This is a genomic window from Cupriavidus sp. UYPR2.512 (assembly GCF_000379565.1).
In the GTDB taxonomy this organism is placed as follows: Bacteria; Pseudomonadota; Gammaproteobacteria; order Burkholderiales; family Burkholderiaceae; genus Cupriavidus.
In genome coordinates, this window is record NZ_KB903195.1 from 55,764 (window position 1) to 156,553 (window position 100,790).

Genomic DNA, 100,790 nt, shown 5'->3' on the forward strand with positions numbered 1-100,790 from the left:
GATTTGCACCGGGACATTCCACGTGTCGCGCCATTCGTTGCGCATGAGGTGCGCGGCGATGCCGCCTGCCGGCACATGTTCCGGAGCGTCAAGCGGACCGCCCATGCTGAAGAAATGGGAACCCTCGTCGACGAACGTTTCGTCAAGGTGGCGAAGGCGATTTGCAGCATAGCCAGTACCCTTGATCGATTCGGCACGACGCGCGTGCACTTGCTTTACTGTTGCCAGAAGTTGCGCCATTTCTCTATCCCCTTTGCGTGTTGCGTTGTGACAGGGGAATCGTAGCCAGCATTTGGCATCGATGCAAGAAATACTTATGCGTGGTAAGTATTTTTTAACTTACCCGCCCCCGCACCTTAGTCCGGACGGCATCCTCCGCCACCCTCTCGATGTTCTCCAGCGCGCCGATGATCTCCGCGATTTCTCGGCCGTGCTGGAGGGGCAAGGGGCGCTTCCCGGTGCCGTGGCAGGGCCGGCAGATCTTGTCCGACAGGCGCTGGGTGCCGGGGAATAAGTCAAACTTCCGCCCGAAGCAGTGCGGGCACACCGGGCAGATGTAGTATTTCAGGGCCGTGCCCGAGATCCGGATCAGGTCGCGGACCTTCAGCTTCCACCTGCGCTTCAGATTCAGGTGCCGGGCGACCGCCACAGCGGCGCGCTCGGCTTCCTTGTACGCCGCTGGGTTCTGCGCCAGGTGCAGGTTCACCATGGCGCTCGCCGCGGAGTTGGCCCTCGCAGTCATTCCAAGGGCGATGATGTAGTCGACATCGCTTGTCCCGCGCTTGATGCTCAGGTCGCGCGAGCCCATGGCCGTGGCCAGTCGTTCAAGGGTATTGGGAGCGTCGATCATGCCTTTTTCGTCTTTGGCTTGGTGACTTCGGAAATTCGGCCCTCGGCCGTGGTGTAGCGCGCTTGGCAACTGCAGCACTCGCGGCGCCGGATGATGCGGTTCTTCACTGGATGCGGGCGGGAGTTGACGACGCGAGTTTCGCCGCCGCAGGCTGGGCACCTCATCGGGCAACTCGCTTCCCGGTTTCCCGGATCTCGATGCCGCGCAAGACTTTCATCATGTGGCGCTTCTGGCGGTACCCTTCCGTCACGAAGCCCTTAAAGTCTTCAATGACCTCCGCGCCGGCCTCCAGATAGACGAAATCCGCGACGTAGAAGCAAGGGCGGATCGTCTTTCCATTGATGGTCGTACCCGGCAGCAGCTCGAATGGCACTTGGCAGCGCAGGTTCTCGATGAGCCCGGCCCGCTCCAGGTGGCGCAACTCAACGTAGCGCGCGGCCTCGCCCTGGCTGTCAAAGGTGCGCCCATCCACGGCGGTCTTCTTGGCGCCGTATTTGTTCCGGCGCTCGCGCACCACCGAGGCGCCGTCGACCTGCTGCAGGCGCTGGGCGATTTCGGCGGCTTGTTTGCGGCTCCAGCGCGCCATCAGGCTTGATCCCCGGACATCGCGGCCAGGCGCTGCGCTGCGGCCTGCAGCCGGGCATTGAACCAGCGGCGAATCACGTAGGAGCGCGTGATCGAGATGGCCGTGTAAATCAGCCCCATCAGGAAGTTCGCACCCGGCGATATATGCATGCCAAACAACGGGAAAATCAGAAAATTGGCCGTGAAATTGACGCCGAAACCAATCACGACGTTGATGACGGCCTCATAGAGCGAGCCAAGGCGGGTCTGCGTCATCACTGGCCCTCCGCGCGACCGTCCGCGATGGTGTGGGGCCGCTGCGCGATGTGCTTGTACTTCTCGCGCAGATCCGCCATCGTCGCCTGGACGAACTCATAGGTGTCACGCACCCCAACGATTGGCGGGCGGTCGTCGGTGAGCTTGCCGGCGGCCTTGGCATCCAGCAGGATCGCCGCGCAGGCCATGATGTTGCCGAGATGGTGCGTGCCGTCCACTGGATCCGTTTCCTCGCCGCTCATGTAGGCGTCCAGGTGGCGCTGCATGGCCGACAGATAGACCGAGTTGCGCACGCCGGCCGCGCGCCAGTTCCAGGCTTGGTACTTGCACATGCCGGCGAACTGGGCCAGCGCCCAATGGGCCTTGGCGATCGGCGAGAGCAGCCACAGCGGCACCTTCTTGTCGCCGATGGCGTCCTTCGGGTTGGTGTCCTTGGTGGCGCCGGGCTCGGCCACGGTGAAGCCGGCGCTCTGGAGGGCCTTCTCCGCGCCATCGAGAACTGGCAGGAGCGCCGCCTCCTCGGCCGCGCGCGTGCTGCGCCGGAATTCCTCATCCACCCGCGCCCATTCCCGATTGGCTGCGCTCGCTGTCGTCATGGCTCAGCCCTCCGCCTTGGACTTGCGCAGGGCGAACCCCACGAACTCGCGCACGCGCTTGCCCGGCGAGAACTTCACCACCTTGCGGGCCGCGATCTCGATGCGCTCCATCGTCTTGGGGTTGTGCCCCACGCGCGGCTTGCGCTCGACCACCTCCAGCACGCCCATGGCGTAGAGCCGGACCTGGCCGTTGTTGGCGATCTCTTCCTCCGCCACGTCGACGTAGGCGGTCAGCATGCGCTTGGCCACGGTCTTGGTTACGCCAGTGCGCTCGGCGATGCGTTCAATCCAGTCATTGCGCTGCATAGTGCTCCTACTGCCTCTCGAAAATTAATCTTTGCGGGCCGGCGCGCTCCACCGGACCCCGCGTTCAGCGCCAAAGGCGAAGATGAGTTCGCGCACACTCAAAGCAGAAACCCCCGCTCTTGCATGAAATCGATCGGGTGTTTCGCATACTTCGATTGATTGCATGGCTTACACAACAGTTGCGCGTTATCGTCAGAATTTTCACCCCCTAGCGCGAGAGGGATTATGTGGTCGAGATGCATATCTGAAATCTTGAACTTCTCCCGACAGCATGCGCAATGACCACCTTGCAGATCAAACAGCTTTTTCTTAATTCCGGGAGATAGCTTCCCGCCGTTCTGCCGCTTCCTTGCCCTTCTGTTGTGCTCGTACTCTGCCCTCTTGTCTGGGTTCGCTGCGAACCATGCGCGAGACTGCTCTCTCGCCAAATCCGGGTTCGCCGCCCTCCGTCTCGCGTTCTGCTCCTTTGCTTTCCCGGGGTTCCTCGCACGATAATCCGCCGAACGCTGGGCCTTTATCCGCAAAAACTCAGGATCCGAGGACTTTCTTTTATATGCCTCTGCTTGTTGCGCGAGCAGCCTCTCCTTGTTTTCAAGATAACGCTGCCGCGAGCGCGCGTTCTTTCTCGCCCGCAACTCTTCTTCAGAGAATATTTTTGGTGTAGGCATGAAGAGGAACCCCTTTATCTACGCAAAAGACTAACGAGTACTCTATAAGACTTGCCCCGCGCTTTTTGCTCATCAGTGCGGTACTTTCCCGGATATTTACAAACTCCCCTTCTAACCCTGGGACTATTTCCGCTTGCTCCTTTGTCGCGATTGCGTGGCCCGACACAAGGAGCACCTTCCATTGCGCAGCATTTCTCCGCCTTCCCGCCCACTCAACATCAGATTTCCCCAAGTCGGAGCAGATCGCATGAAACTTGGCGTTCTGGTCTAAGCTGCGCGTCGGCTCGGCGACGGTCACGACATAGCCCTCAGGCGCAGCCTTGACGGCCTGCACTGCGCCGGCGCGGGCCTGCGGGTGGACCAAGCGGAAGAGTTGCTTGTTCATGCCATCGCTCCCGCCGTCCACGGCCACTTGTCCCACTCCCTGACGTAGCCGAACAGCCAGTTGCGGTGATGATTGCCGCCGTCCGAGTACGGGCAAAAGGCGATCCCGGTCTTGCAGGCGAGCGTAAATGCATCCCTGCCCTTAAAGCCGATCGCCGCTACCGGGCCGCCGGGGCCAGGACGGAACTTCACCAAAACCTGTGGCTCGCTCATCCCCGCGCCCTCTTCGCGCGCCGCACCCGCCGACCCACCGCCGCGCGCCACTGGCGCCAGAACCACAGCGCCGCGGCGAAGCTCATGCCCGCCGGCAGCAGCAAGGAAAGCACTGCCAATGTCTGCAGCAAGGTCATGCGGTTACCTCCTCGTGCTGTTCGTTGTGGACTGGCGCGCAGCCTGAGGAGCGAGCGAGCCTAAACGCCTCCTCAGGACTTCTACCCTCTCGTCGCAATCGCCGGTGCGCGCTGTAGTAATCCAATCCCAACTCCTCGCACCACTCCACGAGCAGCCTTGTCCTTCCCATGTAGGTAACGCTGATCGTGTTTCGGCGGTTCCGCGTCTGCGTGGTCGGGGTAGCCCACTCGCAGTTTTCCGGGGAGTAGGGGCCATTCACCTCACGACGCTCAAGCGTAAGCCCCGATGGCTTTTCGCCCATATCAGCAAGGAAGTTCTCGAAGGAATTCATCCACCGATCGCACATCGTGATGCCGCGGCCGCCATACTCGGTGTAACTCTTATCGACTTGGCAGGTGCACCGCCTTTTGGCACCCTGCCAGGACTTATATGTGGCAGTTCCGGTCATGTAGTGAGTTGCGTTACGAGCGCCATTTCGAGTGGCTTTTTCCCTCTTCAAACAACCGCAACTTTTGGTGTTTCCGGACGCAACTGATCTTTGGAGGATGCGCTTGAGCGTCCCGCACGAACACCGGCAGACCGCATACTTGCCCTCGATTTCAGTTACCTCCAGACGGCCATAGAGCTTGCCCACCTGAATCCCGTTACAGTTCATGTCGCGTTGCTCCTTATCCAATCCCGCCGGGCCGCCGCTTGGTCCGCGGCGATCGGCGCGTGCTTGTCGCAGTTGCGCGCCTGTTCCGCCGGCTCCCAGTGCAGCGCCAGGGTTTCCTTCGCGCACCTCCCCATGCCGATGCGCGCGTGGGCTACGTCGCTCGCTCGGTAGTGCGCCTCACCCTCGGCCGTGCGGGGCTTTAGGGTGAAGTGCTGGCAGGAGATGCAGGTGACTGTCATGCGTGAGCCGGGTCCGCCATGCCGAGCGCGCTGCGCGCCATCTTCGCCGTCATGAAGGCCAGCTTCTCACCGGCTTTCTGGCGATCCAGAATCCGCTGCGCCCACAACTTGTTGCCCGGCACCCTGGTGGTGGCACGCACTTGTTCTACGGCAGCCTTCACCCGCTCGGGGTCCGCGCGGGTCTGCCCGGGAGCCGGCAGGGCCACGAGGCGCGGCGGCACAGGCTGGACTCCGCCCGCCAGCACCGAATCCAGCGCGGCGGTGAAGCGCTTGATGAGCGAGTCGCGCGAAGAGTTGAGCATCTCGAACTCGCCAACCTTGATCGCGGCCCAGTAGAAGGCGGGGTTGGTCCACTCGTCCCTACCTTCGGCGCGGAGGCGCAGTTGCTGCGCGGCTTCGTAGAGTGCCGAGTCGTAGTCGACCTGAGGGCGGCAGATTTTCAAGAACCGCGGGAGCGTCGGCGGCGCGTCGACCGATTTCAGCGCAGCGACGCCCTGCCTCAATTCCTCGCGCGACAACTGCGCCAACTCCACGCCCCACAACCGGCGAACCGTCGTGAGATCCGTTCCGCGCCACATGTCAGCAAACTTTGAGCCGTACATCGCGGACATCTTCTCGAACAGACTGTTCACCCAAGTTTCCGGCACGGCGTCAGCCGGCCAATCAATCGACGAGGCGGGCTTCAACGTCGAATGCGTCATCGGTGCGTTCATAGGTCGGCTTCCTGCCGGTCAGCCCGGCGATAGTGTCGGCGCGCTCTTGCGCCCAGTCAGTGGAGCGTGGCCCGCTGCCATGGCCGGCTGCGCGCGGAGCGCGGTCCTGTGCCCGAGCGAACCAGTTGGTGAGAAATCGCTTGTAGTTGGATTTGGCGTTAGCCGGGTTGGCAACCAGCCATGCCCCTGCCCGGTTGATCTCGCGAAGCAGATCGAGCGCCGGATAGGCGTCGGACCATAGCTGCGTCAGTTGCGGCGTGATGCCAGAGAACTTTCCCGTTTCCAGGTTGAAGCCCAAAGCCGAGGCTCGCGCGTTTACCTTCTTCTTGTTCTTGATAGGTTCTATGACAGGTTCATGCCCGGCATTTTCTGCCGGTGGTAACGCACCTTTTTTGCCTGAGGCAGAAATTGCCGGTGGTTGTTTTTTGCCTGAGGCAGAAATTGCCGGTTGATCGTCGCAGTCGTCATCGCCGAATCCCTCATAAATCGAAGGGCCGCAAGACGTTTCCTCAAGTGGGAAAGTCGCTGGGGGCATGCTGAGGTTCAGCCACATGGCATCGGTCGTGCGCGTGCCATCCGGGCGGAACCGGCGCTTGCGTTGGATGTAGCCGCCGCTCTCCAGGTCATCCAGGTGATCGCGCAGAGCGCGCAGGCTCATACCCACGCGGCCTGCGAGTTTTGGTTGCGACGGAAAGCAAAAGCCGTTCTCGTCTGCGTACTGAGCAATGCCTGTCAGCACCCACTTTCTTCCGGGAGGGCCGCCCGGGCTTTGATCCCAGGCCCAGGCCACGGCTTTGAAGCTCATGCGGCCGACCCGTTACAACCCGTTACCGGAAAAGCACTCTGGAATAAGTGTTTCTTGCTTAAACTTACGCTCATGGATGGCGCCCCGTGCGCGAAACTGCGCATCCCGTGCTGGAAATGGGGTGTCGGGCGCGCCGCTTTGCACGGGAAGAAAGCGACTGGGCTGGCCTGCCTGCCCGACTGGGAACCGTTGGCACCGCTGCGTGGACTCAGCCTTTTGGCCGATGCGCAAAGCTGGCGCCGCGCCTAAGGTTATCAAATAAAACTTACTCTTGCCAAGTTTAACTTGGCACGTATCATCATTTCGTCGTTGCTTCTGCGCAAGTGGAAGCTCGGCCGGATAGGCTGGGAGGCTCTTTTCTGGTCGGTGATGAACGATGAAATCGTTGGGTGGAGGCCCAAACAGACATGAAGCTGAACGAGCAGATCGGGATTGCGAGGGAGGCGCGGGGACTATCCCGCGACGATCTCGCAGAGCATTTAGGGGTCTCGAAAACTTCCGTGGTGTGGTGGGAAGAGGGCAAACACGCCCCTCGCCTTCCCATGCTGCGGAAGATCGAAACCATCCTGGAAACCAAGTTCAACGCTACCGGGACTGAGCTCGCTGAGGGTCAATCAGCAGCTTTTCCCGGCGTGTCTCCGCAGGACGTGCAACTTGCCGTTGCCATCTCGCGGCTGCCGGCAGCCCAACGGCTTGCCATCCAGACGCTGGTGGAGGCCAGCGCGCCGGGTGGTGTGCCCGCGGGTGACGCAGTGAAACCGTTCACCGAGATGGTGGAGAACGAGACGCCCCGAAGACCAACTCAACAAGGGCGGAAAATCGTTCATGCAACAGAAGACGGTAGTGAATCACTCGGGGTTGAGCGACAACGTAGTGCGCCTCGAAAAAAGGCGACAACAGTTCGTCATCATTGAGCAACTTGAGCAAGCGCTCGCACTTGCGCGCGCCGGGGAGGTAGATGGCCTCTTGATGGCATTGGCCATCACAGGGGGGCGCCAGATGCGCGCAGCATCCGGGGCTTTTGTCGAATGCCCCGAGGCTGGCGTGGAGGCAGCCTTGGGGATGGCGACCCGGCTCGCAGGAGGGTAACGAAGAGGTGAGAGTGAGACAAAAAATTCAGCTACCGCAAAGTTTTACTTGCGCACGATAAGTTTCTTTAGTTTAATGGCATCCATGCGGTAGCGCATGGTGCCAAGCATCATGCCGCCCCGCCTTGTGCGGGGTTTTCTTTTGTGCCTACCCCAAGCGATACCAGCGAAACGTTGATCGCCGTGCCGTGAAATGCAGCCAACCTCCGGCGCCGGACTGGGTTGGGATTCGGCAGAGTAAGCAACGTGACTTTCCCGGGGAGAGACCGGGAGGCCTTTTGAATGGCGGTTGCGCTCAGCCACCAGCCAGAAGACCTCCGTATTGCGCGTGCGGCCGGCAGATGCCGGGATCTCCCCCAGGTTTGATACTGCCTGGACAGCCCAACGAGGTAGGGTAACGCGCTAGACCTCTGTGCCGGCTCGCGCTCGGGCCGCACATCGAAGATCCTGCGCCGCGGGCTTTTCGATGTGCTTAACAGGAGTGAAAGCATGGCATCAAACGTGGAGGAGCGCATCAAGCGCGTGGTGGCGGAGCAATTTGGCGTGGCTCTGGCATGCGTCAAGAACGATTCGAATTTCGTTGACGACTTCGGCGCCGATTCCCTGGATGCAGTCGAGCTCGTCATGGCTCTGGAAGACGAATTTGGCGGCGAGATCTCCGACGACGAAGCCGACAAGATTGAAACGGTCCAACAAGCGATCGACTACGTCAACGCTCACGTTCCGGCCTGAATGATGGTGACAGCCTGGAGAGACGGGCATATGGAGCGATCGTCTATCGGTCAGGACACCGGGTTTTCATCCCGGTAAGCGGGGTTCGATTCCCCGTCGCTCTACCAGTTTTTGGGGTGTTAGCTCAGTTGGTTAGATCGCCGGCCTGTCACGCCGGAGGCCGCGGGTTCGAGTCCCGCACATCCCGCCAGCATTGCAGTAGTGACGAGCCGATAGACGTTGCGCGATGGACAGGAGTAGCGCGGGGAGGAGCACCAAATGCCGCGAACAAACGATGGGATCGCAAAAACGATGAGGCGCCGAGGACGGAAGGCAGATGCCGTGACAGCCGGGAGAGACCGGCACCCTGAAACATGGATAGCGGGCGGCTGATCACCGCCGGAATGCTCGGACAGCTGGAGTAGCGCCCAGCATCCATGCTTGAGGGTGACAGCCAGGAAGCGCGCACAACGCCGTGGGCCAAAAGCTAATGCGGCGCCGGCATGGGATGCCGGACAGAAGCCGTGCTTACTGCCGCCGCGAGAGCGGATTCCCTCAATAATCGCACCCGCTCCAACCTGCAAGGATACGGCAGGCCATCACCGGGCAAAGTGATGGGAGGTTAGACGGCGACTCCGCAAGCCGTACGTGTCTGGCGGAATGCGGAGAGCGCGCCAACGCTTGATGCTGACAGCCGGGAACAGTACCGGCACCTTCACGCATGGCGATTGGTGCAGATCAGCGCACCCCGGGCACTGTAGTTAAAGTGGCACCAGTCGCCATGACGTGAGGGTGCGTTACGACAGCAGCGATCAAGGTGCGAAAGCAGGGCCGCGCCCTTAAACCTTGGTCGCAGCCGCGGGTGGGAATCCTGCAGCACCCACCACATTGCCTGCCGCTCACATGACGGTGTGAGCCTCGGGTGATCTAGGAAAGGCGCGGTAAATCTCGTGAAAAAACCGCGCGCCCCTCCACAAGAGGCCAACCCGGAGTTGGATAGCAAAGAGAGGCCGAGAGTAGCGGTAAGCCTGGGGACGCCCAGGCCCTTCATGTTTGGCGACTGGTGCGCCTGCAGCGCAGCCGTTGCCGGAGTCGGCCGTAAAACCGCCAGCCGCCAAACACGAGGGAATGCGCAGTGCTGATGCGCTATATGGCCAACACCCAATCCAGATGGGAAAGTCGCGTGCGGCTTGTTGGCCTTCTGGTATGCCGGGGATCAGTGCCGGCCCCTCTACCCTATTCCGTCACGCAATTGACCGTGCCCGTCACCGAGAACGGCACGCGATCGCACCTGGTGCGCACCGGGGCGCTGGGCGCGGCGTGCGCCCGGGATGGCATCCAGCCAGATGGCGAACTGTCATAGGGCATCGGCCATGCTGGGCCCGAGCTGGAGCGCGACACCTCTACCCTCATCCTCGCCTCGTCTCGACGATCAAGAATGGCAATGATGGCGTCCTTGGCGCGGTCTTCTGAAATCGCCTTGCGATCCAGTGCCTCGGTAACCTGCCACAGCGACTTGAGAGCGAGGTTGGTGATATTCACGTACACCGCCGGGTCGTCGCCGGATCGCTCAACCGCATAGACAGAGCAGACGGCGGCGAGCCGGGCCGGCATCTGAATGTAGGGATTGCAGAAGCGATCAATCTGCTCTCCCGTTGCGCGCACCCGCTGGGTCTTCGTCTGCTTGGCAAACGCCAGGCCGAACTGGGCATCCTCTGTCGGCCCGGCCGCCGCGGCACAGCTCGCAATCAGCGCGGCCAGCGCGCCGGCAATCCATCTCGCGGCCATTGTTCGCTCCCTGTTGTTGGCTCGTGCGCTGAATCATATATCCCACGTCCGAGCGGTAAATCCCTCCGACTGGGTGGAATTTGCAACCAAGTTTTGCTTGGTGGATCGTAAGTTTTACTTGTACTGAGTAAGATATTCACGCATCATTGACAGTGTGTTCCGGCGGGTCTAAGATTCCCATCATCACTGAGACAAAGGTGATACGGGCTTGGTCGTCCGGAACAGTTGGCGCAACTAACAAAGCCGCGCCGAAATTGCATGCGGCTTTTTTGTTTGCGATCGCTTGGCATCATCTCCTATGGTGGGCCGGGCGGGGACACCCGCAAGGGTGTGCCGGTGCCAACTACCGGTCGACCAACCCCGTTTCGGTCCACCACCCCGTTTGGTCGCGGGGCGGCGGAATCAAAACCGCTTAGTTGGAGCCCATCATGCCGGCACCGTCCCTCCTGTCGTTCAATTTCCAAGAATCTAATTCAGTCCGCGTTGTCATCGTTGATGGCGAGCCGTGGTTTGCTGCAACCGACGTTTGCAGGATCCTCGGGTACCGCGACGCCTTCAATGCGACGCGTCTCCTGGACGAGGATGAAAAGGGTACTCACATTCTGAGCACCCTTGGTGGCGAGCAAGTACTGTCCATCATAAACGAGTCAGGCCTCTATGCCCTCGTCATTCGCAGCCGCAAGCCAGAAGCGAGGCGCTTCCGTAAGTGGGTGACCTCCGAAGTCATCCCCTCCATCCGCAAGACCGGCAGCTACACCCTGCCCTCCCAACTTCCCCGCATCACCCACCCCGAGCCCCAACCGGCCCACCCCATCAAGCCGTCCGACTACAAGAATCTTGAAGGGCGCGTCCATCTCCTCGCGGGCTACTTCGGCAGGAAAGAATCCACCAGCCGCGCCATTTGGGCTCACCTGCGCGAGCAGCTCGGCGTGCGCGTGACGATCCGCAACCTGCCCGCCGACCGGCTCGATGATGCGCAGCAGATCCTCTCCGACCTCCAGACCAGCGTGCGGCCCTATATCCGCGCGCGCAACGAGTTCGACCGCGCCTGGCTGCAACGCCTGCTGGGCGGATCCGCAAGCACTGACCTCCTCCACTGATTGACCGCCGGGCGCCGAGCGCGCCCATCCGTGCGCTATCGCACGCAGCCGCCCGCATTTCTCGAATAAGTTTTCCTTGCATGCGTAACTTATTTTGAATAAGATACTCGTAACGGGTAAGCGTGCAGCCCGAACGGCACGCGAAGGACTGGAGATCGCCATGCATCTGAACACTGCGCCCTGCGCAAATTCGCAGTACTTAGCTGCCTACCTCCGGGAGGAGGGCAAGGAATATCGCCGCACGACATGGGCCGAGAAGGAAGCCGAATCGATGCTGACTCAAATGCAGCCGCTCAATCCGGACGCCATCGATGAGGCCTTGAGCGAGGTCATGAACTCGCCGAAATCACCGGATCGCGCCGCGGTGCTGGCGGCCTTCGCTGGCAGCGATAACGCGGCACTCGGCACGGCAGTTCGCGCCGCCGTTTCGAACTACTGGCTTGCCTACTGCAAGACCAAGGCTGAAGAGGCCTATGACGATGGAGCTGCGGAACCGGATTCCGATGCCGAGCGTGAAGCGCTGAACGAGCGCCGCGAAATGGCTTACGAGGACTGATGCCATGCCCAAGACCATTGAAATCAAGGGCTTCATCCACGCACGTATCAGTTCGTGGAAGCCCGAGGCGCCGCAATACGAGTTCTTCAGCAGCGAAGACATGTCGGGCCTGAATAGCAAGAACACTACCTACGTCATGGTCAAGCCAGTGACGTTCGCGGTGGAGATCCCCGACACCGCACTGGACTATCGCACTGCGCGCATTGCTGCGCTCGAGAAGGAGGAGATCACGATACGTGCGCACCTGGCGAGACGTGTCGCGGAAATCCGGGAGGAGGTGTCGCGCCTCACTGCCATCGAATGCACGCCTGCGGAGGTGTCGGCATGAATCACGCCATTGCCGATGCCTTCGACAAGGCCAGCGGTGCGAAGACGCCGTGGAACCCCTCGCGCAGCGCCATTGCTCGCGTCAAGAACCCATTGCCGGCGCCCGTCACCTGCCCGCACTGCGGTGCTTCCGTGGAGATCGTCAGCAATGCGCTGATCTACGGGCGGGAGTATGGCGAGTGGCCTTGGGCGTTCATGTGCACGGGGAAGTTCTGCGATTCCTACGTGGGCATGCACCCGTTAACCGGCATCCCGCTGGGCACGCTGGCCGATGGCCCGACGCGCGAGGCCCGCAAGCGTGCCAAGGCGGCATTCAACCCGCTTTGGCAAGCCAAGGCCATGACGCGCAGCGAAGCCTATGCGTGGCTCGCCCAGGCGCTGGGCATTGTCAACGTCGGTGAGTGCCACATCGGATGGTTCGATGTCGACCAGTGCCAGAGAGTGGTAGAGGCCTGCGCAAGCCGGCGGAATCAAGGGGAGAAGAACTCATGCCCCGCCTGATCGAAACCCTCAAGGTAGTCGGCGTCATCGTCTTCATCATCGCCGCCGCCCTTCTGGCCCAGCACCTGGATGAACGAAGCGAACGGGAGGCCGCCAGCCTGGCGCGAAGCATGTGACAGAAGACCCCTACTTTGACGATTGGGTGCGCCAGTTGAAGGCGCAGGGATACCGACTCACCGGCCACTGGCTTGCGAATGGCGAGCCTGAGATGGTCAGAATCCACTGAGGCAATCATGCAAGCAGCTACCGCAACACAAACACTCGGCAACGTCACGCCGATCAGCGCCGCCACCGGTGCGCTGGCCCTGCCCGCCGAGGAGCGCCGTGCCCTCGCGCTCAAGGTCATGGGCGACTCGCTCTATCCGGGCGCCAAGCCGGAAAGCGTCGTCATGGCCTACGAGTACTGCCAGGCCCAAGGGCTCGACCCGCTCCTCAAGCCGGTCCACATCATGCAGGTGTCCGTGAAGGGCGCGAAGGATGCCCGGGGGCGCGATTCGTACGACAAGCGCGACGTGATCCTGCCGGGCATTGGCTTGTACCGCACGATGGCTGCGCGCACCGGCTGCTATGCGGGCATGACCGAGCCGGAGTTCGGGCCGAACGAGATCCTTGGGTACCGCCGCAAGGTGTGGGAGGAAAACCCCACCACGGGCAAGAGCAGCTCCCGCTGGGTTGATGAGGAACTCACCTACCCCGCCTGGTGCAAGATCACCGTCCGCAAGATCGTGGCCGGCGTCATCTGCGACTTCACGGCGGTGGAGTACTGGCTGGAGAACTACGCCACCTCCGGCCGCGACACGGATGCACCGAACGAGATGTGGCGCAAGCGGGTGCGCGGGCAGCTCGCCAAGGTCGCCGAGAGCCAGGCGTTGCGCAAGGCCTTTCCCGAAGTGGGTGCCCTGCCCACCGCCGAGGAAATGGAAGGTCGCGTTATCGACCTGGATTCCTATCAGGCGATGAGCGGCCGTGGCGACGGCGAGCACGAAGCCGGTGACGAGCCGCGCGCCAGCAAGCCGCTGCCCCGTCGTAAGTCGGAAGTTCAGCAGGCCGAACTGCAGATGGACCCGGAGCCGAAGCACGAAGTCACCGACGTGCCCTTCACGGAATCGCAACCGCAGGCCGAGGCGAAGCCCACCGCCCAGCCCGCGCGCCGTCAGCCCGCGCCGGAGAAGTCCGCCGACGCAAGCCCGGTGGCCACGGCCGGCATGCTGGGCCTGCTCCGGGTGAAGGCCAAGCAGGGCAACCTCACCGAAGCCGATCTCATGAAGCGCGCCGGCGTCGACGCCTTCGAGAGACTGACCATCGTGCAGGTGAACGGCCTGCTCGCATGGATCGCCAACCCGCAGGAGTAATGCCATGACCACCAGCAAGACCAAGATCCCGACCATCACGCCCGTCTCGTCCTCCAACCTGGCCGGCTACCACTATGACCCCGCCAAGCAGGTGTTCACGGTGAAGTTCTCCAGCGGCACGCACTACGCCTACTCGGGCGTGTCGGCAAAGACCATGAAGGGCTTCCACGAGGCGGAGTCGAAGGGCTCCTTCTTCGCCCGCGAGATCCGCAGCAAGCACGCCCACGAGCGGCTGGAGGAGGAAGCGTGATCTATCCGGGCCTCACGTTCGATGAGCCGACGCATACCTATCGGTTCCAAGGCAAGGAAGTGCCGAGCGTCACGCAACTGCTGGACACTGCGCTCTACAACTTCGCCATGGTCCCGGAGGACTTGCTGCAAGCGGCGGCGGATCGCGGCACTGCGGTTCACCTGGCTACCGAGCTGTACGACCAGAACGACCTGGACGAAAGCAGCCTGGAGCCGGAGTGGGTGCCGTACCTCGATGCGTGGAAGAAGTTTCGCGCGGAATCGGGGTTCGAGATCGACTTCATCGAGCGCAAGGTCTTCCACCCCACCCTGCACTACGCCGGGACCATCGACCGCGGCGGCGTGATGAGCGGCAAGCGCTGGCTGATCGACATCAAGACCACCAGCGTCGTGTCTCATGCGGCTGGGGTCCAGCTCGCAGCCTACGAGAAGGCGGCCCGCGAGAACGACGAGATTTACAAGAGCGCCCGCAAGGTTCACCGCGGGGTTGTGCAACTGAAGAACAACGGCACCTACCGTCTCGTGCCGTTCAAGGAAGAAAGCGACTGGAACACCTTCGTCGCCCTACTGAACCTCCACAACTGGAAGAAAAATCATGGAACTGCTTAAATCCCTCGCCACCCTGACCGCCCCGAAGGCTGACGATCTGCTGGCCGATGCCAATGCCTCGCACGAAATCGCGCATGCCATGGTGATTGACAGCGATGAGATGTTCGAGTTCGCCGGCAAGGAACTGCAGGACATCAGCACCAAGATCTCGGCGCTCGAAGAAAAGCGCATGGCCATCACCCGCCCGATGGACGCCGCCAAGAAGGCCGTGATGGCTCTGTTCAGCCCGGCAATCGAGCGCCTCACCGAGGGCAAGGTCTTCATCAACAACGGCATGCTGGTCTACACCCGCAAGAAGCAGGCTGAAGCTGCCGAGGCCCAGCGCAAGGCCGATGCCGCTGCCGCCGCGGAGCGCGCCAAGATCCAGCAGCGCGCCGAGCGGGCCGAGGCCTCCGGCAAGGTCGAGAAGGCTGAGGATCTGCGCGAGCTCGCCGCCACCACCGTCGCGCCCGTGGTCCGCATCGAAGCCGCCAAGGTCAAGGGCGTGAGCATCAAGGCCAACTGGCAATTCGAAGTGACGGACCCGAGCCTGATCCCGCGCGAGTTCCTGATGGTGGACGAGAAGAAGATTGGCCAGGTCGTCAAGGCCATGAAGGAAGCGACCAACATCCCGGGTATCCGCGTGTGGGATGCCGGCACGGTCTCGGCTCGCCGCTTCGGCTAAGGGCCTGACCATGGGCACCGCACCGGGGGCGCAGCGTCTGCGTAGGCTGCGCCACAAGGCAGAACTATCGCAGACATTGTTTTGGGGACGCATCGGCGTTAGCCAGCAGCGAGGCAGCCGCTACGAGACCGGAGCCGAGATGACGAAGGACGTGACGCTCTTGGTCGAGCTGGCCTATGGATGCATTCCCCTGTTCACGCTTGCCAAGCTCCGCGACATGCAGTTGGACGATTTTATGCGCGAGCAAGGTTTCGTTAGAAAGGAGAAGTGAAAGTGGCATCAGTAAACAAATGCATCCTCGTAGGAAATTGCGGTGCCGACCCTGAAACTCGGTACTTGCCCAGCGGTGACGCCGTGACCAACGTTAGCCTGGCGATGACCGATCGCTACAAGGACAAGCAGACCGGTGAGGCGCGCGAACATACCGAATGGATCCGCGTGAACTTCTTTGGAAAACTGGCTGAGATCGCCGGCCAATACCTGAAGAAGGGTTCGCAGGTCTACGTCGAAGGGTCCATCCGGACGCGCAAGTGGCAGGATCAGAACGGCCAGGATAAGTACAGCACCGAGATCCGCGCCGATGTCATGAAGATGCTGGGCTCGCGCCAGGGCGGCGATGATGACGGCGGATCCGGCGGGCAGCAACAGCGACCGCAGCAGCAGGGCCAGCAGCGTCAAGCCGCCGGCCAGCAGCGCCAGCAGGCACCGCAAGGTGGCCAGCGTCGACAAGCCCCGCCGCAGGACAACGGGTTCGAGGGCATGGACGACGACCAAATCCCTTTTTAGACGAAGGGCGCCAGCGACCAGCAGCGAGAGCCGCCGGCTCATTTTTTTGAGCCGGTGAATAAGTTTTGCTTGCGCTGTATAACTTTGTTTCTTAAACTGGCTGAGTCGTTTTTCAGAAATTCAGCCACGCGCCGAACTCCCTCGGCGCCTTTGTCGGAGAACCCATGAACGGAAAGAAAGCGAAGCAGCTCCGCGCTCTGGCGCGCGAGGGCACGGACGGGGCCAAGCCACTGTCGCAGGCGGCTAAACACGTCTATGCGCAAACGAAGCAGATCTACAAGGGCCTCACCGAGCCCGAGCGCAGCGCGGAGCGCCGGATCATCGTTGAGAACGCCTCGGTCGCAGCATGAGCCACAGCGTGAGAAAGCTCACCCTCCTCACCGCCGCGATGGCATTCGCCGCGTCGCTTACGTCGCCGGCCTACGCAGCACCGGGCCAGTGCCGTCGCGCAGGCGATCCCTACGGCGATCCCGTGGACTTCCAGCCTTCGGCCCCCTCCCAGCCGAAGCGCCAAGGAAAGCCCTGGGCTCGCAAGAAGGCCAACCGTCGATAGAGCCATGGGGCGCCGGAACCCTCCACCTCTGGCGCCCGTGGAGACCACATGAACGAACAACACCTCCTCGACCTGCTCCGCGAACTCGGCAAGCCTGTCCGGCGCCCCGAGCTGATGAGGCTCTCCGGTTTCTACGCGGAGGACCTGCTGGCGGCGCTTGATGCCCTGGTCCTGCGCGGCGACGTCGAGCGCGTGGACGACAAGTACCGCGCAGTCGAACGCAAGCCGGAGCCGGTCAAATCACCCTACCAGCCCGACTGGTGCGGGACGGAGTGGAAGCCGGACACCTTTACGCACTGGCACCGCTGCATGGAGTCCAGAAAGATGGGGATTAGCTGACATGAACCCTCCTAGCAGACAACTCACATTGCGGCGCATGGATGCCATTCTCGCGCTGCTACGCACGGGCGATCGAACCATCTATGAAATCGCCGACCACGTTTGCATCATCCCCGAGCACGTCCGCTCTCGCTATGTGAAAGTATTGATCGCCCAGGGCAAAGCTCACATTTGCCGCGCCGTGATCCGCCGGGAGGCTGCCAGCCCCAGTCCGCGCGTCGTTTTCGCCTATGGCCCACCACCAGAGGGCGTGCCCCACAACTACGGCGCCCAATTCACCCGCGCCCGCGGCGAGGCAGTGGGCGCGACCCGCAACTTCCAAGAGCTGTCGCTGACGCCGGTCCTCGCTGCGCTGGTCGATGGCGAGCGCGAGGTGGCCGAGATTTCGAATGTGACCGGCATCCATCCGCACAACGTAAAGCTGCGTCTGGACCACCTCATCGACGCGGACCGGATCCATGTTTCCGAGCGGGAGATTCGCGACGGATACCCGAAGTTCCTCTACGCCCTTGGGCCTGCACCGAAGGCCATGCCGCGCGGCACTGAGAAGCAATACGCCTACTGGCGCAAGAAGCACGCAGAGGCTGCGCGCAACGCGGATAACGCCCGCCGCCGGGCGGTGTACCGACGTAGCGCCCCGGACGTCGCCGCGTTCTGGATTCCGCGCCAGACCACCAACACCGAGATCCGAGCGTCAACTACCCCCGCCTGAAGGTTGGAGCTTGAAGGGCAACCAACAAGCTCGGGTTGACCAGGCAGAGCGGTAAACAGCCCGCTACGTTGCGAATAGGTGCAAGACCGACGTTGGGATGCTTCCTTAGTCCCAACCTCTCGAAGCCCCGGTTGCAGACAAGCGACAGGGTAAGCACGAAACGGATCGGGGCAGATCGCCGGTTCGCAACATTGCCGAAGGGAGACGCCCCGCAAGGGGCGCGTAACCAGGCCCGTAAGGGCGCCTATTTTGGAGAGATTGCCATGGCAGTCTTTGTGTTGGACAAGCACGGCAAGCCGTTAATGCCTTGCACCGAGAAGCGAGCGCGGTTGTTGCTCGAGCGCGGGCGCGCACGGGTGCACCGCCTGATGCCGTTCGCCATTCGGCTGATTGATGGACGCGTGGCTGACAGCGAGTTCCAGCCGTTGCGTCTCAAGCTGGATCCGGGGAGTAAGGGAACGGGCGTCGCCCTCGTTCGTGAGACAACTGACGTGAATGGCATCCGGCACGCCATCGTGCTGTCGCTGGCCGAGATCCTTCACCGTGGCCGGCAGATCAGCGAGGCATTGCTCGCACGACGCTCGATGCGCCAGGCCCGTCGCGGGCGAAAGACGCGCTACCGCGCATCTCGGTTTCACAATCGCCGCAAGCCCAAGGGGTGGCTGGCGCCCAGCCTGCGCCACCGCGTCGAGACCACCGTGTCGTGGGTTTCCCGCTTTCGCGCGCTAGCGCCAATCACGGCCCTCAGCACGGAGTTGGTGCGCTTCGACATGCAGGCGATGCAGCATCCGGAAATCTCAGGGATCCAATATCAGCAGGGGACGCTTCAGGGCTACGAACTGCGCGAGTACCTTCTCGAAAAATTCGGGCGAATCTGTGCATATTGTGACGCGAAGGACCGACCGCTCGAAATCGAGCACATCGACGCCCGCGCCAACAACGGGTCCAACCGGGTCTCGAATCTGACGCTGGCCTGCCGGCCCTGCAACCAAAAGAAAGGCGCTTTGCCACTCGAGGTATTCCTACACAATGACCCGCAGAGGGTCAGGCGAATCCGGGCGCACATGAAGGCACCACTGCGCGATGCTGCCGCAGTCAATGTCACCCGCTTCGCCTTGCTTGATGCGCTTAAAGCCACGAGCCTCCCAGTCGAGACCGGTTCCGGCGCCCAAACAAAGTACAACCGCCGACGTCTTGACATCCCGAAGGCCCACGCGCTTGACGCGGCGTGCGTTGGAGAGGTGCAGGCAATCTTGGGCTGGCAACGCCCTACGCTCTGCATCAAATGCACGGGGCGCGGCAGTTACCAGCGCACCCGGCTGACCGCAAACGGGTTCCCTCGCGGCTACCTGATGCGCAGCAAACGCGCGTTCGGGTTCCAGACGGGCGACATGGTTAAGGCCGAAGTCCCGGCGGGAAAGAGGGCCGGCACACACGTCGGTAGGGTTGCGATCCGGGCCACCGGCAAATTCAACATCCAAACCATAGGGGGAGCCGTGCAAGGCATCTCACATAAGTACTGTTCTATCCTTCAGCGCGGTGACGGATATGGTTATGCACTCGTAGCGCACTCACAAAAGAAGATCGAGTCGAGGACTGGGGCGACGCTACGCGTCGCGCGCTAAGGGGCCACCATGTCAGAACAGAAAGTCCTGATGCCCTCCGCCCTCACCGCAGAGAACGGCGCCAAGGCCCTGCTGAGCGGCGAGTTCCACGAGACGTTTAGCTCGGCCTGCCCGGCTTGCGGTGGCGATGTTGAGGAGGATGACTGCGGTGTTTGCGAAGGCAGCGGCACGGTCGAGATCCGCATTCCTGTGAGCTGGACCACGATCAAGGCCATCTACGCCATGGCCGTCGAGCACCTTGGGAGCCCCGCGTGATGACGCCGACCTCAAAGCAGATCGGACTGCTGCAGCACACCATCGGCGTGTCCGAGTGGCAGCGCGAGCCGCATCGCAATCACTTCGTCGCCGGCCCGGGCCACCATGACCAGAAAGACCTTGAGCAACTGGAGGCCGCCGGCCTGATGGGGCGCGGTCGCACGCCGAGCTTCATCCCCGCCGATAGCGTGGTGTTCATGGTCACGGAAGCCGGCCGCGCGTTGGCGATCGCCTCCCTGCCGGAGCCGAAGAAGCCGACGCGCTACGAGGAATACCTGCGCGCCGACGGGTGCGCGGGCGACTCGTTCGGCGAGTTCTTGTGCGGCATCCGCCTGCCGGAGTTCGAGTCTCGGCGCGCTCACAACAGACCGCGCGGCCGGTGGGGATACGAGTGCTACGAGTACCGCATGTTCCGCTGCGCTGGATGGGATTCGTACTACGGCATCCCCGGCGGCAGGGACGTGCAAGGCGATTGGGCGCCAACAAAGAAGGAAGCCAAGGCGAGTTACAAGGCAGCGCTCAAGGCGCATCAGCAGGCCAGGCGCGGCGACGCGTTGAGGAAGGCGGCATGACTTGCATCGCCCCACTCATCACCCTCGCCGGCTTCTTTGCCGCCATGGCTGTTGGCGCCTATGCCAACTACCGGTTTGCGAAGAGGTTGATGCGGCGACCCTGACAAGTTTTGCGGCGCGCTACCACCCGGCCAGCGCGCTGCCTTTTTATACCGAGGAACCATATGCCAAGCGGATACACAGCCTCCATCAAGGATGGCATCACCTTCCAACAGTTTGCCCTTCGCTGCGCGCGGGCCATGGGCGCGCTGGTCCTGATGCGGGATGAGCCCTTCGACGCGCCGATTCCGGAACGCTTCGAACCGTCCGACTACCACCTTAAGCGGGCCGAGGAGGCGCGGCAGGATCTTGCCAGGCTTCGCGCGCTGTCGCTGGACGAGGCTGAGAAGGAGAATGAGGCCGCTTATTTGGCTGAACTCGCCCGACGCGCCAAGCATCTTCAAGAGAACGAGGATCTCCGCGCCAAGTATCAGGCCATGCTGGACCAGGTGAACGCCTGGGAGCCTCCCACTCCCGACCACACGGGATTCGCTGAGTTCATGAGCACGCAGATCAATGAATCCATCAAGTGGGATTGCATGGACTGCATTGACGAACCCCAGCGCGTAGACGGCGAGCAATGGCTCGCGGCGCAGATCGAGAAAGCCGGGCGCAGCATCGCCTACCACGACCGCGAGCACGCCGCAGAAGTGGAGCGCACGGAGAAGCGGAACGCCTGGATCAAGGCACTGCGCGGGAGCCTGCAATGAACGAGCAAGTGCCACAAATCACTCCGAAGATGCGCGACATCGCCATCCGACTGTGCGTGCAGCTATTCGACGTCACGCCACACCCAACTGCGGCCGAAAAGCTGTGCCGGGCGATTGCGGCAGCAATGCCGGCGCCGGCCGCCGCCCTCTCCCAACTGTCAGATGAGGCGGTGCATTACGTTCTGCGCCAATACTTCGACGGCGTGACGGAGGAGAAAGCCCAGAACATCGCGCACGACTTGCGTATCGGCCTCGGCGCCGCCCCTGCGGCACCTGTCGCCGCACCAGCGAGCGAGCCCAAGCGCATCCTTTGGCCCGTGACGGGGAAGGTGCTTAGCTCCTTGGCGAACGAACTGGTACGTGCTGCTGAGTCCATGGGCTATGACGACGAACTGGTTCTGGAAGTGCGCGCGCCTGGCACCTTCGAGGACCACAACAAGAAGCTGAACGCGCGTCACGTTCTGGCGGTATCTCTTGCCGAGTATCTCGAGGAAGGCTTCTACCCCATCGACCCGACCGACCCCACCGGCGGTCGCGCAGCACCAGCCAGCGGGGAAGCGGGGGCGATGAGCGACATGGAAAAGGGCTGTGTGCAAACAGCGATTGACTGTGTGCTTAAAAGTCAGCCCCCTGGCTGGCCTATCGTTGTCAATACGCTGAAAGCCATCCTCGCCGCCCCCATCGCCGCCGGCCAGGAGCAAGCGCGCGAGATGGTGGGGCTGAAGCAAGCGGCAGAGTTTATACAGAAAAAAGCCGATGACTATGCACGGGAGTTTGGGAAAGACGATATGGGATCGCTCTCATTCGGCAATGAAGACATGCAAATCTACCACTGGCATCTTCTAGAACTTGCCGATGAGATTCGTGCCCTCGCCGCACCCCTCGCGGAATCCTTACAGGGTGACACGGCAGGGGCGAGCGAGCCGGTGGCATATGCCAATGCTCGGCATCTGGCTGAACGCATGAAAAGCGTGCCAGCTTGCCGCGATGCCGACCAATATTTCACGGTGCCTCTCTACACCGCCGCCCCGCAATGCCATGTGCAGAAGGGGTGGACGGCGAGTGCGGAGGCAAACAATGCGTTGCTTCTACTTGGTCGATTGGACGTGTCAGCGGAAGACGATACGCGAGTTGAGCAGATTGCAGCCATCGTGCGCGGTCTCGTCGCCACGCCGCCCGCTACCGGCGCAGACGATGCGAGGGATGCATGAGAACAGATCCGAGCTACTGCGATCATCAGTACGAATGCGTGCACTTTGATGGCATCTATCGATGCATGCATTGCGGCGACCGCACCCGCTACCCGCACAACGGGCGAGCACCGTTTACCGAAGACATGTGCGCGGCCATCGACGCCGCCCTGCGCGCCAAGGAGGGAGAGAGCAATGCGGATGCGTAAGCGCCGGCACACGTGGGAATGGACACTCACATTCGGCGTGCGAGGCAGTGTGTGGGGCGATAGATGGATTCGCACCGCTGTTCTCGTTAGGAAATGGCGGAATGCACGAAAAGGATTCGGGAAATGACCACGACTGACAAGCTGGATCTGGATACGCTGGAGGCATCTCTGAAGGGCGTCGGCAATATCTGCCTGCCGGTTCACGCCACGCAGCTACTCGCCCTGATCGCCCGCATCCGCGAACTGGAGAGCGCCTGCGACTCGCTGGCAAGCACGCTGACGAATGTCGATGTTGCGGTGCGCGACATCCTTGGCATTAGCCAGACCGCCGATGACGCCCTGCCCGAACTGGTCGCAGACTGGATGGAGAATCGCGCCGCACCCCAGCCCGCAGCGGCGCCACTGATCAAGCTGAAAGATGCGCTGGAAACTATTGCTGATTTGTATAGCTACGAGGCAACTGTTGGTGAAATGTCTAGTGCGATGTATGAGGCCCGCTGCATTGCGCTTAATGCATTGCGCACGAATTCAGCAGAGCGCGAGAAATGTAGAGAGTGCAACGGGACTGGAACGTCAGATGGCCGTGATGGCGCGCTGATTCCTTGCTTGGCATGCAAGGGAAAGAAATCTACAACATGCCAAGTTGAGCCTATCGCGTGGATTCAGGAGGAGCGCGGAAATAAGCACGTAGTTTGGCGCGAGTCCCCATCGAAATATCCGGTGGGAACAAAGTTCTATCTCGCCGCCCCGCCCTGCGCACTCTCGGGTAGCGGGGATGGGGATAGGGAGGTGTGATGCAGACGCTGACAATTCCCGTGAAGGGCATCTACTTCGACCAGATCAAGGCTGGCACCAAGCCGCGCGAGTACCGCCTGGTGACGGCCTACTGGCGCAAGCGCCTGGAAGGCCGGACCTATGACCGGATCGTGCTGACGCGCGGCTATCCCAAAGCCGACGACGCGGAGCGCCGACTAGTGGTTCCGTGGCGCGGCTACGAGCTGGAGACCATCACCCATGAGCACTTCGGGCCGGACCCGGTGCAGGTGTTCGCCATCGACGTGACTGGAGGCGCCCTGTGACCGCGCACTTCATGACCGGGCCCGAACTGAAGCTGCACCTCGCCGGCGAGGACGACGCCTTCGCCAAGGCCTGCGAGCTGCTGAAGAACGGCACGATCGGCCCGCACCGCTTCTGGTGGCTGGCTACGGAGTTTGCCATTGAGGCGCTGGCCGACAAGCCGGCACAGCAGCAGCCACACGAGCAGCCTGACCTGTTCACCGCATGACCACCGACCCCCGCCAAGAAGACTGGGAGCCAGGCAAGCCGCCCTTCGGCATAGCCGTTGAGGCAATCATCCGAGGCCACGCCCGCCGCGGCTATTCGGATGGGGTGTGGTTTTGGCTGGGCGATTGCACGCACCCGATGCAGAACGCTGTTGCCAGTGCCTCGGATGTCGAGGCGTGGCGGCAGGCACATTAAGGAGAAATTCGTGATCCAGAGCATTGCCCAACAGCGCGGCCGCGTGCCCTTCCCCGCCCACATCGGCGAGCGCGTCTACATGCGCGAATTCCGCAAGGCCGATGGGTTGCCGGCAGACTTGAGCCGCTGGCAGTCGACCGTAGACGCCATGCTGGACGGCGTTGACACCGATGGTCCGATCTATCTCATGGTCGACCAAGGCGCCGTGCGCGCTGGCAATCCGCACCGCCGGCCTGGCCTGCACATCGATGGCTACTGGAACCCCGGTGTGCACGCGCATGGGCCGCATCGGCCTGACACACCTCATCACAGCGTGCGACCCCCGAGGCATATCCACTCCTCCGGCGGGGACCATGGATTCAAATGGACCACCAGCCGTGAGGGCGTTCACTGGCCGTCCGAAGCCATCATCCTCGCCTCCGACGTGTCCGCCTGCCGCGCCATGGTCGGTGAGTTCGAGGGCATGCCGGCGGAAGGCGGAGACTGCAGTCACATCGACGTGGCGGGAATGGAGGAAATCCGCTTCCATGCCGGCCACGCCTACGCCGGGAATGTCACGATGCTGCACGAATCGCTGCCGGTCGCGGTGGATTGCCTGCGGACTGTGGTGCGGTTGAATGTGCCAGGCTGGAGCCCGACAGCATGAACACCCAAGCCATCTACCCCGACTCGTTCGCCAAGATGCTTCTGGAGCGCGCCGGCCAGAAGTACCAGCCGAGCAACGGCACCGAAGGCGAATGCTTCTTCGAGGCCTGGTGCCGCCAGTGCGCGCGCGATCGCTCCATGCGCGAGGGTGACGACTTCGATGAATGCGACGACAACGAGGTCTGCGGGATCATCGCGAACACGATGGCCCACAAGCCCGAGGATGACGAATACCCCAAGGAATGGATCTACGGCAAGGACGGGCAACCGTGCTGTACGGCTTTTGTGCAGGCGGGCCAGCCAATCCCGCCGGAGCGCGACCCATTCACCCGAGATCTGTTCGAGGAACTAGCAGCATGAACTTCGCAGAAGCCCTCGGCCGCCTACGCGCGGCCCTCTCCGATCCCCGCTCAGGCAGGGACAATACCCTCGTGCGCCGACTGGATCTGCGCGAGCTTCTCCATCACTTCGACCGCCTGGACGCCGAGGCGCGCGCGGCCCACGACGCAACGCACCGCCCGCCGGATTCCTACCTGAAGGTGCCGGTTCGCGGCGCGAATCTGGCGGAGATGCTGCTAGACCAGCCGTGGCACGCCCAGTGCGAAATCATCCCGCACTATATGCCCCGCTACCCCAGCCCGGAAACCAAGCCAGAAGTCCAGATCCGATTCAACAACGGGAAGGAGCATCCGCCATTCCTGCGCTACAGCAAGGGGCCGGCTCAAGGGTTCTTTTGGGACATCTACGGCGAGGACTTCCAGAGCATCGAGCTGGCCATTGTCGCGCTATCCCGAGCCCCAGCACCCCGCAACGTGAGCCCCATCACCTTCACCATACCCCTCCGGCCGGTGGCACCCCAATACATCGAGTAAGTTCCAATAAGTTTTCCTTGCGCTGTATAAGTTTTTCGCTTAGATTTGTCGTTGTCCACGACGAATCTAAGCGGGAACATGAGCGCACCAATTGCGGCATACGCCTACGGCACAGCACGGGAGATGGCCTTCATCGACCGACTGCGCAAGCGTGAAGAATCTATCCTCCTCCTGACCGGCTATCTCTCGGCCGCTGCAAAGCGTGTCAACTGGGGTGATATCGATGGTTTGGCTGCTGTTGAATACGCGCAGATCCAGCTTCGCGAAGCACACCAGGTGGTTCAGCAATGAGCCGCCGCCACATCCAAGCCTTGGCGCGCTACAACCAGCAGCGCGGCCCCAAGGCAACTCCCAAGATCTACCGCTTCCCCGCTTCCGATGAGACGAAGCTCCAACTGATTCCGCACGTCGAGTTGGACAAGTTGCTCAAGCGCGACGGCAATGAGAACAGTTGGCACACCATCACGGCCCGCGTGAATCTCGGCTGCACCCTCGCCTACTGGTACTACTGCAACGAGGACCAGACTGTCGCAGATCGCGCCCTCGAAGCGCTGCGCTCTGTCAGGAAGCGCGGGGACGACACCGGTGTGTGGGGTCTGTCTGGCGATGAATACCGCCTGATCGGCGCTGGCCTGAATGCAACCGATGAACTCCAGAAGCAGACACCGCGCGTGAAGCTGGCCGAGGCGCTGGAGCACGTCTATCGGGTGGCGTCTGAGCCGAATCGGGAAGTTGGTGCGCGGAGGGTTTCGCTGTGATGGCTCTATTTCCCTTCGAAATCGCGTTGCGAGATGCCCTCCGCAAGCGTGCTGACGACAAGGATGCCGAGAAGCTCCGAGCGGCCGAAGAAAGGGCCAAGAAGGTCAAGCGTGACAGCCTTGGCTTACCAATCGACGCATCGAAGTCGCAGTTGAGTGCCTGCCATGCTGACTAGACGTACCCCCATGAGGGCATCGGCCAAGACGATGAAGCGCACGCCGATCCAGCGCACCTCCTCTCTCGATCGCCGCGTTTCGATCCAAGCGCGAGCGGACGAAGCCAAGGAAATGCCGCGAGCGGATCTGAGGCGCTCGCCGATCAAGCGCAAGAACAAGAAGAAGCCGACTGTGGCCGAGTCTCAGTATCTCGGCGCTGTGGCCTCGCTCGGTTGCGCGGTCTGCCGCCGGCTCGGCTTTGGCCCTACCCCCGCAGAGGTCCATCACCCCCGCAAGGGCACCGGCATGGGCCAGCGTGCTGCCCATCGTGATGGCATTCCTCTCTGCCCCGAACACCACCGCGGCAATACGGGCGTGCATGGCCTTGGTGTCAAGCGCTTCGCTGCCGTCTATGGATTTGACGAGGCCGAGCTTGTCGCGGAAACGCAGGCGCTGCTGGTCTCGCATCTCCCGCCGCTCTTGGGGGCTGCATGAGCGATCGGTACACCCTCCACCTGGGCGACTGCGTTGAGGAGATGCGCGGCATGGCTGATTGCTCAGTCGATTCCATCGTCACCGATCCGCCGTACCACCTGACAAACAACGGGGGCGGCCCGACCAAGGGAAACGATAACCCGTACTCGCGCTCGCGGGCAGGCGCCACGACGACCGGATTCATGGGCATGACGTGGGATGGCGGCGATGTAGCCAATCGCGTTGAGACATGGGCCGAAGCCCTGCGCGTCCTGAAGCCGGGCGGCCATCTACTGGCGTTCTCCGGCTCGCGCACGTATCACCGCATGGTGTGCGCAATCGAGGATGCGGGCTTTGAAATCCGTGACCAGATTTTTTGGTTGTACGCGAGCGGATTTCCGAAAAGTCACAACTTGAACAAACTAAGGGGGAGCGCTTTCTGTGGATGCGAAGATAGATCGGCGCACGCTCAAGCGATCGGTTCCGTCGCTGACGTGCACGGTATGCGGGAAGCTGTTTCACTTGGCGCCATCTCGGATTGCCCGGGTAACAACGCCGAGTTGCAGTCGGCAGTGCAATGGGAAGATTCGCGGCGCAGAGTGGGCGAAGCACGGCCACAAAGGGGTGTTGGCTCGCAAGACGTTCACCCCGTTGAGGGGCGCAAACAACCCAGCCTGGAAGGGTGGGGTGACGATGTTCAAGAAAAAGGGCAACTACAAGGACATTCGGTATCTGCGCGCACCGGATTGGATGCTGCCAATGGCCCGGAAGGATGGGTACGTAATGGAGCATCGCCTGGTCATGGCGAAGTGGTGCGGGTATCTGCTGACGCGGACGGAAGTGGTGCATCACGTGGATCACGACCCACTGAACAACGCGCGCAGCAATCTGGAATTGTGGCCGGACAATCGCAGCCACAAGCTGGCAGAGCATGGCCGATTTGTGGAAGGTGCGGTCTGCCGGTGGTTCCCGAGGGACTTGGCACCGCGCTGAAGCCGGCGCACGAGCCGATCTGTGTCGCGCGCAAGCCGCTGGCCGGCACCGTGGCAGCGAATGTGGCGGAACATGGCACCGGAGCACTGAACATCGACGGGTGCCGCATTGGGACAGATGAGACGCTGCGCGCCGGCGCCGGCGGCTTACTGTCGCATGTGCGTGACGGTAAGCAATACCCCAACGGCCGGGATGGGGAGGCTAGCGCAGAACGACGTTACACGGCCGATGGCGGCACTGATTTCGCCATGAAGCCCGGCCCGCGCGGCGGCGATCCGTCCGGGCGGTGGCCCGCCAATGTCATCCATGACGGCAGCGACGAGGTGCTACAGGCTTTCCCGGAGGCAATGGGACAGCAGGGCGACTTGAATGGCCAATCCAAGGGGCGAAAGTCGAAGGGTATCTTTGGCGACATGCCGGCTGCACGTCCGCACGCCGCACGAATTGAGGTCGACAAGACCGCCGCGCGTTTCTTCTATTGCGCCAAGGCGAGCCGCGTCGAACGCAACGAGGGCTGCGATTCCCTTCCGGATCGCGCCGGCGGCATGAACAGTAACACCAGCGGCCAGCACATCACGCGTCGCGACGGCTGGCAGCCGGAGCCCGTGAAGAACAACCATCCAACGGTAAAGCCCACCGACCTGATGGCCTACCTGTGCCGTCTGGTGACGCCGCCCGGCGGCCTGGTGCTGGACCCATTCATGGGTAGCGGCAGCACGGGCAAGGCTGCCATGCGCGAGGGATTCCGCTTCGTAGGCATCGACATGACGCCCGAGTACGTGGAGATCGCCCGCGCGCGCATCGCTCACGAATTGAGCGTCATCGAAACCGCGGTCGCGGAGGCCTCGCGCCAGGCCGATCTGTTTGGAGAAGCAGCATGAAACGCACCCTCCTCGCCCTATGCGTTACCGGCTTCATTCTGCGCTGGGCTGTCGTCAGCCTGGTGCTGATCCCTGTGGATACCGCGGCATGGCTGCTGCGGCGCGTGGGTAGCGCCCTGCGTGTGGTGCGCGACGGGAGCTGGGCATGATCCTCCCGCCGATCAACCTAGACGAAGAAGTGAAGCCCACGGTTCTGTCGTTCCCCGGCACGAAGAAGCAGCCGGCCGAGGAAGGCCCCTATCTGCAAGACGTGGGCCACCGGTTCGGAGAGTGCCAGCACCGTGCCGGGTTCGTTCTGGACGACAAGCTTGACGCGGTGATCTGCAAGGGCTGCAACGAGAAGCTGAGCCCCATGTGGGTGCTGCGCCAACTCGCAAGCGTCGAGACGCGCTGGCACCGCTTCCGCGAGACGTACCAGGACGAGATGAAGCGCCTCGCCGAGCGCAGCAAGACGAAGTGCCGGCACTGCGGCGAGATGACACCTATCAGCAGGAGCTGACATGCAACGCACCGCCACGATTTCCGACTGCGGAACATTCCGCTACCGCTTGGGCCGCCGCTGGGCGGATGGGCCGACCCTAGCGTTCGTGATGCTCAATCCGAGCACGGCAGACGCCTATCAGGACGACCCGACGATTCGCAAGTGCATCGGCTTCGCGCAGCGCACCGGGCACAGCGCAATCGAAGTGGTCAACCTGTTTGCCTTCCGCGCGACGAAGCCTGCGGACCTGAAGGCGGCGGGCTGGCCGACTGGCCCTGAGAACCTGGGCGCCATTACCTACGTAGCGCGAACCACCCACGAAGCCGGCGGCAAGGTCGTGCTGGCCTGGGGCGCCAATGCCCGCGGTCTCGGCGCTCCGGTCCTTGTGCGTGGTGTGCTGAGCGGTCACGGAATCCCGGCATACGCCCTGCGCGTGCTGGACGACGGCACTCCGGCCCACCCGCTGATGCTGCCATACGCCTGCGAACTGACGCAGATCGTGTAGCCAAAGCAAGGAGCCATGCCATGAAGCGAGTTTTGATCCGCATTCGTCTCGCCATGCTGCGAGAGCAATCGAAGTGGCTTCATGCCTGGCAGGAATTGCTACCCACCATAGACGCCACCGGACTTTATGCCGAGATGCGCCAAGAGTACGTCAGCGTGACAGCAAAGCTGGTGGATTTGCAAAAGAACATCGCGCGGCTTGAGCGCGCACTGAGCCACTAAGGAGCAAAGATTGGAACCTGTTTGGAGCAACGTCCGCCGCATCGCTGACGACGCCAGCAACGTCTCGAAGTACGTCTTCGAGAAGGCCGATAGCGTGGTCGAGGCCGTGCTGTACCGCTACCCCAATTACGAGACGCGCACTGTTATCTGCTGCTCGACGCAATCCGGCTGCCCGATCGGCTGCCGCTTCTGCGGCTCCGGCGATTACTTCGTGCGCTCGCTGACCGCGGAGGAGATCGTCGCGCAGCCGGTGCGCTGCTTAGAGGATACGGGCGTCGACCCCGCCACCATGGGCCGCCTGCAGATCATGTTCATGAGCATGGGCGAGCCGATGCTGAACATGAAGGCGCTGGCGCCCGCCATCCGCCGCCTGCATGAGTTGTATCCGAACGCTGCCCTCCTGATCTCCACCTCGGCGCCGAGGGTCGACTATCAGTCCGTGATCGACGTGAGCGTTGACGTGCCGACGGTCGGTCTGCAATTCTCGGTGCACGAGTCCACGGATGCCGCGCGCGACGCACTGATCCCGTTCAAGGCAAAGCTGTCGCTGACGGAGATTGCCGCGCAGGGTGAGCGCTGGCACGCCGCAACCGGTCGCAAGCCGTTCTTCAACTACTGCGCCCACGATGGCAACTCGTCGCCGGACGATGCTGATCGCATCTTTTCTCTGTTCGATCCCCGCATCTGGTGCGCGACCGTCAGCGTGATCTGCGAGCGCCAGGAATGGCTGCCGAAGTCCAACGATCATCAGCGCAACCTCGCCTCCCACTTCGCATCGAAGATGGTCGAGCGCGGCTATGACACCCGCATGTTCGATCCCGCCGGCCAAGACACCATAGGTGGCGGCTGCGGGCAGCTGTGGATGACCCAGGAATGGATGCGCAAGAACCCAGAACTGGCCCGCCCGAGCATTGGGAGCGGCAAGCCGATGGTTCATGTTCCGATCCGCCTGACCCGCGAGGAGCGAGTGGAATGAAGCCGCTGATCCACGCGCAAATCAGCGTCAAGACTCACGGCGGGAAGATCGAGGACTACCTGCCGATCCACGAGTTCATCGACCACTCCAAATCGAGCGTCGCGGACGTGCGCCACCGCGCGATGCTGCACTCGGCCTGGGGTATCTACCTCGTCGGCCAAGTGTTCGGCGAAATCATGACCAACTCGGACGGCAAGAAACTCTCCGTCCGTGACATTGCCGAGGAGCATGTCCTGCAAGACCTCGGCTTTATCCCAACGATGCAGGACTGGCTTTCCAAGATGCCCATTGAGGGCTGGATGAGCGGCACCCGTAAAAAGCGCCGCGTCTTTGACTTTGACCTGGAGGATTGAGAAATGAGCAACGTAGTCGAGCAATTCAAGGCCGTGGCCGCCCGCAACAATGAGCAGATCGCAAAGCTGCGCGAGGAGAGCGCCGCGCTAATCAAGCCGCTCTTGCAGGACTTCATCAAGCAGAACCCCGAAGTTAAGCAGATCAAGTGGGCGCAGTACACACCCTACTTCAATGACGGGGATACCTGCACGTTCGGACTGCACAGCTTCGGCTTCTACTTCGAAGGCGATGATCTGAGCGAAAGCCGCTATGAGTTCGAGCTGTCGACCTGGCAGGGGTATGACAAGTTCGAGAAGCGCGAGGCCTGCTCACGAGAGACATGGGACAACTGCGTCGCGCTGGAGAAGCAACTGAACAGCGTGGGGAGCGAGTTGGAATCCATCTTCGGCGATCACGTAGAGGTGGTCGTGACGCCCGATGGCGTTGAGGTCGAAGAATACGACCACGACTGACCATGCGCCTCAAGTTCCGCGGGCTCAACCCGCTCCGCTGGGGCTTTGGCTTCTGGCGTGCGCCCCGCGGCCGCGCCGTGCTGGAGCTAGGCCCTGTCGACATCTACCTGAATTAATCACCCCGGCGCCAGTGAGGCGCCATCACCATGTAGGAGAAGCACCATGAACTACGTCAACGCCGCAACCAAAGTCCCCCAAACCACTGATGCCCGCGATGCTGAAATCCCGGCGCGCATCTCCGAGGCTTACGACGAAGTCTCGTTCTTGCACGGCACGATCGACATGCTCGTTGGCCGGCTTGATGCTGTGTTGCAGCCGCCTAAGGAGAGTCCCGATGTGGCTGCCACTGCTGCGCCGTCTCTGACGCCGCTTGGCGAGCAACTGCTGACGATCGGCAACCGGACGCGCGACGCGCGCGAGCGACTGCAAGACGTCCTCAACCGCCTGGAAGTCTAACGGTCAGCCGCGCCCGCCCGGGCGTACCGGGCGCCCTCCACCAATCGTCACAGGAAAGCCATGAGCAACGAAGGATTAATCCCAATGCCGAAATACAAGTGCCACAAGGAAGTTTGGGCACTGAAGATTGCCGCCATCACGCACGACGATAAGTTTCCCGATGGCGACTACGACGCCGGTGACCGCGAAGAGCCGGGCGCAACGATCACCCCGGAGGATGCTGGATATGCGCCTTTCCGTGTGAGTGCCGAATACATGCGAAAGCATCGTCCGGAGGTGGGCGGTTTCTTTGTGGTTTACGAGGACGGCTATAGCAGCTACTCACCAGGCGCTGCCTTTGAATCTGGCTACACCCGAATCGAACCGCCAGCCCGGGCGCACCGGGCAGCCTCCTCCTCCACACCCGAGCCCAACATGAACATCGAAATGAAGCAGGCCATCGAGAAGGCCATCACAGAGAACCTTACCGGCGCAATGGCCGGCGAACTGAAGACGTTCCTTGAGCAGGCCGAACAAACGAAGGCCGCTCACGAGAAGCTGCAGAAGGACTATGACTACCTGCAAGACGAAAACAAGCAACTCCGCCGGGCAGTCGAACTGCGCCGCAACCTGGACGGCGAGCGCGAGGACATCAGAAAGCAGCGTGAGGAGCTTGCAGCGCGCGAACTGAAGCTGGCGCATGACACCGCGGCCAATGCCGTTGCCGTGGCCCAGGCGGAACTGAAGGGCTACCGCGAAGTGACGGACCTGGTGTTCCGCAACATGGCTGTCCACAACAGCATCACGCGCAGTGTAGGCATCCCCGTGGAAGGCGCGCCCGGCGGCAATGGCTATGTCGGGACTATGGGGATGGTAGTCCAGACCACTGAAACCGAAGCGACCTCCTCCACTCAGGGCTGAGCCATGAAAAAGCTCCTCATCCTCGCCTTCTCACTCTTGCTCGCGGCCTGCGGCCAGACCGACTCACGCGTCGCCAGCCAGAGCCTGGCCACGGCCGCCGACAACTTCGAACTGAACCGCCGCATCGTGTTCTACAACGGCATCACCGCCGACTACATCCTCACCATTGAGGGGCTGTGCTCAAAGGATGACACCAGCGAAAGCCGCAAGCTGTCGATCACCTGCAAGACCGGCCCGAACACGTTCAAGCGTCACCTGCTGGGCCTGTCGGACAATGTGACCTACTTCGTGGAGCAGTTGGATGCGGCCCCGGCCAACGTCTACCGCTACCGCGTGGTGTTCAAGCCATCGACCATCCTGCCGGACGTGGAGATGAAATAAGGTGTTCGATCGATACCACATCAACGAATCGCCATCGCACGTATCCGTCAACGTCACGGAGCGCCGTGCGCCGACCGATGAATCGGTGCGCCTGCTGCGTGAGATGGAGCAGACCGCCGAGAAGCGCATCACAGACTCGGTCCGCGTCAAGGACCAGCAATTCGAATGCGTCATTCACGAGATGCCGGACTTCATCAATGACCGCACCCGCTACGGCGCTGTGTTCATGCTGAACGGCGTCCGCATGACGGCAGAGTACCGAGGCGAGCGCATGGATACCCGCGAGCAGATCGCCATCGGCATCCGCGACGCGGTGGCCACGAAGATTGCAAATGCGATCGCACCGGCTTTCAACAATCTCCGACTTCGTTAAGAGGCAATCGTGGCAAGCATCAACATCAATGGCAATATCGTCTCCGGCCGCAGCATCACCATCACCAACGGTCGCGTCACCGTGGACGGCAAGGACGTAACGCCTGACGGCAAGGCCATCTCCATTGAGGTCCAAGGGAACATCGATTCGATCAACGCAGACGCCTGCGATCGCATCGCGGTGACCGGCTCTGCGGGCTCTGTGAAGACCATGTCTGGCGACATTCGCTGCGGCGACGTTAGCGGCTCGGTGCAGTCGATGTCGGGCGACGTGACCTGCGGTGCTGTAGCGGGCTCGGTTAGCTCGATGTCTGGTGATATTCGGAGGGGATGAGACGTGACTGAGAACAATGAATTGCAGGCAGAGCGCGAGGCATTTGAGGCGTGGCGGAATAAACACCACGACAATGGCGCTGATATTGATTTTGAACTGTACGGCCCTTGGCTCGCATGGCAAGCCCGCGCCCTGCTTGCCACCCCGACCGCAGCCAGCGAAGACATCAACCCCGTGGAACTGATCGGCGCCGAGTTCAAGAAGTGCCACGCCTCCGAGGCGCACCCGCGCGACGTGGATATGTTGCTGGAAGCGCTGAACTGCACGCTCCAGGAGCACGGATTCCAGGTGGTTGAGCTGGAGGATGAGGCCGAGACGCAATGCCATGTCCCGGAGGGGTGGAAGCTGGTGCCGGTGGTGCCGACGAACGCCATGATGGTGGCGCTCGCCCGGAGCGAGTGGCCTGCCGATTCGGAGGCCGGCAAGCGGCAGCAGATGCAGTACAGCATCCCTCTCCCCGACAGGGATAACGACCCCCGCGCTATCTCGCCGGTCTGCGAAATTGAGTGCGCTGTTGGCAAGTATCAGCGTATGCTCGCCGCCGCACCCACGCCGCCCGCTGCCAGCGCAGACGATGCGTGCGAGCCACTGACCTTCACCGTCGATGGCGTGACGATGAGTCAGTTGGAATACATCGAATGGCTCCATGCTGAGTTGGATAAATCAAGAGAGGCGCAGCAGGATGCCCAGCGACTGAGGAATCTGATTGATCGCGGCTGGCAATTGATCAGTTGCGCTTGCGAGGTTGGGCCTCCGCTGAAGTGGACAGTCTGCGGAGAAGGCGCTCCCCTGCGGGGCTGGTTCTCAACTCAGCGCGCCGCTATCGACGCCGCCCTGCGCGCCAGCAAGGAGAGCGACAATGGCTGAGAAGCTTGACCTGGAGGCGCTGGAGAAGTTGGCGAGCGCCGCCCATCAGCATGGCGAGAACATCGGCGAGCCTGAGTGGTATCCGGCTGGTGACGGGGACATCTGGATCGCGGATAGCAACCCTGAGTCACCTTATGTGCGCGCCATGTCGCCCGAGACGACGCTCGCCCTGATCGCCTGCATCCGCGAGCAGGACGCTGCCCTAAAGCGACAGGCCGCGTCCGCTCGCTTGGGCATGGACGCGGCCAAGGCCGCGGCAGCCGTGTACTACCGGCTCGGCGCGCAGGCGCTAGACGAAGCAGGCCGCCTCGCTGCGCAAACCTCTTTCGCGGAACTGGAATCGCAGCGCTCTGCCAATGCGATCCTGACAGCGGAGAACGAGCGGCTGTCGAAGGACGCCGAGCGCCTCGACTGGCTTGACCAAGTGAATCGCGCAACGAATGAGCGCAATGACACCACCTACGGCTGGAGGTTCGATATCAACCACAACCGCGCAGCGCTGATGGATCACAACTTGCCGGCGCTGTCCGTGCGCCAAGCAATCGATGCCGCCAAGGAGGTGAGTAATGGCTGAACCCGCCGATGGAAGTTGGTATTGGGTGCTGTACGAATGTTGGGGTGACGATGCCAAGTGGGTTCCGGCCCAGCGCCAGCGCAACCACTGGAACTCTGCAGAGTTCAGAGGCATCCCCCTGCATCAGGTGAAGGTCGGCCCGGAGCTTACCTACGCTGAGCCGGCAATCGCGCCGCCGGAGTCGAGGTACGACGAAGACGGATTGCGCCGCCTGGTGGTAGAGGAAGAACGTGCGCACCGCCAGCGGATGGCGCCCTTTTACAAGGCGCTCGCCAACTACGCGGCACTGCGGCCGTCGCTTCCCCTCATATCGACGGCAATGATCGCCGACGCAACTATCCGGAGGGATATGGCGGCGTGGAATCCCGTGACCGGCTTCGCCTCCGCTACCGCCACCGAGGAGCGCGACGGCTACGCCTGCGTCTTCTGCGCCCGCGTGCTGCCGCGCTCACCCGAGGGCGTGATTGTCCATGACAGCGTGCCTCACCCGGTGGGCCACACCTATGACGAAGAAAGGAATCCTCAATGACAGCGGTATCTGACCTCTCCGGCGCCCTGCTGGACCTGTATGTAGCCAAGGCCGAAGGCCTGGAATTCCCCGAGATCCACGGCGAAGGGGACGAGGCTGTGGTCGTCTACCTGCACCACGAAATCCCGGACGATGATGGGCAGTGGCGGCATTTCATGCCGTCGATCTCGTGGGCTGATGCGGGGCCGCTGATTGACAAGTATCACGTCGCCGTCATGCGTAACCGTGATGGATCTTGGGATGCGTACACCGAAGGCAGGTGCTTGCATTTTGGGCCAGAGGGCAAAGCTGAGGCATTGGGCGAGACGGTGCAAATCGCCGTCTGCCGAGCCGTCGTGGCGCATGTGTTTGGCAAGGAGGTGCTCGATGCTGGCGTCTGATCTGGAGGGCGCACTACTCGACTACTGGGTGGCGCGGGCCGAGGGAATCGAGCATCCGCCGTACCTTCGTGCAATGGCTCCGGGGTGCGTGCTCGTGCCGCGCGAGACGGAATCCGATGGGGCGCTGTGCCGGGACTGGGTAGCCTACCAGCCGTCGCTGGACTGGGCCGTGGGCGGCCCGATCCTCGATCGCGAGCGGATCGGCGTGATGCCTCGCAATGGCGAGTGGGCGGCATGGTCCAGCGGAGAGATGGACCCGAATGGAGCCGGGGAGACTGCGCTCATTGCCGGCATGCGGGCGTATGTGTCAAGTCGATTTGGCAAGGAGGTTTCTGACCTATGACGATCTACCTGTTCCGTGGCATCACCCACGCACCGCCGGCTCGCCGGCTGGTCTTCCTGACTGAGTTCAACCGCACGGCGTGGTCCATCGAGGTCTGGTGGCAAGTCGGAAAGCCATTCGAGGAACTGGTGACGTCCGAGGTGCAAGCCCGGTATCGCGTCTTTGGCCTGCTGGGCATCCGCCGCCGCGAGCGCCGCGTCATCGACGTCAATGAGGCGCGGCGCATGGTGAATGCGGCGGCCCGGCAGGACTTCAAGGACGCATTCGATGAAGTCACCCAGGAATGAGAGCGGGAGGCGCGCGACCGATGTCGACAACTAACGCCGAACGCAGGTTCGAGCCCCAAGCGTTCGCCTCACGCGGCGCCGACTTGCCGCGCAAGCATGACTCCGTGCGCTCGGATTTCTACTTTCAGCACATGGCCGCTGGATGGCGCAGCGAGGAGATTCACGAGCGCTATCGTGACTGGGCCGAAGGCGTTCTCCCACTTGATGTTTGCTTGACGCCAAGCGAGACGGAAGCGGCGCGCTATCGAGATGCTGCATTGCAAAGCAAGCGCGAGAGTGGGCGTCGGTCTCTGTTGGAGCGAATTGAGTCGATTGCGATGGCCGATGAGTTTGGCGACCTGATTGAAGCGGAGGATCGGCGCGCGTACCTCAATCTTGCCGCCTGGGCCCTTGAGGGAATTGGCGGCCTCATGGGTGAATGGTGATAAGTTTTCCTTGCTGCTGATAAGTTTTTGGTGTTTAATCGCTTCATTCATCAAGCGGCGAAACACCATGACTGACCCTCAAATCAGGCGGACGATCCGGCGCGAGGAACTGCGTCAGATTGTCCCGCTCTCGGACTCCACCGTCTACGAGATGGAGGCCAAGGGGAAATTCCCCAAGCGCTTTGCCCTGACGCCGCGCTGCGTCGTCTGGTACCTGGACGAGGTGCTGCAGTGGGTGGAGGCCCGCCGGACAGGTGAGGTTGCTGTGCAGGCTGTCACGCCGCCGAAGCCCAAGCGCAAACGCGCGCTCGAAGCTATGCCGGCGTAACCTCGGGCGGGACGAGGGCCGGCTTATAGGGCCGCCCAGCCTTCATGGCGTCCAGCATGTTCGCCCACTCCTCCATCATGTGCCGGCGCTGTTCCGCGTACTCCGCCTTGTTGTAAATGGCGCGAACGCCCTTCTGCTCATGCGCCAGGCATTTCTCAATCCAGTCCGAATTGAAACCGGCTTCGTGCAAGATCGTGGAGCCGGTGCGCCGCAGGTCGTGCGGGCCGAAGGCGCCAAGCTGCTGCCCGATTTCTGAGGCGCGCAGCACCACCCCGTCAATTGAGCTATTCAGCGAACTCTTGGAGATCGGCTTGTTTCTCCCGAAGAAGCTCGGCAGCACGTAATCGGATGAGCCGGCGCATACCTTGAGCGTCTGGAACAGCTTCACGGCCTGCTTGGACAGGTAGACGTTGTGCGGTCGCCGCCCCTTCATGCGCTCCGCCGGGATACTCCACTCCGCTTGCTCAAGATCTAGCTCGGACCAGGTCGCTTCGGTCAATTCCGACTTCCGCACCATCGTCAGCAGCAGCAACTCGAGCGCGATGCGTAGGCTTGGCGTGGTGCCCGTGGCAGGCAGCGCGACAAAGAAGGACTGGATTTCCTTCGGGGTTAGGACGCGCGTCCGGCCCTTCAGCGTGGCGATGGCAGAGGCCCGCACCTCGGCGGCTGGGTTCGGCACCTTGTGGCCGCGGTCGGCCGCATAGCCATAAATCTGCGCAATTATGCCGTGGGCATGGACGGCCGAACTGGGCGCCCCGCGCGCCTTCATCTTGTCGCAGACGTGCCGGACGTCGTCGCCTGAGATCTCGGAGAGCAGCCGGTTCTGAAACTCGGGCAGCAGATCCTTGTCGAGGATATGCCTCCGCGTGCCCCGCGTGGTCTTGGCCATCGTGGCGTTCTCGATCCAGTCCAGCGCCATGACCCCGAACGTCTTTTCGCCCTGAATCTGCTTCTTGCTTCGCTGCTTCTCCCGGGATGGCGAGCGCCCCTCGGAAATCGCCCGCTTCGCCTGCAGGCACTGCTCACGCGCCTCGGCCAGGGAGATGCCCGTCGGCCCATACCGTCCGATGGTCAGCGTCTCCCGCCGGCCGTTGAGACGGTAATCCAGGCGGAACGTCACCAGGCCCTGCGGCGATACCGCAACGTACAGCCCGTCGCGGTCAGCCACCTTGTACAGCCGCTCCCCGCCCTTGAGATTCTTCAGTTTCGTGTCGGTCAGCATGATCCCCCACCCCTGCCGTTGACGGTAAATTCCAGTGCTCGATGATACGTCTCGCTGGCTTTACCGTCAAAACTACCGTCACTTTTTACCGTTTCCCACTGGAGGCTATTGGAGGCATCGGGATCGGAGAAGCCCATTCTATAAGGCTTAAACGTCGATTTCCCGGAGGCACCCGGAGGCAGGAGATAGAACAAAAATCATATGGATAGAATGATCCACAAATCAGATCAATCGCATGATGGCCTCGCGCAACCGCAGCCTGTCGCCGGCGGCTGCCGAACTGACGGCGGCGGTGCGCGCGCAGCTGGCGAGTCCGCCCGTCCATGACACGGCGGACACGGAGGCCGGCGCATGAGCATCATGCGTCGAAGACCGCTTCAAGGCGGCCGAAGCGGGCCTGGCCGAGATGCGTGCCAAGTTCGGCGACTAGACCGTGGCGCTGGAACGGCGGCTGCTGATGCTGTTCGCGTTGCGCAAGGGCCGGCGGTCACTGGAAACCATGCGCGAGGAAGCCGTGATTTCCAAGGAAGCGTTCAACCAGATCGCCCAGGTGATCCAGCAGTCCTGGCAAGCCAGCCTGGTGCGCCCGCCGCTGCGCGGCGTCACGGAAAACAAGCGCGGGCCCGGCACTGCGCCGGGCCCGCAGCCCTCACGAGGGGTCCTTGGTACGGGTGCGCGAGACGGCCATCATGATGCCGAGGCCGAGCACGATCAGGCAGGCAATGCCGATATAGACGGGCGCGAGGCCAGCCGTTGACAAGCCCCAGGCAATGCCGCCCACTAGAACCAGCAGGCCGATGATGTATAGCGCGAATGACATGAGTCGGCTCCTTGCGGTGGTGCCACCTAGGTTCAATGTAGGCAGTTGCGATGCGCAAGGGATAGGACAAGGGCGGATGCTGGCGTAGGCGGGTTCTGACCTTGATGTGAGGTGCAAGGCGGACCGCTCCGCGGCATCGCTTTGCCGGCCTCACCCCTCTGCCAGCGCTGGCATCTCCGCCAGCCGTTGCACCGACGTTCGCAATCCCTCCAGGATCGTGTCTGCCACCTTTTGCGGAAAACCCGCGGGCAATGCCGCGCCGACCTCGGCAATCACCGCCGGGGTCCGCGCGATGATGCGCCCGATCAGCGCCTCGGCATCGGCACCCAGAAAACAGCGCGGTGCCATCGCATTGAAATGGCGGCGCTGGATATCGCGCAGGCCGTAGTGCCGGCTGCGGCCGGCGACCGCCATGGCCAGCTTGGCCTTGTGCCAGGAGAACTGGTTGGCGCCCTGGCCCACCACCGGCCAGATCGACATCACGTCGTACAGCGGCGTCATGCGGTAGCGCCCGCCGGCCAGCAGGCGGATGCTGAAGTTCTTGGCGTGCCCGTCCGGTGCGGCCAGCAGCCAGAACAGCAGCTGCGCGCCCAGCAGCGTCTGCAGATCATCGGCCTGGGCCACTGAGTTGCGCAGCACCTTGGCGATCTCGATCACGCCGGGCCCGCCATCGGCCTCATATTTCTGCAGCGGGCTGAGGCCGAACACCTGGCAGAAATCTTCCTGCAGCAGCCGCAGCAGCCAACTCCCTGACGGATGAGGCTGGCGGTCGAAACGCGTGACACTCAGCACCTTGCGGCGGCCGAACCTCAGCATCTCGCAATCGGCCACCGGCAAGCCATAGGCGGCAAGGATCTTCAGGCACAGCCATTCGTTTTCCACCGACGTGCTCAGGTCGGCCCTGCGGTTGCCGACCAGGCCCAGCGGCAGCTTGAAGATATGCGTGGTCGGGGTGGCGCCGTCCGGCCGCAGCCATTTGCCGTCATGGCGCAGCAGCGCCGTCTTCTCCTGCGCGCCGGCGATGGAGATGCGGAAGTCGTCGTCGTGCTCATGCCGCCCAGGCGCGGGGGTGGCGACGATATCCTCCAGCCAGCGCTCGATCTGCTCGTCCGATAGCGGTTCGCCTTCGATCCGGTCGATGCCCGCAGGCACTTCGTCTTCGCCCAGGATCTGCACCGCGCCCACGCAATCGCGGCCGATGGCGGCGAGCAACGTGAAGGCTTCTACCGAGCCGGTCCGGAAGCGCAGCGCCAACCTGCGCCGGATGGCATCGCTGTCCGGCAACAGGTTGTCGAAGTAGTTGCGCACGGCATCGCCACGCACCACGCGCCGGTTGCCCAGGCCATACCCGAGCGACAGAGACAGGGGCCGCCCGGCTTCAGAGCGGATCCAATCCTCGTCGTATTCCAGTTCCATCCCGGTGGCGGACGGCTGGCGCCAGGCGCCCACGCGCTGCCCGTTGGCCCAGACCGACAACGCCGGCGTACGTGACCTGCGTGCCGCCATGATTACCACGCCACTTCGGACACCTCGGCGGCTCCGGTGGCCCGGTCCTGGACCACCAACTCCAGCCCGAGCGCGCCGACCAGCGCCAGCAGCTGGTCGACACTGATGCTGTCGGGGTTCAGTTCCATGTGCGACATCCGGCTCTGGCTGATATTCAGCCGCGCGGCAGCCTCGGTCTGATTCAGGCCGGCCGCCTTGCGCGCTGCCTGCAGGATCTGGCCAAGCTGCCAGGGAGTAGAGACGATTTGCTTCATCGCGTCGGAGGAAATACCAATATGATAGGTATTTTTATTTTAGCGACAACATGGGTATTTTTCAAATACCCATTTAATAGGTATTTTGTTTTTAACGATGCCATGACTATATGTGCCCGAAGCGGCATCCTGTAGCGCAGCATCGCGCCAGGCTCTGTATCTGTCCCCCGGCCCGGCGCCCTCGTATACTCTGGGGCCGGAGGCGGCCCAGCCGCCCCGCCGGCGCAGCGTCCAGGCGTGGCATCACGCAAACGGGGCCGCGCCTCACCGATCCCAAACATACAAGCAACGGAGCAGCAGCATGCGTGTCGCATTTCTCGGACTGGGCGTCATGGGTTTCCACATGGCCGGCCACCTCGCCACCAAGGGCCACGAGGTCACCGTATACAACCGCACCGCCGCCAAGGCGCAGGCCTGGGTCGAGAAGTTCGGCGGCAAAGCGGCGCCCACGCCGGCACAGGCCGTGCGCGATGCGCAGGTGGTCTGCTCCTGCGTGGGCAATGACGATGACCTGCGCGCGGTGCTGGCCGGGCATGACGGCGCCTTCTTCAGCGCGCCCAGCGGCTGCATCTTCGTGGACCACACCACCGCCAGCGCCAACGTGGCGCGCGAACTCTACGCCGCCGCGCGCGAGCACGGCCTGCACTTTGTAGACGGCCCGGTTTCCGGCGGCGAAGTCGGCGCGGAGAAGGGCATCCTGACCATCATGTGCGGCGGCGATGCCGACGCCTATGCGCGCGCAGAGCCGGTCATTGCCGCCTACGCACGCGCCGTCACGCGCATCGGCGAATCCGGTGCCGGGCAACTGGCCAAGATGGTCAACCAGATCAGCATCGCCGGGCTGATCCAGGGCCTGTCCGAGGCCATCGCCTTTGGCGAGCGCGCCGGGCTGGACATGCGCCTGGTGCTGGACGTCATCAGCAAGGGCGCGGCCGGCTCATGGCAGCTCGAGAACCGCGGCCCCACCATGATCGCCAACAAGTTCGACTTCGGCTTCGCGGTGGACTGGATGCGCAAGGACCTGGGCCTGTGCCTGGACGAGGCGCGCCGCAACGGCGCCGGCCTCCCGGTGACGGCGCTGGTCGACCAGTTCTATGCCGACCTGCAGCAGATGGGCTGCGGCCGCGCCGACACCTCCGCGCTGGTCAAGCGCCTGCGCCAGCACGCCAGGGACGCCTGACGCCACCGCTGCGCCACCTGCCGTCGTCCGATTCCTACAACGCAATCGGCGTGTCTCGGAGAGGGCCCTGCCCGGCACGGGCCTAAGCTGGACACATGGGGCCGGTTGCCTGCAACTGGCCCGGCAACGATGCAGGAGACCATCATGTGGAAACTCGCAGGCGCGCTTCTGGTAAGTGCAAGCATGGCGCTGGCCGGCTGCACTGCGGCGGGCGCGGTGGCCGGCGGCGTGGCCGGGCACGAGCTGACTGACGGCAGCACTGCCGGGACCATCGGCGGTGCCGTGGTAGGCGGCGTGATCGGTCACGAACTGGGCAAGTAAGCAAACCCTGGCCCCTGGGCCAACCAGGCAGAAAGGCCGCATGATGCGGCCTTTCTGTTTGCTCTTTCGGCTGATCGCTCAGAACTCGGCGTTGTCGGCCTTGAACTTCGGATCATATGGGCCAGCCGGCAGCCCGACGCCCACCAGCCCGACAGCGGAGGCATTGGCCTGCTGGGCCAGCGGCACGTAGTTCGGCTTGGCCTTCTCGACCGCCGCGGCAATCGCCGCCCCGATCAGGCCAGCGAGGCCGCCGCCCCCACTGTTATTGGGCGTGTAGGCCAGCTGCTGATGGCGCGACCACAACGTCTTGCCGTCCTTGCCGCTCTTGAGCGTGTAGTCCATCTCCACGGTGGTGGTCGTCTGCAGCACCATGTACTTGGAATCCCAGCGCTCGATGCGCACGTACATGACGGCATCGGCACCGAACATCCTGGCAATGACGGCCGGATCGTTGTTATGCACCAGGTCGGCATCGGACAGCCCTTCGTCTTCCATCAGGCGCTTGGTCAGGTGCACCGGAAAGACGTAGTAGCCACGCTCGGCGACGGGCCGTGCGATGGTCGACAGGAAATAGTCGGGCGCATCGACGTCGACGCTGCGGTTGACCACCGGCACGACGACGATGGAGCGCGGCTGGTCGGCGCGGAAGGCGGTGTAGTCAGAGCGCTTGGCCATGGGCGCGCAGGCGGCAAGGCTGCCAGCCAGCGCCAGCAGCGCAAGCGTGCGGAGTGAGCGGATCAGTCGCATGGGTCCTCTTATTGCTTGGTGGTCTGGCCCGGTGCCGCGGCCGCGGCCTGGGCGCTGCCGGGGGTGGCGTCCTTCGCCTTGGGCTTGTCAGCGCGCGGCCCGCTGGCGATCTGCACCATGCGTGTCATCAGCACGGCGGACTCCGGCCAGGCAGCCTTTTCCTTCTCGAACCAGACTACCGCCTCCTTCCCCTTGCCCTGCTCCAGCAGCACGTTGCCATACTCGGCATACAGGCCAGGCGGGACCTTGGTGCCGCTGCTTTCAGCGGTCGTGATGGTCTTGTTGAGCTGCTCGGCGAATGCCTCCGACGCAGCCGGCGTCTTGTAGTACGTGTAGAGCGCTGGCTCGTACGAGCCCCATGCATATTTCTGCTGCGGCGCGCAGGCGCTGAGGAGGGCGGCGGCAAGCAGCACGCCCGTGGTCTGGATCCGTTTCATTGTGGCTGCTCCGCGGAGACTTCGATGCTGACGGACTCGCCGCCTGCGGCAAAGATACTGCGCGTCAGCAACGCACGGCTGCCCTGGCGGATCTCGACCTGGTGGGGACCTTCTTCAATCTTGAGCACGGACTGCGCGCCGTCGAAGGCGGCTGCCTGGCCCATCTGGATGCCATCGACCACCAGCACGGACTGCGGCGGTGCGCCGACCACGCGAAGCGTCGGGCGGCCCTGTCCGCTCTGCACGGTAGTGTTCGGCATGGCGCAGCCGTACATGGCCAGCGCCGCGAGCGCGGCGCAGAAGAGTTGTTTCATCTCGGGCTTCCTTATTGCGCGACGAAGAGGTTGGCGGTGCCTCTGGGCAGCGTGCCGGACACCAGCTCCGTCACCGACCCCTCATTGGTCTCGCTGTCGCCGAAGGACGACTGCACGCGCACCTGGGCAACCGGCCGCGCCGGCAGCGCAATCTGGAAGCCGCTCTGGCCACTCTTGACCTGTTCGCCTTCCGCATAGACCTGCAGCGTGTCACCGGTACGAATGCCCTGGCGGCTGCCGCCCGAGATGTACACCGTGCGGCCTTCGGCCTTGAGGATGTCAGTCTTCCACTGGCGCTCTTCGAGCTTGCCCATCAGGCGGCCCAGCACATCCGAGATGGCGGCGGCAATGGCCTTGTCGTTGAGCGTGCCGTCGTAGTCGGCCTTGCTGCCGAAGCCAGCCACCTCGCCGGATTCCGTCGAGGCTTCACCGGCGCCGCTGGCGGAGAAGAAGGCATGGCCGGTCTTGACGTCGACCAGGCGGATTTCCACCTTGGCATGGGCCGTCTGGACCTTGGTCGAGCTGAGGAAGCCCGCCTTGCCGGTGGTGGCACGTCCAAACTCGGTCACCGAGCCGATGATCAGCGTATCGACCCCCACCAGCTGGCTGTCCCTGGTCAGGCTCTGCTCGGCCTGGACCTTGCCGAGGTCCGGCCGCTCAAATACCAGGAAGCGCCTGGAAGCCACCAGGCGGCTGGCCAGGATATCGCTGGCCTGCTTGCCCAGGGGATCCAGGTTCTGGTCCGTGAAGAAGGTGCGCCCATATCGCGTTTCATTCGAGAAGCGGCCAATGGCGATCTTGCGCTTCAGCTGGCGCACCGGCGGCAGCGACACGGCTTCCTGCGCGGCGACCTGCTGCTGGCGCGGCGCGGGCGCCTCCACCACCTTGGGCGGCGTGGTGACCGTGGCACAAGCGCCCAGCCCCAGGCAAATGCCCGCGGCCAACATCCTGCTGATTCCCATCCTTCCTCCAATTACAAATCGTTACAAATTGCAAGTTGGCCGATTCTATGGAACATGCGCCACGTTCGCAATTACTGCGTAGCTATAACGACACAGCTGTACGTTTCTTGAGGAATATCAGGAATAGCTTTGCGGCAGATCAGGGTTCCGCAAGGAGATGCAGGCAGGGGCCGGTCAGGCCGTGTGATTGGATGATGCGGCGCCAGCCTGGCGCCGCAGCCGCTGCCACACCAGTACCGGCAGCCGCAGCACGAAGCCGGCCAGCAGCCGCAGGTGCATGCCAGTCAGCAACAGGTTGTCGCGCAGATAGCGGAAGTGCGATACCCCTCCCTCGCGCTGGCCGAAGTAGCGCACCGGCGCATCGGCGTTGATGGGGCGCACGCCGCGCCAGCACAGGCGCACCGCCACTTCCGGGTCGAAGTCGAAGCGCCGCATCCAGCGGCTCTCGCGCATGACGGCGCGCAGCGGCGCGATCGGGTAGACGCGAAAGCCGTACAGGGAATCCCCGATGCCTGCCCACAGCGTCTCGACATCCGCCCAGAAGTTGGACATGCGCCGCCAGTAGACCCGCTCACGCGGCGCGCTGGCGTCGAAGACGGGCCGGCCCAGCACCATGGCGCCTGGGTGGCGCTGCGATATCGCCATGAACTGCGGAATCAAATGTGCAGGATGCTGCCCGTCCGAATCCATCACGAGAACATGCGTAAAGCCAGCCGCGGCGGCCGCGTCGATACCATGCAGCACCGCGGTGCCCTTGCCCTGGTTGCGCGGCAGCACCAGTACGCGTAGCCCCGGATCGGTGGCCGCCTGCGCCAGCAGCCACTGGTCGCTGCCATCGGTGCTGCCGTCCACGACCACCCAGACCGGCGTCCAGGCGGCGCGCGCCGCGCGCAGCACCTCAAAGAGGCGCACGCCGGGGTTATAGCTGGGGATCAGCACCAGGTGCGTGGCAGACGGCTCGGCGCCGCCCATGGGGCAGGCGCTGCCGCCGGCCACCAGCGCGGGCCCGGGCATGGCTTGCTGCGGCATGTCGTGCTCCGGTCCTGGCTTTGGGAAAAGGAAAAAGGTTGGGTGCGGCGAGCCGGGCTAGCGCATGCGGTGTTCCGCCAGGTAAGTGGCGAGGCTGCCCAGCGAGGCAAAGATGGTCTTGTTGTCGGGGTTGTCCGAACGCAGTTCGACCCCGTACTTGCGCGACACCAGCAGCGCTATCTCAAGGATATCGATGGAATCCAGCCCGAAGCCTTCGCCATAGAGCGGCGTGGCGGCATTGATGTCTTCCAGCCGCAACTCGGCAATGTCGAGTTCGTCGATGATGAGGCGGGCAAGTTCGGTTTCGAGTTCGGTCATGTCGCTAGGTGGCTGGAATGCCGCTGCGGCATGGGTCCGGGCAAGATTGTCCAGTCCGTACGGCAGGGCAACCGATGCTATCAAAAGGGGCAAATCCCAGCCAGTTGAGAGAAGTTTAGTAACAACAAACGCGGCCCTTTTGGGAATCATCACCACGTCGGGCGGGTCTTTTGGGGTATAAAGCGTTCGCTTCGCGCACCATGCGGCGTCATTTCCGGCCACGCAGTGCGCCAAGCGACTTACGCTACACACAATATACCCTCGCAGATGCCATCGAGCCAGCCCTTCGAGCGCCCCTCTCCACCCGCCACGCCGGCCATGCCTGTGCGGCGGAATGCCGTGCCGGCAGGCCGTCGCCATGGCTGGATTGCCGCGGTGGCCGCCTTTATCGCTTACGAATCCGCCCTGCACCATGCGGCACACCAGCCGGGTGCCGAAGTCGCCGCCTTATGGCTCGGAGCGGCGCCGTTCCTGCTGATCGGCTTCCTTGCCTGCCGCCGCGCCGGAGGGCGCCTGCCTGCACTGGCGGGCTTGCTGGCAGCCTGCGCCGCCCTGTGGATCTGGCGCTTGCCGCTGGCCACGCATTTCGGCTGGACCTATTTCCTGCAACACGCCGGCATCAACGCCGCACTGGGCGTGATGTTCGCGCTGAGCCTGCGCTCCGGCCACACGCCACTGTGCACGCAGATCGCGACGGCAATCCATGGCCAGCTGCCCCCCGCGCACCTGCGCTACACACTGCGCGTGACCCAGGCCTGGACGCTGTTCTTCGCCGCGATGGTGGGTATATCGACGCTGCTGTTCGTGCTCGCGCCGGTGGCGACCTGGTCCAGCTTCGCCAACCTGGCCACGCCGCTGCTGATCGCGCTGATGTTCGTGGGCGAAGCCGTGTGCCGCCGCATCGCCTTCCCGGGCATGGCCCATGGCGGCCTGCTGGACGCGGTGCATGGCTATCGCGCAGTCATGGCTGCCCGTGCGCGCCGGCCCGGTTTGCCGCGCTGACGCGCCGCGCCCCGGCCCCTACACTGGCAACAGGCACAGGCTCCGCCCCATGACCATGCTCCCGATCGTCGCGCATGCCTCGCCCGAAGACATCATCGCCTGGGCGCACGGACGGCCTGTCAGCGTGCGCCAGTTCCTGGCCGATGCGTCCACCCTGGCCACTGCGCTGCCGGCAGGCGGGCACGTATTCAACGCCTGCACCGACCGCTACCGCTTCACCGTCGGCCTGTGCGCCGCGCTGCTGGCGGGCAAGACCACCCTGCTGCCGCCGTCGCATACGCCGGAGATGGTGCGCCAGCTGGCCGACTTTGCCCCGGATGCCTTCTGCCTGCATGACCAGCCTGACGCGGCGTGCGCCATGCCGGCGGTCCACTATCACGACGGCCTGCGCGGCGCGGCCACGGACGGGCCGGTCGAAATCCCGCAGATTCCCGCGGCCCAGGTCATGGCGTATGTGTTCACGTCAGGCTCGACCGGCACGCCGGTGCCGCACCGCAAGACCTGGGGCGCGATGGCCCGATGCGCGCGTGTGGCGGCACAGCGGCTGGGCCTGCTGGACGGGCGTGCCTGGACCCTGGTGGGCACGGTGCCGCCGCAGCATATGTTCGGGCTGGAAGCCACGGTCATGCTGGTGCTGCAGGGCCGCGCGGCACTGGTGGCGGCCCCGGCTTTCTATCCGGCCGACGTGCGCGATGCACTCGCCTCGGTGCCGGCGCCGCGTGCGCTGGTCAGCTCGCCCGTGCACCTGCGCACGCTGTTGCAGTCAGGCATGGCGATGCCGCCGGCAGACCTGGTGCTGTGCGCGACCGCCCCGCTTGGCCGCCAGCTGGCGGGCGAGACCGAGACCCTGTTCGGCGCTCCCCTGTGCGAGATCTACGGCAGCACCGAGACCGGCCAGATCGCCACGCGCCGCACCGCGCAGGCCGATGCCTGGACACTGGTGCCGGGCGTGCGGCTGGAAGCACGCCAGGGCGCCGGCGGCGGCACCGAGACCTGGGCCGAAGGCGGCCATATCGAACAGCCGGTGCCGCTGGGCGACGCCATCGCACCGCTGGATGCCGGCCACTTCCTGCTCCATGGCCGCAAGGCCGACATGCTGAATATCGCCGGCAAGCGCACCTCGCTGGGTTATCTGAACCACCAGCTCACGGCCATCGACGGCGTGCGCGACGGCGCGTTCTTCATGCCTGATGATGCGCACGAAGGCGACACGCATGGCCACGTGGTGCGGCTGGTGGCGGTGGCGGTAGCGCCAGGCGTCACCCTGGCGCAGCTCCAGCAGGCGCTGCGCGCGCGCATCGACCCGGCCTTCCTGCCGCGCCCGCTGCTCCTTGCCGACAGCCTGCCGCGCAATGCCGCCGGCAAGCTGCCGCGCGAAGCCCTGGCGGCGCTGGTCGCCAGGCTTGCCGGGGCGCACCGCGGCGATAGCGTAGCAAGGCCCGCCTTCGTCATCGGCGCCGCTCACCCGGCCATCGCCGGCCACTTCCCCGGCCATCCGATCGTGCCGGGGGTGGTGCTGCTGGACCACGCGGTGCTGGCACTCGGCGCGGCGCTGGGCCGCCGCCTCGCCGTCACCCAGGCCGGCGCCATCAAGTTCCTGAGCCCGGTGACCCCGGGCGAGCGCGTGGAGATCCTTCACCAGGCTGACACAGCGGCCGATGGCGGCGAGAGTATCCGCTTCACGCTGCGCAGCGCCGGACGCGATGTCGCCAGCGGCACGCTGCAGGTGCGCAGCGCCGCGCCGCCAGCGGGGGCATCGGCATGCTGAGCTGGCTGTGGAAGCGGCAGCCGCCGCTGGAATCCGAATGGTCGCGCCGCGAGGAGCGCGGCAGCATCACGCTGCTGCGCGTCATGACGTGGATCTCGCTGGCGCTCGGCCGCCCCGTCGGACGCGTGGTGCTGCGGGGGATTGCGGCGTACTTCATGCTGTTCGCGCCGGCGGCACGCCATGCCTCGCGCGCCTATATGGACCGCGCCCTCGGGCGCGAGGCCAACTGGGTCGATGGCTACCGGCATGTGTTCACCTTTGCCTCGACCATCCATGACCGCATCTACCTGCTCAACGGCCGCTTCGACCTGTTCGATATCCGCCTGCACGGAGAGGCGCAGCTGGAAGCCGCGATGGCGCGCGGCCGCGGCGCAATCCTGCTGGGTGCGCACCTGGGCAGCTTCGAGGTGGTGCGCGCGCTCGGGCGGCGGCACCCGGAGATGGAAGTCGCGATCACCATGTACGAGGAAAACGCGTACAAGCTCAACGATGTACTGCAGTCGATCAACCCGGCGATGCGCCAGGACGTGATCGCGCTGGGCCGCTTCGACACCATGCTGCGGGTGCGCGACTACCTGGACCGCGGCTACATGATCGGCATGCTGGCCGACCGCACGCTGTCGCAGCGCGCCACCGACCCGGTGCAGCAGTGCAGCTTCCTCGGCACGCCGACGGGCCTTCCGACCGGCCCGCTGCGCATGGCGGCGATGCTGCGCCGGCCGGTGTTCTTCATCACCGGCCTGTACCGCGGCGGCAACCGCTACGATGTGCACTTCGTGCCGCTGGCGGACTTCACCGGCACCGCACGCGGCCAGCGCGAGGCAGCCGTGCAGACCGCGCTGGCGGAATACGTGCGCCTGCTGGAGCAGTTCTGCCGCAGCGCGCCGTACAACTGGTTCAACTTCTACGATTTCTGGCACGCCGGCCCGCCGCTGTCTGAACAGCCGCCGCCGGGCAACGAGCCATGACCCGCGAGCCGTGAGCAGCCCCTGATGTCGCTTTCCAAAATCCCTTTCCGCTTTCTGCTGTCGATGCTGCTGGCCGGCGCCATGCTTGCGCTGGCCACACCGTCCGGTGCCGCCACGTTCGGCGTCGACCAGCTGATGTCCACCCTGGCGCAGCGCAAGTCGGGGCGCGTGCTGTTCACCGAGACCAAGTACCTGGCGATACTCGACAAGCCGGTGCAGTCGTCCGGCGAACTGCTGTTCGCGGCGCCCGACCACCTGGAGAAGCGCACACTGTCGCCCAAGACCGAGAACATGGTGCTTGACGGCGACATGCTGACGGTCGAGCGCGACGGCAAGCGCTACACCATGCCGCTGCAGAACTACCCCGAGCTGGCCGCCTTTGTCGAAAGCATCCGCGGCACGCTGGCAGGCAACCGCCAGACGCTGGAGCGCTACTACAAGCTCGGACTGGAAGGCCGTGCCAGCCGCTGGACGCTGACGCTGACACCGGCGGACTCGCGCATGGCCGCGGTTGTCAGCCAGGTGCGCATCGACGGCAGCCAGGATGCGCTCGACCGCGTCGAGATCCGGCAGGCCGACGGCGACCGCTCGGTGCTGAAGATCCGTCCTGCCGCCCGCCCATGAGCGCAGCGCCGCCCGCAACGACGCGCCCAGTGACGCGCCGGCTCGCCCTGGCACTGTGGCTCTTCGCCATGCTCGCCTGCGCGGCTGTCATCAGCCGCACCACATTCACGGCCGACCTCTCGGCCTTCCTGCCGCGCCTGCCCAGCGCCGAGCAGCAATTGCTGGTGAACCAGCTGCGCGACGGACTGGTGTCGCGCCTGGTCCTGGTCGGGATCGAGGGCGGCGATGCCGATGGCCGGGCCGCGGTATCGCGTGCCATGGCGGCGCAGCTGCGCGGCGATCCGCGCTTCACCGCGATCCAGAACGGCGAGCCGGTCAACCAGGCCGCAGACCGCCAGTACGTGTTTGCGCACCGCTACCTGCTCAGCCCCGCGGTCACGCCGGAGCGCTTCAGTGAACGCGGCCTGGCGCAGGCACTGAATGAATCGTTCGAGCTGCTGGCCTCGTCCGCCGGGCTCTTCACCAAGTCGCTGCTGCCGCGCGATCCCACCGGCGAAGTGGCCGCGATGCTGGCACAGCTGGATGCCGGGCAGCGCGTGCCCATGCACGCCGGCGCCTGGGCGTCGCGCGACGGCAAGCGTGCGGTGCTGCTGGCGCAGACGGCCGCCGCGGGGTCTGACACGGATGCGCAGGCCCAAGCCATCGGGGCCGTGCGCGAGGCGTTTGGCAGGGCCGCAGCGGCCGGCCAGTACCAGCTGGTGATGACCGGGCCGGGCGTGTTTTCCGTCAATGCACGCGACACCATCCGCCATGATGTGGAGCGCCTGTCGACCATCGGCGTGGCCATCATCGTCACGCTGCTGCTGCTGGTCTACCGCTCGGTGCCGCTGCTGGTGCTGGGGCTGGTGCCGGTACTGAGCGGCGCGCTGGCGGGCATTGCCGCGGTCAGCCTGGGCTTCGGCGGCTCGGTGCACGGACTGACGCTGGGCTTTGGCACCACGCTGATCGGCGAGGCGGTCGACTATTCGATCTACCTGTTCGTGCAGTCCGCGCAGTACACGCGCGATGGCCGGCGCGACGAGCACGCCTGGCTGGGCGGCTTCTGGCCAACGGTGCGCCTTGGCGTGCTGACCTCGGTCTGCGGCTTTGCCTCGCTGCTGCTGTCGGGCTTTCCGGGGCTGGCGCAGCTGGGGCTGTATTCGATTGCCGGGCTGACGGCCGCGGCGCTGGTGACGCGCTTCGTGCTGCCGCAGCTGGTGCCGGCCACGCTGCACCTGCGCGACGTGGCGCCCCTGGGCCGCCGGCTGCAGTGGCTGGCGGCGCGCGCGCACCGGCTGCGTTGGCTGGTGCTGGTGCTGGTGGTGGCAGCCGGCACGGTGCTGGCCATGCACCGCGGCACGCTGTGGGGCCGCGAGCTGCAGGCGCTGAGCCCGGTGTCGGCCGGCGACCAGGCCCTCGACACCCGCTTGCGCGAGGATCTTGGCGCGCCCGACGTGCGCTACCTGGTGGTGCTGTCCGGGCCGGACCAGGAATCCGTGCTGCAGGGCGCGGAGCGCGTGGCACGTGAACTGGACCCGCTGGTGGCACAGAATTTCATTGGCGGCTACGAGAGCCCGGCGCGCTACCTGCCCAGCGCGGCGACCCAGCGCGAGCGCCAGGCCAGCCTGCCGCCGCCCGACGTGCTGGCGCAGCGCCTGCGCGCTGCCATCGCCACGCAGCCGGTGCGCGCGTCACTGTTCGCGCCGTTCCTGGCGCAGGCCGAGGCGACGCGCACCGGTGCGCTGCTGCGGCGCGAGGACTTGCGCGGCACATCGATGGCGCTGGCTGTCGATGCGTTGCTGGCGCAGCGCGACGGGCGCTGGAGCGCCACGCTGCCGCTGCGCGCACCGGCCCACACCCAGCAAGGCGCCGGCGCAGCCGACGGCGTCGACACCAGCGCGGTGCGGGCCGCGGTCGCGCGGGCTGGCGTCCCTGACACGCTGTTCGTCGACCTCAAGGGCGAATCCGACCGCCTCTACACCGGCTACCTGCGCGAGGCCTTGCTGCTGTCGCTGGCCGGCCTGCTGGCGATCATCGTGCTGCTGGCCGTGGCGCTGCGCTCGGCACGGCGGGTTGTGGCCACGGTGCTGCCGCTGGCCGCGGCGGCGCTGGTGGTGCTGGGAGGGCTGGCAGCGCTCGGCCAGCCGCTGACGCTGCTGCACCTGGTGGGCCTGCTGCTGCTGATGGCCGTGGGTTCCAATTACGCGCTATTCTTCAACGGCCCCGCGGCGGGCAGCCAGGTGGCGGGCGCTTCACCGCATACACTGGTGTCGCTGCTGCTGGCCAACCTCACCACAGTGGCCGCTTTCGGCCTGCTGGCGCTGTCGAGCCTGCCGCTGCTCAAGGCCTTCGGCCTGACGGTAGGTCCCGGTGCCGTGCTGGCCCTGTGGTTTTCGGCGATCCTGGCGCGCCCGGCAGCGCCGGACACAGCCGGGAGTGCAAGATGAATTCGTATCCCGCACCGCGCATTGCCTTGCGCGGCACCTCCAACAGCCGCACCTGGCGCCCCACCCCGCTGCTTTGCGGCGCCGCCGCCGTGCACCTGGGTGCCGCCGGCGCGATGCTGGCGCACCCTGAGTCCATCGGCATGGCGCTGGCCGGCGTTGGCGCCGCCCATGCGGCAATGTGCGCCACCGGCCTGTGGCCGCGCAGCCGCTGGCTTGGCCCCAACCTGCTGCGCCTGCCGCCCTCGGCCAGTGACTGCGTGGCACTGACGTTCGACGACGGCCCCAACCCGGCGCTGACGCCGCGCGTGCTAGACATGCTGGACCAGCACGGCGCGCGCGCGACCTTCTTCTGCGTCGGCGCGCGCGCCGCGGCGCATCCGGAACTGGTGCGCGAGATCGTCCGCCGCGGCCACGCCGTGGAAAACCACAGCATGTACCACCGGCTGCACTTCTCGGTCTTCGGTCCCGGGCGCATGCTGCGCGACATCCGTGCCGCGCAGCAGGTGCTGACCGACCTCACCGGCCAGGCGCCGCGCTTCTTCCGCGCGCCCGCGGGGCTGCGCAATCCCTTCCTTGAGCCGGTGCTGTGCCGGCTCGGGCTTCAGCTTGCCGCCTGGACCCGGCGCGGCTTCGATACCCGTTGTGGCGACCATGCGGCGCGCGTGGCGCAGCGCCTCGGCGGCAAGCTCGCCGGGCGCGACATCCTGTTGCTGCACGACGGCAACCCCGGCACCGATGCCGCCGGCAATGCACACTGCGCCACGGTGCTGCCGGGCCTGCTCGCCGCCATCGAACAAGCCGGCCTGCGCTGCGTCACGCTGCGCGCGGCCGTGCCGCCAGCCTGAGTGAGCGGCGGCTTGTTACAATTGGCACAGCCTTCCGAGATTCCTTCAATTCGCTCCCCCTAAGCCGTGTCCCCGCTCCTGTTCTCGCATTTCACGGCCACCAGCTGCCTTGGCGCCGGTGTAGACGCCACCCTGTCGGCCCTGCGTGCGCAGCGCGGCGGCCTGGCGCCCTGCCGCTTTGGCGGCGTCGAGCTCGATACCTTCGTCGGCGAAGTCCCCGGCCTGGACGCCGTGGCACTGCCGCCTGCACTGGCCGAATTCGACTGCCGCAACAACCGGCTGGCGCAACTGGCGCTGGAGCAGGACGACTTTGCCGCGCGTGTGCGCGAAGCGGCGGCGCGCTACGGCGCCCACCGGGTCGGCGTCTTCCTGGGCACCAGCACCGCGGGCGTGCTGCAGACGGAACTGGCCTATCGCCAGCGGGATCCTGCCAGCGGCGCGCTGCCGCCGGGCTTCCACTACGCCACCACCCACAACCCCTACTCGCTGCCTGCCTTCCTGCGCCAATACCTGGGGCTGGCCGGCCCGGCGGCTGCGGTGTCCTCGGCCTGTTCATCCGGCGCCAAGGTGTTCAGCTCGGCACGGCGCATGCTGGAGGCAGGGCTGATCGATGTAGCCGTGGTCGGCGGTGTCGATTCGCTGTGCCACACCACGCTGTACGGCTTCAATTCGCTGGAGCTGTTGTCCGACCAGCCGTGCCGGCCCTATGACGTTGCGCGCAACGGCATCTCGATCGGCGAGGGGGCGGCATTCGGCCTGCTCGAGCGCGTGGCCGGCACCCCGCCAGGCGATGCCATCCTGCTGGCCGGCATCGGCGAATCGAGCGATGCGCACCATATGTCGACCCCGCACCCCGACGGGCTGGGCGCGCGCCTGGCACTGGAGCAGGCACTGGCCAGCGCGGGGGTCGCGCCGGCACAGGTCGGCTACGTCAACCTCCATGGCACCGCCACGCGCAGCAACGACGCGGCCGAGGCGATGGCCATGGCCGCGGCGCTGCCCGGCACGCCGTGCAGCTCCACCAAGGGCGCTACCGGGCATGCGCTGGGTGCCGCCGGCGCGCTCGAAGCCGTCATTTGCGCGCTGGCGCTGCGCCACGGCCTGCTGCCCGGCGGCATCAACACCACGCAGGTGGATCCGGCGCTGGACGTGAACTACCAGCTCGCCAACCGCGAAGCACCGCTGCGCTATGCGATGACCAATGCCTTCGGCTTCGGCGGATCCAACTGCAGCCTGCTGTTCGCTCGCGCGGACGCAGCTTCCCATTGAGCATCGCCATGCCGCAGCACGTCTATATCGAAAGCATCGGCCTGCTCGGCCCCGGCCTGACCGGCTGGCAGCAGGCCACCGAAGTCCTTGCCGGCCGCGTGCCGTACGCGCACGCGGCCACCGAACTGCCGCCACCCGCGGGCCTGCCGCCGGCCGAGCGCCGCCGCACCGGCCCGACCGTACGGCTGGCGCTGGGGGTGGGCCAGCAGGCCGTCGCCGCCAGCGGCCTCGATGCCGCGCAACTGCCGACGATCTTTGCCTCGTCCAGCAGCGACGGCCAGAACTTCCATGCCATCTGCGAAGCGCTGGCCGAGCCCGAGCCGCTGATGTCGCCCACGCGCTTCCACAACTCCGTGCATAACGCGACCGCCGGCTACTGGTCGATCGCCGCGGGCGCGATGCGCACCTCCAATGTGCTCTGCGCCATGGATGGCAGTGGCAGCGCGGGCTTGCTCGAATGCGTGCTCCAGGCCGCCGCCGATGCCGAGCCCTGCCTGCTGATCGCCTATGACACCGGCTATCCCGAGCCGCTGCACAGCCACCGCCCTATCCCCGATCCCTTCGGCGTAGCCCTGCTGGTCACGCCGCGGCAGACGGCGCGTTCGCTCGCGCGCATCGCCGTGGCGCTGAAGCAGGCACCGGCCACGGTGATGCCGGACGCCGCGCTGGAAGCGCTGCGTACCTCGGCGCCGGCCGCACGCATGCTGCCGCTGCTGGCGGCCATCGCCCGCGGCAAGACCACCACCGTGGTGCTCGATTATCTGGACACGCTGCAGCTTGAAGCCGAGGTGGAAAGCCTCTGCTACCAGGCGGATGGCTGAGCTGTTGAAAGACCGCGACTGGATCGCGGCACGCATTCCGCACCAGGGCACGATGTGCCTGCTCGACGGCGTGCTGGCCTGGGATGCGGCATCGGTTCGCTGCACTTCCTCCACGCATACGCGCGCGGACAACCCGCTGCGCGCGCAGGGCCGGCTGGCCGCGGTCAGCGGGATTGAATATGCGGCACAGGCAATGGCCGTGCACGGCGCATTGCTGGCGCAGGCGGAACCCGGCAAGGACGCGCAGCGCCCGCGCTCGGGCTACCTGGCCAGCGTGCGCAAGCTGGTGCTGCACGTGGAGCGGCTAGACGATATCGAGGCGCCGCTGCAGGTGGAGGCGCAGCGCATCAGCGGTGAAGGCAGCAGCGTGCTGTATGCATTCACCGTCAGCGCCGCGGGCCGGGCGCTGCTGTCAGGCCGCGCGGCGGTCATCCTGGATGCCGCCGCAGTCGGCCAAAGCGCCGACCGCAGCGCCGGCTGAAACGCTTCAGCGCGCCGGCAGGATCTTGCCCGACACCACGCCGAAGCCAACGCGATAGCCTTCGCCCTGGCAGTAGCCGGTCATGGTCACTTCGTCGCCATCCTCCAGGAAGCCGCGGCGGCTGCCGTCGGCCAGCGTCGCCGGCTCGGCGCCGTTGCGGGTCAGCTCCAGCAGGCTGCCGTAGGAATCCGGCGTGGTGCCGCTGATCGTGCCCGAGCCCATCAGGTCACCCACGCGCACATTGCAGCCCGACACCGTGTGATGGGCCAGCTGCTGCGCCATGGTCCAGTACATCGCCTTGAAGTTGGTGCGGCAGATGGTGCTGGGTGCCGCTGCGCCCTGCGGCTGCAACGCGACTTCCAGGGCGATGTCGTAGGCATTCTTGCCCTGCTGCTGCAGGTACGGCAGCGGCTGCGGCGATTGCTCGGGATTGTCGCGGCGGAACGGCTCGAGCGCTTCCATCGTCACCACCCAAGGCGAGATCGAGGTACCGAAGCTCTTGCTGTTGAACGGTCCCAGCGGCACATATTCCCATTGCTGGATATCGCGCGCACTCCAGTCGTTGAGCAGCACCATGCCAAACATATGCTCTGGCGCGGCAGCGGTGCTGACCGGCTCGCCCAGCGCGGTCTCCTTGCCGACGATAAAACCCACCTCCAGTTCGAAGTCCAGCTTGCGGCAGGGGCTGAACACCGGGCGCGCCTCGTTCGGCAGCTTGATCTGGCCGTTGGGGCGATGCAGCGGCGTGCCGCTCACCACCACCGAGCTGGCACGGCCGTTGTAGCCGATAGGGATCTCCAGCCAGTTCGGCAGCAACGCATTGTCCGGGTCGCGGAACATGCGGCCGACGTTGGTGGCGTGCTCCCTGGACGAATAGAAGTCCGTGTAGCCCGGGATCTCCACCGGCAGGTGCAGCGTCGCGGCCGACATCGGCACCAGTGCCTTGTCGCGCAGGGCGGCGTTGTCGCGCAGCGCGGCGTCATCACCGGACAGCAGCGCCGTCAGACGCTTGCGGGTTTCGCTCCAGACCGGCTTGCCCAGCGCGATAAAGCGGTTCAGGCTGGCTGCGGCAAACGTGCCTTTGGCAATGGCCGGCAGCAGGCCGGCCTCATCCAGCGCGGCGAGGTCCAGCACCTGGTCGCCGATGGCAACGCCGACGCGCGGAGCCTGGCCCTTGGTCGAAAACACGCCATACGGCAGGTTCTGCAGCGGGAAGTGGGATTGGCCGTCGTTGGCGGAAGCGATCCAGCTGGTCTTGGGGGCGGTCATTGGGATACTCCGAAAATTTGGTGGCACTTGTCGCGTGCGGTGACGCGTCATGCTTGACGAGCGCCTGCCCTCTCCCCCGGCCCCTCTTCCGCAAGCGGGCGAGGGGAGAAAACCGGGCGGGCGGCCAGGCGCCCGGGGTTAGCGGGTGTTCGGGTTAAAGTGTTTCTTCAGGCCTTGCCAGCACGTGTAGTAGTCCTGCTGCAGCGAGGCCGACTGCGCGGCATACGGCGTCGGGCGGATCACGCCCGGGGTCTCGAACATGAAGGCCATGGTGTCCTCGATGCGGTGCGGCTGCGAGGTATCGGCGGCGCTGGCCTTCTCGAAGGTTTCCGTATCCGGGCCGTGGCCGCTCATGCAGTTGTGCAGGCTGGCGCCGCCCGGGGCAAAGCCTTCGGCCTTGGCGTCGTAGACGCCCGCGATCAGCCCCATGAATTCGCTGGCGATATTGCGGTGGAACCAGGGCGGGCGGAACGTGTCCTGCATCGCCAGCCAGCGCGGCCCGAAGATGACGAAGTCGATGGTGTCCACGCCCGGCGTGGCCGACGGCGACTGCAGCACCAGGAAGATCGACGGATCCGGGTGGTCGAAGCTGATCGAGCCGATGGTATTGAAGCGGCGCAGGTCGTACTTGTACGGGGTGTAGTTGCCATGCCAGGCCACCACGTCCAGCGGCGAGTGGCCGATGCCGGCGCGCCACAGGTTGCCCTGGAACTTGGCCACCAGTTCGAAATCACCCTCGCGGTCTTCATAGCTGGCCACCGGCGACAGGAAGTCGCGCGGGTTGGCCAGGCCGTTGGAGCCGATCACGCCCAGGTCGGGCAGCTGGAACAACGCGCCGTAGTTCTCGCAGATATAGCCGCGCGACTCGCCGTCGGGCAGCTCCACGCGGAAGCGCACGCCGCGCGGGATCACCACGATCTCCTGCGGCTCCACTTCCAGGCGGCCCAGCTCGGTCACCATCAGCAGGCGGCCCTGCTGCGGCACGATCAGCATCTCGCCATCGGCGTTGTAGAAGAAGCGGTCCTGCATCGACTGGTTGGCCAGGTACAGGTGGATGCCGCAGCCGGTCATGGCCTCGGGGCCGCCGTTGCCGGCCATGGTGACAATGCCGTCGACAAAGTCGGTCGGCACCGACGGCATTGCCGGCGGGCTCCAGCGCATCTGGTTGGGCGACGGCGGCACCTGGTCGAAACGGCTCAGGAAACGCGACTGCTCGATCTGCGTGAACGGCGTATGCATCGCGGCCGGGCGGATGCGGTACAGCCACGAGCGCCGGTTGTGTGCGCGCGGCGCGGTAAAGGCCGTGCCGGACAGCTGCTCGGCGTACAGGCCGTAGGGCGCGCGCTGCGGCGAGTTCCGGCCCACAGGCAGCGCACCGGGCAGCGCCTCGGTGGCGAATTCATTGGCGAAGCCGGACATATAGCCGTGCTCGGCAAGCTGGGTGTGCGTGAGTGTCATGGTGTCGTCAGCGTTCCTGGGTCTCGGTCCATTTGGCGCTGCGCTGGCGCCTGGCGGCCTCTTGCTGGGAGTGCCTGCCGGTCCGTATTCAGCCTTTGCGTGTGCACATGGCAAGAATTACGGAATGCGTAATGCATTTACCATATCGTAATATCGAGTACCGGACGTGTCAAATGGCATCGCCTGCGCATGCGTCGGACGCCGCTTGCATTGCAGTTGTAGGCGGGAAACGGGAAAAGCGGGAAGAAACCCGCCAGGCGCTGGGACGCGCGTTGACGCCTGCGTGGCGGCAATCGCTCACGCAGCGGAAAGGAAAAAAACGGGAAAGGCAGAAAACGCCGAAGCAGGCAGCCGGGCCTGCGGCGTGATCGCGCCGGGCATCGTGAACGGCGCTCAGGACAATGGCAACCGGCGCGGTGCGGAACGCCCCGCGCCGGTTGTCATGGGTGGCCTGGAGGCCAGCTGCCGGTGCCGGCGCGTTGCGAACGCGGCCGGCCAGGCAGCGGCTGGTCAGACCGGCTTGTGGCCCTCTCCGGTACCGGAGCCGAAACCGCCTCCGGAAGCCGGTGCCGCAGCCGGCGCGGCCGTGCTTCCGGCGGCCGGCTGGCCAGCCATGGAAGCTGCCGTCACGCCGCCATTGCGGCTGGCAATAAATGCGTTGACGTCTGCGGCAAGATGCTGCGGGGCCAGCACGACTTCCAGGCCCAGCGCCTCGCAGGCGGCCAGGAACGTCGACATGCGGGGATCGGCCTGACCCGACTCCGCCCGCAGGTAGGCTTCCCGGGAAATCCCCGCTTTACGGGCGACGTCCTCCTGCTTGAGCTTGCGCGCGCGACGCAACGCCCGCAGTTGCCGGAACGGTTCGCTAGCGCCTCTTGGCACGGCTGTACTGTTCATGTCGGTCTCCAGTCACCAGTGAAAAAAAGTGCGCGGACGTGCATTCGAGTATAGAGCACGCAAAGCGTTCCGTATGTAACCGCAGAAACACTTTGTGCAGATTTCTTAGAAGTCCGCAATCCCGCCCTGACATCGGCCGGCTGGCAGCCATCAAAGAGCCGGATCGTGCATAGCATCGCTGCACCGCCCAGTCTCTAACGGGCCTTGGCGGTTTGCGTTGACGTCACATGCCTATCCATATGACGTTATGGCCTCCCCGACACAAGTGCGCAAGTCGGGGCAAATACCATGCATCTGGTTTCGTTGACAAACCGACCGGTCGTGCTATTCTTCACGCCATGCAGAAAGGACAACTCACCCGCAATGCCATCGTCCAACAGGCACTGGACACCGCTGCCAAGGTCGGCTTCGAACAGTTGTCGCTGGCCACGCTGGCCGCGGACACCAATATGTCGAAGAGCGGCCTGTATGCGCACTTCAAATCCAAGGAGGTGTTGCAGCAGGCCGTGCTGGACCTGGCCGTGGAGCGCTTCGGCGAGATCGTGATCCGGCCGGCGATGCGCCAGCCGCGCGGGATGCCCCGGCTGCAGGGGCTGTTCGAAGGTTACCTGGAATGGCTGGGCGGCACGGTGACGCAGGGACGTTGCCTGTTCACGGCGCTGGGCCAGGAATACCGAGACCGGCCGGGCTCGATCCGCGACCTGGTCGTGCAGTCGCTGAAGGACTGGCACAGCACGGTTGCGCGCGTGGTGGGCGACGCCATCGATGAGGGCCATTTCGGGCCGGACACCGATCCGCGGCAATTTGCTTTTGAACTCTCGGGTATCGGCATGGCCTTCCAGCAATCGTTCAAGCTGCTTGGCCGCGAGGATGCCGAGACCATGGCGCGACACGCATTTGCGGCACTGGTGGCCCGTGCCGCCGAAGGCGCCCGCGGCCACTGAAGCCACACATTGGCGCCGGCGCTACCCCGCCGGCAGGCAGCAACCGCTCCGGCGGGCTTTTTTTGCATCAAAAAAGCACGACTGGTCGGTCGTAATAACAGCACGGAAAGCCGCCGGTAGGGCCGGTGCCGATGATGCCGTGCAATCCAGAATCCATTGGAGGTGCAGGTCGTGACGCAAGCAGTCTCTTCTCCTTCCCCCGTTTCCTCATCCCCCGCCGGCGCGCCCTTGCCCGCGCGCGCCGGCAATGCGCCGCTGCGCACCGGCAAGTCCGGCGCGGTGGAGCGGGCCTTGCAGGGCTGGCAGCGGTTGCGCTGGCAGGTGGGCAGCATGGTCAGGCCCGGCGCGACAGCGCGGGCGCTGGAGCACATCTGGTTCAACCCGCCGCGCGCCGCCGCCACATCGGCTGCGCGGCACTTGCTGGACGGTGCGCGCGCCGACTGGGCGCTGGTGACGGGCCAGGGCCCGAGCCGGCGCGTGCGCGTCTATCGCTGGGGCACGTCCGGTCCCGTGGTGCTGCTCGCGCACGGCTGGGGCGGCCATGCCGGCCAGTGGCATGCGGTTGTCGAAGGCCTGCTGGCGGCCGGCATGCGGGTGGTGGCCTTCGATGCGCTCTCGCACGGCGCCTCCGATGCCGGCGCGCGCGGCGCGGCACAGACCTCGGTGCTGGAAATGTCGCGCTCGCTGCTCGCCGCAGCCTGGCACGCGGGGCCGGTACACGCCGTGGTGGCGCACTCGCTCGGCGGCGCAGCCACCGCGCTGGCGCTGCGCGAGGGGCTGCCCGCCCGCGCCGCCGTGCTGGTCGGAGCGCCGGCCGACATGCACGCCGCGTGTGCGTCGCTGGCCTGGCAAATGGGCTTCACCCCCGGCGTGCTGGCGCGCATGCAGCGCCAGAGCGAGCGCTGGCTGGGACTGCCATGGTCGGCTTTCAATGTGCCCGACGTCGGCCGAACCCGTCCAGTCCCGCCAACGCTGGTAATCCATGACCGCAATGACAAGGAAGTGCGCTGGGAAGACGGCGCCGCCATCGCCGGCGCCTGGCCCGGCGCGCAACTGGCCACCACCAGCGGCCTGGGACATCGGCGCATCCTGCAGGATCCCGCCGTGATCCGGCGCATCGCCGACTTCATCAGGCCCGGCACAGCCCCGCGCGCGGTGATCCCGCCCGCGTTGCACGGCCTGGCCGCCGACTGAACCTGGAGACCATCATGTTCCTGGTGAGCAATGACATGACCGCCACCCTGCCCGCTCGCAGTTCGCTGCGGCTGGTGGCGGGCGCCGGCGAACACGTCGCCGTGCGCTGCACCGAAGGCGAACTCTGGCTGATCCGCGACGGCGACCCGAAGGATACAGCGCTGACGGCGAGCGAGAGCTTTACGTTGTCCGACAGCGGCCATATCGAGCTGTATGCCGTCACCACGGCATCGCTGCACGTGACGCGCTGCCGGGAAGGCACCAGGCCGGCAGCGGGCGCCTGGCGGCAATGGCTGCGGCGCTTGCTGGCGCCGCATAGGCGAGGCTATACCGGAGCAGGCCGGTGACAGGTGGGGCTGGACACCCCTCGCCCTGCCAGCCCTGGCGCGGATGCGCGGACTTGGGTGGGTGGAATGCTTGGCGGTTAATTGCGCTTTTGGAGTGAGCAGCACGCCCCTCGCGGTGCGCCTGCCCCGCCATCGGCGAAGTGCGCGGACGCGGCCTGATGCTCGGCGTGGAGCTGGTCGACGAACGTGCCGATGCCGACGCCGTGGGCGCCTACCCTGCCGATGGCGCCTTTGCGCGCACCGTGCAGCGCGCATGCCTGCAGCGCGGGCTGATCGTCGAACTGGGCGGGCGCCACGGCGCAACGGTGCGCTTCCTGCCGCCGCTGGTGATCGACGAGGCCGAGATCGACCTGGTGGCGGAGCTGTTCGGCGAGGCGGTCGGGGCGGCGCACACGCAATGCCGCTGAGCGCCTGCGCGCCGTGCCGCGGTGGCCGGGGCAACCGCGGCGCCAACTTCAGGACGCGTCGCTGCGCAGCATCTCGCGCAGCCGGAACTTCTGGATTTTTCCGGCGGGCGTGGCCGGCAGTGCGTCCTGCACCACGAGCTTCTCGGGGATGTACTGCAGCGCCATCTTCTGCGCCTTGAGCCAGTCCACCATCGCCGCCTGGTCGAACGCCTGGCCGGCGCGCGGCACGACGAAGGCGCAGGCGCGCTCGCCCAGGCGCTCGTCGGAGTAGGCCACGATGGCCACTTGCGAGACCGCGGGATGGCGGTATAGCAGGGTCTCGACTTCCAGCACGGGGATGTTCTCGCCGCCGCGGATGATCACGTCCTTGCTGCGTCCGGCGATGCGCAGGTAGCCGCCAGCATCGAGCCGTGCGAGATCGCCGGTGTCGAACCAGCCGTCGGCATCGGTGCCGTTGAGCTGCGGGCGCTTCAGGTAACCGCCGAAGTTGGAGCACGCCCGCACCAGCAGGCGGCCGGTCTCGCCAGGCGGCACGTCGGCGTCGGTGCCGTCCACGACGCGTATCTCGACGCCCGGCAGCGGGCAACCATCGGTGGTCGAGGCGCGCTCGTCGCCGTCATCCGGCAGCGTGGTGGTGACCGCGCCGTTCTCTGTCATGCCCCAGGCGGACACGATCTTCGCGCCGAGCGTCGCGCGCGCGCGCTCGACCAGCGCGCCGGGGATCGGCGCCCCTGCGCACAGGAAGGTGCGCAGGCTGGGGACCGGCGTGCCGGACTCCGCCACCACGCGCGCCAGGTCAGTCAGGAACGGCGTCGAGCCCATGGTGAAGGTCACCCCTTCCTCGCGGATCAGCGCCGCGGCGCGCGCCGGGTCCCAGATATCCTGCAGCACCGCCTGCGCGCCCAGCATCACCGGCATCAGGAGCCCGTACATGAAGCCGGTCTGGTGCGCCATCGGCGAGGCCATCAGCACCACATCGTTGCCAGACAGGCGCAGCCGTTCGGCATAGGGAACGATGTTGGAGAACAGCGTGTTGGCGCTATGCATCACACCCTTGGGCTCGCCGGTGGTGCCGGAGGTGTAGATGAGCTGGGTGACGTCGTCCGGGCCCGGTTGGCTGCACAGCAGGATGTTGGCGGCATCGGGCTCGTCTTCCCATGCCGGCCCGCTCAGCAGCGCCTCGAAGCTGTCCGCGCCGTCGCCGCCGGCAACGACGATGTGGTGCAGTGCCGGCAAGGCCTCGCGCAAACCCTGCAGCATCTGCGCATGGCCAAAGCCGCGGAACACCTGCGGCACCACCGCCACCTTGCATTGCGCATGCGCCAGCATGAACGACAGCTCGCGCTCACGAAAGATCGGCATCAGCGGGTTGAGCACCGCGCCCAGCCGCGCGCAGGCGAGATACAGCAAGCTCAGGTGCCAGCCGTTCGGCAGCTGGCAGGACACCACGTCCTGCGCGCCGATGCCGAGGCGGCTGAGCCCGACCGCCACCCGGTCCGCCATCCGGGCCAGCTCGCGCCAGGTAAAGCGGGTCACGCTGCCCCTGTCGAGGCTCATCGCCGTCAGTGCGGGGGCGTCGGGCAGGTCGCGCACGCAGGCGCTCAGGTAGTCGTTGACGGTGCGGTCGTGCCAGCGCCCGGCGGCAATGCTGGCGGCACGGCGCGGCGCGATCAGTACGGCGTCGAAATCCATGGCTGGTCTCCTTGATATGGGTCGGCTCGGGCGGTCCCGGCGCACATCGCGCCGCTTCAGGCCGGTACCGCTTCGCGCCCCGCGCGTGCACGGGCGATGATGGTCTTCATGATCTGCGCGGTGCCGTCGCCGATCTGGAAGCCAAGCACATCGCGCAGGCGCTGCTCCATCACGCCGCGGTCATAGCCGCCGTGGCCGAAGCACAGCAGGCACTGGTGCACCACGTCGTAGGACAGCTTGGGCGCCCACCACTTGCACATCGCCGCCTCCGCCGTATGCGGCAGGCCATGGTCCTTCAGCCACAGCGTCTGCAGGCACAGCAGCCGGGCCGCGGTCACCTGCGTCTGGAAGTCCGCCAGCGGGTGCGACACCCCCTGGAAGGCCGACAGCGGCTTGCCGAATGCCTGGCGCTCTGCCACATAGGCCCAGGTTTCGTCCAGCGCGGCCTGCGCCACCGCCAGCACCTGCAGGCCGATCAGCGCGCGCGAGAAGTCGAAGCCCTGCATCACCTGCACAAACCCCTCGCCTTCCTGGCCCAGCAGGTGGCTGGCCGGCACGCGCACATTCTCGAAAAAAATCGAACCGCGGCCGATGGCGCGCTGGCCATGGCAGTCGAAGCGGTTGCGGGTGATGCCCGGCAGGTCCATCGGCACCAGCAGGGCCGAGACGCCGCGCGCGCCGGCCTCGACGGTGCCGCTGCGGGCAAAGACCACCGCGGCATCGGCCTGGTCGGCGGCGGAGATCGAGGTCTTCTCGCCGTTGAGCACGTAGGCGTCGCCATCGCGCTCCATGCGCAGGCGCAGGCTGGCCGCGTCGGAGCCGCCGCGCGGCTCGGTCAGCGCGATTGCCAGCAGGGCCTCGCCGCGCGTCAGGCGCTGCAGCCAGGGCGCGCCGATCTCAGGCCGGGCGTGCTGCGCCAGGATCTGGCCATTGAGCGAGGCCAGCAGGTTGATATACGACAGGCTCAGGTCGGCACGCGCCACCGCTTCATGGATCACGCCGGCCGCCAGCGAGCCCAGGCCCTGCCCGCCCCAGGCCTCGGGCAGCTCGGGCCCGATAAAGCCCATTGCGCCCATCTCGCGCATCAGCGCGCGGTCCAGCACGCGGGTCTGGTCCCGCTCCAGGTAGCCGGGCGCCACGCGCGCGTCGGCAAAGCGGCGCGCGTGTTCCGCCAGCGCCATCAGGTCTTCGTCAAGATAGGGATTCATGGTTGTCTCCGCCCGGTCGGCTGTCAGCTTATTTGGCGTACTTGCGGAAGTCGGGCTTGCGCTTTTCCTGGAAGGCCGTCACGCCTTCGCGCGATTCCTCGGTGTCGTAATAGAGCTTCAGCGCATACATGCCCATGCCGGCAATGCCGCTCTGGTGCGCCGTGTCCATGTTGAACGAGCGCTTGGCGATGGCGATGGCCGTGGGGCTCTTGTCCTGGATCTCGTCGCACCACTTCTGCACTTCGGCGTCGAGCTGCTCATGCGGCACCACCGCATTCACCAGCCCCATCGCCAGCGCCTCGGCCGCCGGGTAGCGCCGGCACAGGTACCAGATTTCGCGCGCTTTCTTTTCGCCGACCACGCGCGCCAGGAAGGCGGTGCCATAGCCCGGGTCGACCGAGCCCACCTTGGGCCCGACCTGCCCGAACACGGCCTTGTCCGATGCAATGGTGAAATCGCAGATCGTGCACAGCACATTGCCGCCGCCGATGGCATAGCCCTGCACGCGCGCAATCACCGGCTTGGGCACGTCACGGATGGCGTTGTGCAGTTCTTCCATCGGCAGGCCGATGGTGCCACGGCCGTCGTACTGGCCTTCATGCGCGGACTGGTCGCCGCCAGTGCAGAAGGCCTTGTCGCCGGCGCCTGCCAGCACGATGGTGCCGATCTCGCGGTCATAACCGGCGCGGTTGATGGCATGGATCAGCTCGTCACAGGTGCGGCCGCGGAAGGCATTCATTTTTTCCGGGCGGTTGATGGTGATCCAGGCCGCGCCGTTGCGCACTTCGTACAGGATGTCTTCGTATTGCATGGTGGTCTCCGTGATCTGGTTGCTTGCGGGTTCAGCCGTTCATGGTCAGGCCGCCCGACACGCTCAGCACCTGGCCGGTAATAAAGGCGGCGTCGTCGCCGGCAAAGAACAGCACCGCGCCGGGCAGGTCGTCGGGCTGGCCGATGCGGCCCAGCGGGATCGAGCGCGTGAAGGCCTCGACCAGCTTCTCCGGGTTGCCCGCGCCCTGCTTGTAGTCTTCGAACAGCGCGGTTTCGGTCGGCCCCGGGCACACCACATTGACGGTGATGCCGTGGCGCGCGTGCTCGCGGGCGATGGTCTTGGAGAACGACACCAGCCCGCCCTTGCACGCCGCATAGACCGCCTCGCCGGAAGACCCCACGCGCGCCGCATCCGAGGCGATATTGACGATGCGCCCGCGCCGGCGCTCGACCATGCCCGGCAGCACCGCGTGGTGCATGTGCAGCGCCCCGGTCAGGTTGATGGCGATCAGCCGCTCCCATTGCGCCGGCTCGGTCTTGATAAAAGGCCGGAACACATCCCAGCCCGCGTTGTTGACCAGCACGTCCACCGGCCCGAGCTCCCGCTCGACCGCCGCGACCGCGGCATCGACGCTGGGGCGGTCGGTGATATCGCAACGCATTGCCAGCGCGCGGCCGCCAGCCTCGCGGATCTGCGCGGCCACGCGTTCGCCGGCCTCCGGGTTCAGGTCGAGCACGCCGACCGCCGCCCCCGCCCGCGCAAAGCGCAAACAGGTTGCGCTGCCGATGCCGCCACCACCACCGGTCACGATGACCGTCTTGCCTTCGAGTCCTTGCACAGCGTTCTCCTTTCAGGGTTCCGGTGCTATCGTGCCGGGCATGTGCCAGCACTTGCGCCGCAAATTAGGTAAATATGTTTACCTATAATAGGAGGCAGCCGCAGCCCGCGCAAGCCATTCATCTATGGAAAACGACTATGGTTAACCCCGAAACGGGAGGAGAACTCCCGACCAATGCGCGCATGGAACTGGCCAACCGGCTGTTCTTCCGGCTCTACCAATGCGCAAACATGTTGCATAAAACAGGGTCGCGGGCGGTCGAAGCGGAAGGCCTGACCACGCAGCAGTGGGCTGTGCTGGGCGCGCTGTCGCGTCCCGAAGCGGCCGAGGGCATGAGCGTGGGCGATCTGGCCCGCTACCTGATGGTGACCCGGCAGAACCTGTCTGGGCTGGTCGGCCGGATGGAGCGCGATGGCCACGTGACGCTGGCGCCTGACGGGCGCGACCGCCGCTCAAGGCTGGTACGGATAAGCGAGCCGGGACGGGAGGTCTGGCTGCACCAGGCGCAGCCGAAGATCCGTGATTATTATGAGCAGGCGCTGGATGGGTTCTCCACCAACGACCTGACCCACACGTTGCACTACCTGCTCAAGCTGCTGGACAACATGCGGGCGCTAGATGGGCGTGCAGGCGATGGCGAGCCTGACTAAGGGCGAGGCGGGCCGCTGTAGTCATTAGGCTTCTTACCCCAGAGAACGGAGAAAATCGCCGGCCAACAGCACACATTCGTCAAAACTCTGGCTGAACCCGATCCGTTGGATCCTGGCAAACTGCTCACGCATGATAGGGGCGCCTGCATCTATCTGTGCCAGGAATGCGTGGGCGTGCCGGAGCAAAAATGGTGCGGCCGCCGACAGCGCCTGGGGGTCGCGCTCGACCACCATAGCCAGATCGAAAAGATCTCGCGCAGTTGCACGGTCGCCCCTGTGATAGAGCTTCTTGGCCACGATCTCAGCCGCCGTCTCGACTCTGACCGCCTGCCCCATGATCGTCCAGGTTTCGAATGGGTTCGCGGTCAGGTTTGGCGCAGCCACGACATCGATTTCGCCGGATTCGAGCACGAGCTTTACAAAGTTCCCCTGCTCGATGTAGTCGCCCGAAATGGCCTCGGCAACCTCGCTCAGGCGCGGGGTCACAAAGCCCAGATACTGAGGATCCGGCACAAAAAGGTCGATGTCGCGCGAGAAGCGATGGTTGTACCGGAGCATCAGTACCGTCCCTCCCCCGAAGGTCCAGAACGGCTCGATGCCGCCGTGGCGCCGGACCTCGTCCATCAGCGTGAAAGCGTGAGGAAACAGGCTCTCCCAAACGGCACCCTTTAGTACGACGTTCATGCCCACAGCCCTCCCCGCGTCGCAGTCAGGGGGCGGGCGAGCGTTCTGAGGTTCTTCCAGATTTCCGCTGGCTTCCGGTGCTGCCTGGCTGCGACTTCGGCGACCACCTTGGTGACTAGCTGCAGGGGCGCTTCATCCAGTACCTGTGCGAGTTGGGGGTGGTACTCGGCCGGCACCTCGCCCGTGGCCAGCGCCCGCTCAAGCTCCTGGGGCGTCAGCTCGCCCGTATAGCTGACATTGGCACCCTTCGCGGCCATCCAGAGTGCCCGGGTCGGCAATCCCTTGGCTTGGCGGCTGGCTTCAGGATCTGTCACATCGAGCGCCAGGCCGAGCACGTCCAGCAGACGGCCGAGGGTCTCGAGCGTGGCATTGACGGTGCCATGTTCGATACCGTTGAGCGACTGGCGCGAGAGTTGCGCCATATCGGCCAGTTGCTGCTGTGTCAGGCCTAAGGCGATCCGCTTGCGTTGGATTGCACTTCCGAGCGTTGCAGGGTTCATGGCCAGGACCTCCGATCTATATGTCAAGTATAGACGACAAGATCCACACGGACTGAAGCAGTATCAGCTTTGAAACAATTTGCCACGCGAGCCGGGACTGAACCTGCGTGAACCGTCCTGCAAGCGCCAGCCAACGCCATTGGCTCGCAATATGCGTGGTCCTGAATTTGCTCAGACTCGTGGACGCAGGACTCCGTCGGTGCGAGGCAAATTGCCTCGACCGCGGTGCCGGCGGCCCGCTCCGAGGCCCTGAACCACCCTCCGTACATTGCCGCGCGGTGCGGGTCGCAGCTCGCGTCACAGGTATGTGCGGACGGCGCCCGATCCAATTCGCCGGAGACGCATCATGACCCGCTACATTGTGCTAGCCAGCTTCACCGACCAGGGCATCCGCACCGTCAAGGACACCACCAAGCGCGCCGCCGCCGTGCGCGAGATGGGTGCGCGCCTGGGCGTGCAGATGAAGGACATCTACTGGACGCTGGGCAAATACGACATCGTGCTCACCGTCGAGGCCCCCGACGATGCCACCATGACCAGCTTCGGGCTGACCATCGGCGCGGCCGGCAACGTGCGCACGCAAACCCTGCGCGCCTTCAATAGCGACGAAATGCAGGACATCCTCAGCAAGATGGGCTGAGGTTTGCCAAGGGCCGCGATTCCGGATACCCCGCTGGGTGCTCCCTCTCCCGCTTGCGGGAGAGGGTCGGGGAGAGGGCCGGAATATCCACGAAGTACTGCCGGTGGTTTGCCAGCGCCTGCCCTCTCCCCCGGCCCCTCTCCCGCACGCGGGAGAGGGGAGAAAACCCGGCGCGCTGTCTGTGTCAGAACCCTTCCAGCACCAGCTTGCCAATGGTCTGCCCGCCTTCCAGCGTCGCATGCGCGCGCCGCAGGTTCTCCGCGTTGATGCGCCCCAGGTTCTCGCCCAGCGTGGTCTGCAGCCGGCCGGCATCCACCAGCCGAGCCACCTCGTTGAGCAGCCGATGCTGCGCAACCATGTCCGCGGTGCTGAACATGGCGCGCGTGAACATGAATTCCCAGACGAAGGTGGCGCTCTTGTTCTTGAGCAACTCCACCGGCAACGGCCGCGTATTCGAGACGATCGTGCAGATCTTGCCCTGCGGGGCGACCAGTTCGCTCATCGCCGGGAAATGACCGTCGATATCGTTGAAGCAGAGGATATAGTCGACCTCGGCAAATCCAAGCGCCTTCAACTGCGCCGGCAGGTCGCCACGATGGTCAACCGTATGGTCGGCGCCAAGCCGGCGGCACCATTCCTGCGACTCGGACCGCGACGCGGTGGCGATCACGGTCAGCCCGGCCAGCACCTTGGCCAGCTGGATGCCGATCGAGCCCACGCCGCCCGCGCCGCCGATGATCAGCACCGAGCGGCCGGCGTGATCCCCCTTGGGTGAAATGCCGAGCCGGTCGAACAGCGCCTCCCAGGCGGTGATCGCCGTCAGCGGCAGCGCCGCCGCGTTGGCGAAATCCAGCGAGGCAGGCTTGTGGCCGACGATGCGCTCATCGACCAGGTGGAATTCAGCGTTGGAACCGGACCGCGTGATGCTGCCCGCGTAGTAGACCGGGTCGCCAACCTTGAACAGGGTCACCTCCGGCCCCACCGCCGCCACCGTGCCGGCCGCGTCCCAGCCCAGCACGCGCGGCGTGGGCTCTACCTGCGCCTTGGGCGCGCGCATCTTGGTGTCGACCGGGTTGACCGAGACGGCTTCAACCTTCACCAGCAGATCGCGGCCGCCGGGGCTGGGCATGTCGATCTCCACGTCCTGCAGCGAACGCGGGTCGGAGATGGGCAGGTACTGGGTCAGGCCGATGGCTTTCATGGCGGGCTCCGGGTTGTGTGGGGAATGAACTGAAGCGTAGCCTGTCACGATTGATTTGATCAGCTGGAAACTACAGCAATCAATTTCCCGATTTCCCGAAACTACGGATAATCACCCAACAAAAAGGGCCGCCTGCGCTACCCGCGCAGACGGCCCCGTCAGGGCTTGCCGTTGGCCCTACACCGCCAGGATCTGCCCGCCGCCGTAGCTCGACTGCTCCGGCGCCTCGCCGCCAAGTGCCATCTTCACCGCGCAGTACTTGAACTCCGGGATCTTGCCGAAGGGATCCAGCGCCGCGTTGGTCAGCTTGTTGATCGCCGCCTCGTAATAGCAGAACGGCACGAACACCGCCCCGCGCGGCGTGCCGGCGTCGGCCCGCGCGTACAGCGTGACTTCGCCGCGGCGCGATGCCAGCGTGACCACGTCGCCCGGCTTGCCGCCCAGCGCGTCCAGGTCCAGCGGGTGCACCAGCGCCACCGGGTCGGGCTCGATCGCATCCAGCACGCCGGCGCGCCGCGTCATGCTGCCGGTGTGCCAGTGCTCGAGCTGGCGGCCGGTGATCAGCACCATCGGGTAGTCGGTATCGGGCCGCTCGGCCGCCGGGATGATGTCGGCCGGCACGAAGCGCCCACGGCCGGTGGCGGTCGGGAAGCTGTCGATAAAGATCACCGGTTCGCCCGGGTCGCCCTCTTCCGTGCACGGATAAGTCACGGCGTGTTCGCGCTCCAGCCGCTCCCAGGTCACGCCGCCGATGCTGGGCATGGCTTGCCGCATCTCGTCGAAAACCTCGGCCACGCCGTCGTAGTGCCAGTCCAGCCCCAGCTGCGCCGCCATCTGCTGGATGATCCACAGGTCCTGGCGCGCCTGCCCCGGCGGGTTCAGCGCCTGGCGGCCGAGCTGAACGGTGCGGTCGGTGTTGGTGAAGGTGCCGGTCTTCTCCGGGAAGGCCGAGGCCGGCAGCACCACGTCGGCCAGGTAGGCGGTCTCGGTCAGGAAGATGTCCTGCACCACCAGGTGGTCGAGCGAGGCCAGCGCCGCGCGCGCGTGCTCGGCGTCGGGGTCGGACATCGCGGGGTTCTCGCCCATGATGTACATGCCGCGCACCTCGCCGCGCTCGATCGCCTGCATCACTTCGACCACGGTCAGGCCGGGCTGGCGGTCCAGCGGCATGCCCCACAGCGCCTCGAAGCTGGCGATCGCCAACGGGTCGTCCACGCGGCGGTAATCCGGATACATCATCGGGATCAGGCCGGCGTCGGACGCGCCCTGCACGTTGTTCTGGCCGCGCAGCGGATGCAGGCCTGTGCCGGGGCGGCCGATCTGGCCGGTCATCAGCGCCAGCGCGATCAGGCAGCGCGCGTTGTCGGTGCCATGCACGTGCTGCGAGACGCCCATGCCCCACAGGATCATCGAGGCCCTGGATGTCGCATACAGCCGCGCCACCTCGCGGATGACCTCGGCCTCGATGCCGCACACCGGCGCCATCAGTTCCGGACTGTACGCCGCGACATTGCGCTGCAGCTCGTCAAAGCCGATGGTGCGGCTGTCGATGAAGTCCTGGTCCACCAGGCCCTCGGCGACGATGACATGCATCATCGCGTTAAGCAGCGCCACGTCGGCATCGGGCTTGAACTGCATGAAGCGATGGGCAAAGCGCGCCAGGTCCGAGCGGCGCGGATCGGCCACGATCAGCTTGGTGCCGTTCTTCACCGCGTTCTTGATCCAGCTCGCCGCCACCGGGTGGTTCACGGTCGGGTTGGCGCCGATCACGATCACCACTTCGGCCTTGTCGACATCCATCACCGGGTTCGATACCGCGCCCGAGCCGATCCCCTCCAGCAGCGCCGCCACCGACGAGGCATGGCACAGCCGCGTGCAGTGGTCGACGTTGTTGCTGCCAAACCCGGTACGCACCAGCTTCTGGAACAGGTAGGCTTCTTCATTGCTGCCCTTGGCCGAGCCAAACCCTGCCAGCGCGCGCTTGCCGTGGGTGTCGCGGATCTGCGCGAGCTTGCCGCCGGCCAGTGCCAGCGCCTCTTCCCAGGTGGCCTCGCGGAACACATCCATCACGTGGTCCGGATCCATGACGAAATCGCCCTGCTTGGGCACGCCTTCGCGACGCACCAGCGGCACCGTCAGCCGCTGCGGATGCTGCACGTAGTCAAAGCCGTAGCGGCCTTTCACGCACAGCCGCTCGTGGTTGGCCGGGCCGTCGCGCCCTTCCACGAACAGGATGCGGTTGTCCTTGATGTTGTAGGTCAGCTGGCAACCCACGCCGCAGTACGGGCAGACCGAGTCCACCTGCTTGTCCGGCACCGCCAGCGCTGCGTCGCGCGCGGGCATCAGCGCGCCGGTCGGGCAGGCCTGCACGCATTCGCCGCAGGCCACACAGGTCGACGCGCCCATCGGGTCATCCATGTCGAACACGATGCGGGCGTCGTCGCCGCGCAGCGCCAGGCCGATCACGTCGTTAACCTGCTCGTCGCGGCAGGCGCGCAGGCAGCGGGTGCACTGGATGCAGGCATCGAGGTTGACGGCGATGGCCGGGTGCGACAAATCCGCCGCCACGCGTTCGCGCGGGGCAAAGCGCGGCTTGCCGATCTCCAGCTTCGCGGCCCACTGGTCCAGTTCGTTGTGACGGGTGTAGTCGGTCTCGGGCATGTCCGACTGCAGCAGCTCCAGCACCGTGCGCTGGGCACGGCGGGCGCGCTCGGATTCGGTCTGCACCTGCATGCCCGCGGCGGGATAGCGGCAGCAGGACGGGGCCAGCACGCGCTCGCCCTGGATCTCGACCATGCAGGCGCGGCAGTTGCCGGCCGGCTCCAGGCCGTCCTTGTAGCACAGGTGCGGGACGTCAAAGCCTTCGCGCCGGGCTACCTTCAGCAGGCTCTCGCCGGGCTGTGCGCTCACCTCGCGGCCATTGAGCGTGAAGGTGACGGCTGGCTCGGCGGATTCGACAAGCGCGCGTTCGGCGCGGGTCAGTGCGTTCATGTCTCTCTCTCAGGCTCGGGTCAGGCCAGTTCGTGCGGGAAGTACTTGATCACGCAGTCGACGGGATTGGGCGCGGCCTGCCCCAGCCCGCAGATCGATGCATCGCGCATCACCGCGGACAGGTCTTCCAGCGCCGCCAGGTCCCACGCCGGCTGGCGGATCAGGTCCAGCGTCTTGGCCGTGCCGCTGCGGCACGGCGTGCATTGCCCGCACGACTCATGCTTGAAGAAGTGCATCAGGTTGCGCGCCGTCTGCGTGGCGCTGTCGTGGTCGGACAGGATCACCACCGCGGCCGAGCCGATAAAGCAGCCGTAGGGCTGCAGCGTGTCGAAGTCCAGCGGGATATTGCCCATCGACGCCGGCAGGATCCCGCCCGATGCACCGCCCGGCAGGTAGCCGTAGAAGGCGTGGCCGTCGAGCATGCCGCCGCAGTATTCGTCGATCAGCTCGCGCACGGTGATGCCGGCCGGCGCCAGGTGCACACCGGGGCGTTTCACGCGCCCGGACACCGAGAACGAGCGCAGGCCCTTGCGCCCGTTGCGCCCCTGTGAGGCGAACCATTCGGCGCCCTTCTCGATGATGTCGCGCACCCAGTACAGGGTCTCGAAATTGTGCTCCAGCGTCGGGCGGCCGAACAGGCCCACCTGCGCCACATAGGGCGGGCGCAGCCGCGGCATGCCGCGCTTGCCTTCGATCGACTCGATCATGGCCGACTCTTCGCCGCAGATATAGGCGCCCGCGCCGCGGCGCAGCTCGATCGTCGGCAAGCCTGGGATTGGCGGGTCTTGCCGCAGCCGCCGCAGTTCTTCCGCCAGCAGCGCGCGGCAGCCGGCATACTCGTCGCGCAGGTAGATATAGATCGCTGACACGTTGACCACCGTCGCCGCGATCAGCATGCCCTCTAGGAAGCGGTGCGGATCGCGTTCCAGGTAGACGCGGTCCTTGAAGGTGCCGGGCTCGCCCTCGTCGATGTTGATGGCCATCAGCCGGGGCGCGGGCTCATTCTGCACGATGCGCCACTTGCGCCCGGTCGGGAAGCCTGCGCCGCCCAGGCCGCGCAGGCCGGAGTCCTCCATCGTGCACAGCACGGCGGCCGGGTCGAGGTCGCCGCCGGCGAGGGACTTCAGCAAGGCATAGCCGCCGTCCTTCCGGTAAGTGTCGTAGCCAATATAGGGCTCGGGCGCATGGCGCACGGCCTTTGCCTGCACGGCGGCGTCGATGGCCTCGGCCGTGGCAGCGTCGACCGGATTCTGCCCGACCAGCGCCGCGGGCGCCTTCTCGCAGCGGCCGATGCAGGGCGCGGCCACCACGCGCACTTCAGTGCCGAGCACCGCAGGCAGCTTGCTGATCAGCGCCTGCGCGCCCGCCAGCTCGCAGGCAATGCCTTCGCATACGCGCACGGTCAGCGCCGGCGGCGGCGCGATCTGGCCGTCGGCGTCCTCGCGCACCACGTCGAAGTGGTGGTAGAAGGTGGCAACTTCATAGACCTCGGTCATCGACAGCCGCAGCTCGCTGGCCAGCGCCACCAGGTGCGGCATCGCCAGCTGGCCGTAGCGGTCGTTGATGCAGTGCAGGTGTTCGATCAGCAGGTCGCGCCGGCGGGGCATGTCGCCCAGCGCCACGCGCACTTCGGCCAGCGCGGCCGCGTCTACCTGCCTGCCCTTGGGCTGGCGGCGCTTGCGCTGCCGGCCGAGCCCCGTCGCCTCGAGTGGAATGACAACCTGGTTCATGGCGTGCCTGGATTCTGTTTGTGGGTGTCCGATGTGCGATCAGGAAGGCGCCGGTCGGGCCGCCCTCCTGTCGCGCTTTGTCATTGTCGTATTGTGCTACCGGACATGGCGCCTGTGCAGGCATCGCAGCCGCCACGTCCGGGGTACTGCCGGCGCCGGGAGGCGCCGTACTGCTTTCTTCATCAGGTCAGGTCTTCCGGCACGGTGCGGTAGCCCATCGGTGCCGAGGTGTTGGCATGGACATACTTGCGGGCATGGGCTTCGCGCATCGGCTTGAGCACGAACAGCGCCATCACCGCGGTCAATGCCGCCATGCCAGAGGCCACCAGGAAGACCGCATGCCAGCTGCCCGTGGCGGCCGTGATCACACTGGAGAACGGTACCAGCAGCGCGGCCGTGCCCTTGGCGGTGTACAGCAGGCCCGCGTTGGTGGCGGCAAACTTCGGCCCGAAGGTGTCGCCGCAGGTGGCCGGGAACAGGCTGTAGATCTCACCCCAGGCGAAGAACACCACGCCTGTCAGCACCACGAAGGCAACCGGATGGTGGCCGTACTTCGACAGCAGCAGGATACCGATGGCCTCGACCCCGAAGGCGAAGAACATGGTGCGTTCACGGCCGATATGATCGGAGATCCAGCCGAAGAACGGGCGCGTCAGGCCATTGAGCACGCGGTCGATGGTCAGCGCGAAGGTCAGCGCGGGCAAGGTCAGGCCAAGGATCGAGATCGGCGCATCGTGCAGGCCGAAGTCCTTGGCGATCGGGCCGAGCTGGGCGGTGGCCATCAGGCCGCCGGCAGCCATCATCACGAACATCGCGTACATGACCCAGAAGATCGGCGACTTCAGCACCTCGCGCGGCGAAGCGTTGTAGGTCGCGGCAGCCTTCAGCGTGGACTTGACCTCGCTCAGGATCTTGGCCGACGGCGGGTACAGGGCCATGCCCAGGATGAACACGATCAGGCCCTGGCCCAGACCGAACCACAGGAACGCGGCTTCATAGCCTGACGTCTTGATCATGTTGGCGATGGGCACCACGGTCAGCGCGGAGCCCGCGCCGAAGCCGGCCGCTGTAATGCCCGCCGCCAGGCCCCGGCGATTGGGGAACCACTTCAGCGCGTTGCCCACGCAGGTGCCATACACCGCGCCCGCGCCCAGGCCACCGATCGCAGCCGCGACGTAGAGCATGGGCAGCGAGGACGCCACCGAGTTGAGGGCCCAGGCAACGGCGCACAGCAAGCCGCCGCCCACCACCACCGGACGCGGGCCGTATTTGTCGACCAGGTAGCCTTCAATCGGGACCAGCCAGGTTTCCGTCACGACGAAGATGGTGAAGGCCACCTGGATCGCGGTGCGGCCCCAGTGGTACTTGTCGTCAATCGGGTTGACGAACAGCGTCCAGCCGTATTGCATGTTGGCGATCATTGCCATGCAGATCACGCCGAATACCAGTTGCACCCACGGCGACGCAAAGCGCGACGTGGACTCCCTCTGCTGCAATTCCATGATGTCTCCTTATAGCGGCTTGCCGCCAAGGTGGAAGATGGGCGCCTGTAGACGCCTCTGCGTGACTCTCAGTCAAAGAACAGCTGAGCCGTTCTAGTGCTATACGGTATGTGATATATCAGGTAAGTCAAGCGTATTCGTCGCGGCTCTGCAGCATGAGCCCGCGGCGAGCGACACCTGGCTGGCCGTTGCTGCAATGCGACTGGTGCGCACACTGCATCAATGGTCGGTCCGACAGCATCCGGAGTCGTTGGAAATCAAGCAGTTGCCATGCAACGGCGCATCAATCAGCCGACTGCTGGCAAGCGCAAGAATGCCGGGGATCGCGCTTCGGAAAAACCGGGAAAACGATGAGTTGGGGAAAGTCCCTAGATGCATACATTAATGTCTGGCGACGCGTGTATGACCTTGGAAACGATGCCGGAGGAGGCGTTGCAGGCACGGCAGGGAGCTGCCGGATTGGGGCAGGCGGCGCAAGCAAGGGTTGGGGATCGCTGGCAGCGATCGGGAAGAGGATGGCGGCGGCCGCAGGTTCGCGCGGAACCCTGCCCTGGCTCGCGGCGAATGCCGCAGATCAGGAGTCAACCGAGTACTGCCACAAGGGATGCCGGCCGCTACAACCCTTGCCAGATGCGCTGTTCAGCGCGAACGGCGCATGGCGCCGGCGCGCATTACGCGTAAGCCAGTTCACCGGCAGCGGGCACGATGCGCGACGGGCTGGCACGGCCCACGCCATCGCTTTCCTGGTTCGAGCCCAGGCCGGCGAAGCGACCGTGCTCCTGCGCGGTCACCAGCACGCCCATCGGCAGGCGCGTGGCCAGCAACGTGGTCACGCCGACACCGACAGCAATCAGGCCCAGGCCAAGAGCGAAGAGAAGAGCGGCTTCCATTTGAAAACTCCAATAGCGTTGTGATCAGGAGTTTTCATTATATGCTGCGCTGCACTATGTGTAAATATCCTGTATGTGATATATCAGTAGAAGTTTTGCACTAATACAACGAACGCAGCCCCGATGCCTCCAGATGAGCCGATGGCCTCACACCGTGGTCGTTTCACGACGCGCCACCGGCGGCTCCTGATACTCCTGGCCACGCAAGGCATCCCAGATTGCCGCGGCATTGGGCTTGAGCGAACGGCTCTTGCGCCGAACCAGCATCACCGTGGAAGTCACCTGCGGACGCAGCGGCCGCATCACCGCCGCCGGATTCATGCCGCCAACCTGGGCACGCGACGGCACTACGCCGATACCAAGGCCCAGCGCCACCATGCCGAACACCGCGGCAAAGTGGCCAAGCAACTGCAGCGAGCCCGCGCGCACGTGATAGCTGCTGAGCGCCTTCTCCACCGCGGGCTGCATGCCGCACTGCTGGTCCAGGGCCAGCACGCGGGCATCGCTCAGGTCGCCCCACCCTACCGCGTCGCGCATGGCCAGCGGATGCTGGGCGGGCAGGACAGCGTGGTAGGCATCGACGCACAGCGGTTCACAATAGAGATCATCGGTTGCCTGCGGATCGGTGGCAATGCCGAAGTCCACCTCGCCGCTGCGCACACTCTGCAGCACCGACTCCTGCGAGCGGTCCTTCAGGTGGATGGCAATTGCCGGCCACGCTTGCCGGCAGCCGGCCAGCCACGTCGGCACCGACATCGAGCTGAGCACCGGATCCGATGCGATCTGCACCAGGCCCTGGCACGGACGGCTGGCGCTCTGGCTGTCGCGCAGGGTCTGCTCCACCTCTTCGATCAGGTGGCAGATGCGCTGCGACAGGTGCTGGCCGGCATCGGTCAGTTCCACCTGGCGCGTGGTACGGTCGAACAGGCGCTGGTCGATTTCCTCCTCCAGCTCACGCACGCTGCGGCTGACCGCGGATTGCGTCAGGCCCAGCTCAACCGAGGCACGCGTAAAGCTCTTGTGCCGCGCCACTGCGGCGAAGGCCTTCAGTTGGGGGAGCGAGATATTCATGACCTGCCCCCCTGCCCGGCACCGGCGTGGCTGAGACGGAGCCTGTCGTCAGGCATGGCGGGGTGTCGCGTTGCACGCACCATTGCGTTCAGTCCGGTCACGGTAGTCTCCTTGTGTTTTTTTGTCGTGACTGTAGGCAGCCATCGTTGTTATCGGCCATGCTTGTGGCCATTAGCGGGCTCCTTGGCGCAAGCCGGAGAGCCGGATTCGGGGGCGGGGCATGCCAATCCGACGATTGATGCTACTTGAATCTAAGATCAGTACTGCATAAAGTTTTTTATCGTTTATATAGTCAATCGTTTATATATTGCACGGGACGAGCATGAGGAACGCCACGCTGCGGCAACTGAAGGTCTTTGAGACCGTTGCCCGCCATATGAGCTTTTCACGCGCTGCCGAGGAACTGCACCTGACGCAGCCCGCGGTATCGACCCAGGTGCGGCAGCTGGAGCACCACGTGGGGCTGCCCCTGTTCGAGCAGTTGGGCAAGAAGATCTACCTGACGCCGGCGGGCCACGAGATGCTGCATTACAGCCGCAGCATCATCCAGCAGTTCCGCGAGGCCGAAGACGCCATGTCCCAGCTCAAGGGCATCTCCGGCGGCCGGCTCAACGTGGCGGTGATCAGCGCCGGCGACTATTTCTTTCCGCGCCTGCTGGCCGAGTTCATGAACCGCCATGAAGGCGTGACGCTGAACCTTGCCGTGCATAACCGTGAGGAATTGCTGCACCAGCTGGCCGGCAACCTGACCGACCTGGCGGTGATGGTGCGCCCGCCCGAAGGCATGGACACCATCAACGAGGTCTTCGCCCCGCACCCCTATGTCATCGTGGCCGCGCCCACCCACCCGCTGGTCGGCCAGCGCAATATCCCGCTAGCAGGACTGGCGGATGAAGCCTTCGTTTCACGCGAGAAAGGCTCGGATACCTGGAACTCGATGCAGGAAGGCTTTGCTGGCAAGCTGTCCAATATGCGCATCGCGATGGAGATCAAGAGCACCGAGACCATCAAGCAGGCCGTGATCGCCAACATGGGCATCGCCTTCCTGTCGGCGCACACGGTCGGCCTGGAACTGCAGGCCGGCAAGCTGGCGGTGCTGGACATCGAGGGCTTCCCGGTCATGCTCAACTGGTACGTGGTGCACCGTAAGAACAAGCGGCTGCCGCCAGTGGCACTGGCGTTCAAGCAGTTCCTGATGGAAGACGGCGCGGGGCTGATCCAGCGCATCACTGGCGTGGGAGACTTGATCGGCCAAGGATGTATAAACGATTGATTATGAATTTGCTATGAAACTTTAATTATCGCAAATCATCCGATGTCCCTATGCTTGTCTCAACCCAACCGCTACAGCGCATCTGAGGAGACGAGCATGAACCAGGTCCAGCAGGAAAACCGCCAGGCTGCCGTCACAGTCGGCACCGATAACCAACCTATTCCGCGCGACACCCAGCTCGCCGCCTACAACGCCGCGTTTATCGAGCTGGGCCTGCGCTTCCGCTGGGACGCCCAGATGTATGAATGGCTGTGCGGCATCGAATGCGAGAAGGCGCGCGTGGCCCGCTATATCGAAGAACACCACGCGCACCTGCTGGCCGCCTATGATGCCGCCTTTCTGAGCGCGCTGATCTTCGAGAAGAAGAACGAATACCTGCGCGCGGTCGGCCATCTCAACTGAGGGGCCGGTCGGTTCACGGCGAGGCGCGCGAGCGGCCTAGCTTTTTTTGCCTAGCCCGCATGTCCCTCAGGCGAGGTCCGCCTCCTCTGCCTTGACTGCAGGGCGGGGCAGCCGCTTGATGCGCTTGCGCGGCCTTTGCGCCGCGACCCAGAGGTCGTAGGCCATCTGCATGCCGCTCCACATCTCGCGGCTCGCGCCCAGGGCTTCTTCCAGGCGAATGGCGATGTCCGGCGTGATCGACGAATGACCATTCAGGATGCGCGAGAGCGTTGCGCGCGTCACGCCGATGTGCGTGGCGAACGCCGTGATGGTCATATCGTCCATGCCATCGAGCCAATCGGCCAGCACCGCGCCGGGGTGCGGCGGGTTGTGCATGCGCGTCATGATGAGGTCCTTCAGTGGTAGTCCTGGTAATCGACGACGATGACGTCGATGCCGTCGAACATGAATGTCAGCCGCCAGTTGCCATTAACGCTGACGGACCAGTGGCCGGACATGTCGCCGCCCAGTTGATGCAGCTTCCAACCTGGCACCCCCATGTCCTGGGGTTTCGTGGCGTGATCCAGCGCACCGAGCTGATTGCGCAATCTCTGCGCGTGATGCGGCTGGATTCCCGCCTTGGAGCCAGTCTCGAAGAAGCGTCTGAGGCCCGCATGGGCGAAACTCTTGATCATCGATGTCCAGGTAGCAGAGTGTATAGCGTATAGATACGCTATACAAGCGTTAGAAGCTTGCTTGCGTTGCCGGGGACGGACTCTATCACCTGAAGCACACTGGGATCCCTGTCTGCGGCTGCTTTTGAGCCATTACTCATTCCGCGCCTGGGGGAGATGGGGATGTGCCGGCCGGCATGGATCCATTGCCATGCCGGTGCGGGCGCAGTCGTCGTAAGATTCGGCATTTACACTCATGTGCCCGGCGCTTGCCTGGCTTGCCACCCGTTTCATGCCAACCCGACGCACCGACGAAGACTTCATCCAGGACCTGACCCGGCTGCTGAGCACCGAAGGCGTGTCGTCGCTGACCATCGGCGAGATTGCCCAACGCATGCGCTGCTCGCGGCGGCGCCTGTACGAAATCGCGCCAACCAAGGAAGCGCTGTTCGTCGGCATCTGCCGCGAGGTGCTCGCTGACAACCTGGAAAGAGGCTTTGCCGCGGCGCGCCGCGAAAGCGATGCGGCGCGGGCAGTGTCCGCCTACCTGCATGCCGCGCTGAACACATCGGGACTGAGCAAGGCCGCACTGGCGGACCTGGATGCAATCGACAGCGGCCGGGCGGTATTCGACGCCTACCAGCTAGCGCGCGTGCGCGGGCTGGAGAGCCTGCTCGATGCAGGGATGCGGCAAGGGCTGATGGCGCCGCACAATCCGCGGCTGGTTTCCGAAGCGATCCTGGGCGCCGCGCACCGGCTGCGCAACCAGCAGTTCCTGAAGGAAACCGGCCTGAAGATGGGCGATGCCTTCAGCGAGTTCTACGAGATCATCCTCAACGGCCTGCTGTCCCGCCCGGACACCGGCGCGCGCACGTCCTAGCCGCGCGCCGGCAGATGGGCGTGCTCAGGCCACCTGCCTCTCCTGGCCGCCCCAGTAGCGTCCGCGGATGGCCTTGCGGTCGATCTTGCCCAGCGCGGTCAACGGCAGCTCATCCACGAACACCACCTGCTTGGGCGCATTGACCACGCCCTTGTGCTGCGTGACGTGGCCGATCACATCGGCCTCGGTAAGCGCGGCACCGGGCCGGGCCACCACCACGGCGGTGACCGCTTCGCCCCACTTGGCGTCGGGGATGCCGACCGGGTCGCCGCTGAGCGGCTGGCCCGGGATCACAGGGAAGACACGCGCCTCAGGCCTGTTCCTTGACCTGGTTTTCCAGCTCCACCAGCCGCTTCTTCAGCGCCCGCTCCTCCTGGAAGCGCACGGTCTCGTCGCGGATCAAGGCGACGATGCCGGTGATGGCGCCCGCGTCATCTTTGAGCAGCGCCACGGTGAAGGCGATCGACATGGACTTGCCGTCCTTGTCGACCGCGGGCACCTTGAGCAGGTCGTGGCCGTAGCGCGTGATGCCGGTCGCCATGGTCTTGTCGTAGCCCTCCCAGTGCCGCCCGCGCAGGCGCTCAGGGATGATCAGGTCGAGCGACTGGCCCATGGCCTCGGCCTGGGTAAAGCCGAACATGCGCTCGGCGGCGGGGTTCCATAGCGTGATGGCGCCCTTGGCGTCGGAGATGATGATGGCGTCGCCGATGGCGGACACCAGTTGCGCGTAATCGATCTGGTCTGTCATGGGGATTCCCTCGTTATTACCAGGGCCGGTCGGCGCCGGCCTGTCATGGCCATCAAGGTAGCGTGCCACATGGCCACGCTGCAAGCAAAAACGCCGGGGCCCGCTATGCGCGAGACCCCGGCGTACGCTCCGGCACACGTGCCGGCGGGCAGCGTCAGATCACCTGGGACTCGCGCAGGCGCTTGATGTCGTCCGCACAGTAGCCCAGGCCGGCCAGCACCTCGTCGCTATGCTCGCCCAGCAGCGGCGATCCGGTGATCTCCGGCTTCAGGTCGGAGAACTTGATCGGGCTGCCCACCGTCAGGTAGGTGCCGCGCTCCTTGTGCGGCACCTCGGTGATGCTGCCGCTGGCGCGCAGCGACGGATCGGCGGCAATCTCCTTCATCGACAGTACCGGCGAGCACGGAATGTCGTGCTTGCGCAGGATGTCCACTGCTTCGTACTTGGTCTTGTCGGCCAGCCATTCCTCGATGGTGTTGAAGATATCGAAGATATGCGGCTGGCGCGCCTTGGCCGTGGCGTAGTTGGGATCGGCGATCCATTCCGGCTTGCCCAGCGCCTTGCAGATCGGCTCCCAGGCATGGCCCTGGATGGTGAAGTAGATATAGGCGTTGGGATCGGTCTCCCAGCCCTTGCACTTCAGCACCCAGCCCGGCTGGCCGCCGCCGCCCGCGTTGCCGCCGCGCGGCACCACGTCGCTGAAGCTGCCATGCGGATACTGCGGGTACTCTTCCAGGTAGCCCAGGCGGTCCAGGCGCTGCTGGTCGCGCAGCTTGACGCGGCACAGGTTCAGCACCGCATCCTGCATCGACACGGCCACCTTCTGGCCCTTGCCGGACTTGTCGCGGCCGATCAGCGCGGTCAGGATGCCGATGGCCAGGTGCATGCCGGTGTTGGAATCGCCCAGCGCCGCGGCGGACACCGTCGGCGGGCCATCCCAGAAGCCGGTGGTCGAAGCCGCGCCGCCGGCGCACTGGGCCACGTTCTCATAGACCTTCAGGTCTTCGTAGTGGTGGCCGTCGCTGAAGCCCTTGACCGAAGCCACGATCATCTTGGGGTTCAGCTCGTTGATGCGTTCCCACGAGAAGCCCATGCGGTCCAGCGCGCCCGGGCCGAAGTTCTCGACCAGCACGTCCGATTCACGAATCAGCTGCTCCAGGATCTTCTTGCCTTCTGGCTTCTTGGTATCCAGCGTCAGGCTGCGCTTGTTGCTGTTGAGCATGGTGAAGTACAGCGCATCGACATCCGGGATGTCGCGCAACTGGGTACGCGTCACGTCGCCGGAACCGGGGCGCTCCACCTTGATGACGTCTGCGCCGAACCACGCCAGCAGCTGCGTGCACGCGGGGCCAGCCTGGACGTGCGTGAAGTCGATGATCTTGATGCCGTTGAGTGGGAGGTTCACTTTCGTCTCCTATTGGATTAGGGGGTGAAATTCGGGTCGATTACTTCTTGGCCGAGCTTTGCGGATTCAGGTTGGTCAGACGACCACTTTCGGTGCCGGCAGCCGGGTCGATGACGGCGTTGACCAGCGTGGGCTTGCCCGACCGCAGGGCTTCGTTCACCGCGGCTTCGAGTTCCGCCGGCGTGGTCACGTTGTGACCGACGCCGCCGAACGCTTCCATCATCTTGTCGTAGCGCGCGCCCGGGACGAACGTCGTGACCGCCGGATCCTTGCCGCCGGTCGGATTCACGTCGATCCCCTTGTAGACGCCGTTGTTGTTGAAAATAACGATGCAGACGGGCAGGTTGTAACGGCAGATCGTCTCGACTTCCATGCCCGAGAAACCGAACGCACTGTCACCGCACAGCGCCAGCACGGGCTTGCTGGTCTCGACCGCCGCGGCGACCGCGTAGCCCATGCCCACGCCCATCACGCCCCAGGTGCCCACGTCCAGGCGCTTGCGCGGCTCGTACATGTCGATCACGGCACGGGCGTAGTCCAGCGTGTTGGCGCCTTCGTTGACAAACGAGATGCCCGGGTTGGCCTTGACGACATCCTTCAGCACGCCCAGCGCGCCGTGGAAGTTCATCGGCGAGACATCCTTGGCCTTGGCCAGGGTCTCGGCCATCTTTGCCAGGTTCGTGTCCCTGCGGTCGGCCACCGCGTTCAGCCAGTCAGCGCCCGGCTTGGCAAAGTCGTTGCCGACCTTGTCGAGGATCGCCGACACGCACGAACCGATGTCACCCACTACCGGCGCGGCGATGGCGACATTGCTGTCCATCTCGGTCGCCGCGATGTCGATCTGGATGAATTGCTTCGGCTTGCCCCAGGTCTTGCCCTTGCCGTGCGACAGCAGCCAGTTCAGGCGGGCGCCGACCAGCAACACCACGTCAGCTTCAGCCAGCACATACGAGCGTGCGGCCGAGGCCGATTGCGGGTGCGTATCGGGCAGCAGGCCCTTGGCCATCGACATCGGCAGGTACGGAATACCCGTCTTCTCGACCAGCGTGCGGATATCCGCTTCGGCGCGTGCGTATGCGGCACCCTTGCCCAGCAGGATCAGCGGGCGCTTGGCGCTCTTCAGCAGCGCGACGGCACGGTCGACCGAGTCCGGTGCAGGCAGTTGGCGCGGGGCCGGATCCACCACCTTGATCAGCGACTTGCGGCCCTTCTCGGCTTCCATCGACTGGCCCAGCAGCTTGGCCGGCAGGTCCAGGTACACACCGCCCGGACGGCCCGACACGGCGGCACGGATGGCACGCGCGATACCGACACCAATGTCTTCAGCGTGCAGCACGCGGAAGGCAGCCTTGGCGTGCGGACGGGCGATGGCCAGCTGGTCCATCTCTTCGTAGTCACCCTGCTGCAAATCGACGATCTCGCGCTCGCTCGAGCCGCTGATCAGGATCATCGGGAAGCAGTTGGTGGTCGCATGCGCCAGCGCCGTCAGCCCGTTCAGGAAGCCTGGCGCAGACACAGTCAGGCAAACGCCCGGCTTTTGCGTGAGAAAGCCGGCAATCGCTGCGGCGTTGCCTGCGTTCTGCTCGTGACGAAAGCTGATGACGCGCATGCCGTTGGCCTGCGCCAGACGAGCCAGATCGGTGACCGGAATGCCGGGCAGGCCGTAGATGTTTTCGATGCCGTTCAGCTTCAGCGCGTCGATGACCAGATGAAAACCATCGGTTTGTGCCTGATGTTCTTCCGCGGCGTGACGCTGCAGCTCGTTTCCGACTTCTGCCATGGTTGCTTCCTTCTATGCAAATTGACTGGGGTTGGAATTTTTTTTGTTTCAGGGCTTCCGCGATGTGCTCTCGGGCCGCTTCGCTACGACTTGGGACATGTTTGGTCTCCTCTTTGGACTCGTGTTCATGGTGCGCGGGGGCCATCCCCTTGCTTAAACCTGTGCCGGTTTGTTCGACCGGTCTTGATGACATACGGTATGTGATATATCAGAACGACGCAAGAGGAATTTCCAGCAGAATGTCAACTTTCGTCGGTGCAGCGCAGCAATCAGGGCTCTAACTAGCACCAAATCACCGTAAATCCCTAATGCAGGCGATTCATGCGCAATCGGCACAGGTCAGCTCTGCCGCTCGACACGTTGTCGATCGGACGCTAAAACCCGACATAGATATATTACATACCAAAATTTCAGAGCCACTCGGGCCCTAAAGGATGAAGACGCCTGGTACTTATCCTGAATGCCGGCCGGCCTCGCCGGCACAACGGGCAGGCTTCGGGCGCAGACGCGGGCGGTTTGCCGGTCTGCGCCTGAAGTGTTCCCGCTACTCGCCCTGCCGCGGCGCCAGGCCGGCCAGGAACGCTGCATCGGACACACGCACCGCCTCGGCATGCCCGGTGATAAAGCGCTTGCGCATGGGCGCCAGGAACACCTTGGCCGAGATCCCCGCCGCAATCGTCACCACCGCCGCCACCGAGAATACGGCTCCCCAGCCGCCATAGGCCGACAGGATCGATGCCAGCGGCACCACCATCGCCGCCGTGCCTTTCGCCGTGTACAGGGTGCCCGCATTGGCCGCCGCGAACTTGCTGCCGAAGGTATCGGCGCACAAGGCCGGGAAGATCGAGAAGATCTCGCCCCAGAACAGGAAGGTCAGTGCGGCAAAGAACATGAACCAGTACGGGTTGTGCCCCATCTGCATCAACCCGAGCAGCGCCAGGCCTTCGCCGATGAAGATTACGAACATGGTGTTCTCGCGCCCGAACCGGTCCGACAGGAAGCCGCACAAGGGCCGCGTAAAGCCATTGCACAAGTTGTCGATCGACAAGGTCATCGTCAGCAGCGGCAGCGTCATGCCCAGCATCGTCACCGGCATCGAGGCGAAGCCGAAGTCCTTGGCGATGGGCCCGAGCTGCGCCGTCGCCATGATCCCGCCCGCGGCCACGGCCACGAAGCAGACGTAGATCAGCCAGAACACCGGCGTCTTCACCATTTGCCCCGGCGAGAACTCGACCGGATTGGTCAGCACCGCCTTGGCCGCCACCGCTCCCTTGGGCGCCTTGGGCTTCACCAGCAGCAGCGCCAGCACGAAGATGCACACGCCCTGCAGGATGCCGAAGGTCAGGAAGGCCTTTTCATAGCCCGAGCTCTGGATCATGTTGGCGATGGGGATCACCGTGATGGCCGAGCCGGCACCGAAACCCGCCGCCGTCAGCCCGGCTGCCAGGCCGCGCTTGTCCGGGAACCACTTCAGCGCGTTGCCGACGCAGGTCCCGTAGACGCCGCCCGCGCCGATGCCGGCAATCACCGCGGCCGCATACAGCTCCGGCAGGGTGGTCGCATAGGAATTCATCACCCAGGCCAGTCCCGCGCAGATGGCCCCGCCCGCCACTACCGGGCGCGGGCCGAACTTGTCCACCAGCCAGCCTTCCAGCGGCACCAGCCAGGTTTCCGTCACGATAAAAATGGAAAATGCCACCTGGATGGCGGACGCGCCCCAGTGATGCTTGGCGTCCATCGGTGACACAAAGAGGGTCCAGCCGTACTGCAAATTCGCCACCAGCCCCATGCACACCACGCCGATTGCAAGCTGGATCCAACGGTTCTGCAGCCCGCGGCCGTTCACGTTGCCGTGACCGGCCGGGGCCGATGCTTCAAATTGCGCCATCTGTTTTGTCTCCTGGTACCGCTTGTTTGTGCCTCGACGGGCACATCAGGGCTTTGTGGGTTGCCCTTCTCACAACTAGACCGGCGCCTGGCATTGCGGCACATGAAGTCGTGGATTGATGCTACCCGAAGCTTAATTTGATAGGTCTTAAAGTTTTTTATCGTATCTATTAACGATCATTTATATATAGCGGAACCCGCATGAATCGACTCGCGGACATCCGTCTGTGCTCGTCCATCGTCGCCTGACCCGGACCAGATCTTTTCGGTCCTTGCCTGCAATAAAGCCACCGTCGCCCGCTGGCAGCAGGCGACAGTGGCTCGCAAGCAAGGGAAATGCGCCGCGGACGCGCACTCAGGCCGGCGCTTCCTCTAACTGCCGCAGCAAGGCGTCGACACTGCCTTTGGCATCGCCGAACCACATGCGCGTGTTGTCCTTGTAGAACAGCGGGTTGTCCACGCCGGCATAGCCCGCCGCCATGCTGCGCTTGGACACCACCACGGTGCGGGCCTTCCACACCTCCAGCACCGGCATGCCGGCAATGGGGCTGCCGGGATCCTCCAGCGCGCCGGGGTTGACGATGTCGTTGGCGCCCACCACCAGCACCACGTCGGCCTTCTCGAAGTCGTCGTTGATCTCTTCCATCTCCAGCACGATGTCGTACGGCACGCGCGCCTCGGCCAGCAGCACGTTCATGTGCCCGGGCAGGCGGCCCGCCACCGGATGGATGCCGAAACGGACATTGACCCCTTGCGCCCGCAGCCGCCGGGCGATCTCGCTGATGGTGCCCTGGGCCTGCGCCACGGCCATGCCGTAGCCCGGCACGATGATCACGTCGCTGGCGTCCTTGAGCAGGTTGCCGACTTCCTCGCTGGACACCGGCAGCACCTCGCCCTGCTCGGTTGCCGCGCCCTGCGCCTGCACCGCGCCGAAGCCGCCCAGGATCACCGACAGGAACTTGCGGTTCATCGCCTTGCACATGATGTAGCTGAGGATGGCGCCGCTCGACCCCACCAGCGCGCCCGTGATGATCAGCAGGTCGTTGCCCAGCATGAAGCCGGTGGCCGCCGCGGCCCAGCCGGAGTAGCTGTTGAGCATCGACACCACCACCGGCATGTCGGCGCCGCCGATGGCCAGCACCAGGTGCGCGCCGACCAGCAGCGCAATCACCGTCATCGCCGCCAGCGGCACCAGCCCCTGCTGCGCGCCGGGCGCGCTCAGGAAGGCATAGCCCAGCCACACGCAAACCAGCAGCGCGATGGCATTCAACGCATGCCGCCCGGGCAGCAGCATCGGCTTGCCGCCCATGGTGCCCTGCAGCTTCAGGAACGCGATGATCGAGCCCGTAAACGTGACCGCGCCGATCAGGATGCCAAGGTAGGTTTCCACTTCATGGATGGCCTTCTCCGCGCCAGTGAGCGCATGGGCATCCAGGTAGTTGGCGTAGCCCACCAGCACCGCGGCCAGGCCGACGAAGCTGTGCAGCACCGCCACCAGCTGCGGCATCTGTGTCATTTCCACGCGCTTGGCCAGCATGGCACCGGCAACGCCGCCCACCAGCATCGCGCCGATGATGATGGCGATGCCGTCCGGGCTGCCCGCCAGCACGGTGGTCAGCACCGCGATCACCATGCCGGCGATGCCCAGCAGGTTGCCGCGGCGCGCGGTGTCGGGGTGGCTCAGCCCGCTCAGGCTGAGGATGAAGAGCGCACTGGCGCCCAGGTAAGCGATATTGCTGATTCCGGATGGCATCCCTGTCTCCCCGTCTAGTCCCGCTGGAACATCTTGAGCATGCGCTGCGTCACCAGGAAGCCGCCGGCGATATTGATGGTGGCCAGCAGCACCGCGCAGCCGGCAATCGCCGCCGTCAGCAGCGACGGCTTGCCCAGTTGCACCAGCGCCCCCACCACGATGATCCCGCTGATGGCATTGGTCACGCTCATCAGCGGCGTATGCAGCGCGGCGGTGACGTTCCACACCACCTGGTAGCCGACAAAGATCGCCAGCACGAACACCGTGAAGTGCGCCATGAAGGCTGGCGGCGCGACCGCGCCCAGGCCCAGCAGCGCGGCCGCCGCGATGGCCAGCGCGATCAGCGTCGCGCCGCTGCGGCTGCGCGGCGGCCCGGCTTCGGCCTGCACCGGCGGCGTCGCGGCCGGCGCCTGCTGCTGCGGGATCGCCACCGTCAGCGGCGGCGGTGGCCAGGTCACCGTGCCCTGGTGCAGCACCGTGGCGCCGCGGATCATCTCGTCGTCCATGTCGACCACAAGCTGGCCGTCCTTGCCCGGCGTCAGCTCCGTCAGCAGGTGGCGGATATTGGTGCCATAGAGCTGGCTGGCCTGCGCGGCCATGCGGCTGGGCAGGTCGGTGTAGCCGATGATGGTGACGCCGTGCTGCCGCACCGCTTCACCCGGCACGGTCAGCTCGCAGTTGCCGCCCTGCTCCGCGGCCAGGTCGACCACCACGCTGCCGGCGCGCATCAGGCCCACCGTGCCGGCCTCAAGCAGCTTGGGCGCGGGCCTGCCCGGGATCAGCGCGGTGGTGATGATGATGTCGACCTCGCGCGCCTGTTCGGCAAAGAGGCGCATCTCGGCTTCGATAAAGGCCGGGCTCATCTCCTTGGCGTAGCCGCCGCTGCCGCTGCCGTCCTCTTCGATCTCGACGGTCAGGAACTCGGCGCCCAGGCTTTCGATCTGCTGGCGCACCACCGGCCGCGTATCGAAGGCGCGCACCACCGCGCCCAGGCTGCGTGCCGCGCCGATCGCGGCCAGCCCCGCCACGCCCGCGCCAATCACCAGCACGCGCGCCGGCGGGATCTTGCCCGCGGCCGTGATCTGCCCGGCGAAGGGCCGGCCAAAGGCATGCGCGGCTTCGATCACGGCGCGGTAGCCCGCCATATTGGCCATCGAACTGAGCGCGTCCAGCTTCTGCGCGCGCGAGATGCGCGGCACGCAGTCCATCGCCAGCACGGTTGCGCCGCGCTGCGTCAGCCGCTCCAGCATCGCCATCTGCTGCGCCGGCCAGACAAAGCCGATCAGCGTGGCATGCTTCTTCAGCAATGCCGCCTCTTCCACGCCCAGGCTGGGGTGAACCTGCGGCGGGCGCACCTTGATCACCACGTCGACCGAGGCCCACAGGCTGGCCGCGTCGACAATGGCCGCGCCGGCGGCACTGTAGTCAGCGTCGGAGAACGACGCTTCCTGGCCGGCCCCGGTCTCGACCACCACCTGGTAGCCCAGCTTGAGCAGTTCCCTGACCGAGTCGGGCGTGGCGGCAACGCGCCGCTCGCCCGGATGGACTTCGCGTGGCACACCGATCGTCATTGGCATGGCATTCACCGTTTTATGGAAGGAATCAGGCGCCGGCTCAGCCGCGCACGTGGTTGACCAGCGAGCCGATGCCCGCGATCGCCACCTCGACCACCGCACCGTCCTTCATCGACCCCACGCCGATCGAGGTGCCGCACGCAATCACGTCACCGGGCATCAGCGTCAGGTCCTGCGAGATCCGGCTGACCTGCTCCTCGGGCGAGAAGATCATGTCCGACAGCGGGTAGTTCTGCCGCTCCACGCCATCGAGCCGCGTGATCACGCTGGCGGCTTTCCAGTTGAAGCCGCAGACAATGGCCGGGCCGATGCAGCCGAAGGTGTCAAAGCCCTTGGCGCGGGTCCACTGCGGGAAGCTGGGGTCGGCCGTGATCAGCTCGGCCGCGGTCACGTCGTTGACGACGGTGTAGCCGAAGATATGCGCGCCGGCCTCAGCCACGGACACATTGCGCGCCTTGCTGCCGATCACGATGCCGAGCTCCCCCTCATAGACGATCTTGCCGTCGTAGCTCTTGGGGCGCTGCACGGCATGGCCCGGCCCGGCCAGCGACGAGGCCGGCTTGATCAGGAACAGCGGGTGCGTGGGCACGGGCTTTTCCAGCTTGCGCGCGAGCGCATGGAAGTTGTTCCACAGCGCCACCACCTTGCCCGGCGCGCAGGGCGCGAGCAGCGTCAGCGACGCGCGGTCATGCACGGCGCCGGTGAGGGCCGGGTCGTTGAAACCGTCGCCGTCATATTCGACGACACGGTTGCCATCGGCTTCGTCGATGCGGCCATGGCCGATGCTGCCGTCGGCGCGGCGAAAGCGTATCCAGGTTTGCACAGCATGCTCCTTGCGCAGGCAAAGGGAGGCCCTGCCTGCTCCAATGTCGGTTGCAGGATCTTGGAAGAAGTGGGATCGCGGGCGGCGCGCGCCCGCAATCGTCATTCCCGCGCAGGCGGGAATGACGTCAGGTCTGTGTCATACCGCGCCGGCCAGCTTCATCGCGGCGATCTGCGCGGGCGAGCGCCCCAGCCACTCGAGGATCTCTTCGGTATGCTCGCCCAGCAGCGGCGAACGCTCGATCTCCACCGGCGATGCCGAGAGCGTGATCGGGCAGCCCAGCTGCACGTAGCTGCCGCGCTGCGGGTGCTCCAGCTCCACCAGGTAGCCGCGCTGGTACAGCGACTCATCCTCGATCAGGTCTTTCATCGACAGGATCGGGCCGCACGGCACATCGACCTCATTGAGCGCCGCCATCACGTCGAACTTGCTGCGGCCGCCGGTCCATTTCTCGATCACGGCGAAGCAGTCGGCCAGATGCTTGAGGCGTGCCTCGGGCGTGGCGTAGTCGGGATTGGTGATCAGGTCCTCGCGCCCGCACAGGCGCATCAGCGGCTCCCAGCCCTGCGGCTGGATGATGACGTAGACATAGTCGTTGGGGCCGCCCGGCGCGCAGCGCAGCGCCGCACCCGGCTGGCCGCCGCCCGAGGCATTGCCGGCGCGCGGCACGTGGTCGCCGAATTCTTCGTTTGGGTACTCGCGCAGCGGGCCGTTGGACAGGCGCTGCTGGTCGCGCAGCTTGACGCGGCACAGGTTCAGCACCGCGTCCTGCATCGCCACTTCCACGCGCTGGCCGCGGCCGGTGTGCTCGCGCTGCAGCAGCGCGGCCAGGATGCCGACCACGCAATGCACGCCCGTGCCCGAATCACCGATCTGCGCGCCGGTGACGGTTGGCACGCCCTCGGCATCGCCCGTGGTGGAGGCCGAGCCGCCCATGCACTGGGCCACGTTCTCATACGCCTTGCAGTCTGCGTACGGCCCCGGGCCGAAGCCCTTGATCGAGGCATAGACCAGCCGCGGGTTCAGGTCCTGCAGGTGGTCCCAGTCAAAGCCGGCGCGCTCCAGCACGCCCGGCCCGAAGTTCTCGATCAGCACGTCGCTGCGCTGGACCAGGTCTTCGAGCAGCGCCTTGCCTTCGGGCGTCTTCATGTTCAGCGTCAGGCTGCGCTTGTTGCTGTTGAGCATGGTGAAGTACAGGCTGTCGGCGTTGGCAACGTCGCGCAGCTGGCTGCGGGTAATGTCCCCGCGCCCCGGCATTTCCACCTTGATCACGTCCGCGCCCAGCCACGCCATCAGCTGCGTGGCCGAGGGGCCCGCCTGGACGTGAGTCATGTCCAGGATGCGAACGCCTTGCAGTGCCTTGGTTTCCATTCGGATGTCTCCTCGGGCGATGGTTTTACTTGTAAATGGTCTGATTCTTGGTGCCCGGCGCGTACTCGCTCGGGTCCACCCGGATATGGATCACCGCCGGCTTGCCCGTGCGCGCGATCGCCTCGCGGCCACGGCGCAGCGCCCCGGCGATTGGGCTCCTCATTGAACTTTGCCGTTCGGCCCTCTTGATGACATACGGTATGTGATATATCAGAAGAGAGCAAGAGGATTTGCCCCGATGCGACACAAATTTCGACGATGCAATGCAGCAATCGCACGATTTTGTCTACCGGAAGTGGGAAACCCAGTGAAATCCCGAATCAGTCAGGCAGCATCTTTTTCGCATTGATATATCACATACCACAACGCGAAACGCTCGCCCGCCGTCTGGGATGCGCACCAAAGCAAAACGGCGGACCCAGGTCCGCCGTTTTGCTGCCCTGCCCCGCCCGCTTTCAGTCGAGGAAGTCGCAGTGCCGTTCCACGTAGTCAGCCAGATCCAGCGAATGCTGCCGCACCAGCCGCTCGGCCAGCTCGGTATCGCGCTTCTCCAGCGCCTCGATGATGCGCAGGTGGTCCACGATGGAGCGCGCCGCGCGGTCGCTCTGCGAGATCGTCATCTTCCGTATCGCCCGCACGTGGATAAAGATATTGCGGATCGTGTCCATGATGATGTGCGACCTGGACAGCTGCACGATCGCCTGGTGGAACGCGATATTGGCGTCGGAATATTCTTCGATATGCTCGGCCGGGGTGGAATCGCGGAAGCTGTCGAACATGCGGCGCAGCTGTGCGATCTCGGCATCGGTGGCGTTCTGCGTGGCCAGCCGTGCCGCCATGCTTTCCAGCGCCGCCCACATCTGGATCATCTCCACGATCTCGCGCTTGGTCTTGCGCATGATGTAGATGCCGCGCCGGGGCACGGTGCGCAGGAAGCCTTCCTGCTCCAGCAGCGTCATGGCTTCGCGGATGGGCGTGCGGCTGACACCCATGGCCTCGCTCAGCACCCGCTCATCGAGGCGGATCTCGTCGCGCGACTGGTAGATGTCAGCGTCGGCGATGGCCTGGCGCAACATGGCGTAGGCCTGGTCGCGCAGGCTCGCGCCGGCGTTGATCGGTTGCACGGACAAGGCCAGCCCGCTTGGCTGGACGATGGATTGGCTTTGCGCAGACATGAATGAGCTCGTGTGAGACCAGCGGCAGGGCGGCCGGAATGGCTACCCCCGCATTGCCGCACAGCTTAGCAAAAACGCCTGACCCATTACGAAAACGCATCAAACAATGCGTAGTTGTCATGCATCGGCACAGTAGCGGTGCGCGGTCTGTCGTATATCGTATATCACTATCGCCCTGCCTTTCTCGCTTGGCAAGCCCGGCTCACGCTGCCCTGCGCGCGCCCGGCGTGCGCCAGGGGATACCTGACCCGGCGGTATCCCCTGTTGCCAGCCGCGCTCAGGCGGCCAGCTTGGCCATCGTGTCGCGCTGCTTGATCAGCCCCAGCACGGCGTCGCACATCGGCGTGGGCTGCGCGACCAGGCGCCCCATCTCCTGCACCACCGTCAGCAGCGGGTCGATTTCCATGGCCCGCCCGGCCTCCAGGTCCTGCAGCATCGAGGTCTTGTGCGCGCCCACGGCACCGGCGCCGTCGATGCGACGCTCCACGTCAACGCGGAATTTCACCCCGAAGCGCTCGGCGATGCCCTGCGCCTCCACCATCATCTGGCGTGACAGCGCCCGCGTGGCCGGGTCGGCGGTGATGACGTCGAGCGTGGCATGCGTGAGCGCACTGATCGGGTTGAAGCACAGGTTGCCCCAGAGCTTGAGCCAGATCTCGTCGCGGATGTTGTCGCGCACCGGGGCGTCCAGGTCGGCGGCCATCATCATTTCGCTCAGCCGGGTCACGCGCGCGGAGCGGCTGCCATCCGGCTCGCCCAGCGGAAACTTCTTGCCATAGACATGCTTGATCACGCCAGGCGCAACGATTTCAGCCGCGGGATAGACCACACAGCCGATCGCCCGCTCCGGCCCCAGGCCTTTCCACTGGCGCCCGCCGGGATCGACGCTTTCCAGCGTGCTGCCGGCCAGGTCGCCGCCATGCTTGTAGAAGTACCAGTACGGAATGCCGTTGACGCCGGTGACGACCGCGGTTTCCGGTCCCAGCAGCGGCTGCATCTGGTCCACCACGCCCGGCACGGAATGCGCCTTGAGGGTGATGAACACATAGTCCTGGTGCCCGAGCTCGCGCGGATCGCTGGTGCATCGCACCTTGGCCACGCGTTCTTCGCCGTCGATCAGCAGCCTGACGCCATGTTCCTGCATTGCCGCGAGATGGGGGCCGCGCGCAACGAAGCTGACCTCCGCCCCCGCGCGCGCCAGCTGCGCCCCGACATAGCCGCCGATGGCGCCTGCACCGTAGATACACACCTTCATCGCTGTCTCCTTGATGGCTCGATTTGGATCTTTTGATATATCACATACTATATTCCATAGAGACGCATGGCAACCGCGTCAAGCAACCTTTATCTTTCCGGATCACACTGCGCGGGCAAGCGGCGCTGCGCTAACATGACGCCTGCATGTGCCCCGGGTGGAACATCGTCCGGCGCCAGCCTGGAACCTGACACCCCGGAGCCCTCATGGAAGCGTCGTTGGCATTGCTGCAGGACCCCGCCGCGTGGGCGGCACTGGCCACCCTGGTGGCCATGGAAATCGTGCTGGGGATCGACAACCTGATCTTTATCTCGATCCTGACCAACAAGCTGCCTGAAGCCATGCGCGAGAAGGCGCGCAAGATCGGCATCAGCCTGGCGCTGGTGATGCGCCTGGGGCTGCTGGCCACCATCGCCGTCATCGTCAAGCTCACCGAGCCGGTGTTCACCATCCTGGGCCAGGGAATGTCGTGGCGCGACATGATCCTGATTGCCGGCGGCGCCTTCCTGGTGTGGAAGGCAACGCGTGAAATCCACCAGCACGTCAGCGGCGACGAGGAAGGCGAGGACAGCGGCACGGCCAAGGCGGTGCAGAGCTTTGCCTCGGCCATCGGGCAGATCCTGATCCTCGACCTGGTGTTCTCGATCGACAGCATCATCACCGCGGTCGGCATGACCGAGCATGTGCAGATCATGTTCGTGGCGGTGATCGCCGCCGTGATGACGATGCTGTTCGCCGCCACCCCGCTGGCCAACTTCATCAACCGCAACCCGACCATCGTGATGCTGGCGCTGGCCTTCCTGATCATGATCGGCATGACGCTGGTCGCGGAGGGCCTCGGCACCCATGTGCCCAAGGGCTATATCTATACGGCGATGGCGTTCTCGGCCGCGGTCGAGGGGCTGAACATGCTGGCACGCCAACGGCGCCAGCGGCGCCGGGCCAGCGGGCAGGCCTGATGTGCGGCGGCGGCCGCTTGCAGTCAGGCTGCAGGCGGCCGCCTGTAACAGAGGGTGTCCGAACTTTTCGCGGACGACGGCGTCTCTTACAGTTCTGCACAACCCCCGAACAATAAAAGGACGCTTTCGCCACATGATGAACCGCCGAACCCTGCTGGTCTCCGCCACTGCCTCCGCCGCGCTCGCCGCACTGGGCATTACCCCGTCGGTGCTGGCAGCCAGCCGGATCAAGCTCGGCGACGCCCAGCCATTCGGTTTCGACGCCCTGATCGAACGCGCCCGCGCGCTGGCCGGCAAGCCCTACGCGCCGCCGCCGTCGCCGCCCGCGGACGTGCTGTCCCGCATCGACTACGACGCCCACGGCAAGATCCGCTTCCGCACTGACGACGCGCTCTTTGCCAGTGGCCCCGGCCAGTTCCCGGTCACCTTCTTCCACCTCGGCACGTACTTCCGCACGCCGGTGCGCATGCACGTGATCGAGCGCGCCAAGGGCGGCCCCGGCAAGGCCCGCGAGATCGTCTACGACGACGCCTACTTCGACATGCCGGCCGACAGCCCCGCGCACAAGCTGCCGCCGGGCAGCGGCTTTGCCGGCTTCCGCTTCCAGGAAAGCCGCCTCGGCGACCAGAAGACACGCGACTGGCGCAAGAACGACTGGGTTGCCTTCCTCGGCGCGTCGTATTTCCGCGCCATCGGCGAGCTGTACCAGTACGGGCTGTCCGCGCGCGGTGTTGCCATCGACGTGGCCGAAGCCGGCAAGTCCGAGGAATTCCCGGCCTTCACCCATTTCTGGTTCGAGACGCCCGAGGGCAACGGCGATACCGTCACGGTCTATGCCCTGCTGGATGGCCCCAGCATCGCCGGCGCCTACCGCTTCGTCATGCAGCGTGGCAAGGCCGTGATCATGGATGTGGAATGCGCGCTGTTCCTGCGCAAGGATGTGGGCCGGCTGGGGCTGGCGCCGCTGACCTCGATGTTCTGGTTCTCTGAAGGCATCAAGGGCACTGCCGTCGACTGGCGCCCGGAGGTACACGATTCCGACGGCCTGGCGCTGTGGAACGGGGCCGGCGAGCATATCTGGCGCCCGCTGAACAACCCGCCGCAGACCACGGCCTCGGCGTTTTCCGACGATAACCCGAAAGGCTTCGGACTGCTGCAGCGCGACCGCCTGTTCGATCACTACCAGGACGGCGTCAACTATGAGCGCCGCCCGAGCCTTTGGGTCGAGCCGCGCGACGGCTGGGGCGCCGGTTCGGTACAGCTGGTTGAGCTGCGCACCGATGACGAGATCCACGACAACATCGTCGCCATGTGGGTGCCCAAGGCCCCGGCCAAGGCCGGCAGCACCTACCGCCTGCGCTACCGGCTGCACTGGCAGGCCGACGAGCCCTTTGCTTCGCCGCTGGCGCGCTGCGTGGCCACGCGCCTGGGCAATGGCGGCCAGCCGGGCCAGCCGCGGCCCAAGGGCGTGCGCAAGTTCATGGTCGAGTTCAAGGGCGCGCCGCTGGAAAAACTGCCCTTCGGCGTCAAACCCGAGGCCGTGCTGACCGCCTCGCGCGGCACCTTCTCCTACGTCTTCACCGAAGCCGTTCCCAACGGCGTGCCGGGCCACTGGCGCGCCCAGTTCGACCTGACCGCCGACGGCAACCAGCCGGTCGATATCCGCCTGTTCCTGAGGATGAACGGCAAGCCGCTGTCCGAGACCTGGCTCTATCAATACCACCCGTTCCAGTCGCCGGCGGGCTGAGGCGCCCCGGCACGGCCGCGCCGGGCCCTTTACACCATATTGCGTCGCCGTGATGTCAGGCGCGCACGAGCGGGTATCATGGCTGGCTACGACAGTCCAACTGCATCAGCCAGCCTCACATGATTTCTCAAGAGTTCGCCGGCGCCGCCGAGAGTGGCCAGGCCGCATCGCTCCCGCGCTCAGAGCGCGCCTACCAGCAACTGCGCGCCGCCATCCAGGCCGGCCAGCTGCCCCCCGGTACGCGGCTGCGCGAGGTGGAACTGGCCGAATCCCTGGGCCTGTCGCGCACGCCGGTGCGTGAAGCGCTGTCGCGGCTGGAATCCGAAGGCCTGGTCGTCAACGAGCCCAACCGCGGCATGATGGTCACCCAGCTTGACGCAAGCATGGTCAGCGAGCTGTACGTGATGCGCGAAGTGCTGGAAGGCACCGCCGCCGCGCTGGCCGCGCGCCATGCCACCGACGTGGAGATCTCGCTGCTGCGCGATATTGTCGAGCGCGACCTGGCCATCGCCGACGACCCCGACCGGCTCGCACTGAACAACCGGCTCTTCCACGAGACCCTGCACCGCTGCGCTCACAACCGCTATCTGCTGAAGACGCTGCGCTCGCTGCATGAATCGATGGCGCTGCTGGGACGCACCACGCTGGCGGTGCCGGGGCGCGCGCGCAGCTCCTACGAGGAACATATCTCGCTGGTCGAGGCGCTGGAAAAGCGCGACCCGGCACTGGCCGAGCAGATCGCGCGCCGGCATATCCAGCAGGCCTACAAGGTGCGGCTGTCGCTCTGGATCCAGGAACAGTCGGGCAGTTGAGCTGCCCGGCAGCAGTCGGCAGTATCAGGCCACCTGGGCCCGCGCCGTGCGCAGCGTGCCCAGGCTAAGGAACGAGTGAGAAATAACTTCCCGAAGTGGACCTGGCGTGCGCAAAGCGACGCGGGTAAGATGTGATGCCTCTGGAGGACAAACGATGCAGGCTGGTTACCGGGCTGAGGTTGAAACGCGGATGAAGCGGCTGTACGCGCGCTTGTCGGAGAAGGACCGACGGCGGTATGCGGCTGTGGAGGCGGACAAGCTGGGCCATGGCGGTTTCGAATATATTGCGAAACTGTTTGAAATGGACCCGAAAACAATTAGACAAGGGC

The 100,790-nt window shown here is 65.0% G+C and carries 128 protein-coding genes, 2 tRNA genes and 2 pseudogenes (1 of these 132 only partly in view); 81 read left to right on the forward strand and 51 right to left on the reverse strand.

Features of this window, described 5'->3' with window-relative positions; translation table 11 throughout:
• From A3A5_RS0134680 to A3A5_RS43845, 12 genes are all read right to left on the reverse strand, one after another.
• Window positions 1–240, reverse strand: the 5' portion of a protein-coding gene (locus tag A3A5_RS0134680) for a hypothetical protein (RefSeq protein WP_157637385.1). The gene continues 18 nt to the left of window position 1, outside the view; the window shows 240 of its 258 coding nt (coding positions 1–240); it begins with the start codon at window positions 238–240; the stop codon falls past the left edge of the window.
• Window positions 241–334: 94 nt separating this feature from the next.
• Window positions 335–850: a hypothetical protein gene (locus tag A3A5_RS0134685; protein WP_018315024.1), complete on the reverse strand. Its 516-nt coding sequence runs from the start codon at window positions 848–850 to the stop codon at window positions 335–337.
• 160 nt (window positions 851–1,010) lie between these two features.
• Window positions 1,011–1,436 (reverse strand): DUF1064 domain-containing protein, encoded by a 426-nt coding sequence (locus A3A5_RS0134695; RefSeq protein WP_018315025.1) that lies wholly within the window; start codon window positions 1,434–1,436, stop codon window positions 1,011–1,013.
• On the reverse strand, window positions 1,436–1,690 hold the full coding sequence (locus A3A5_RS0134700) for a hypothetical protein (protein ID WP_035814330.1): 255 nt from the start codon (window positions 1,688–1,690) through the stop codon (window positions 1,436–1,438). The genes A3A5_RS0134695 and A3A5_RS0134700 overlap by 1 nt, the downstream gene beginning before the upstream one ends.
• The gene (locus A3A5_RS40470) at window positions 1,690–2,286 is read right to left on the reverse strand and encodes a dATP/dGTP diphosphohydrolase domain-containing protein (protein WP_018315027.1); all 597 of its coding nucleotides are present in this window, start codon (window positions 2,284–2,286) and stop codon (window positions 1,690–1,692) included. The genes A3A5_RS0134700 and A3A5_RS40470 overlap by 1 nt, the downstream gene beginning before the upstream one ends.
• Before the next feature lie 3 nt (window positions 2,287–2,289).
• The gene (locus tag A3A5_RS0134710; protein WP_018315028.1) at window positions 2,290–2,592 is read right to left on the reverse strand and encodes an HU family DNA-binding protein; all 303 of its coding nucleotides are present in this window, start codon (window positions 2,590–2,592) and stop codon (window positions 2,290–2,292) included.
• A gap of 98 nt (window positions 2,593–2,690) precedes the next feature.
• On the reverse strand, window positions 2,691–3,260 hold the full coding sequence (locus A3A5_RS42630; protein ID WP_081624059.1) for an HNH endonuclease: 570 nt from the start codon (window positions 3,258–3,260) through the stop codon (window positions 2,691–2,693).
• Window positions 3,235–3,645 carry a recombination protein NinB gene (locus A3A5_RS0134720; RefSeq protein ID WP_018315029.1) on the reverse strand — a complete coding sequence of 137 codons (411 nt, stop codon included), beginning with the start codon at window positions 3,643–3,645 and terminating at the stop codon, window positions 3,235–3,237. Before A3A5_RS0134720 ends, A3A5_RS42630 begins: the two co-directional genes overlap by 26 nt.
• Window positions 3,642–3,857: a hypothetical protein gene (locus tag A3A5_RS0134725; RefSeq protein WP_018315030.1), complete on the reverse strand. Its 216-nt coding sequence runs from the start codon at window positions 3,855–3,857 to the stop codon at window positions 3,642–3,644. Before A3A5_RS0134725 ends, A3A5_RS0134720 begins: the two co-directional genes overlap by 4 nt.
• Window positions 3,854–3,994 (reverse strand): hypothetical protein, encoded by a 141-nt coding sequence (locus A3A5_RS43840; protein WP_018315031.1) that lies wholly within the window; start codon window positions 3,992–3,994, stop codon window positions 3,854–3,856. Before A3A5_RS43840 ends, A3A5_RS0134725 begins: the two co-directional genes overlap by 4 nt.
• 891 nt (window positions 3,995–4,885) lie before the next feature.
• Complete coding sequence (locus tag A3A5_RS40475; protein WP_157637386.1) at window positions 4,886–5,602, reverse strand: hypothetical protein; 717 nt, start codon at window positions 5,600–5,602, stop codon at window positions 4,886–4,888.
• On the reverse strand, window positions 5,553–6,407 hold the full coding sequence (locus tag A3A5_RS43845; protein ID WP_157637387.1) for a helix-turn-helix domain-containing protein: 855 nt from the start codon (window positions 6,405–6,407) through the stop codon (window positions 5,553–5,555). The genes A3A5_RS40475 and A3A5_RS43845 overlap by 50 nt, the downstream gene beginning before the upstream one ends.
• 407 nt (window positions 6,408–6,814) lie before the next feature.
• On the opposite strand from A3A5_RS43845, the gene A3A5_RS42635 reads away from it, so the two are divergent.
• The 4 genes from A3A5_RS42635 to A3A5_RS0134770 all read left to right on the forward strand — a co-directional run bounded on the left by A3A5_RS42635 (window position 6,815) and on the right by A3A5_RS0134770 (window position 8,417).
• Window positions 6,815–7,321, forward strand: a complete 507-nt coding sequence (locus A3A5_RS42635; protein WP_035814333.1) for a helix-turn-helix transcriptional regulator — start codon at window positions 6,815–6,817, stop codon at window positions 7,319–7,321.
• Between the two features lie 663 nt (window positions 7,322–7,984).
• A complete protein-coding gene (gene acpP, locus A3A5_RS0134760) occupies window positions 7,985–8,227 on the forward strand; it encodes an acyl carrier protein (protein WP_018315037.1) in 243 nt (80 codons plus the stop codon).
• A 32-nt stretch (window positions 8,228–8,259) separates the two neighbouring features.
• Window positions 8,260–8,334, forward strand: a tRNA-Glu gene (locus tag A3A5_RS0134765).
• Between the two features lie 6 nt (window positions 8,335–8,340).
• Window positions 8,341–8,417: transfer RNA gene (locus A3A5_RS0134770), tRNA-Asp, on the forward strand.
• 1,025 nt (window positions 8,418–9,442) lie between these two features.
• On the opposite strand, the gene A3A5_RS0134775 is transcribed toward A3A5_RS0134770, so the two are convergent.
• The gene (locus A3A5_RS0134775) at window positions 9,443–9,994 is read right to left on the reverse strand and encodes a hypothetical protein (RefSeq protein ID WP_018315038.1); all 552 of its coding nucleotides are present in this window, start codon (window positions 9,992–9,994) and stop codon (window positions 9,443–9,445) included.
• Window positions 9,995–10,422: 428 nt separating this feature from the next.
• On the opposite strand from A3A5_RS0134775, the gene A3A5_RS39950 reads away from it, so the two are divergent.
• The 53 genes and pseudogenes from A3A5_RS39950 (at window position 10,423) to A3A5_RS45915 (ending at window position 37,765) form a co-directional block, all read left to right on the forward strand.
• Complete coding sequence (locus tag A3A5_RS39950; protein ID WP_018315039.1) at window positions 10,423–11,094, forward strand: Bro-N domain-containing protein; 672 nt, start codon at window positions 10,423–10,425, stop codon at window positions 11,092–11,094.
• 160 nt (window positions 11,095–11,254) lie between these two features.
• Window positions 11,255–11,650, forward strand: coding sequence for a hypothetical protein (locus A3A5_RS0134785; protein WP_018315040.1), 396 nt, complete (start codon window positions 11,255–11,257; stop codon window positions 11,648–11,650).
• Window positions 11,651–11,654: 4 nt separating this feature from the next.
• The gene (locus A3A5_RS0134790; RefSeq protein ID WP_018315041.1) at window positions 11,655–11,978 is read left to right on the forward strand and encodes a hypothetical protein; all 324 of its coding nucleotides are present in this window, start codon (window positions 11,655–11,657) and stop codon (window positions 11,976–11,978) included.
• Window positions 11,975–12,478 (forward strand): zinc-finger-containing protein, encoded by a 504-nt coding sequence (locus A3A5_RS0134795; protein WP_018315042.1) that lies wholly within the window; start codon window positions 11,975–11,977, stop codon window positions 12,476–12,478. The genes A3A5_RS0134790 and A3A5_RS0134795 overlap by 4 nt, the downstream gene beginning before the upstream one ends.
• Window positions 12,466–12,594, forward strand: a complete 129-nt coding sequence (locus tag A3A5_RS45480) for a hypothetical protein (protein WP_018315043.1) — start codon at window positions 12,466–12,468, stop codon at window positions 12,592–12,594. The genes A3A5_RS0134795 and A3A5_RS45480 overlap by 13 nt, the downstream gene beginning before the upstream one ends.
• Before the next feature lie 117 nt (window positions 12,595–12,711).
• Window positions 12,712–13,830: a phage recombination protein Bet gene (bet, locus tag A3A5_RS44240; protein ID WP_018315044.1), complete on the forward strand. Its 1,119-nt coding sequence runs from the start codon at window positions 12,712–12,714 to the stop codon at window positions 13,828–13,830.
• A gap of 4 nt (window positions 13,831–13,834) precedes the next feature.
• A complete protein-coding gene (locus A3A5_RS39960) occupies window positions 13,835–14,080 on the forward strand; it encodes a KTSC domain-containing protein (protein ID WP_018315045.1) in 246 nt (81 codons plus the stop codon).
• Window positions 14,077–14,688, forward strand: a complete 612-nt coding sequence (locus tag A3A5_RS0134815) for a hypothetical protein (RefSeq protein WP_018315046.1) — start codon at window positions 14,077–14,079, stop codon at window positions 14,686–14,688. Before A3A5_RS39960 ends, A3A5_RS0134815 begins: the two co-directional genes overlap by 4 nt.
• Window positions 14,675–15,352, forward strand: coding sequence for a hypothetical protein (locus A3A5_RS0134820; protein ID WP_018315047.1), 678 nt, complete (start codon window positions 14,675–14,677; stop codon window positions 15,350–15,352). The genes A3A5_RS0134815 and A3A5_RS0134820 overlap by 14 nt, the downstream gene beginning before the upstream one ends.
• Before the next feature lie 10 nt (window positions 15,353–15,362).
• Window positions 15,363–15,623: a helix-turn-helix transcriptional regulator gene (locus A3A5_RS0134825; protein ID WP_026201430.1), complete on the forward strand. Its 261-nt coding sequence runs from the start codon at window positions 15,363–15,365 to the stop codon at window positions 15,621–15,623.
• Between the two features lie 2 nt (window positions 15,624–15,625).
• Window positions 15,626–16,138: a single-stranded DNA-binding protein gene (gene ssb, locus A3A5_RS0134830; protein WP_026201431.1), complete on the forward strand. Its 513-nt coding sequence runs from the start codon at window positions 15,626–15,628 to the stop codon at window positions 16,136–16,138.
• A 164-nt stretch (window positions 16,139–16,302) separates the two neighbouring features.
• Window positions 16,303–16,488, forward strand: coding sequence for a hypothetical protein (locus tag A3A5_RS0134835; RefSeq protein WP_018315050.1), 186 nt, complete (start codon window positions 16,303–16,305; stop codon window positions 16,486–16,488).
• 251 nt (window positions 16,489–16,739) lie between these two features.
• Window positions 16,740–17,030, forward strand: coding sequence for a hypothetical protein (locus A3A5_RS0134840; RefSeq protein WP_018315051.1), 291 nt, complete (start codon window positions 16,740–16,742; stop codon window positions 17,028–17,030).
• A gap of 1 nt (window position 17,031) precedes the next feature.
• Window positions 17,032–17,742, forward strand: a complete 711-nt coding sequence (locus A3A5_RS0134845) for a hypothetical protein (protein ID WP_157637388.1) — start codon at window positions 17,032–17,034, stop codon at window positions 17,740–17,742.
• Between the two features lie 263 nt (window positions 17,743–18,005).
• Window positions 18,006–19,367: an RNA-guided endonuclease IscB gene (gene iscB / locus A3A5_RS0134850; protein WP_018315053.1), complete on the forward strand. Its 1,362-nt coding sequence runs from the start codon at window positions 18,006–18,008 to the stop codon at window positions 19,365–19,367.
• 9 nt (window positions 19,368–19,376) lie between these two features.
• Window positions 19,377–19,622, forward strand: a complete 246-nt coding sequence (locus A3A5_RS39965; protein WP_018315054.1) for a hypothetical protein — start codon at window positions 19,377–19,379, stop codon at window positions 19,620–19,622.
• Window positions 19,619–20,194 (forward strand): hypothetical protein, encoded by a 576-nt coding sequence (locus tag A3A5_RS0134860; RefSeq protein WP_026201432.1) that lies wholly within the window; start codon window positions 19,619–19,621, stop codon window positions 20,192–20,194. The genes A3A5_RS39965 and A3A5_RS0134860 overlap by 4 nt, the downstream gene beginning before the upstream one ends.
• A gap of 164 nt (window positions 20,195–20,358) precedes the next feature.
• A complete protein-coding gene (locus A3A5_RS0134870; protein WP_018315057.1) occupies window positions 20,359–20,943 on the forward strand; it encodes a hypothetical protein in 585 nt (194 codons plus the stop codon).
• Window positions 20,940–22,154, forward strand: a complete 1,215-nt coding sequence (locus A3A5_RS0134875) for a hypothetical protein (RefSeq protein ID WP_018315058.1) — start codon at window positions 20,940–20,942, stop codon at window positions 22,152–22,154. Before A3A5_RS0134870 ends, A3A5_RS0134875 begins: the two co-directional genes overlap by 4 nt.
• Window positions 22,151–22,342 carry a hypothetical protein gene (locus A3A5_RS0134880; protein ID WP_018315059.1) on the forward strand — a complete coding sequence of 64 codons (192 nt, stop codon included), beginning with the start codon at window positions 22,151–22,153 and terminating at the stop codon, window positions 22,340–22,342. Before A3A5_RS0134875 ends, A3A5_RS0134880 begins: the two co-directional genes overlap by 4 nt.
• Window positions 22,343–22,465: 123 nt before the next feature.
• Window positions 22,466–23,137: a hypothetical protein gene (locus tag A3A5_RS0134885; protein WP_018315060.1), complete on the forward strand. Its 672-nt coding sequence runs from the start codon at window positions 22,466–22,468 to the stop codon at window positions 23,135–23,137.
• On the forward strand, window positions 23,137–23,421 hold the full coding sequence (locus A3A5_RS0134890) for a hypothetical protein (RefSeq protein ID WP_018315061.1): 285 nt from the start codon (window positions 23,137–23,139) through the stop codon (window positions 23,419–23,421). The genes A3A5_RS0134885 and A3A5_RS0134890 overlap by 1 nt, the downstream gene beginning before the upstream one ends.
• Complete coding sequence (locus tag A3A5_RS0134895; RefSeq protein WP_018315062.1) at window positions 23,418–23,627, forward strand: hypothetical protein; 210 nt, start codon at window positions 23,418–23,420, stop codon at window positions 23,625–23,627. Before A3A5_RS0134890 ends, A3A5_RS0134895 begins: the two co-directional genes overlap by 4 nt.
• A gap of 204 nt (window positions 23,628–23,831) precedes the next feature.
• On the forward strand, window positions 23,832–24,467 hold the full coding sequence (locus A3A5_RS0134905) for a hypothetical protein (RefSeq protein WP_018315064.1): 636 nt from the start codon (window positions 23,832–23,834) through the stop codon (window positions 24,465–24,467).
• Window positions 24,464–24,826 (forward strand): hypothetical protein, encoded by a 363-nt coding sequence (locus A3A5_RS0134910; protein WP_018315065.1) that lies wholly within the window; start codon window positions 24,464–24,466, stop codon window positions 24,824–24,826. The genes A3A5_RS0134905 and A3A5_RS0134910 overlap by 4 nt, the downstream gene beginning before the upstream one ends.
• Window positions 24,823–25,338: a hypothetical protein gene (locus tag A3A5_RS0134915; RefSeq protein WP_018315066.1), complete on the forward strand. Its 516-nt coding sequence runs from the start codon at window positions 24,823–24,825 to the stop codon at window positions 25,336–25,338. Before A3A5_RS0134910 ends, A3A5_RS0134915 begins: the two co-directional genes overlap by 4 nt.
• Window positions 25,339–25,416: 78 nt before the next feature.
• A complete protein-coding gene (locus tag A3A5_RS43855; RefSeq protein WP_157637389.1) occupies window positions 25,417–25,629 on the forward strand; it encodes a hypothetical protein in 213 nt (70 codons plus the stop codon).
• A complete protein-coding gene (locus tag A3A5_RS39970) occupies window positions 25,626–26,096 on the forward strand; it encodes a hypothetical protein (RefSeq protein ID WP_018315068.1) in 471 nt (156 codons plus the stop codon). Before A3A5_RS43855 ends, A3A5_RS39970 begins: the two co-directional genes overlap by 4 nt.
• Window positions 26,096–26,272: a hypothetical protein gene (locus tag A3A5_RS44245; protein ID WP_018315069.1), complete on the forward strand. Its 177-nt coding sequence runs from the start codon at window positions 26,096–26,098 to the stop codon at window positions 26,270–26,272. Before A3A5_RS39970 ends, A3A5_RS44245 begins: the two co-directional genes overlap by 1 nt.
• A gap of 31 nt (window positions 26,273–26,303) precedes the next feature.
• Window positions 26,304–26,747: a Ref family recombination enhancement nuclease gene (locus A3A5_RS0134935; RefSeq protein ID WP_232431556.1), complete on the forward strand. Its 444-nt coding sequence runs from the start codon at window positions 26,304–26,306 to the stop codon at window positions 26,745–26,747.
• 50 nt (window positions 26,748–26,797) lie between these two features.
• Window positions 26,798–27,124: pseudogene (locus tag A3A5_RS45900) on the forward strand (DNA methyltransferase); the annotation flags it as partial.
• A 403-nt stretch (window positions 27,125–27,527) separates the two neighbouring features.
• Complete coding sequence (locus tag A3A5_RS45905; protein WP_369797852.1) at window positions 27,528–27,719, forward strand: HNH endonuclease; 192 nt, start codon at window positions 27,528–27,530, stop codon at window positions 27,717–27,719.
• 545 nt (window positions 27,720–28,264) lie between these two features.
• The gene (locus A3A5_RS45910; RefSeq protein WP_369797853.1) at window positions 28,265–28,600 is read left to right on the forward strand and encodes a DNA methyltransferase; all 336 of its coding nucleotides are present in this window, start codon (window positions 28,265–28,267) and stop codon (window positions 28,598–28,600) included.
• Window positions 28,597–28,749 (forward strand): hypothetical protein, encoded by a 153-nt coding sequence (locus tag A3A5_RS43870; RefSeq protein ID WP_018315073.1) that lies wholly within the window; start codon window positions 28,597–28,599, stop codon window positions 28,747–28,749. The genes A3A5_RS45910 and A3A5_RS43870 overlap by 4 nt, the downstream gene beginning before the upstream one ends.
• Entirely contained in the window at window positions 28,746–29,099 is a 354-nt protein-coding gene (locus A3A5_RS0134955; RefSeq protein ID WP_018315074.1) for a hypothetical protein, read from the forward strand. The genes A3A5_RS43870 and A3A5_RS0134955 overlap by 4 nt, the downstream gene beginning before the upstream one ends.
• 1 nt (window position 29,100) lies before the next feature.
• Window positions 29,101–29,586, forward strand: coding sequence for a DUF1643 domain-containing protein (locus tag A3A5_RS39985; protein WP_018315075.1), 486 nt, complete (start codon window positions 29,101–29,103; stop codon window positions 29,584–29,586).
• Between the two features lie 20 nt (window positions 29,587–29,606).
• Window positions 29,607–29,807 carry a hypothetical protein gene (locus A3A5_RS0134965; protein ID WP_018315076.1) on the forward strand — a complete coding sequence of 67 codons (201 nt, stop codon included), beginning with the start codon at window positions 29,607–29,609 and terminating at the stop codon, window positions 29,805–29,807.
• A 10-nt stretch (window positions 29,808–29,817) separates the two neighbouring features.
• Complete coding sequence (locus tag A3A5_RS0134970; protein WP_018315077.1) at window positions 29,818–30,783, forward strand: radical SAM protein; 966 nt, start codon at window positions 29,818–29,820, stop codon at window positions 30,781–30,783.
• Window positions 30,780–31,136, forward strand: coding sequence for a hypothetical protein (locus A3A5_RS0134975; protein ID WP_018315078.1), 357 nt, complete (start codon window positions 30,780–30,782; stop codon window positions 31,134–31,136). Before A3A5_RS0134970 ends, A3A5_RS0134975 begins: the two co-directional genes overlap by 4 nt.
• Window positions 31,137–31,139: 3 nt before the next feature.
• The gene (locus A3A5_RS0134980; protein WP_018315079.1) at window positions 31,140–31,589 is read left to right on the forward strand and encodes a hypothetical protein; all 450 of its coding nucleotides are present in this window, start codon (window positions 31,140–31,142) and stop codon (window positions 31,587–31,589) included.
• 162 nt (window positions 31,590–31,751) lie between these two features.
• On the forward strand, window positions 31,752–32,045 hold the full coding sequence (locus A3A5_RS0134990) for a hypothetical protein (RefSeq protein WP_018315081.1): 294 nt from the start codon (window positions 31,752–31,754) through the stop codon (window positions 32,043–32,045).
• A 60-nt stretch (window positions 32,046–32,105) separates the two neighbouring features.
• Window positions 32,106–32,945: a hypothetical protein gene (locus A3A5_RS44255; protein ID WP_198293203.1), complete on the forward strand. Its 840-nt coding sequence runs from the start codon at window positions 32,106–32,108 to the stop codon at window positions 32,943–32,945.
• 3 nt (window positions 32,946–32,948) lie between these two features.
• Window positions 32,949–33,326 (forward strand): hypothetical protein, encoded by a 378-nt coding sequence (locus A3A5_RS0135000; RefSeq protein ID WP_018315083.1) that lies wholly within the window; start codon window positions 32,949–32,951, stop codon window positions 33,324–33,326.
• Window position 33,327: 1 nt separating this feature from the next.
• Window positions 33,328–33,699, forward strand: a complete 372-nt coding sequence (locus tag A3A5_RS0135005) for a hypothetical protein (protein ID WP_018315084.1) — start codon at window positions 33,328–33,330, stop codon at window positions 33,697–33,699.
• Between the two features lie 9 nt (window positions 33,700–33,708).
• Window positions 33,709–34,032: a hypothetical protein gene (locus tag A3A5_RS0135010; RefSeq protein ID WP_018315085.1), complete on the forward strand. Its 324-nt coding sequence runs from the start codon at window positions 33,709–33,711 to the stop codon at window positions 34,030–34,032.
• Between the two features lie 3 nt (window positions 34,033–34,035).
• The gene (locus A3A5_RS0135015; RefSeq protein ID WP_018315086.1) at window positions 34,036–34,899 is read left to right on the forward strand and encodes a hypothetical protein; all 864 of its coding nucleotides are present in this window, start codon (window positions 34,036–34,038) and stop codon (window positions 34,897–34,899) included.
• Window positions 34,892–35,473: a hypothetical protein gene (locus A3A5_RS0135020; protein WP_018315087.1), complete on the forward strand. Its 582-nt coding sequence runs from the start codon at window positions 34,892–34,894 to the stop codon at window positions 35,471–35,473. Before A3A5_RS0135015 ends, A3A5_RS0135020 begins: the two co-directional genes overlap by 8 nt.
• Window positions 35,466–36,002, forward strand: coding sequence for a hypothetical protein (locus A3A5_RS0135025; protein WP_018315088.1), 537 nt, complete (start codon window positions 35,466–35,468; stop codon window positions 36,000–36,002). The genes A3A5_RS0135020 and A3A5_RS0135025 overlap by 8 nt, the downstream gene beginning before the upstream one ends.
• Window positions 35,999–36,382, forward strand: a complete 384-nt coding sequence (locus A3A5_RS0135030; RefSeq protein ID WP_018315089.1) for a phage protein NinX family protein — start codon at window positions 35,999–36,001, stop codon at window positions 36,380–36,382. The genes A3A5_RS0135025 and A3A5_RS0135030 overlap by 4 nt, the downstream gene beginning before the upstream one ends.
• The gene (locus tag A3A5_RS0135035; protein ID WP_018315090.1) at window positions 36,369–36,725 is read left to right on the forward strand and encodes a phage protein NinX family protein; all 357 of its coding nucleotides are present in this window, start codon (window positions 36,369–36,371) and stop codon (window positions 36,723–36,725) included. Before A3A5_RS0135030 ends, A3A5_RS0135035 begins: the two co-directional genes overlap by 14 nt.
• Complete coding sequence (locus A3A5_RS0135040) at window positions 36,722–37,012, forward strand: hypothetical protein (protein WP_018315091.1); 291 nt, start codon at window positions 36,722–36,724, stop codon at window positions 37,010–37,012. Before A3A5_RS0135035 ends, A3A5_RS0135040 begins: the two co-directional genes overlap by 4 nt.
• A 20-nt stretch (window positions 37,013–37,032) precedes the next feature.
• Entirely contained in the window at window positions 37,033–37,437 is a 405-nt protein-coding gene (locus A3A5_RS39995) for a hypothetical protein (protein ID WP_018315092.1), read from the forward strand.
• A 67-nt stretch (window positions 37,438–37,504) separates the two neighbouring features.
• Entirely contained in the window at window positions 37,505–37,765 is a 261-nt protein-coding gene (locus tag A3A5_RS45915) for an AlpA family transcriptional regulator (protein ID WP_018315093.1), read from the forward strand.
• Here A3A5_RS45915 and A3A5_RS0135055 read toward each other — a convergent pair.
• The gene (locus tag A3A5_RS0135055; RefSeq protein ID WP_018315094.1) at window positions 37,752–38,987 is read right to left on the reverse strand and encodes a site-specific integrase; all 1,236 of its coding nucleotides are present in this window, start codon (window positions 38,985–38,987) and stop codon (window positions 37,752–37,754) included. The two genes, A3A5_RS45915 and A3A5_RS0135055, sit on opposite strands and share 14 nt — an antisense overlap.
• 433 nt (window positions 38,988–39,420) lie before the next feature.
• On the opposite strand from A3A5_RS0135055, the gene A3A5_RS45305 reads away from it, so the two are divergent.
• The gene (locus tag A3A5_RS45305; RefSeq protein ID WP_018315096.1) at window positions 39,421–39,744 is read left to right on the forward strand and encodes a hypothetical protein; all 324 of its coding nucleotides are present in this window, start codon (window positions 39,421–39,423) and stop codon (window positions 39,742–39,744) included.
• Between the two features lie 213 nt (window positions 39,745–39,957).
• Here A3A5_RS45305 and A3A5_RS0135070 read toward each other — a convergent pair whose 3' ends face one another.
• Both A3A5_RS0135070 and A3A5_RS0135075 read right to left on the reverse strand, forming a co-directional pair.
• Window positions 39,958–41,313 carry a type II toxin-antitoxin system HipA family toxin gene (locus A3A5_RS0135070; protein ID WP_018315097.1) on the reverse strand — a complete coding sequence of 452 codons (1,356 nt, stop codon included), beginning with the start codon at window positions 41,311–41,313 and terminating at the stop codon, window positions 39,958–39,960.
• 2 nt (window positions 41,314–41,315) lie between these two features.
• Window positions 41,316–41,567 (reverse strand): helix-turn-helix transcriptional regulator, encoded by a 252-nt coding sequence (locus A3A5_RS0135075; RefSeq protein ID WP_013953293.1) that lies wholly within the window; start codon window positions 41,565–41,567, stop codon window positions 41,316–41,318.
• 298 nt (window positions 41,568–41,865) lie between these two features.
• On the opposite strand from A3A5_RS0135075, the pseudogene A3A5_RS0135080 reads away from it, so the two are divergent.
• Window positions 41,866–42,747, forward strand: a pseudogene (locus A3A5_RS0135080) (NAD(P)-dependent oxidoreductase); the annotation flags it as partial.
• A 144-nt stretch (window positions 42,748–42,891) separates the two neighbouring features.
• A complete protein-coding gene (locus A3A5_RS0135085; protein ID WP_026201436.1) occupies window positions 42,892–43,068 on the forward strand; it encodes a glycine zipper 2TM domain-containing protein in 177 nt (58 codons plus the stop codon).
• 78 nt (window positions 43,069–43,146) lie between these two features.
• On the opposite strand, the gene A3A5_RS0135090 is transcribed toward A3A5_RS0135085, so the two are convergent.
• From A3A5_RS0135090 to A3A5_RS0135115, 6 genes are all read right to left on the reverse strand, one after another.
• A complete protein-coding gene (locus tag A3A5_RS0135090; RefSeq protein WP_018315100.1) occupies window positions 43,147–43,815 on the reverse strand; it encodes a GNA1162 family protein in 669 nt (222 codons plus the stop codon).
• Between the two features lie 8 nt (window positions 43,816–43,823).
• A complete protein-coding gene (locus A3A5_RS40005; RefSeq protein WP_018315101.1) occupies window positions 43,824–44,252 on the reverse strand; it encodes a DUF4810 domain-containing protein in 429 nt (142 codons plus the stop codon).
• Window positions 44,249–44,566, reverse strand: coding sequence for a hypothetical protein (locus tag A3A5_RS40010; protein ID WP_018315102.1), 318 nt, complete (start codon window positions 44,564–44,566; stop codon window positions 44,249–44,251). Before A3A5_RS40010 ends, A3A5_RS40005 begins: the two co-directional genes overlap by 4 nt.
• Window positions 44,567–44,577: 11 nt before the next feature.
• The gene (locus tag A3A5_RS0135105; RefSeq protein ID WP_026201437.1) at window positions 44,578–45,528 is read right to left on the reverse strand and encodes a CsgG/HfaB family protein; all 951 of its coding nucleotides are present in this window, start codon (window positions 45,526–45,528) and stop codon (window positions 44,578–44,580) included.
• Window positions 45,529–45,702: 174 nt separating this feature from the next.
• Complete coding sequence (locus tag A3A5_RS0135110; protein ID WP_018315104.1) at window positions 45,703–46,557, reverse strand: glycosyltransferase family 2 protein; 855 nt, start codon at window positions 46,555–46,557, stop codon at window positions 45,703–45,705.
• A gap of 57 nt (window positions 46,558–46,614) precedes the next feature.
• On the reverse strand, window positions 46,615–46,875 hold the full coding sequence (locus tag A3A5_RS0135115) for a phosphopantetheine-binding protein (RefSeq protein WP_018315105.1): 261 nt from the start codon (window positions 46,873–46,875) through the stop codon (window positions 46,615–46,617).
• 318 nt (window positions 46,876–47,193) lie between these two features.
• On the opposite strand from A3A5_RS0135115, the gene A3A5_RS0135120 reads away from it, so the two are divergent.
• The 9 genes from A3A5_RS0135120 to A3A5_RS0135160 all read left to right on the forward strand — a co-directional run bounded on the left by A3A5_RS0135120 (window position 47,194) and on the right by A3A5_RS0135160 (window position 57,079).
• Entirely contained in the window at window positions 47,194–47,877 is a 684-nt protein-coding gene (locus A3A5_RS0135120; protein WP_018315106.1) for an acyl carrier protein, read from the forward strand.
• A gap of 49 nt (window positions 47,878–47,926) precedes the next feature.
• Window positions 47,927–49,645, forward strand: a complete 1,719-nt coding sequence (locus tag A3A5_RS0135125; RefSeq protein ID WP_018315107.1) for an AMP-binding protein — start codon at window positions 47,927–47,929, stop codon at window positions 49,643–49,645.
• Complete coding sequence (locus A3A5_RS0135130; protein ID WP_018315108.1) at window positions 49,639–50,613, forward strand: acyl-CoA synthetase; 975 nt, start codon at window positions 49,639–49,641, stop codon at window positions 50,611–50,613. Before A3A5_RS0135125 ends, A3A5_RS0135130 begins: the two co-directional genes overlap by 7 nt.
• Window positions 50,614–50,637: 24 nt before the next feature.
• Window positions 50,638–51,237 carry a LolA-related protein gene (locus A3A5_RS0135135; protein ID WP_018315109.1) on the forward strand — a complete coding sequence of 200 codons (600 nt, stop codon included), beginning with the start codon at window positions 50,638–50,640 and terminating at the stop codon, window positions 51,235–51,237.
• Window positions 51,234–53,663 carry an MMPL family transporter gene (locus A3A5_RS0135140; protein WP_026201440.1) on the forward strand — a complete coding sequence of 810 codons (2,430 nt, stop codon included), beginning with the start codon at window positions 51,234–51,236 and terminating at the stop codon, window positions 53,661–53,663. Before A3A5_RS0135135 ends, A3A5_RS0135140 begins: the two co-directional genes overlap by 4 nt.
• On the forward strand, window positions 53,660–54,508 hold the full coding sequence (locus A3A5_RS0135145) for a polysaccharide deacetylase family protein (RefSeq protein ID WP_018315111.1): 849 nt from the start codon (window positions 53,660–53,662) through the stop codon (window positions 54,506–54,508). Before A3A5_RS0135140 ends, A3A5_RS0135145 begins: the two co-directional genes overlap by 4 nt.
• 66 nt (window positions 54,509–54,574) lie before the next feature.
• Window positions 54,575–55,777: a beta-ketoacyl-[acyl-carrier-protein] synthase family protein gene (locus A3A5_RS0135150; protein ID WP_018315112.1), complete on the forward strand. Its 1,203-nt coding sequence runs from the start codon at window positions 54,575–54,577 to the stop codon at window positions 55,775–55,777.
• A gap of 8 nt (window positions 55,778–55,785) precedes the next feature.
• Window positions 55,786–56,598 carry a beta-ketoacyl synthase chain length factor gene (locus A3A5_RS0135155; RefSeq protein ID WP_018315113.1) on the forward strand — a complete coding sequence of 271 codons (813 nt, stop codon included), beginning with the start codon at window positions 55,786–55,788 and terminating at the stop codon, window positions 56,596–56,598.
• Window positions 56,591–57,079 carry a 3-hydroxyacyl-ACP dehydratase gene (locus A3A5_RS0135160; RefSeq protein ID WP_018315114.1) on the forward strand — a complete coding sequence of 163 codons (489 nt, stop codon included), beginning with the start codon at window positions 56,591–56,593 and terminating at the stop codon, window positions 57,077–57,079. The genes A3A5_RS0135155 and A3A5_RS0135160 overlap by 8 nt, the downstream gene beginning before the upstream one ends.
• A 6-nt stretch (window positions 57,080–57,085) precedes the next feature.
• Here the strand turns inward: A3A5_RS0135160 and fahA are convergent, their stop codons facing one another.
• The 3 genes from fahA to A3A5_RS42655 form a co-directional block, all read right to left on the reverse strand.
• Complete coding sequence (fahA, locus tag A3A5_RS0135165) at window positions 57,086–58,348, reverse strand: fumarylacetoacetase (RefSeq protein WP_018315115.1); 1,263 nt, start codon at window positions 58,346–58,348, stop codon at window positions 57,086–57,088.
• 138 nt (window positions 58,349–58,486) lie between these two features.
• Window positions 58,487–59,806 (reverse strand): homogentisate 1,2-dioxygenase, encoded by a 1,320-nt coding sequence (gene hmgA, locus A3A5_RS0135170; RefSeq protein ID WP_018315116.1) that lies wholly within the window; start codon window positions 59,804–59,806, stop codon window positions 58,487–58,489.
• A gap of 510 nt (window positions 59,807–60,316) precedes the next feature.
• Complete coding sequence (locus A3A5_RS42655; protein WP_011617393.1) at window positions 60,317–60,703, reverse strand: helix-turn-helix domain-containing protein; 387 nt, start codon at window positions 60,701–60,703, stop codon at window positions 60,317–60,319.
• A gap of 338 nt (window positions 60,704–61,041) precedes the next feature.
• Between A3A5_RS42655 and A3A5_RS0135180 the strand changes: the two genes are divergently transcribed.
• The 4 genes from A3A5_RS0135180 to A3A5_RS0135195 all read left to right on the forward strand — a co-directional run bounded on the left by A3A5_RS0135180 (window position 61,042) and on the right by A3A5_RS0135195 (window position 63,595).
• Window positions 61,042–61,647, forward strand: a complete 606-nt coding sequence (locus A3A5_RS0135180; protein WP_018315117.1) for a TetR/AcrR family transcriptional regulator — start codon at window positions 61,042–61,044, stop codon at window positions 61,645–61,647.
• A 171-nt stretch (window positions 61,648–61,818) separates the two neighbouring features.
• Entirely contained in the window at window positions 61,819–62,841 is a 1,023-nt protein-coding gene (locus A3A5_RS0135185; protein WP_026201443.1) for an alpha/beta fold hydrolase, read from the forward strand.
• 14 nt (window positions 62,842–62,855) lie between these two features.
• Window positions 62,856–63,188: a DUF2917 domain-containing protein gene (locus A3A5_RS0135190; protein ID WP_018315119.1), complete on the forward strand. Its 333-nt coding sequence runs from the start codon at window positions 62,856–62,858 to the stop codon at window positions 63,186–63,188.
• 140 nt (window positions 63,189–63,328) lie between these two features.
• The gene (locus A3A5_RS0135195; RefSeq protein WP_232431559.1) at window positions 63,329–63,595 is read left to right on the forward strand and encodes a hypothetical protein; all 267 of its coding nucleotides are present in this window, start codon (window positions 63,329–63,331) and stop codon (window positions 63,593–63,595) included.
• Between the two features lie 48 nt (window positions 63,596–63,643).
• Here the strand turns inward: A3A5_RS0135195 and aliA are convergent, their stop codons facing one another.
• The 4 genes from aliA to badH are packed head-to-tail and all read right to left on the reverse strand — an operon-like array spanning window position 63,644 to window position 68,105.
• Window positions 63,644–65,287, reverse strand: a complete 1,644-nt coding sequence (gene aliA / locus A3A5_RS0135200) for a cyclohexanecarboxylate-CoA ligase (RefSeq protein ID WP_018315121.1) — start codon at window positions 65,285–65,287, stop codon at window positions 63,644–63,646.
• A gap of 56 nt (window positions 65,288–65,343) precedes the next feature.
• Complete coding sequence (gene aliB, locus A3A5_RS0135205) at window positions 65,344–66,495, reverse strand: cyclohexanecarboxyl-CoA dehydrogenase (RefSeq protein WP_018315122.1); 1,152 nt, start codon at window positions 66,493–66,495, stop codon at window positions 65,344–65,346.
• 28 nt (window positions 66,496–66,523) lie between these two features.
• Window positions 66,524–67,306 carry a 2-ketocyclohexanecarboxyl-CoA hydrolase gene (gene badI / locus A3A5_RS0135210; protein WP_018315123.1) on the reverse strand — a complete coding sequence of 261 codons (783 nt, stop codon included), beginning with the start codon at window positions 67,304–67,306 and terminating at the stop codon, window positions 66,524–66,526.
• 31 nt (window positions 67,307–67,337) lie between these two features.
• Window positions 67,338–68,105, reverse strand: a complete 768-nt coding sequence (gene badH / locus A3A5_RS0135215; RefSeq protein ID WP_018315124.1) for a 2-hydroxycyclohexanecarboxyl-CoA dehydrogenase — start codon at window positions 68,103–68,105, stop codon at window positions 67,338–67,340.
• Window positions 68,106–68,242: 137 nt separating this feature from the next.
• Between badH and A3A5_RS0135220 the strand changes: the two genes are divergently transcribed.
• The gene (locus tag A3A5_RS0135220; protein ID WP_026201444.1) at window positions 68,243–68,755 is read left to right on the forward strand and encodes a MarR family winged helix-turn-helix transcriptional regulator; all 513 of its coding nucleotides are present in this window, start codon (window positions 68,243–68,245) and stop codon (window positions 68,753–68,755) included.
• A gap of 33 nt (window positions 68,756–68,788) precedes the next feature.
• Here the strand turns inward: A3A5_RS0135220 and A3A5_RS0135225 are convergent, their stop codons facing one another.
• On the reverse strand, window positions 68,789–69,439 hold the full coding sequence (locus A3A5_RS0135225) for a nucleotidyl transferase AbiEii/AbiGii toxin family protein (RefSeq protein ID WP_018315126.1): 651 nt from the start codon (window positions 69,437–69,439) through the stop codon (window positions 68,789–68,791).
• Window positions 69,436–69,939 (reverse strand): helix-turn-helix transcriptional regulator, encoded by a 504-nt coding sequence (locus A3A5_RS0135230; protein WP_018315127.1) that lies wholly within the window; start codon window positions 69,937–69,939, stop codon window positions 69,436–69,438. Before A3A5_RS0135230 ends, A3A5_RS0135225 begins: the two co-directional genes overlap by 4 nt.
• A 346-nt stretch (window positions 69,940–70,285) precedes the next feature.
• Here A3A5_RS0135230 and A3A5_RS0135235 point away from each other — a divergent pair, with 346 nt between their 5' ends.
• A complete protein-coding gene (locus A3A5_RS0135235; RefSeq protein ID WP_018315128.1) occupies window positions 70,286–70,579 on the forward strand; it encodes a GYD domain-containing protein in 294 nt (97 codons plus the stop codon).
• A 184-nt stretch (window positions 70,580–70,763) separates the two neighbouring features.
• Here the strand turns inward: A3A5_RS0135235 and A3A5_RS0135240 are convergent, their stop codons facing one another.
• The 6 genes from A3A5_RS0135240 to A3A5_RS0135265 all read right to left on the reverse strand — a co-directional run bounded on the left by A3A5_RS0135240 (window position 70,764) and on the right by A3A5_RS0135265 (window position 79,964).
• A complete protein-coding gene (locus A3A5_RS0135240; RefSeq protein ID WP_018315129.1) occupies window positions 70,764–71,780 on the reverse strand; it encodes a zinc-binding alcohol dehydrogenase family protein in 1,017 nt (338 codons plus the stop codon).
• 177 nt (window positions 71,781–71,957) lie between these two features.
• A complete protein-coding gene (gene fdhF / locus A3A5_RS0135245; protein WP_018315130.1) occupies window positions 71,958–74,771 on the reverse strand; it encodes a formate dehydrogenase subunit alpha in 2,814 nt (937 codons plus the stop codon).
• A gap of 20 nt (window positions 74,772–74,791) precedes the next feature.
• Window positions 74,792–76,501 (reverse strand): NADH-ubiquinone oxidoreductase-F iron-sulfur binding region domain-containing protein, encoded by a 1,710-nt coding sequence (locus tag A3A5_RS0135250; protein WP_018315131.1) that lies wholly within the window; start codon window positions 76,499–76,501, stop codon window positions 74,792–74,794.
• Between the two features lie 182 nt (window positions 76,502–76,683).
• Window positions 76,684–78,003, reverse strand: coding sequence for an oxalate/formate MFS antiporter (gene oxlT / locus A3A5_RS0135255; protein ID WP_018315132.1), 1,320 nt, complete (start codon window positions 78,001–78,003; stop codon window positions 76,684–76,686).
• Window positions 78,004–78,674: 671 nt separating this feature from the next.
• Window positions 78,675–78,893 (reverse strand): hypothetical protein, encoded by a 219-nt coding sequence (locus A3A5_RS0135260; RefSeq protein ID WP_018315133.1) that lies wholly within the window; start codon window positions 78,891–78,893, stop codon window positions 78,675–78,677.
• A 147-nt stretch (window positions 78,894–79,040) separates the two neighbouring features.
• Entirely contained in the window at window positions 79,041–79,964 is a 924-nt protein-coding gene (locus A3A5_RS0135265) for a LysR family transcriptional regulator (protein WP_018315134.1), read from the reverse strand.
• A gap of 322 nt (window positions 79,965–80,286) precedes the next feature.
• Between A3A5_RS0135265 and A3A5_RS0135270 the strand changes: the two genes are divergently transcribed.
• Window positions 80,287–81,237: a LysR family transcriptional regulator gene (locus tag A3A5_RS0135270; RefSeq protein ID WP_018315135.1), complete on the forward strand. Its 951-nt coding sequence runs from the start codon at window positions 80,287–80,289 to the stop codon at window positions 81,235–81,237.
• 96 nt (window positions 81,238–81,333) lie between these two features.
• Window positions 81,334–81,639: a hypothetical protein gene (locus A3A5_RS0135275; RefSeq protein WP_018315136.1), complete on the forward strand. Its 306-nt coding sequence runs from the start codon at window positions 81,334–81,336 to the stop codon at window positions 81,637–81,639.
• A 66-nt stretch (window positions 81,640–81,705) separates the two neighbouring features.
• Here the strand turns inward: A3A5_RS0135275 and A3A5_RS0135280 are convergent, their stop codons facing one another.
• Together A3A5_RS0135280 and A3A5_RS0135285 are read right to left on the reverse strand one after the other, a co-directional pair.
• On the reverse strand, window positions 81,706–82,023 hold the full coding sequence (locus tag A3A5_RS0135280) for a HigA family addiction module antitoxin (protein ID WP_018315137.1): 318 nt from the start codon (window positions 82,021–82,023) through the stop codon (window positions 81,706–81,708).
• 11 nt (window positions 82,024–82,034) lie between these two features.
• Window positions 82,035–82,313 (reverse strand): type II toxin-antitoxin system RelE/ParE family toxin, encoded by a 279-nt coding sequence (locus A3A5_RS0135285; RefSeq protein WP_018315138.1) that lies wholly within the window; start codon window positions 82,311–82,313, stop codon window positions 82,035–82,037.
• 271 nt (window positions 82,314–82,584) lie between these two features.
• Between A3A5_RS0135285 and A3A5_RS0135290 the strand changes: the two genes are divergently transcribed.
• Window positions 82,585–83,172 (forward strand): TetR/AcrR family transcriptional regulator, encoded by a 588-nt coding sequence (locus A3A5_RS0135290; protein WP_026201445.1) that lies wholly within the window; start codon window positions 82,585–82,587, stop codon window positions 83,170–83,172.
• Between the two features lie 24 nt (window positions 83,173–83,196).
• Here A3A5_RS0135290 and A3A5_RS0135295 read toward each other — a convergent pair whose 3' ends face one another.
• From A3A5_RS0135295 to A3A5_RS0135355, 12 genes are all read right to left on the reverse strand, one after another.
• Complete coding sequence (locus A3A5_RS0135295) at window positions 83,197–83,466, reverse strand: hypothetical protein (protein ID WP_018315140.1); 270 nt, start codon at window positions 83,464–83,466, stop codon at window positions 83,197–83,199.
• Window positions 83,467–83,482: 16 nt separating this feature from the next.
• Window positions 83,483–83,920 (reverse strand): PAS domain S-box protein, encoded by a 438-nt coding sequence (locus tag A3A5_RS0135300; RefSeq protein WP_018315141.1) that lies wholly within the window; start codon window positions 83,918–83,920, stop codon window positions 83,483–83,485.
• 154 nt (window positions 83,921–84,074) lie between these two features.
• Entirely contained in the window at window positions 84,075–85,325 is a 1,251-nt protein-coding gene (gene frc / locus A3A5_RS0135305) for a formyl-CoA transferase (RefSeq protein ID WP_018315142.1), read from the reverse strand.
• 40 nt (window positions 85,326–85,365) lie between these two features.
• Window positions 85,366–87,105: an oxalyl-CoA decarboxylase gene (gene oxc, locus A3A5_RS0135310; RefSeq protein WP_018315143.1), complete on the reverse strand. Its 1,740-nt coding sequence runs from the start codon at window positions 87,103–87,105 to the stop codon at window positions 85,366–85,368.
• Window positions 87,106–87,649: 544 nt separating this feature from the next.
• On the reverse strand, window positions 87,650–88,993 hold the full coding sequence (oxlT, locus tag A3A5_RS0135320) for an oxalate/formate MFS antiporter (protein WP_018315145.1): 1,344 nt from the start codon (window positions 88,991–88,993) through the stop codon (window positions 87,650–87,652).
• 354 nt (window positions 88,994–89,347) lie between these two features.
• Window positions 89,348–90,745, reverse strand: a complete 1,398-nt coding sequence (gene pntB, locus A3A5_RS0135325; protein ID WP_018315146.1) for a Re/Si-specific NAD(P)(+) transhydrogenase subunit beta — start codon at window positions 90,743–90,745, stop codon at window positions 89,348–89,350.
• Between the two features lie 14 nt (window positions 90,746–90,759).
• Entirely contained in the window at window positions 90,760–92,322 is a 1,563-nt protein-coding gene (locus tag A3A5_RS0135330; RefSeq protein WP_026201446.1) for a Re/Si-specific NAD(P)(+) transhydrogenase subunit alpha, read from the reverse strand.
• A gap of 37 nt (window positions 92,323–92,359) precedes the next feature.
• The gene (locus A3A5_RS0135335; RefSeq protein WP_018315148.1) at window positions 92,360–93,142 is read right to left on the reverse strand and encodes a fumarylacetoacetate hydrolase family protein; all 783 of its coding nucleotides are present in this window, start codon (window positions 93,140–93,142) and stop codon (window positions 92,360–92,362) included.
• A gap of 138 nt (window positions 93,143–93,280) precedes the next feature.
• Window positions 93,281–94,513: a formyl-CoA transferase gene (gene frc / locus A3A5_RS0135340; RefSeq protein WP_018315149.1), complete on the reverse strand. Its 1,233-nt coding sequence runs from the start codon at window positions 94,511–94,513 to the stop codon at window positions 93,281–93,283.
• A gap of 25 nt (window positions 94,514–94,538) precedes the next feature.
• Window positions 94,539–94,676 (reverse strand): hypothetical protein, encoded by a 138-nt coding sequence (locus tag A3A5_RS44260; RefSeq protein WP_018315150.1) that lies wholly within the window; start codon window positions 94,674–94,676, stop codon window positions 94,539–94,541.
• Window positions 94,677–94,968: 292 nt separating this feature from the next.
• A complete protein-coding gene (locus tag A3A5_RS0135350; protein ID WP_026201447.1) occupies window positions 94,969–95,688 on the reverse strand; it encodes a GntR family transcriptional regulator in 720 nt (239 codons plus the stop codon).
• 277 nt (window positions 95,689–95,965) lie between these two features.
• Complete coding sequence (locus tag A3A5_RS0135355) at window positions 95,966–96,943, reverse strand: 2-dehydropantoate 2-reductase (RefSeq protein WP_011617428.1); 978 nt, start codon at window positions 96,941–96,943, stop codon at window positions 95,966–95,968.
• Window positions 96,944–97,149: 206 nt separating this feature from the next.
• Here A3A5_RS0135355 and A3A5_RS0135360 point away from each other — a divergent pair, with 206 nt between their 5' ends.
• From A3A5_RS0135360 to A3A5_RS0135370, 3 genes are all read left to right on the forward strand, one after another.
• Window positions 97,150–97,902 (forward strand): TerC family protein, encoded by a 753-nt coding sequence (locus A3A5_RS0135360; protein ID WP_018315152.1) that lies wholly within the window; start codon window positions 97,150–97,152, stop codon window positions 97,900–97,902.
• A gap of 133 nt (window positions 97,903–98,035) precedes the next feature.
• Window positions 98,036–99,649 (forward strand): glucan biosynthesis protein, encoded by a 1,614-nt coding sequence (locus A3A5_RS0135365; protein ID WP_018315153.1) that lies wholly within the window; start codon window positions 98,036–98,038, stop codon window positions 99,647–99,649.
• A 119-nt stretch (window positions 99,650–99,768) separates the two neighbouring features.
• The gene (locus A3A5_RS0135370; RefSeq protein ID WP_010810226.1) at window positions 99,769–100,461 is read left to right on the forward strand and encodes a GntR family transcriptional regulator; all 693 of its coding nucleotides are present in this window, start codon (window positions 99,769–99,771) and stop codon (window positions 100,459–100,461) included.
• Window positions 100,462–100,790: the final 329 nt, after the last annotated feature.

Bases quoted from the DNA above. Each gene is read 5' to 3' on its own strand.
- A3A5_RS0135300 (WP_018315141.1), bottom strand. From the start codon at position 83,920: ATGACAGACCAGATCGATTACGCGCAACTGGTGTCCGCCATCGGCGAC.
- A3A5_RS0134910 (WP_018315065.1), top strand. From the start codon at position 24,464: ATGAACACCCAAGCCATCTACCCCGACTCGTTCGCCAAGATGCTTCTG.
- A3A5_RS0134785 (WP_018315040.1), top strand. From the start codon at position 11,255: ATGCATCTGAACACTGCGCCCTGCGCAAATTCGCAGTACTTAGCTGCC.
- A3A5_RS0134980 (WP_018315079.1), top strand. From the start codon at position 31,140: ATGAGCAACGTAGTCGAGCAATTCAAGGCCGTGGCCGCCCGCAACAAT.
- A3A5_RS0135145 (WP_018315111.1), top strand. From the start codon at position 53,660: ATGAATTCGTATCCCGCACCGCGCATTGCCTTGCGCGGCACCTCCAAC.
- oxc (WP_018315143.1), bottom strand. From the start codon at position 87,105: ATGGCAGAAGTCGGAAACGAGCTGCAGCGTCACGCCGCGGAAGAACAT.
- A3A5_RS42630 (WP_081624059.1), bottom strand. From the start codon at position 3,260: ATGCCTACACCAAAAATATTCTCTGAAGAAGAGTTGCGGGCGAGAAAG.
- A3A5_RS43855 (WP_157637389.1), top strand. From the start codon at position 25,417: ATGAGCGCACCAATTGCGGCATACGCCTACGGCACAGCACGGGAGATG.
- A3A5_RS0134890 (WP_018315061.1), top strand. From the start codon at position 23,137: ATGCAGACGCTGACAATTCCCGTGAAGGGCATCTACTTCGACCAGATC.
- A3A5_RS42635 (WP_035814333.1), top strand. From the start codon at position 6,815: ATGAAGCTGAACGAGCAGATCGGGATTGCGAGGGAGGCGCGGGGACTA.
- A3A5_RS0135070 (WP_018315097.1), bottom strand. From the start codon at position 41,313: ATGGCGGCACGCAGGTCACGTACGCCGGCGTTGTCGGTCTGGGCCAAC.
- A3A5_RS0135160 (WP_018315114.1), top strand. From the start codon at position 56,591: ATGGCTGAGCTGTTGAAAGACCGCGACTGGATCGCGGCACGCATTCCG.
- A3A5_RS0134710 (WP_018315028.1), bottom strand. From the start codon at position 2,592: ATGCAGCGCAATGACTGGATTGAACGCATCGCCGAGCGCACTGGCGTA.
- A3A5_RS0135290 (WP_026201445.1), top strand. From the start codon at position 82,585: ATGCCAACCCGACGCACCGACGAAGACTTCATCCAGGACCTGACCCGG.
- pntB (WP_018315146.1), bottom strand. From the start codon at position 90,745: ATGCCATCCGGAATCAGCAATATCGCTTACCTGGGCGCCAGTGCGCTC.
- A3A5_RS0134685 (WP_018315024.1), bottom strand. From the start codon at position 850: ATGATCGACGCTCCCAATACCCTTGAACGACTGGCCACGGCCATGGGC.
- A3A5_RS40470 (WP_018315027.1), bottom strand. From the start codon at position 2,286: ATGACGACAGCGAGCGCAGCCAATCGGGAATGGGCGCGGGTGGATGAG.
- A3A5_RS40010 (WP_018315102.1), bottom strand. From the start codon at position 44,566: ATGAAACAACTCTTCTGCGCCGCGCTCGCGGCGCTGGCCATGTACGGC.
- A3A5_RS0135220 (WP_026201444.1), top strand. From the start codon at position 68,243: ATGGTTAACCCCGAAACGGGAGGAGAACTCCCGACCAATGCGCGCATG.
- A3A5_RS0135110 (WP_018315104.1), bottom strand. From the start codon at position 46,557: ATGCCGCAGCAAGCCATGCCCGGGCCCGCGCTGGTGGCCGGCGGCAGC.
- oxlT (WP_018315145.1), bottom strand. From the start codon at position 88,993: ATGGCGCAATTTGAAGCATCGGCCCCGGCCGGTCACGGCAACGTGAAC.
- A3A5_RS0134990 (WP_018315081.1), top strand. From the start codon at position 31,752: ATGAACTACGTCAACGCCGCAACCAAAGTCCCCCAAACCACTGATGCC.
- A3A5_RS0135225 (WP_018315126.1), bottom strand. From the start codon at position 69,439: ATGAACGTCGTACTAAAGGGTGCCGTTTGGGAGAGCCTGTTTCCTCAC.
- A3A5_RS0135085 (WP_026201436.1), top strand. From the start codon at position 42,892: ATGTGGAAACTCGCAGGCGCGCTTCTGGTAAGTGCAAGCATGGCGCTG.
- A3A5_RS43870 (WP_018315073.1), top strand. From the start codon at position 28,597: ATGAAACGCACCCTCCTCGCCCTATGCGTTACCGGCTTCATTCTGCGC.
- A3A5_RS0134775 (WP_018315038.1), bottom strand. From the start codon at position 9,994: ATGGCCGCGAGATGGATTGCCGGCGCGCTGGCCGCGCTGATTGCGAGC.
- A3A5_RS0134790 (WP_018315041.1), top strand. From the start codon at position 11,655: ATGCCCAAGACCATTGAAATCAAGGGCTTCATCCACGCACGTATCAGT.
- A3A5_RS39970 (WP_018315068.1), top strand. From the start codon at position 25,626: ATGAGCCGCCGCCACATCCAAGCCTTGGCGCGCTACAACCAGCAGCGC.
- A3A5_RS40475 (WP_157637386.1), bottom strand. From the start codon at position 5,602: ATGAACGCACCGATGACGCATTCGACGTTGAAGCCCGCCTCGTCGATT.
- A3A5_RS39965 (WP_018315054.1), top strand. From the start codon at position 19,377: ATGTCAGAACAGAAAGTCCTGATGCCCTCCGCCCTCACCGCAGAGAAC.
- A3A5_RS45915 (WP_018315093.1), top strand. From the start codon at position 37,505: ATGACTGACCCTCAAATCAGGCGGACGATCCGGCGCGAGGAACTGCGT.
- A3A5_RS0134875 (WP_018315058.1), top strand. From the start codon at position 20,940: ATGAACGAGCAAGTGCCACAAATCACTCCGAAGATGCGCGACATCGCC.
- hmgA (WP_018315116.1), bottom strand. From the start codon at position 59,806: ATGACACTCACGCACACCCAGCTTGCCGAGCACGGCTATATGTCCGGC.
- A3A5_RS40005 (WP_018315101.1), bottom strand. From the start codon at position 44,252: ATGAAACGGATCCAGACCACGGGCGTGCTGCTTGCCGCCGCCCTCCTC.
- A3A5_RS39960 (WP_018315045.1), top strand. From the start codon at position 13,835: ATGACCACCAGCAAGACCAAGATCCCGACCATCACGCCCGTCTCGTCC.
- A3A5_RS0134955 (WP_018315074.1), top strand. From the start codon at position 28,746: ATGATCCTCCCGCCGATCAACCTAGACGAAGAAGTGAAGCCCACGGTT.
- A3A5_RS0135370 (WP_010810226.1), top strand. From the start codon at position 99,769: ATGATTTCTCAAGAGTTCGCCGGCGCCGCCGAGAGTGGCCAGGCCGCA.
- A3A5_RS0135135 (WP_018315109.1), top strand. From the start codon at position 50,638: ATGTCGCTTTCCAAAATCCCTTTCCGCTTTCTGCTGTCGATGCTGCTG.
- A3A5_RS44260 (WP_018315150.1), bottom strand. From the start codon at position 94,676: ATGAGGAGCCCAATCGCCGGGGCGCTGCGCCGTGGCCGCGAGGCGATC.
- aliA (WP_018315121.1), bottom strand. From the start codon at position 65,287: ATGGATTTCGACGCCGTACTGATCGCGCCGCGCCGTGCCGCCAGCATT.
- A3A5_RS0135140 (WP_026201440.1), top strand. From the start codon at position 51,234: ATGAGCGCAGCGCCGCCCGCAACGACGCGCCCAGTGACGCGCCGGCTC.
- oxlT (WP_018315132.1), bottom strand. From the start codon at position 78,003: ATGGAATTGCAGCAGAGGGAGTCCACGTCGCGCTTTGCGTCGCCGTGG.
- A3A5_RS0135180 (WP_018315117.1), top strand. From the start codon at position 61,042: ATGCAGAAAGGACAACTCACCCGCAATGCCATCGTCCAACAGGCACTG.
- bet (WP_018315044.1), top strand. From the start codon at position 12,712: ATGCAAGCAGCTACCGCAACACAAACACTCGGCAACGTCACGCCGATC.
- A3A5_RS0134975 (WP_018315078.1), top strand. From the start codon at position 30,780: ATGAAGCCGCTGATCCACGCGCAAATCAGCGTCAAGACTCACGGCGGG.
- badI (WP_018315123.1), bottom strand. From the start codon at position 67,306: ATGCAATACGAAGACATCCTGTACGAAGTGCGCAACGGCGCGGCCTGG.
- A3A5_RS0135365 (WP_018315153.1), top strand. From the start codon at position 98,036: ATGATGAACCGCCGAACCCTGCTGGTCTCCGCCACTGCCTCCGCCGCG.
- aliB (WP_018315122.1), bottom strand. From the start codon at position 66,495: ATGAATCCCTATCTTGACGAAGACCTGATGGCGCTGGCGGAACACGCG.
- A3A5_RS0135285 (WP_018315138.1), bottom strand. From the start codon at position 82,313: ATGATCAAGAGTTTCGCCCATGCGGGCCTCAGACGCTTCTTCGAGACT.
- A3A5_RS0134845 (WP_157637388.1), top strand. From the start codon at position 17,032: ATGAACCCTCCTAGCAGACAACTCACATTGCGGCGCATGGATGCCATT.
- A3A5_RS45910 (WP_369797853.1), top strand. From the start codon at position 28,265: ATGAACAGTAACACCAGCGGCCAGCACATCACGCGTCGCGACGGCTGG.
- A3A5_RS0134720 (WP_018315029.1), bottom strand. From the start codon at position 3,645: ATGAACAAGCAACTCTTCCGCTTGGTCCACCCGCAGGCCCGCGCCGGC.
- A3A5_RS0135075 (WP_013953293.1), bottom strand. From the start codon at position 41,567: ATGAAGCAAATCGTCTCTACTCCCTGGCAGCTTGGCCAGATCCTGCAG.
- A3A5_RS42655 (WP_011617393.1), bottom strand. From the start codon at position 60,703: ATGAACAGTACAGCCGTGCCAAGAGGCGCTAGCGAACCGTTCCGGCAA.
- A3A5_RS0134825 (WP_026201430.1), top strand. From the start codon at position 15,363: ATGGGCACCGCACCGGGGGCGCAGCGTCTGCGTAGGCTGCGCCACAAG.
- fdhF (WP_018315130.1), bottom strand. From the start codon at position 74,771: ATGAACGCACTGACCCGCGCCGAACGCGCGCTTGTCGAATCCGCCGAG.
- A3A5_RS0135355 (WP_011617428.1), bottom strand. From the start codon at position 96,943: ATGAAGGTGTGTATCTACGGTGCAGGCGCCATCGGCGGCTATGTCGGG.
- A3A5_RS0135130 (WP_018315108.1), top strand. From the start codon at position 49,639: ATGCTGAGCTGGCTGTGGAAGCGGCAGCCGCCGCTGGAATCCGAATGG.
- A3A5_RS0135275 (WP_018315136.1), top strand. From the start codon at position 81,334: ATGAACCAGGTCCAGCAGGAAAACCGCCAGGCTGCCGTCACAGTCGGC.
- A3A5_RS0135125 (WP_018315107.1), top strand. From the start codon at position 47,927: ATGACCATGCTCCCGATCGTCGCGCATGCCTCGCCCGAAGACATCATC.
- A3A5_RS0135055 (WP_018315094.1), bottom strand. From the start codon at position 38,987: ATGCTGACCGACACGAAACTGAAGAATCTCAAGGGCGGGGAGCGGCTG.
- A3A5_RS0135105 (WP_026201437.1), bottom strand. From the start codon at position 45,528: ATGGGAATCAGCAGGATGTTGGCCGCGGGCATTTGCCTGGGGCTGGGC.
- A3A5_RS0135235 (WP_018315128.1), top strand. From the start codon at position 70,286: ATGACCCGCTACATTGTGCTAGCCAGCTTCACCGACCAGGGCATCCGC.
- A3A5_RS43845 (WP_157637387.1), bottom strand. From the start codon at position 6,407: ATGAGCTTCAAAGCCGTGGCCTGGGCCTGGGATCAAAGCCCGGGCGGC.
- A3A5_RS0134935 (WP_232431556.1), top strand. From the start codon at position 26,304: ATGAAGCGCACGCCGATCCAGCGCACCTCCTCTCTCGATCGCCGCGTT.
- A3A5_RS39995 (WP_018315092.1), top strand. From the start codon at position 37,033: ATGTCGACAACTAACGCCGAACGCAGGTTCGAGCCCCAAGCGTTCGCC.
- acpP (WP_018315037.1), top strand. From the start codon at position 7,985: ATGGCATCAAACGTGGAGGAGCGCATCAAGCGCGTGGTGGCGGAGCAA.
- A3A5_RS0135270 (WP_018315135.1), top strand. From the start codon at position 80,287: ATGAGGAACGCCACGCTGCGGCAACTGAAGGTCTTTGAGACCGTTGCC.
- A3A5_RS0135265 (WP_018315134.1), bottom strand. From the start codon at position 79,964: ATGAATATCTCGCTCCCCCAACTGAAGGCCTTCGCCGCAGTGGCGCGG.
- A3A5_RS0135040 (WP_018315091.1), top strand. From the start codon at position 36,722: ATGACGATCTACCTGTTCCGTGGCATCACCCACGCACCGCCGGCTCGC.
- iscB (WP_018315053.1), top strand. From the start codon at position 18,006: ATGGCAGTCTTTGTGTTGGACAAGCACGGCAAGCCGTTAATGCCTTGC.
- A3A5_RS0135230 (WP_018315127.1), bottom strand. From the start codon at position 69,939: ATGAACCCTGCAACGCTCGGAAGTGCAATCCAACGCAAGCGGATCGCC.
- fahA (WP_018315115.1), bottom strand. From the start codon at position 58,348: ATGACCGCCCCCAAGACCAGCTGGATCGCTTCCGCCAACGACGGCCAA.
- A3A5_RS0134695 (WP_018315025.1), bottom strand. From the start codon at position 1,436: ATGGCGCGCTGGAGCCGCAAACAAGCCGCCGAAATCGCCCAGCGCCTG.
- A3A5_RS45905 (WP_369797852.1), top strand. From the start codon at position 27,528: ATGGCGAAGTGGTGCGGGTATCTGCTGACGCGGACGGAAGTGGTGCAT.
- A3A5_RS0135190 (WP_018315119.1), top strand. From the start codon at position 62,856: ATGTTCCTGGTGAGCAATGACATGACCGCCACCCTGCCCGCTCGCAGT.
- A3A5_RS0134880 (WP_018315059.1), top strand. From the start codon at position 22,151: ATGAGAACAGATCCGAGCTACTGCGATCATCAGTACGAATGCGTGCAC.
- A3A5_RS0135020 (WP_018315087.1), top strand. From the start codon at position 34,892: ATGGCTGAGAAGCTTGACCTGGAGGCGCTGGAGAAGTTGGCGAGCGCC.
- A3A5_RS0135025 (WP_018315088.1), top strand. From the start codon at position 35,466: ATGGCTGAACCCGCCGATGGAAGTTGGTATTGGGTGCTGTACGAATGT.
- A3A5_RS0135090 (WP_018315100.1), bottom strand. From the start codon at position 43,815: ATGCGACTGATCCGCTCACTCCGCACGCTTGCGCTGCTGGCGCTGGCT.
- A3A5_RS43840 (WP_018315031.1), bottom strand. From the start codon at position 3,994: ATGACCTTGCTGCAGACATTGGCAGTGCTTTCCTTGCTGCTGCCGGCG.
- A3A5_RS0135115 (WP_018315105.1), bottom strand. From the start codon at position 46,875: ATGACCGAACTCGAAACCGAACTTGCCCGCCTCATCATCGACGAACTC.
- A3A5_RS0135155 (WP_018315113.1), top strand. From the start codon at position 55,786: ATGCCGCAGCACGTCTATATCGAAAGCATCGGCCTGCTCGGCCCCGGC.
- A3A5_RS39950 (WP_018315039.1), top strand. From the start codon at position 10,423: ATGCCGGCACCGTCCCTCCTGTCGTTCAATTTCCAAGAATCTAATTCA.
- A3A5_RS0135260 (WP_018315133.1), bottom strand. From the start codon at position 78,893: ATGGAAGCCGCTCTTCTCTTCGCTCTTGGCCTGGGCCTGATTGCTGTC.
- A3A5_RS0135120 (WP_018315106.1), top strand. From the start codon at position 47,194: ATGCCTGTGCGGCGGAATGCCGTGCCGGCAGGCCGTCGCCATGGCTGG.
- A3A5_RS45480 (WP_018315043.1), top strand. From the start codon at position 12,466: ATGCCCCGCCTGATCGAAACCCTCAAGGTAGTCGGCGTCATCGTCTTC.
- A3A5_RS44255 (WP_198293203.1), top strand. From the start codon at position 32,106: ATGAGCAACGAAGGATTAATCCCAATGCCGAAATACAAGTGCCACAAG.
- A3A5_RS0134795 (WP_018315042.1), top strand. From the start codon at position 11,975: ATGAATCACGCCATTGCCGATGCCTTCGACAAGGCCAGCGGTGCGAAG.
- A3A5_RS0134840 (WP_018315051.1), top strand. From the start codon at position 16,740: ATGAACGAACAACACCTCCTCGACCTGCTCCGCGAACTCGGCAAGCCT.
- A3A5_RS0135280 (WP_018315137.1), bottom strand. From the start codon at position 82,023: ATGACGCGCATGCACAACCCGCCGCACCCCGGCGCGGTGCTGGCCGAT.
- frc (WP_018315149.1), bottom strand. From the start codon at position 94,513: ATGGAAACCAAGGCACTGCAAGGCGTTCGCATCCTGGACATGACTCAC.
- A3A5_RS0134835 (WP_018315050.1), top strand. From the start codon at position 16,303: ATGAACGGAAAGAAAGCGAAGCAGCTCCGCGCTCTGGCGCGCGAGGGC.
- A3A5_RS0134965 (WP_018315076.1), top strand. From the start codon at position 29,607: ATGAAGCGAGTTTTGATCCGCATTCGTCTCGCCATGCTGCGAGAGCAA.
- A3A5_RS0135350 (WP_026201447.1), bottom strand. From the start codon at position 95,688: ATGTCTGCGCAAAGCCAATCCATCGTCCAGCCAAGCGGGCTGGCCTTG.
- A3A5_RS0135360 (WP_018315152.1), top strand. From the start codon at position 97,150: ATGGAAGCGTCGTTGGCATTGCTGCAGGACCCCGCCGCGTGGGCGGCA.
- A3A5_RS0134700 (WP_035814330.1), bottom strand. From the start codon at position 1,690: ATGACGCAGACCCGCCTTGGCTCGCTCTATGAGGCCGTCATCAACGTC.
- A3A5_RS0135330 (WP_026201446.1), bottom strand. From the start codon at position 92,322: ATGCCAATGACGATCGGTGTGCCACGCGAAGTCCATCCGGGCGAGCGG.
- A3A5_RS0135035 (WP_018315090.1), top strand. From the start codon at position 36,369: ATGCTGGCGTCTGATCTGGAGGGCGCACTACTCGACTACTGGGTGGCG.
- A3A5_RS0135250 (WP_018315131.1), bottom strand. From the start codon at position 76,501: ATGAACCAGGTTGTCATTCCACTCGAGGCGACGGGGCTCGGCCGGCAG.
- A3A5_RS0134725 (WP_018315030.1), bottom strand. From the start codon at position 3,857: ATGAGCGAGCCACAGGTTTTGGTGAAGTTCCGTCCTGGCCCCGGCGGC.
- A3A5_RS0134820 (WP_018315047.1), top strand. From the start codon at position 14,675: ATGGAACTGCTTAAATCCCTCGCCACCCTGACCGCCCCGAAGGCTGAC.
- A3A5_RS0135240 (WP_018315129.1), bottom strand. From the start codon at position 71,780: ATGAAAGCCATCGGCCTGACCCAGTACCTGCCCATCTCCGACCCGCGT.
- A3A5_RS0134870 (WP_018315057.1), top strand. From the start codon at position 20,359: ATGCCAAGCGGATACACAGCCTCCATCAAGGATGGCATCACCTTCCAA.
- A3A5_RS44245 (WP_018315069.1), top strand. From the start codon at position 26,096: ATGGCTCTATTTCCCTTCGAAATCGCGTTGCGAGATGCCCTCCGCAAG.
- A3A5_RS0134915 (WP_018315066.1), top strand. From the start codon at position 24,823: ATGAACTTCGCAGAAGCCCTCGGCCGCCTACGCGCGGCCCTCTCCGAT.
- A3A5_RS0134885 (WP_018315060.1), top strand. From the start codon at position 22,466: ATGACCACGACTGACAAGCTGGATCTGGATACGCTGGAGGCATCTCTG.
- A3A5_RS0135000 (WP_018315083.1), top strand. From the start codon at position 32,949: ATGAAAAAGCTCCTCATCCTCGCCTTCTCACTCTTGCTCGCGGCCTGC.
- A3A5_RS39985 (WP_018315075.1), top strand. From the start codon at position 29,101: ATGCAACGCACCGCCACGATTTCCGACTGCGGAACATTCCGCTACCGC.
- A3A5_RS0135030 (WP_018315089.1), top strand. From the start codon at position 35,999: ATGACAGCGGTATCTGACCTCTCCGGCGCCCTGCTGGACCTGTATGTA.